Origin of the sequence: Sinosporangium album (genome assembly GCF_900100605.1) — a bacterium.
Taxonomy (GTDB): domain Bacteria; phylum Actinomycetota; class Actinomycetes; order Streptosporangiales; family Streptosporangiaceae; genus Sinosporangium; species Sinosporangium album.
The window spans coordinates 57,672-173,014 of record NZ_FNCN01000014.1 but is presented as its reverse complement, the minus strand read 5'-3'; the positions used below and the strand labels follow the sequence as shown (position 1 = coordinate 173,014).

87 protein-coding genes, 1 pseudogene and 1 riboswitch (2 of these 89 cut by a window edge) are annotated in these 115,343 nt (G+C 69.2%); of the genes and pseudogenes, 52 read left to right on the top strand and 36 right to left on the bottom strand.

Annotation, left to right across the window (positions count from 1 at the left end; translation table 11 throughout):
* Positions 1-83 carry the start of a hypothetical protein gene (locus BLQ73_RS17035; protein WP_093171440.1) on the bottom strand. It extends 1,396 nt beyond the left edge of the window, so the window shows 83 of its 1,479 coding nt (coding positions 1-83); the start codon lies at positions 81-83; its stop codon lies off the left edge, out of view.
* Positions 84-92: 9 nt separating this feature from the next.
* Positions 93-1,178 carry a LamG-like jellyroll fold domain-containing protein gene (locus BLQ73_RS17030; RefSeq protein WP_176955503.1) on the bottom strand — a complete coding sequence of 362 codons (1,086 nt, stop codon included), beginning with the start codon at positions 1,176-1,178 and terminating at the stop codon, positions 93-95.
* Positions 1,179-1,396: 218 nt separating this feature from the next.
* On the opposite strand from BLQ73_RS17030, the gene BLQ73_RS17025 reads away from it, so the two are divergent.
* The 3 genes from BLQ73_RS17025 (at position 1,397) to cydB (BLQ73_RS17015) (ending at position 5,412) form a co-directional block, all read left to right on the top strand.
* Complete coding sequence (locus BLQ73_RS17025; RefSeq protein WP_093171438.1) at positions 1,397-2,401, top strand: zinc-binding dehydrogenase; 1,005 nt, start codon at positions 1,397-1,399, stop codon at positions 2,399-2,401.
* A 656-nt stretch (positions 2,402-3,057) separates the two neighbouring features.
* Entirely contained in the window at positions 3,058-4,452 is a 1,395-nt protein-coding gene (locus BLQ73_RS17020; RefSeq protein WP_093171437.1) for a cytochrome ubiquinol oxidase subunit I, read from the top strand.
* Between the two features lie 39 nt (positions 4,453-4,491).
* Positions 4,492-5,412: a cytochrome d ubiquinol oxidase subunit II gene (gene cydB / locus BLQ73_RS17015; RefSeq protein ID WP_093171436.1), complete on the top strand. Its 921-nt coding sequence runs from the start codon at positions 4,492-4,494 to the stop codon at positions 5,410-5,412.
* Positions 5,413-5,500: 88 nt separating this feature from the next.
* On the opposite strand, the gene cutA is transcribed toward cydB (BLQ73_RS17015), so the two are convergent.
* From cutA to BLQ73_RS16995, 4 genes are all read right to left on the bottom strand, one after another.
* Positions 5,501-7,891: an aerobic carbon-monoxide dehydrogenase large subunit gene (gene cutA, locus BLQ73_RS17010; protein ID WP_093171435.1), complete on the bottom strand. Its 2,391-nt coding sequence runs from the start codon at positions 7,889-7,891 to the stop codon at positions 5,501-5,503.
* Entirely contained in the window at positions 7,888-8,364 is a 477-nt protein-coding gene (locus BLQ73_RS17005) for a (2Fe-2S)-binding protein (protein ID WP_476712864.1), read from the bottom strand. Before BLQ73_RS17005 ends, cutA begins: the two co-directional genes overlap by 4 nt.
* Positions 8,339-9,202 (bottom strand): FAD binding domain-containing protein, encoded by an 864-nt coding sequence (locus tag BLQ73_RS17000; RefSeq protein WP_093171433.1) that lies wholly within the window; start codon positions 9,200-9,202, stop codon positions 8,339-8,341. The genes BLQ73_RS17005 and BLQ73_RS17000 overlap by 26 nt, the downstream gene beginning before the upstream one ends.
* A gap of 250 nt (positions 9,203-9,452) precedes the next feature.
* Positions 9,453-11,135, bottom strand: a complete 1,683-nt coding sequence (locus BLQ73_RS16995) for a PucR family transcriptional regulator (protein ID WP_093171432.1) — start codon at positions 11,133-11,135, stop codon at positions 9,453-9,455.
* A 169-nt stretch (positions 11,136-11,304) separates the two neighbouring features.
* Here BLQ73_RS16995 and BLQ73_RS16990 point away from each other — a divergent pair, with 169 nt between their 5' ends.
* From BLQ73_RS16990 to BLQ73_RS16975, 4 genes are all read left to right on the top strand, one after another.
* A complete protein-coding gene (locus BLQ73_RS16990; protein WP_093171431.1) occupies positions 11,305-12,204 on the top strand; it encodes an oxamate carbamoyltransferase subunit AllH family protein in 900 nt (299 codons plus the stop codon).
* Positions 12,205-12,286: 82 nt separating this feature from the next.
* A complete protein-coding gene (locus tag BLQ73_RS16985; protein ID WP_245691138.1) occupies positions 12,287-13,741 on the top strand; it encodes an AllF/FdrA family protein in 1,455 nt (484 codons plus the stop codon).
* Entirely contained in the window at positions 13,738-15,141 is a 1,404-nt protein-coding gene (locus BLQ73_RS16980) for a YlbE family protein (protein WP_093171430.1), read from the top strand. The genes BLQ73_RS16985 and BLQ73_RS16980 overlap by 4 nt, the downstream gene beginning before the upstream one ends.
* A gap of 174 nt (positions 15,142-15,315) precedes the next feature.
* Positions 15,316-17,436 (top strand): serine/threonine-protein kinase, encoded by a 2,121-nt coding sequence (locus tag BLQ73_RS16975; RefSeq protein ID WP_093171429.1) that lies wholly within the window; start codon positions 15,316-15,318, stop codon positions 17,434-17,436.
* A gap of 50 nt (positions 17,437-17,486) precedes the next feature.
* On the opposite strand, the gene BLQ73_RS16970 is transcribed toward BLQ73_RS16975, so the two are convergent.
* Positions 17,487-17,795, bottom strand: coding sequence for a helix-turn-helix domain-containing protein (locus BLQ73_RS16970; RefSeq protein WP_093171461.1), 309 nt, complete (start codon positions 17,793-17,795; stop codon positions 17,487-17,489).
* Positions 17,796-19,074: 1,279 nt separating this feature from the next.
* On the bottom strand, positions 19,075-20,697 hold the full coding sequence (locus BLQ73_RS16960) for a bifunctional 3'-5' exonuclease/DNA polymerase (protein WP_245691136.1): 1,623 nt from the start codon (positions 20,695-20,697) through the stop codon (positions 19,075-19,077).
* 137 nt (positions 20,698-20,834) lie between these two features.
* Between BLQ73_RS16960 and BLQ73_RS16955 the strand changes: the two genes are divergently transcribed.
* From BLQ73_RS16955 to BLQ73_RS16940, 4 genes are all read left to right on the top strand, one after another.
* The gene (locus tag BLQ73_RS16955) at positions 20,835-21,104 is read left to right on the top strand and encodes a hypothetical protein (protein WP_093171427.1); all 270 of its coding nucleotides are present in this window, start codon (positions 20,835-20,837) and stop codon (positions 21,102-21,104) included.
* A complete protein-coding gene (locus tag BLQ73_RS16950; RefSeq protein WP_093171426.1) occupies positions 21,097-21,720 on the top strand; it encodes a DUF6879 family protein in 624 nt (207 codons plus the stop codon). The genes BLQ73_RS16955 and BLQ73_RS16950 overlap by 8 nt, the downstream gene beginning before the upstream one ends.
* 78 nt (positions 21,721-21,798) lie before the next feature.
* Positions 21,799-24,132, top strand: coding sequence for an ATP-binding protein (locus tag BLQ73_RS16945; protein ID WP_218125891.1), 2,334 nt, complete (start codon positions 21,799-21,801; stop codon positions 24,130-24,132).
* 69 nt (positions 24,133-24,201) lie between these two features.
* A complete protein-coding gene (locus BLQ73_RS16940) occupies positions 24,202-25,845 on the top strand; it encodes a metallophosphoesterase family protein (protein WP_245691135.1) in 1,644 nt (547 codons plus the stop codon).
* A gap of 412 nt (positions 25,846-26,257) precedes the next feature.
* Here the strand turns inward: BLQ73_RS16940 and BLQ73_RS16935 are convergent, their stop codons facing one another.
* Complete coding sequence (locus tag BLQ73_RS16935) at positions 26,258-27,853, bottom strand: FAD-binding oxidoreductase (RefSeq protein ID WP_093171459.1); 1,596 nt, start codon at positions 27,851-27,853, stop codon at positions 26,258-26,260.
* A 75-nt stretch (positions 27,854-27,928) separates the two neighbouring features.
* Here BLQ73_RS16935 and BLQ73_RS16930 point away from each other — a divergent pair, with 75 nt between their 5' ends.
* The 4 genes from BLQ73_RS16930 (at position 27,929) to BLQ73_RS16915 (ending at position 31,630) form a co-directional block, all read left to right on the top strand.
* A complete protein-coding gene (locus BLQ73_RS16930) occupies positions 27,929-28,510 on the top strand; it encodes a TetR/AcrR family transcriptional regulator (protein ID WP_093171425.1) in 582 nt (193 codons plus the stop codon).
* The gene (locus BLQ73_RS16925) at positions 28,507-30,057 is read left to right on the top strand and encodes a glycerol-3-phosphate dehydrogenase/oxidase (RefSeq protein ID WP_093171424.1); all 1,551 of its coding nucleotides are present in this window, start codon (positions 28,507-28,509) and stop codon (positions 30,055-30,057) included. The genes BLQ73_RS16930 and BLQ73_RS16925 overlap by 4 nt, the downstream gene beginning before the upstream one ends.
* Before the next feature lie 281 nt (positions 30,058-30,338).
* Positions 30,339-31,184: a sucrase ferredoxin gene (locus BLQ73_RS16920; RefSeq protein ID WP_245691134.1), complete on the top strand. Its 846-nt coding sequence runs from the start codon at positions 30,339-30,341 to the stop codon at positions 31,182-31,184.
* Positions 31,185-31,318: 134 nt separating this feature from the next.
* Entirely contained in the window at positions 31,319-31,630 is a 312-nt protein-coding gene (locus tag BLQ73_RS16915) for a WhiB family transcriptional regulator (protein ID WP_093171423.1), read from the top strand.
* 245 nt (positions 31,631-31,875) lie between these two features.
* Here BLQ73_RS16915 and cydB (BLQ73_RS16910) read toward each other — a convergent pair whose 3' ends face one another.
* From cydB (BLQ73_RS16910) to BLQ73_RS16855, 12 genes are all read right to left on the bottom strand, one after another.
* A complete protein-coding gene (cydB, locus tag BLQ73_RS16910) occupies positions 31,876-32,892 on the bottom strand; it encodes a cytochrome d ubiquinol oxidase subunit II (RefSeq protein WP_093171422.1) in 1,017 nt (338 codons plus the stop codon).
* 189 nt (positions 32,893-33,081) lie between these two features.
* Positions 33,082-33,729, bottom strand: coding sequence for a phosphoribosyltransferase (locus tag BLQ73_RS16905; RefSeq protein WP_093171421.1), 648 nt, complete (start codon positions 33,727-33,729; stop codon positions 33,082-33,084).
* Between the two features lie 95 nt (positions 33,730-33,824).
* Positions 33,825-34,946 (bottom strand): ribosome small subunit-dependent GTPase A, encoded by a 1,122-nt coding sequence (gene rsgA / locus BLQ73_RS16900; RefSeq protein ID WP_093171420.1) that lies wholly within the window; start codon positions 34,944-34,946, stop codon positions 33,825-33,827.
* Between the two features lie 435 nt (positions 34,947-35,381).
* The gene (locus tag BLQ73_RS16895) at positions 35,382-38,039 is read right to left on the bottom strand and encodes an acetate--CoA ligase (protein WP_093171419.1); all 2,658 of its coding nucleotides are present in this window, start codon (positions 38,037-38,039) and stop codon (positions 35,382-35,384) included.
* 143 nt (positions 38,040-38,182) lie between these two features.
* Positions 38,183-38,602, bottom strand: a complete 420-nt coding sequence (locus BLQ73_RS16890; protein ID WP_093171418.1) for an Hsp20/alpha crystallin family protein — start codon at positions 38,600-38,602, stop codon at positions 38,183-38,185.
* Between the two features lie 261 nt (positions 38,603-38,863).
* Positions 38,864-42,433 carry a S8 family serine peptidase gene (locus tag BLQ73_RS16885; RefSeq protein ID WP_093171417.1) on the bottom strand — a complete coding sequence of 1,190 codons (3,570 nt, stop codon included), beginning with the start codon at positions 42,431-42,433 and terminating at the stop codon, positions 38,864-38,866.
* A gap of 74 nt (positions 42,434-42,507) precedes the next feature.
* Positions 42,508-46,065 carry a S8 family serine peptidase gene (locus BLQ73_RS16880; protein ID WP_093171416.1) on the bottom strand — a complete coding sequence of 1,186 codons (3,558 nt, stop codon included), beginning with the start codon at positions 46,063-46,065 and terminating at the stop codon, positions 42,508-42,510.
* A 75-nt stretch (positions 46,066-46,140) separates the two neighbouring features.
* Complete coding sequence (locus tag BLQ73_RS16875; protein ID WP_093171415.1) at positions 46,141-49,686, bottom strand: carboxypeptidase regulatory-like domain-containing protein; 3,546 nt, start codon at positions 49,684-49,686, stop codon at positions 46,141-46,143.
* Positions 49,687-50,139: 453 nt separating this feature from the next.
* Positions 50,140-50,583 (bottom strand): hypothetical protein, encoded by a 444-nt coding sequence (locus tag BLQ73_RS16870; RefSeq protein ID WP_093171414.1) that lies wholly within the window; start codon positions 50,581-50,583, stop codon positions 50,140-50,142.
* Positions 50,580-50,813, bottom strand: a complete 234-nt coding sequence (locus tag BLQ73_RS16865) for a hypothetical protein (RefSeq protein ID WP_093171413.1) — start codon at positions 50,811-50,813, stop codon at positions 50,580-50,582. The genes BLQ73_RS16870 and BLQ73_RS16865 overlap by 4 nt, the downstream gene beginning before the upstream one ends.
* A gap of 251 nt (positions 50,814-51,064) precedes the next feature.
* Positions 51,065-52,312 (bottom strand): serine hydroxymethyltransferase, encoded by a 1,248-nt coding sequence (gene glyA, locus BLQ73_RS16860; protein ID WP_093171412.1) that lies wholly within the window; start codon positions 52,310-52,312, stop codon positions 51,065-51,067.
* 44 nt (positions 52,313-52,356) lie between these two features.
* Positions 52,357-52,437, bottom strand: a riboswitch (ZMP/ZTP riboswitch).
* On the bottom strand, positions 52,431-53,408 hold the full coding sequence (locus tag BLQ73_RS16855; protein ID WP_093171411.1) for a YihY/virulence factor BrkB family protein: 978 nt from the start codon (positions 53,406-53,408) through the stop codon (positions 52,431-52,433). (Overlaps the previous riboswitch by 7 nt.)
* 510 nt (positions 53,409-53,918) lie before the next feature.
* On the opposite strand from BLQ73_RS16855, the gene BLQ73_RS16850 reads away from it, so the two are divergent.
* The 12 genes from BLQ73_RS16850 to BLQ73_RS16795 all read left to right on the top strand — a co-directional run bounded on the left by BLQ73_RS16850 (position 53,919) and on the right by BLQ73_RS16795 (position 67,929).
* Positions 53,919-55,601 carry a nitrite/sulfite reductase gene (locus tag BLQ73_RS16850; protein ID WP_093171457.1) on the top strand — a complete coding sequence of 561 codons (1,683 nt, stop codon included), beginning with the start codon at positions 53,919-53,921 and terminating at the stop codon, positions 55,599-55,601.
* Positions 55,598-55,741: an Insertion element protein gene (locus tag BLQ73_RS34095; protein ID WP_093171410.1), complete on the top strand. Its 144-nt coding sequence runs from the start codon at positions 55,598-55,600 to the stop codon at positions 55,739-55,741. The genes BLQ73_RS16850 and BLQ73_RS34095 overlap by 4 nt, the downstream gene beginning before the upstream one ends.
* A gap of 44 nt (positions 55,742-55,785) precedes the next feature.
* The gene (locus tag BLQ73_RS16840) at positions 55,786-56,466 is read left to right on the top strand and encodes a phosphoadenylyl-sulfate reductase (RefSeq protein ID WP_420820019.1); all 681 of its coding nucleotides are present in this window, start codon (positions 55,786-55,788) and stop codon (positions 56,464-56,466) included.
* A gap of 160 nt (positions 56,467-56,626) precedes the next feature.
* On the top strand, positions 56,627-57,370 hold the full coding sequence (locus BLQ73_RS16835; protein WP_093171408.1) for a sirohydrochlorin chelatase: 744 nt from the start codon (positions 56,627-56,629) through the stop codon (positions 57,368-57,370).
* 259 nt (positions 57,371-57,629) lie between these two features.
* Positions 57,630-58,370: a DUF1707 SHOCT-like domain-containing protein gene (locus BLQ73_RS16830; RefSeq protein ID WP_093171407.1), complete on the top strand. Its 741-nt coding sequence runs from the start codon at positions 57,630-57,632 to the stop codon at positions 58,368-58,370.
* 303 nt (positions 58,371-58,673) lie between these two features.
* Positions 58,674-59,672, top strand: a complete 999-nt coding sequence (locus BLQ73_RS16825; RefSeq protein ID WP_093171406.1) for a coiled-coil domain-containing protein — start codon at positions 58,674-58,676, stop codon at positions 59,670-59,672.
* A gap of 181 nt (positions 59,673-59,853) precedes the next feature.
* Positions 59,854-60,282: an OsmC family protein gene (locus tag BLQ73_RS16820; RefSeq protein ID WP_093171405.1), complete on the top strand. Its 429-nt coding sequence runs from the start codon at positions 59,854-59,856 to the stop codon at positions 60,280-60,282.
* Positions 60,283-60,389: 107 nt separating this feature from the next.
* Entirely contained in the window at positions 60,390-62,504 is a 2,115-nt protein-coding gene (glgX, locus tag BLQ73_RS16815; protein ID WP_093171404.1) for a glycogen debranching protein GlgX, read from the top strand.
* A gap of 112 nt (positions 62,505-62,616) precedes the next feature.
* Positions 62,617-64,383: an amidohydrolase gene (locus BLQ73_RS16810; protein ID WP_093171403.1), complete on the top strand. Its 1,767-nt coding sequence runs from the start codon at positions 62,617-62,619 to the stop codon at positions 64,381-64,383.
* On the top strand, positions 64,380-65,879 hold the full coding sequence (locus BLQ73_RS16805; RefSeq protein WP_093171402.1) for an amidase: 1,500 nt from the start codon (positions 64,380-64,382) through the stop codon (positions 65,877-65,879). The genes BLQ73_RS16810 and BLQ73_RS16805 overlap by 4 nt, the downstream gene beginning before the upstream one ends.
* Before the next feature lie 263 nt (positions 65,880-66,142).
* Complete coding sequence (locus tag BLQ73_RS16800) at positions 66,143-66,862, top strand: pyrimidine reductase family protein (RefSeq protein WP_093171401.1); 720 nt, start codon at positions 66,143-66,145, stop codon at positions 66,860-66,862.
* 2 nt (positions 66,863-66,864) lie between these two features.
* Positions 66,865-67,929, top strand: coding sequence for an ATP-dependent DNA ligase (locus BLQ73_RS16795; protein ID WP_093171400.1), 1,065 nt, complete (start codon positions 66,865-66,867; stop codon positions 67,927-67,929).
* Between the two features lie 41 nt (positions 67,930-67,970).
* Here the strand turns inward: BLQ73_RS16795 and ligD are convergent, their stop codons facing one another.
* Positions 67,971-68,981, bottom strand: a complete 1,011-nt coding sequence (gene ligD / locus BLQ73_RS16790) for a non-homologous end-joining DNA ligase (protein ID WP_093171399.1) — start codon at positions 68,979-68,981, stop codon at positions 67,971-67,973.
* A 97-nt stretch (positions 68,982-69,078) separates the two neighbouring features.
* On the opposite strand from ligD, the gene msrB reads away from it, so the two are divergent.
* Complete coding sequence (msrB, locus tag BLQ73_RS16785) at positions 69,079-69,480, top strand: peptide-methionine (R)-S-oxide reductase MsrB (protein WP_093171398.1); 402 nt, start codon at positions 69,079-69,081, stop codon at positions 69,478-69,480.
* 311 nt (positions 69,481-69,791) lie between these two features.
* Here the strand turns inward: msrB and hemQ are convergent, their stop codons facing one another.
* Together hemQ and hemG are read right to left on the bottom strand one after the other, a co-directional pair.
* The gene (gene hemQ, locus BLQ73_RS16780) at positions 69,792-70,499 is read right to left on the bottom strand and encodes a hydrogen peroxide-dependent heme synthase (RefSeq protein WP_338056633.1); all 708 of its coding nucleotides are present in this window, start codon (positions 70,497-70,499) and stop codon (positions 69,792-69,794) included.
* Between the two features lie 86 nt (positions 70,500-70,585).
* A complete protein-coding gene (hemG, locus tag BLQ73_RS16775) occupies positions 70,586-72,034 on the bottom strand; it encodes a protoporphyrinogen oxidase (RefSeq protein ID WP_093171397.1) in 1,449 nt (482 codons plus the stop codon).
* A 121-nt stretch (positions 72,035-72,155) separates the two neighbouring features.
* Here hemG and BLQ73_RS16770 point away from each other — a divergent pair, with 121 nt between their 5' ends.
* Entirely contained in the window at positions 72,156-73,250 is a 1,095-nt protein-coding gene (locus tag BLQ73_RS16770; protein ID WP_093171396.1) for a DUF4349 domain-containing protein, read from the top strand.
* A 4-nt stretch (positions 73,251-73,254) separates the two neighbouring features.
* Here BLQ73_RS16770 and hemE read toward each other — a convergent pair whose 3' ends face one another.
* On the bottom strand, positions 73,255-74,277 hold the full coding sequence (gene hemE / locus BLQ73_RS16765; RefSeq protein ID WP_245691133.1) for a uroporphyrinogen decarboxylase: 1,023 nt from the start codon (positions 74,275-74,277) through the stop codon (positions 73,255-73,257).
* 604 nt (positions 74,278-74,881) lie between these two features.
* On the opposite strand from hemE, the gene BLQ73_RS16760 reads away from it, so the two are divergent.
* The 5 genes from BLQ73_RS16760 to BLQ73_RS16740 all read left to right on the top strand — a co-directional run bounded on the left by BLQ73_RS16760 (position 74,882) and on the right by BLQ73_RS16740 (position 80,921).
* A complete protein-coding gene (locus BLQ73_RS16760; RefSeq protein ID WP_093171455.1) occupies positions 74,882-75,478 on the top strand; it encodes a DUF3000 domain-containing protein in 597 nt (198 codons plus the stop codon).
* Positions 75,475-76,716, top strand: a complete 1,242-nt coding sequence (locus tag BLQ73_RS16755) for an HRDC domain-containing protein (RefSeq protein WP_093171394.1) — start codon at positions 75,475-75,477, stop codon at positions 76,714-76,716. Before BLQ73_RS16760 ends, BLQ73_RS16755 begins: the two co-directional genes overlap by 4 nt.
* A gap of 68 nt (positions 76,717-76,784) precedes the next feature.
* Complete coding sequence (locus BLQ73_RS16750; protein ID WP_093171393.1) at positions 76,785-77,564, top strand: hypothetical protein; 780 nt, start codon at positions 76,785-76,787, stop codon at positions 77,562-77,564.
* Positions 77,565-77,655: 91 nt separating this feature from the next.
* Complete coding sequence (locus BLQ73_RS16745) at positions 77,656-78,855, top strand: thiolase family protein (protein ID WP_093171392.1); 1,200 nt, start codon at positions 77,656-77,658, stop codon at positions 78,853-78,855.
* Entirely contained in the window at positions 78,852-80,921 is a 2,070-nt protein-coding gene (locus BLQ73_RS16740; protein WP_093171391.1) for a 3-hydroxyacyl-CoA dehydrogenase NAD-binding domain-containing protein, read from the top strand. Before BLQ73_RS16745 ends, BLQ73_RS16740 begins: the two co-directional genes overlap by 4 nt.
* 76 nt (positions 80,922-80,997) lie before the next feature.
* Here BLQ73_RS16740 and BLQ73_RS16735 read toward each other — a convergent pair whose 3' ends face one another.
* Positions 80,998-82,413, bottom strand: coding sequence for an ATP-binding protein (locus tag BLQ73_RS16735; protein WP_245691132.1), 1,416 nt, complete (start codon positions 82,411-82,413; stop codon positions 80,998-81,000).
* A gap of 498 nt (positions 82,414-82,911) precedes the next feature.
* Between BLQ73_RS16735 and BLQ73_RS16730 the strand changes: the two genes are divergently transcribed.
* Both BLQ73_RS16730 and BLQ73_RS16725 read left to right on the top strand, forming a co-directional pair.
* Positions 82,912-83,223, top strand: a complete 312-nt coding sequence (locus BLQ73_RS16730) for an immunity 53 family protein (RefSeq protein ID WP_218125890.1) — start codon at positions 82,912-82,914, stop codon at positions 83,221-83,223.
* A 96-nt stretch (positions 83,224-83,319) separates the two neighbouring features.
* Positions 83,320-83,526 (top strand): hypothetical protein, encoded by a 207-nt coding sequence (locus BLQ73_RS16725; RefSeq protein ID WP_093171389.1) that lies wholly within the window; start codon positions 83,320-83,322, stop codon positions 83,524-83,526.
* Between the two features lie 114 nt (positions 83,527-83,640).
* On the opposite strand, the gene BLQ73_RS16720 is transcribed toward BLQ73_RS16725, so the two are convergent.
* Positions 83,641-84,984, bottom strand: coding sequence for a helix-turn-helix transcriptional regulator (locus BLQ73_RS16720; RefSeq protein WP_176955500.1), 1,344 nt, complete (start codon positions 84,982-84,984; stop codon positions 83,641-83,643).
* 307 nt (positions 84,985-85,291) lie between these two features.
* Between BLQ73_RS16720 and BLQ73_RS16715 the strand changes: the two genes are divergently transcribed.
* Together BLQ73_RS16715 and BLQ73_RS16710 are read left to right on the top strand one after the other, a co-directional pair.
* Positions 85,292-86,101, top strand: coding sequence for a TIGR04255 family protein (locus BLQ73_RS16715; protein ID WP_093171387.1), 810 nt, complete (start codon positions 85,292-85,294; stop codon positions 86,099-86,101).
* A complete protein-coding gene (locus tag BLQ73_RS16710; RefSeq protein ID WP_143020302.1) occupies positions 86,098-86,625 on the top strand; it encodes a hypothetical protein in 528 nt (175 codons plus the stop codon). The genes BLQ73_RS16715 and BLQ73_RS16710 overlap by 4 nt, the downstream gene beginning before the upstream one ends.
* Positions 86,626-86,949: 324 nt before the next feature.
* On the opposite strand, the gene BLQ73_RS16705 is transcribed toward BLQ73_RS16710, so the two are convergent.
* Both BLQ73_RS16705 and dxs read right to left on the bottom strand, forming a co-directional pair.
* Positions 86,950-88,410 carry an amino acid permease gene (locus tag BLQ73_RS16705; RefSeq protein WP_093171453.1) on the bottom strand — a complete coding sequence of 487 codons (1,461 nt, stop codon included), beginning with the start codon at positions 88,408-88,410 and terminating at the stop codon, positions 86,950-86,952.
* A 211-nt stretch (positions 88,411-88,621) separates the two neighbouring features.
* Complete coding sequence (dxs, locus tag BLQ73_RS16700) at positions 88,622-90,517, bottom strand: 1-deoxy-D-xylulose-5-phosphate synthase (protein ID WP_420820018.1); 1,896 nt, start codon at positions 90,515-90,517, stop codon at positions 88,622-88,624.
* A gap of 198 nt (positions 90,518-90,715) precedes the next feature.
* On the opposite strand from dxs, the gene BLQ73_RS16695 reads away from it, so the two are divergent.
* Both BLQ73_RS16695 and BLQ73_RS16690 read left to right on the top strand, forming a co-directional pair.
* Positions 90,716-91,603 (top strand): neutral zinc metallopeptidase, encoded by an 888-nt coding sequence (locus BLQ73_RS16695; protein WP_143020301.1) that lies wholly within the window; start codon positions 90,716-90,718, stop codon positions 91,601-91,603.
* Between the two features lie 139 nt (positions 91,604-91,742).
* Positions 91,743-92,636, top strand: a complete 894-nt coding sequence (locus BLQ73_RS16690) for a neutral zinc metallopeptidase (RefSeq protein WP_093171383.1) — start codon at positions 91,743-91,745, stop codon at positions 92,634-92,636.
* 64 nt (positions 92,637-92,700) lie between these two features.
* Here BLQ73_RS16690 and BLQ73_RS16685 read toward each other — a convergent pair.
* The 3 genes and pseudogenes from BLQ73_RS16685 to BLQ73_RS16675 all read right to left on the bottom strand — a co-directional run.
* Positions 92,701-93,362, bottom strand: a pseudogene (locus BLQ73_RS16685) (transposase); the annotation flags it as partial.
* A gap of 630 nt (positions 93,363-93,992) precedes the next feature.
* The gene (locus BLQ73_RS16680; protein WP_093171381.1) at positions 93,993-94,520 is read right to left on the bottom strand and encodes a nucleoside deaminase; all 528 of its coding nucleotides are present in this window, start codon (positions 94,518-94,520) and stop codon (positions 93,993-93,995) included.
* Positions 94,521-94,533: 13 nt separating this feature from the next.
* Positions 94,534-95,241 (bottom strand): FadR/GntR family transcriptional regulator, encoded by a 708-nt coding sequence (locus BLQ73_RS16675; RefSeq protein ID WP_143020299.1) that lies wholly within the window; start codon positions 95,239-95,241, stop codon positions 94,534-94,536.
* A gap of 153 nt (positions 95,242-95,394) precedes the next feature.
* On the opposite strand from BLQ73_RS16675, the gene BLQ73_RS16670 reads away from it, so the two are divergent.
* From BLQ73_RS16670 to BLQ73_RS16640, 7 genes are all read left to right on the top strand, one after another.
* On the top strand, positions 95,395-97,155 hold the full coding sequence (locus BLQ73_RS16670) for an ABC transporter substrate-binding protein (protein ID WP_093171379.1): 1,761 nt from the start codon (positions 95,395-95,397) through the stop codon (positions 97,153-97,155).
* Between the two features lie 26 nt (positions 97,156-97,181).
* On the top strand, positions 97,182-98,195 hold the full coding sequence (locus tag BLQ73_RS16665) for an ABC transporter permease (RefSeq protein WP_093171378.1): 1,014 nt from the start codon (positions 97,182-97,184) through the stop codon (positions 98,193-98,195).
* A gap of 2 nt (positions 98,196-98,197) precedes the next feature.
* A complete protein-coding gene (locus tag BLQ73_RS16660; protein ID WP_093171377.1) occupies positions 98,198-99,127 on the top strand; it encodes an ABC transporter permease in 930 nt (309 codons plus the stop codon).
* Between the two features lie 222 nt (positions 99,128-99,349).
* The gene (locus BLQ73_RS16655) at positions 99,350-99,712 is read left to right on the top strand and encodes a cupin domain-containing protein (RefSeq protein WP_093171376.1); all 363 of its coding nucleotides are present in this window, start codon (positions 99,350-99,352) and stop codon (positions 99,710-99,712) included.
* Entirely contained in the window at positions 99,709-100,218 is a 510-nt protein-coding gene (locus BLQ73_RS16650; protein WP_093171375.1) for an ester cyclase, read from the top strand. The genes BLQ73_RS16655 and BLQ73_RS16650 overlap by 4 nt, the downstream gene beginning before the upstream one ends.
* A 328-nt stretch (positions 100,219-100,546) precedes the next feature.
* Complete coding sequence (locus tag BLQ73_RS16645; protein ID WP_275936295.1) at positions 100,547-101,830, top strand: ABC transporter ATP-binding protein; 1,284 nt, start codon at positions 100,547-100,549, stop codon at positions 101,828-101,830.
* Between the two features lie 2 nt (positions 101,831-101,832).
* Positions 101,833-103,173, top strand: coding sequence for an ABC transporter ATP-binding protein (locus tag BLQ73_RS16640; protein WP_176955507.1), 1,341 nt, complete (start codon positions 101,833-101,835; stop codon positions 103,171-103,173).
* A 273-nt stretch (positions 103,174-103,446) separates the two neighbouring features.
* On the opposite strand, the gene acnA is transcribed toward BLQ73_RS16640, so the two are convergent.
* Positions 103,447-106,173 (bottom strand): aconitate hydratase AcnA, encoded by a 2,727-nt coding sequence (gene acnA / locus BLQ73_RS16635; protein ID WP_093171373.1) that lies wholly within the window; start codon positions 106,171-106,173, stop codon positions 103,447-103,449.
* Between the two features lie 174 nt (positions 106,174-106,347).
* Complete coding sequence (locus BLQ73_RS16630; RefSeq protein WP_093171372.1) at positions 106,348-107,076, bottom strand: metal-dependent hydrolase; 729 nt, start codon at positions 107,074-107,076, stop codon at positions 106,348-106,350.
* 454 nt (positions 107,077-107,530) lie between these two features.
* Here BLQ73_RS16630 and BLQ73_RS16625 point away from each other — a divergent pair, with 454 nt between their 5' ends.
* From BLQ73_RS16625 to BLQ73_RS16605, 5 genes are all read left to right on the top strand, one after another.
* Entirely contained in the window at positions 107,531-108,277 is a 747-nt protein-coding gene (locus tag BLQ73_RS16625) for a PadR family transcriptional regulator (protein ID WP_093171371.1), read from the top strand.
* A gap of 80 nt (positions 108,278-108,357) precedes the next feature.
* On the top strand, positions 108,358-108,636 hold the full coding sequence (locus tag BLQ73_RS31395; protein ID WP_143020298.1) for a hypothetical protein: 279 nt from the start codon (positions 108,358-108,360) through the stop codon (positions 108,634-108,636).
* Between the two features lie 183 nt (positions 108,637-108,819).
* Positions 108,820-109,920 carry a hypothetical protein gene (locus BLQ73_RS16615; protein WP_093171369.1) on the top strand — a complete coding sequence of 367 codons (1,101 nt, stop codon included), beginning with the start codon at positions 108,820-108,822 and terminating at the stop codon, positions 109,918-109,920.
* Positions 109,917-110,891, top strand: a complete 975-nt coding sequence (locus tag BLQ73_RS16610) for a hypothetical protein (protein ID WP_143020297.1) — start codon at positions 109,917-109,919, stop codon at positions 110,889-110,891. Before BLQ73_RS16615 ends, BLQ73_RS16610 begins: the two co-directional genes overlap by 4 nt.
* Positions 110,888-113,119 carry a hypothetical protein gene (locus BLQ73_RS16605; protein ID WP_143020296.1) on the top strand — a complete coding sequence of 744 codons (2,232 nt, stop codon included), beginning with the start codon at positions 110,888-110,890 and terminating at the stop codon, positions 113,117-113,119. The genes BLQ73_RS16610 and BLQ73_RS16605 overlap by 4 nt, the downstream gene beginning before the upstream one ends.
* A gap of 36 nt (positions 113,120-113,155) precedes the next feature.
* On the opposite strand, the gene BLQ73_RS16600 is transcribed toward BLQ73_RS16605, so the two are convergent.
* Both BLQ73_RS16600 and fxsT read right to left on the bottom strand, forming a co-directional pair.
* Positions 113,156-114,241, bottom strand: coding sequence for a hypothetical protein (locus BLQ73_RS16600; RefSeq protein ID WP_093171366.1), 1,086 nt, complete (start codon positions 114,239-114,241; stop codon positions 113,156-113,158).
* 16 nt (positions 114,242-114,257) lie between these two features.
* Positions 114,258-115,343, bottom strand: partial view of an FxSxx-COOH system tetratricopeptide repeat protein gene (gene fxsT, locus BLQ73_RS16595; RefSeq protein ID WP_143020295.1) — the 3' end only. Its footprint extends 2,796 nt past the window's final position; 1,086 of the gene's 3,882 nt are visible here — the last part of the coding sequence; the start codon falls outside the window, past its right edge — the gene reads right to left on this strand; the stop codon is at positions 114,258-114,260.

Sequence of the window (115,343 nt, the reverse complement as noted above, 5' to 3'; positions counted from 1 at the left end):
TAGTCAGGCTCTTGCGGGGACAGGTACAGCAGCGGCGTGAACCGTGCGACGAGGTCGGCCTTGGCCGACGGCGACAGCGGCATCCAAGCCTCCTAAGTCTGCAGGGCATCCGATGCCGCTGCAATGAAACCGGCCCATGAGGGGTCGGCGTCCGCCAGCCGGGCCGGATCGAGGCACCCGTGCGTCTCACCGAGAACTTCGCGCAGTTGGTGGGCGAGCGCTGAGGCGTCCTCCAACCAGGTCGGTCCAAGTAGGTCCTCAAGCAGCCGGCGCAGCGCGACGATCGTGTCGATCATGCTGGCGTCGGTCAGGGTGTCGGCGGCCCAGTTGCGCTTGTAGTCGCCAAGGAGCCGTTCCAGCTCTTCTTGGGCCTGACCGCTGCCGTGCACAGCAGCGAAGAACCGGCGCAGCAGCTTCTCCCAAGCGCGCCCGATCTGGACGAGGTTCCGGGCCGCGACGGGGTCGGTGGCGCACCGCAGACATTCCCAGAAGCGGTCCCACTGGTCGTATGCCTCCAAGCTGATGGAACGACTGAGAAAGGCACGGAGCGGCCAGTTCTCGTCGTGCTTGAAGACCCGCACATGGTCGATGAGCCCATCGAAACCGAATTGGTCGGCCAGTGTCCAATTGCCGATGACCACGCCCGCACCGCCCACCGGGCCCACTCCGGACTCGTAGCCGCCGCGCGCCGCCACGAGCTGGTCGTCGACGAACAGCCGGGCCCGTGCGATCCCATCGTGGTAGAACACGACCTTGCACCATTGCCGCATCGGCAGCGGGCGCGCTACGCCGTCGGGGCTGTCTGAGGTAGACGACACCGTGACCCACTTCGGGTCCGCCGAGCCGCCGTGCAAGCCGAACACGCTTCCGGTCAGGGCGTCGTCGGTGTCGACGAACAAGGCAAAGCTGCCGTCGCCCTCGATGATGTTGCGGCGGGTCCCTGTGGGTTCGACCCAGAGCCATGTCTCGATGGCGAGCGCCCGCAGGTCCCGCCAACACTGGCGAGGAGCGATGCGTACCGAGGAGGAGTCAGGGGTGAACCGGAGCGCGCCGCTGCCTGGTTGCCGCCCGTTCGGTTCGAACGCGGCCCCGGTGACGAGGCCGTGATTGACGTAGGGCGTGCGGTCGACCGCCGGAGTCGGCTCAAGGTAATCCTGGTCGAGAATCAGTTTCAACACGGTGGGCTCCCGTTGTGGCGCAGAGGCTGTCCGGCGGCCATATTGGGATGTTCCCTGGCCGCTTTGGGACCAATCCGGCGTACGGCATTCCGCGCCGCTGCGTCTCGCAGCGTCGGTATTGGTGTTCCCGGCGTGGGAGGCGGCGGCGATAACGTGGCTGACGACCACACCGACCTGCGCGAACGCGTAGGGTTCCGCGTCGCAGAGGAGATGATGACGTGCTGGCTGGAAGGCTATATCTGGAGGCGGACGGTCCGAGGTTCCAGATCGACGAGGTGCCCGTTCCCGAACCCGGACCGGGGCACGTGCTCGTCAAGGTCGAGGCGGCGGGGGTCTGCTTATCCGACGTGCACCTCATTGATGGAACGCTGCAACCGTTCAGGCTCGGCGGGAGCGCGGTCACGCTCGGCCACGAGGTCGCCGGCACCGTCCACGCGCTCGGCCCCGGAGTCACCGGCCGACAGGTCGGCGACCGGGTGCTGCTCCAGAGCGGCGAAGTGCGCGGCGGCGATGTCTACACCCGGGGCGTCGACTATGACGGCGGTTGGGCGGAGTACGCCCTGGCTAGGGTCGACACACTCGTCCCCGTCCCCGACGACCTGCCGTTCGAACAGGCGTGCTTCATCCCCGACGCCATCTCCACCCCCTGGGCCGCCATCACCGCGACCGCCCAAGTGCGGCCCGCCGAATCCGTCGGCGTCTGGGGAGTCGGCGGCCTCGGCGCACACGGCGTCCAACTGCTCCGCCTGATCGGCGCCGCCCCCATCATCGCCGTCGACCCGCTCCCCGCGGCCCGGCAGCGCGCCCTCGACTTCGGAGCCGACCTCGCTCTCGACCCGGCCGAACCGGACCTGCGGAAGAAGATCCGCGCCGCCGCGGGCGGCGGGCTCGACGCGGCGTTCGACTTCGCCGGGGCACCCGCCGTACGCGAGCAGGCCGTCACCTGCCTCGGGTACGGCGGGCGCCTCGTCCTCGCCGGGCTGTCGGGCACACCGATCAGCATCGCCGACGACACGATGTTCAGCTTCTTCGCGCAGAAGCTGCTCGGGCACTACGGCTCGCAGCCCGAACACGTCACCCAGCTCGTGAAACTGGTCCGCGCCCACCGGGTGGACTTCTCCCGCTCCGTCAGCGCGATCATGCCCCTGGCCGACGCCGCCAAGGCGGTCCACATGCTCGACACCAAGCAGGGAGACCCCATCCGGATCATCCTCAAACCCTGAGATTGACCTTGCCCCTGGGGGAAGACGCACGGTGGGGACACCGGGCAAAAGCCCGGTGTGAGGAGGGCGGCATGGGTCTGTTGACGATCGGGGAGTTCGCGAAGGCGTCTCGGCTGTCGCCGAAGGCGCTGCGGCTCTTACGACGAGCTCGGCCTGCTGACGCCGGCCCGGGTCGACCCCGTGACCGGCTACAGGTTCTACGCGCCCGAGCAGTTGGAACGGGCCCCGCTGGTGCTGTCGCTGCGCCGTCGCCGACGTCGTGGAACTCCGGCCCTAATCGCACCGCCGGGGGAGGCCGTGTTCCCTGTCCTGACCGGGTTCACGTGCCAGCTCATCGATCCTGTCGAATGTGGGCCATTCCAGGGGGCATCCCAGACACGGTTCGCCATGACGGCCAGGCGGATGCCCTCACGGATGAGGTCGGCCTCGGAGATGCCCCGCCGTAGGGCGGCTTCTCTGATCAGAGCACGGTCTTCTGCGTCGAGGTGGAGATCGACGGGTTCCATCGGCATACGTCAATGCCTACACGAGCGGGGCACCCGTGTGACGAAGATCGCAGGGGATCTTGGACCGTACCCGCGCGATTGCTCTACAGGCTGTAGTACTACTTTATGTAGCACTACAAGCCGTAGAGCTGGAGTCCCGGCGAGGGGAAGATGGACGTACTTGATCTCGCACGGTGGCAGTTCGGCATCACCACCGTGTATCACTTCCTGTTCGTGCCCTTGACGATCGGCCTCGGTGTCTTCGTGGCCGCTTTGCAGACCGCGTGGCACCGCACGGGCAAGGAGCAGTACCTGCGCCTGACGAAGTTCTTCGGGAAGCTGTTCCTGATCAACTTTGCCATGGGCGTCGTGACGGGCATCGTGCAGGAGTTCCAGTTCGGGATGAACTGGAGTGAGTATTCCATCTTTGTCGGGGACGTGTTCGGTGCGCCGCTGGCGATGGAGGCACTGCTGGCGTTCTTCCTGGAGTCGACGTTCCTCGGGCTGTGGATTTTCGGCTGGGACAAGCTGCCCAAGCGCGTGCATCTGGCGACCATCTGGGCGGCGGCCATCGGGTCCAACCTTTCCGCGTACTTCATCCTCGCCGCGAACTCCTGGATGAAGCACCCGGTCGGCTATGTCGTCGAGGACGGCAAGGCCAGGATGAACGACCTGTGGGCGGTGCTGACGAACTCGACGGCGCTGGCGCAGGTGCCGCATGTGGTGAGCGGGTCGTTCGTGGTGGCGGGCGGGTTCATCCTGGCGGTGATCGGCTATCGGCTGATGCGGGAGCGGCGCAAGGACCCGGGGAGCGCGGACGCCGCGATGTGGCGGTCGAGCATGCGCGGGGCGCTGGTGATGACGGCGATCGCGGGCGTGATCGTGGCGGTCAGCGGCGACGTGTCGGCCAAGCTGCTGCACGAGCAGCAGCCGATGAAGCTGGCGGCGGCCGAGGGCTTGGAGCGTGACACGCGGGGAGCGGGGTTCTCGCCGGTGCCGGGTGTCGAGATCCCGGGAATGCTGAGCTTCCTGGCCACCAACGACGCGAACGCGACGGTGGCGGGGGTGGAGGACCTCCAGAAGAGGTTCGAGCAGCAGTTCGGCCCAGGCGACTACCGGCCGAACCTGCCGGTCATCTACTGGTCGTTCCGGGTGATGATCGGCTTCGGCCTGGCCACGGTGGGACTGTCACTCCTCGGCCTGTGGGCGACGCGCAAGCGGCGGCGGGTGCCCGGCTGGTTCGCGCGGGCCTGCTTCTACGCGCTGCCGCTGCCCATCCTCTCGGTGATCGCGGGGTGGCTGCTGGCCGAGATGGGCCGCCAGCCGTGGGTGGTGTACGGCGAGCTGCTCACGGCGGCGAGCGTGTCGCCGGGGGTGACGTTCGCCGAGGTGGCGATCTCGCTGACGATCTTCACGCTGCTGTACGGCGTGCTCGCGGTGGCCGAGGGCGTCCTGCTGGCCCGCTACATCCGCAAGGGGCCCGACGAGCTCGGCGGGGACGGCGCTGACCACGACGGCCGGGACGAGGCCGGCGGGGCGCGGCTCCAGCCGACCTTCATGTACTGAAAGCACTAGAACGACTAGAGGACTCAGAGGACACGGAACATGGACCTCATCACACTCTGGTTCATCCTCATCGCCATCCTGTGGACCGGATACTTCGTGCTGGAGGGGTTCGACTTCGGGGTCGGGGTGCTGGCGCCACTGCTGGCCCGCGACGAGAGCGAGCGCCGCCAGGTCATCACGACGATCGGCCCGGTGTGGGACGGCAACGAGGTGTGGTTGATCACCGCGGTCGGCGGCATGTTCGCCGCGTTCCCCGCGTGGTACGCGGGCATGCTCAGCGAGTTCTACCTCGCGATGACGTTGATGCTCGTCGGCCTCATCATCCGGGGCGTGGGGCTGGAGTGGCGCGGCAAGGTGACGACGCCGCGCGGCCGGGCCCGGTGCGACGCGGGCATCCTGGCGGGCAGCCTGATGGCGGCGTTCCTCTGGGGCGGGATCTTCGCCGACCTGCTGTTCGACAGCGCGTACGCGGCGCTGCTCGGCGGGGTGTTCTCGCTGGTGGTGTGCGTCCTGCACGGCGCTGTGTTCGTGTCGCTGAAGACGGAGGGCGAGGTGCGGGTGCGGGCGCGGCGTACGGCACTGGCCTTGTCGGCGGTCGCCGTACCGGTGGCGGCGGTGGGTGTCGCGGCGGTCGCGGGGGACAGCGCGCTGCGGTGGGTGCTCGCCGCGGCGGTCGTGGTCGCGCTCGCGGGGGCCGCGGCGGCGATCTGGCGCGGTCGGGAGGGCTGGGCGTTCACGGCGACGGCGACGGCCATCGTGGCGACGACCGCGATGGTGTTCCTGTCGATGTGGCCGGAGCCGATGCCGGGGTTGACGGTGGCCGAGGCGGCCTCGGGGCCGTACTCGCTGACGGTGATGACGTGGGTGGCGGTCGCGGCGCTGCCGTTCGTGCTGGGCTACCAGGCGTGGACGTACTGGGTGTTCCGCAAGCGGCTCACTCGCGACCCGGTCCCGGTGTGACCAGGATTTTCAAGGACCATTCCGGCACCACCCCGAAGGCCGGTTCCCATCGCCCGGGAACCGGCCTTCGGGCTGCGGCCACCCGGTTCTACGCGCCGTGGTCGGCCCGCAGGTCGAACAGTTCCGACGGCGACAGGGGCATCCGGTCGATCGGGAAGCCTTCGGCGTCTTCGATCGCCGAGGCGATGACCGCCGACACCGGGATCACGCCCGCCTCGCCGGCGCCCTTGATGCCGAGCGGGTTGAGCGGGGACGGGGTCTCCAGGTGGGCGGTCTCGATGTGCGGGACCTCGGTGGCGTAAGGCATGAGGAAGTCCATGAAGGACGCGTTGAGCAGTTGGCCGTGCTCGTCGTAGACCATCCGTTCGTAGAGCGCGCCTCCGACGCCCTGGGCCACTCCCCCGTGGATCTGCCCCTCCACGATCAGCGGGTTGATCATTTTGCCGCAGTCGTGTACGACGGCGTAGCGCAGGATCTTGACCTCGGCGGTGTCGGGGTCGGTCTCCACGATCGCGGCGTGCATGCCGGAGGCGAAGGTCGCCCGGATCGGCGAGTAGTAGTCGCGCCCTTCCAGGCCGGGTTCGTCGCCCTCGGCGACGGGGGGCCGGTCGGGCGGGGTCGCGCCGGCGAACTGGGTGGCCCGCCTGCTCTCCTCGTCGAAGGCGTAGCGCAGCGGGTTCGACAGCACAGCGACGGTGGCCAGCGGGATGGCGGCGCGCGAGTCGCCGGTGACGTGGATGACGCCGTCGGTGATGGAGAGGTCGCGGGGGTCGGCCTCCAGGGCGTCGGCGGCGATGCGCAGGGCCTTCTCCTTGACCTTGCGGCAGGCCAGGGCGATGGCGTTGCCGCTCATCACGGCGGCGCGGGAGGCGAAGGTGCCCACGGCGTACCCGAATCTGCGGGTGTCGCCGGTGACGACGGACACGCGTTCCAGCGGGACGCCGAGCTCGGTGGCGGCGATCTGGGCGAACACGGTCTCGTGCCCCTGGCCCTGCGAGGTGAGCCCGGTGGACACGTGAACGCGCCCGTCGGAGGTGACCTGGACGTGGCCGCCTTCGTACGGCCCGACCCCGGTGCCCTCGACGTAGCAGCCGAGGCCGATGCCGAGCCTGCGGCCCTGCCGGGCCGCCTCGGCCCGCCGCTCGGGGAAGGAGTCCCATCCGATGAGCTCTTTGAGCATGCGCAGGGTTTCGGGGTAGTCGCCGCTGTCGTAGATCAGCGGCCGCCCGTCCTGGAAGATCAGGCCCTGGTCGTAGGGGAACTGGTCGGGCTGGATGAAGTTGGCGGCCCGCACGTCGGCCCGGTCGAGGCCGAGGTGGCGGGCGATGCGGTCCATGGTGCGTTCCATGCAGAACACGCCCTGCGGGCGGCCCGCGCCCCGGTAGGGGGTGACGATCACGGTGTTGGTGTAGATCGAGGAGAACTCGACGCGGTAGGCGCCGACGCGGTACGGCCCGAGCAACTGCGTCGAGGTGATGATCGGCACGATGATGCCGTACGGCGTGTAGGCGCCGTGGTCGTGCAGGATCGTCACGTCGAGCCCGAGGATCCGCCCCTGGTCGTCGAAGCCGACGTTCACGTGTTGGACCTGGGCCCGCTCGTGGGCGGAGGCGATGAAGTGCTCGCGCCGATCCTCGGCCCACTTGACCTCGCGCCCGAGCGTGATCGCGGCCCACGGCACGAGGATCTCCTCCGGCCACGGGTGCATGATCTTGACGCCGAAGCCGCCGCCGACGTCGGGGGCGATGACCTCGACCTTGGGCAGCGGGATGCCGAGGGTGGCCGCGACGGCCATGCGGACGCTGGTGGAGGACTGGGTGCTGGTGTAGACGCGCAGCGACCGGTCGTCGGCGTCCCAGCGGGCGTAGACGCCCCGCCCCTCCAGCGGCATCGACGCGCTGCGCTCGATGTCGAGCCGGAACGACAGCGTGTGGGGCGCCGCCTCGATGGCCTCGGCGGCGCCGCGCCCGTCGGCCGAGGGCACCTCCTGCACGAGGTGCGCGCCCACGTTGCCGGGGACGTCCTCGTGGACGAGGGTGCCGGAGCGCAGCGCCTCTTCGACGCCGACGACGGGCTTCAGGAACTCGTATTCCACGGTGATGAGGGCGCAGGCGTCCTCGGCGAGGTAGCGGTCGCGGGCGACGACCATGACGACCGGCTCGCCGACGTGCCGGACGATGTCCTTGGCCAGCGGGTAGGCGGTGCGGCCGTGGGTGAGCGCGGGGTGCGGGATGAGCAGTGGCAGCGGCTGCCCGGCGCGGCCCGGCAGGTCCTCCCACGTGTAGATGGCGACCAGGCCCTCGACGGCGAGCGCGCCCGACACGTCGATGTCCTTGATGCGGGCGTGCGCGTGGGGCGACCGTACGAACGCGGCGGCCAGGGCGGTCTGGCCGAGGTCGTCGAGGTAGCGGCCCTGCCCGGTGAGCAGGCGGGGGTCCTCCCGCCGCTGGACGGGCTCGCCGAAGAGCTTGGTGGTCACGCCTCCTCCCGGATCAGTTCGCCGGCGCGGCGCACCGCCTTGAGGATGTTCTGGTAGCCGGTGCAGCGGCACAGGTTGCCCGCGACGCCTTCCACGATCTCCTCGTCGGTCGGGTCGGGGTTGTCGCGCAGCAGGGCGGTCGCCGTACACAGGAAGCCGGGCGTGCAGAAGCCGCACTGCAGGCCGTGGCATTCGTTGAAGCCGCGCTGCACGGGCGACATCTCGCCGTCCGGTCCGGCGAGGCCCTCGACGGTGGTGATCTCGTGCCCGTCGGCCGTCACGGCCAGCGTCAGGCAGGACCTGACGGGTTCGCCGTCCAGCAGCACCGTGCAGCAGCCGCAGACGCCGTGCTCGCACCCGACGTGGGTGCCGGTCAGTCCGAGGTGGTGGCGCAGGCAGTCCGACAGCAGGGTTCGCGCGGGCACCGTCGCCTCGCGCACGACCCCGTTAACGACCAGTGTGATCGAGTGCACGTCTCGCCTCTCCATTCGCCTCGTCGATCGCGCGGGTCGCGAGCACCCCGGCGAGGTGGCTGCGGTATCTCGCGCTCGCGTGGATGTCCGCGTCGGGTTCGATCGCCCCTCGTACGGCATGAGCCACCTCGTCCGGTTCCGCCCCGGTCACGTCCAGCACGACGGGGGTCGAGCCGACGCCGATGCAGGCCACCTTGGCCGAGGTGGTCGCGCCGGACTCGTCGAGGGTGACGGCGGCGGCGACGCCGGCCAGGGCGAAGTCGCCGTGCCGGCGCGCCAGCTCGTGGAAGGCCGTGCCGGACCGGGGCGGAAGCGCGGGGAAGAAGGCGGAGACGGCGAGTTCGCCGGGTCGCAGGGCCGATTCGAGCGGCCCGGTGAAGAAGTCGGCGGCGGGCACGTCGCGGACCTCGCCGCCGTCGCGCGCCAGCCGTACGCTGCCGCCGAGCAGGGTGAGCGCGGCGGGCATCTCGGCGGCGGGGTCGGCGTGGACCAGGCTGCCGACGATGGTGCCCCGGTTGCGGATCACCGGGTGGGCGACCAGGCGCAGCGCCTTGCGCAGCAGGGGTTGTACGGCGGCGGCCTGCGTGGAGCGCTCCACGCGACTGTGCCGGGCGAGCGCTCCGACGGTGACGCCGTCGCTCGCGACCGACAGGGTGTCGAGTTCGGCGAGGCGGTTGATGTCGACGAGGTGCTCGGGGACGGCGAGCCTCATGTTGAGGAGCGGGATGAGGCTCTGCCCTCCCGCGAGCACCTTGCCACGCTCCCCGACACCGGCGAGGACCGCGAGGGCCTCGGCCAGGTCTCGGGGGGCGTGGTAATCGAACGGGGGTGGTTTCACCCGGCGTCTCCCTTGATGTCACCGGCCGGTCCGGTGACTCGCCCCCGGCCGGATATCACTCGTGCAACCAATGGAGCCCCTTTTCGTGCGCTGGGCCGTCGGCCGGTGTCCACCCCGCAGGCTTCTTGACGCGGCGGAACGGGTGTTGCGGGCACATTAGGCCCGCGATTCCGACCTTACACGGGCATGATCTGCCAAAGCTGGGCCTCTGACCAGGCACAGCTTCCCGAATTCGAAACCCCGGCCGACGTCAGATTCCGCGCATCCGCAGGATGTGGAGGGCCAGGGTCAGGTTGAGCCGCAGGTGGGCGTCGTCGGTGAAGTTGCCGAGGAGGCGTTCCAGTTTCCCGATGCGGTATCTCAACGTGTTGTAGTGGAAGTGCAGGCGGCGCGCGGTCTCGGCGACGTTGAGGTTGGTCTCCAGGAGGACGTGCAGGGTGCGGCGCAGGTCCGCGTTCTCCGCGTCGGCGTCGCCCGCGAGCGGGCCGAGGGTCTCGCGCACGAACGCGTGCAGCTCCTCGGTGTCGCTGACCAGGGACAGCAGGCGATACACCCCGAGCTGGTCGAAGTGGGCGACCGCGCCGGGGCCGTGGAGCTGGCGGCCGACCTTGGCGGCCTTGAGCGCCTGCCCGTAGGCGTCGGGGAGCTCTTCGGGGGCGTTCGCCGTACGGCTGGTGCCGGTGGAGAAGGTCGTGACGGCGGTGTCGGCCAGCGCGGCGGCGGCGTCCTTTGCCATGCGGGTGGTGTCGACGGCCGAGCCGACGACGGCGACCACCTCGTTGGAGAAGCCGGCGACGGCGCCGTTCGGGTCGTGGCGGCGCACGGCGGCGGTCCACGAGGCGACCAGGCGGTCCTGGGCGACCCGCATGTCGCACTCGGGGTCGAGCTCGGCCACCAGAACGGTCACCGACCGTTCGAGGTCCCAGCCGAAGGCGCGGGCCCGCGCGGCGACCCGGTCGGCGCTTCCGGCGCTTCCGGCGCTTCCGGCGCGGCCGGTGAGGACGTCGCGCAGGAAGTCGGCGCGGTATTTGCTCTCGACGGCGGTGACGGCCTCCTGGCGGGTCACGACGAGAGCGGCGACGGTGGCGGCCCGCTCCAGGATGCCGATGTCGCTGTCGGCGATGGTCCCGGCCGGGTTGTAGGCCACGATCCTCCCGTGGTGGTGGCCGCCCGCGACCACCGGCACGGTGGCGTAGGAGTCACGTCCGGACGCGGTCGCGCGCCAAGCCGTACCTCTGCGCGCCGTGCCGCCGCCCGAGGGGGCGCGGCCCGCGTGGGTCCGGGAGGCGTTGCCGTTCTCCTTCGCCAGGGCCTCGCGGAGCCCCTGCACCTGCTCTGCGGGGCCGGTCGCCGCCAGTACGCGGCCGGCGCCGTCGACGGCGGCGACCGCGACGTCGAGGAGCCCGGCGACCTCCGCGGTGACCTCGCGCAGTCCGCCGCCCGCCAGCACGACCTGGACCAGGGCCCGGTGGGCCTCCTCGGTGCGGGCGAGCGCGGCGGCCTGCCGGTTGAGGATGTCGGTGAGGACCTGGTTGAGGATGTCGTCGAAGCCGACCTCGTTCGGGAGCCGGATGAGGGGGAACCCCAGCCGGTCGGCCTGCTCCACCATCGCGTCGGGCAGCTCGTCCAGGTAGCGGCCGAGTTTGATGGCGAGCGCGGCGAGGCCGCGTTCGTCCAGGTCGGCGATGAGGTGGCCGAGGGACTGCGGGGTGTTGCGTAGGGGGTAACCGGTGGTCAGCAGCAGCTCGTGGGGTTTCACCCACGCGAGGATGTCGGGGACCTCCATCACGTTGAGTCGCTGCACGATCCGTTTGAGACCGCTTTCTCCGGCGATCAGCCGCGCGCCCGCGAGCGCGGACACGCCGAGGACCTCGCCCACGGTGACCCCGTGGATGATCGTGCCGGTACTTGCCAGCCGTACAGGGGGCTCCATAGGCAGATTGTGGCCCATGCACCTATCTGTCAGGAAGAGCCAACCTTTGAGCGGACTGTTGGCACCTTTCTCCGTACGGCCCCCTCGGAACCACGCTCTACCGTCAGGTTCGGAAACGCTCTGCAAGGGCACGCACCTTCCAGGCATCCGCCCACGTCAGGAGGTCTTTGTGATCGTCGGAACACGCCCGGGGGCACGGCGCGCGCACCTCTCCTCCCTCTCCACGCGCACGCACGCCACCGGGGCGGCGAGTACGGCACTGCGCCCCGTCCTGGAGTCGCCGCGGACGCCGGCCCGCGTGCTGGCCGCGTTCTCCGCAGGGATCTACCTGGAGATTCGCACGGAGATCGAACCCCGCGTGGTCGCGGTCGTGCATGGAGAGGCGGTGCGGCTCCCCAACGCCATCGTCCTGTCCGGCGCGCTGCCGCCGGCCGAGGTGGGCGACGACGCCGCCGTGGGAGCCGGCTCGATCAGGCTCGGCCGGGCCGGCCTGAGCGCGGGACGCTGGTGGAACCCGGCACCCCCGCTCGGCCCCGCCGACCCGGCCCTGCTCGCCCTCGCCGCCCGAGCGACGGCCGACGTGCTCGGCCGGGCCGCCCGGCGGCCCGGCCTCGACGGGAACGGGGCCGTCGCCATGCTGGCCGACGGCTGCGCCTCGGAGTCGCTCGTCGACGTCGTCACCGCCGCCGAACGGCTCGTAGGCCTCGGCCCCGGGCTCACGCCGAGCGGCGACGACATCCTGGCCGGGGTGCTCGTGGCCCTGCGCCACCTCGGCACGTCCGCGGGAGTGCCGCGCGCGGTGCGGCTGGCCGACTGGCTCGCCGCCGCGGTCACCTACGACGCGCGCACCCGCACGACGCCGATCTCCGCCACGCTTCTCCACTGCGCCGCCAGGGGCGAGGCCGCCCCCGAGGTGACGGCGGCGCTGCGGGGCATGGCCGGGCGGCATCCGCTGGAGCCCGCCCTTCAAGGGCTCCTATCCCTCGGCCACACCTCCGGAGCCGATCTGGCCCGAGGGCTGCACATCGGGCTCGACGCGGTGGTCGCGCGAGCGGCCGGCCGCGCCTGAGCCGCGAGCGGTCGTGCGCCTGAGCGCCGCCGGCCCAGGGAACGGCGCCGGCCCACAGCATTAACGACGACGAGGGGGATGGGTGAGGAGCAAGGCACTTCCCGCCGCCGATCTGGTTCGCGTGCGGTCGGGCATCTATCACGACTCGGTGAGCCTGATGCGCGTCAGCCAGGCGCTGACGGCCCTCGACGGCGTCGAGGTGGCCATGGTGGCCATGGCCACCGAGCTGAATCTGGGACTCGCCCGCGAGCTGGGGTTCGACCTGCCCGAGGCCGAGCCGTCCGACCTTCTCGTCGCGGTGCGGGCACGGGAGCCCGACGCGCTGCGCGCCGCCGAGGCCGAGCTGGAACGCCGGCTCGCCGCGCTGGCGACCCTCCGCGAAGCGGGCGGGGCCGCGGAAAGCCCGCCGCGCACCACCCGGTCGGCCGCCGCGGCGGCCCCCAGCGAGGGCGGCCGGGCCGCGGTGGTGCTGGTGTCGGTGCCCGGTGAGAACGCCTTCCCCGAGGCTCTCGACGCGGTCGAGGCGGGCCTTTCGGTCATGGTGTTCAGCGACAACGTGCCGGTCGAGCAGGAGGTCCTGCTGAAGGACCTCGCGGCGGAGCGGGACGTGCTGGTCATGGGCCCCGACTGCGGCACCGCCGCGATCGGGGGCGTCGGCCTCGGGTTCGCCAACGTGCTGCGGCCCGGCGGCGTCGGTGTCGTAGCGGCCTCCGGCACCGGGGCGCAGCACGTCACGAGCCTGCTGGACCTCGCCGGCGTCGGCGTGAGCCACGTGCTCGGCGTCGGAGGGCGCGACCTGTCGGCCGAGGTCGGCGGGCGTTCGACGCTGCGGGCGCTGCGGGCGCTCGACGACGACCCGGCCACGTCGCTGATCGTGCTCATCTCCAAACCGCCGGCCCCCAAGGCCGCGGCCCGCGTCGCCGAGGCCGTCCGCGCGCTCGCCACCCCGGTGGTGACAGCGCTGCTCGGGCCGGGCGGACACGACCTGACGTCGGCGGCGGAAGCCGTACTGGCGGCGCTGGGGCGGCCCGTGCCCGACTGGCCCGCGTGGGAGGTCCCGCAGGACGGCGTGAGCGGGGACGGAGGCGTGAGCGGGGACGGAGGCGGCGGCGGAGGCGCGCTGCACGGCCTGTACGCCGGGGGGACGCTGTGCGCCGAGGCCCGCATCATCGCCGCCGAGCGCGGCACGTTCACCGACTTCGGCGACGACACCTACACCCGGGGCCGCCCTCACCCGATGATCGACCCGGCGCTGCGGCTGGAGGCGCTGGCCTCCGTGCCCGCCGGGGACGTGGCCCTGCTGGACGTCGTCCTGGGCTACGGCTCCGACCCCGACCCGGCCGCGAGCCTCGCGCCCGCGGTCGCCGAGGCCCGCGCCCGGGGCGTCGCCGTCGTCGTGGCGGTCGTCGGCACCGAGAGCGACCCGCAGGGGCTGACCAGACAGGCCCGCGCGTTCGCCGAGGCGGGCGCGACGGTGTTCACCTCACACGCGCGTGCCGTACGGCATGCGGTCTCACTGTCCGGGAGTACACGTTGACGCCGCTCGCCCTGTCCGGAGACCTCACGGTGATCACGGTGGGCGCGGACCTGCTGGGCCACGCCCTCGACGCCCAGGCCGTGCCCCAGATCGCGGTGGACTGGCGCCCGCCGCTGCCCGGCACTTCGGCCGCGCTCGCCCAGGTCCTCGCCGACCCGCGCCGGGCCGCCGCCAACGAGAAGGCCGTCGGCAGGCTGCTCGCGGCCCGCCCCCATCTCGTCGGCGTACGGCGTGCGCGCGACGTCCTCGATCTGCCCCCCGGCACCTTCCTGCACGCCGGGCCGCCGATCACGTGGGAACGCGCCTCCGGCCCGCTGCGGGGCGCGCTGATCGGGGCCATGCTCTACGAAGGGCTCGCGGGCACCCCGGAGGAGGCCGAGGGGGCGCTGGAGCGGGGCTCGGCGCACCTGTCCCCCTGCCACCGCCACCGCACCGTCGGCCCGATGGCGGGCGTGGTCAGCGGCTCCATGTGGATGTTCGAGGTGCGGGACGCCGAACACGGCGGCACCGCGTACTGCTCCCTCAACGAGGGCCTCGGCAAGGTGCTGCGCTACGGCGCGTACGGCCCGGAGGTGCTCGACCGGCTGCGGTGGATGGGCGACGTGCTCGGCCCCGTGCTGCGGGACGCGCTCGCGGCGAACGGCCCGGTGGACCTGCGCGCCCTCATGGCGCAGGCCCTGCAGATGGGCGACGAGCTGCACAACCGCAACCGCGCCGCGACCTCGCTCCTGGTGCGCGAGCTCGCCCCCGCGATCGTGGAGGCCGCCCCGGAGCGGGCCGCCGAGGTGCTGAGGTTCATCAACGGCAACGACCACTTCTTCCTCAACGCGGGCATGGCCGCGTGCAAGGTGAGCGCCGACACGGCGCGGGACGTGCCGGGGTCGACGCTGGTCGTGGCGATGGCCCGCAACGGCACGGATTTCGGCATCCAGGTGTCGGGGCTGGGCGACCGCTGGTTCATCGGGCCCGCGGGCGTCCCCGACGGGCTGTACCTGGGGGCCTACGGGCCCGATGACGCCAACCCGGACATCGGCGATTCCACGATCACCGAGACGGGGGGTGTGGGCGGGTTCGCGATGGCGGCCTCGCCGGCCATCGTGCGCTTCGTCGGGGGCGAGGTGGCCGACGCCGTGGCGGCCACGCGGTCCATGTACGAGATCACGCTGGCCGAGCACCCGGCCTACCAGATCCCGGGACTCGGGTTCCGGGGGACGCCGGTCGGGATCGACGTCACGCTCGTGGCGCGAACGGGGCTGCTGCCGGTGGTCAACACCGGAATCGCCGGACGTATAGCAGGAACCGGGCAAGTTGGGGCAGGTTTGGTCAGTCCCCCGGCGTCGGCCTTTACAGCGGCGCTGACGGCACTGGCCGAGGAGGCGGTCGCCGTACGCGGGAGTTAGCACGACACACCAGGTCAACCCCTACAACAGGCCCCCCTACCTGCGCCACTTTCATACGTGAATAACTCCCCGATATCGTGTCCAGCCTCGCAATCTGGAACAATCACAGCCCATGTCGTGTGCCCTGCCGAAGACGCGCCTGGCGCTGGATGACCTGGATAAGGGGGGACGGATTTGACGACCGACCGCCTGCTCGGCAAGGTCCCCCCGATGCCCGAGCCGGAGGGACACGGCGCCAAGGAGAACCAGGGACGCCTGGTGGGTCGGCGCTACCGCCTCCTATCGCCGGTCGGCAGGGGCGGCATGGGCATGGTGTGGCATGCGCACGACGTCCTCCTCGACCGCGACGTCGCGGTCAAGGAGCTCATCCTCCCCTACGGACTGGATGCAGCGGGCAAACGCTCCGCCCACCGGCGCATGCTGCGCGAAGCGCGGTCCGCCGCCCGGCTCAGCCACCCCGGCATCATCACCGTCCACGACGTCGTCGAAGAGGACGACCGCCCGTGGATCGTCATGGAGCTCGTACGCGCCTGGTCACTTGAGCAGGCCGTACGGCACACCGGGCCGCTGCCCGTCGTCCAAGCCGCCGAGATCGGCGTGCGCGTCCTCGACGCGCTGCGCCACGCGCACGCGGCCGGCATCCTCCACCGCGACGTCAAACCCGGCAACGTCATGCTGACCTCTGACCGGGTCATCCTCACCGACTTCGGCATCGCCGCAGTCGAAGGCGACGTCAACATCACCCAGACCGGCCTGCTGATGGGCTCGCCCGCCTACATCCCGCCGGAGCGGCTCCAAGGCGGCACCATCACCCACGCCGCCGACCTGTGGTCGTTCGGCGCCACGCTGTACGCCGCCATCGAAGGGCGCCCGCCGTACGAAGGGCCCGACGCCGTCGCCGTCCTCGGCGCCGTACTCACCCAGGAGCCCACCCGCCCCCAGCGGGCGGGCGCGCTCCTGCCCGTCATCGACGGGCTGCTCCGCAAGAACCCGGCCGACCGCATCAGCGCCACCCAGGTCGCCGAAATGCTCGAACTCGTCCTGCGCAGCCACGGCTCCAGCGTCCCCGACCTCTCACAGCCGCCGCCCTCGGCCGCCGCCTCCCCCGACTCGCTGCCACTGCACCTGCTGCCGCCGCTCGACCCTCCCCCGGGGCCGATGCGCATCATCGAGACGCCCTCCGGGCCGGTCCGTGTGCCCGCCGAACCCGCAGACCCGGGACCCGGCTCAGCGGGCGGCTCCGACGCGCCCGGCCTTCAAGAAGGGCCTGGCGGCGCCCGCGAGGCGTCCGCCGCATCCGGCGCCGAAGCCCCCCAGAGCCCCGGCGACCCGTTCGGCTCCCCAGCCGACCTCCAAAACCCCGGCTTCGACGCGCTCCGCAGTCCGTCGGACGAAGACCGCGCGCCGCAGCCTTCACCATCGTCCGACCAGGACGACGGCGCCGCCGACCAGCCCCCTCCGCGCTCCGGCGGCGGCCGTAGAGCCGCCGGCCCCTCACTGTTCGGACCGCGCGGCAGCCGCACGAACCGGGCCGGACGCGCGGGACGCGCCGGGCGCACAGGGCGCACCGGGCGCGCGCCGCGCGCAGGACGCCGCCGCGCACCCGACGACAGCACCACCACCGGCGGCGGCAGCGGTCGCGGGGGGCGTCGCCGAGCACAGGACACGAGCGGCACATGGATGCGCGGCAACCAGCCCACCCCGAGGCTCATCGCCGTCGTCACCGCCGCCGCTGTGGCGCTCCTCGCCATCATCATCCTCATCACGCTCTCCGGCGGCGGCGATGACCCGGCGCACGCCGCGCCCACCCCCTCCAGCGCCGTCGTCACGACCGCGCCCAAGGAGCCCGCACCCACCGGCGGCCAGGTCCCGGACGGCTACAAACGCCGCACCCAGGGAGGCTTCTCCGCCGCCGTGCCCACCGCCTGGCGCACCGCCCAGCACGACGACGGCTACCGCTTCAGCGGCCCCCGCGACAGCCACCTCAGCATCACCGTCCGCCCCGCCACCCCCGCCACCGACGGCGGCCACAAAACCCTCTTCAGGTCCGGCGCCTCCACCGACCTCGCCGACTACATCCAAATCCAGCTCCAGGCCGTGAGCTACGGTTCCTGGAAGGCGACCGACTGGGAATACACCTACACCCAGTCCAACGGCGTGCCGATGCAGGCCCTCACCCGCTTCGTCAACGTGGACCAGGACACCGCCTACACCATCACCTTCGCCATGCCCGCCCACACCTGGGACGACAACGCGAAACTCCGCGCCACCTTCCTGGACACCTTCGCCCCCTGACCCCTCGGCCGACGCTCGCCACGGGCAGCCCCCGAGGAACCCGCCATCACTTAGGCGGCATGGGCCTCGAACCACACCGACCCGAGGTCGTGGCCGGCCGTCAGGCGGACATCCGCCTCCAGCGCCGCGGCGAGTTGCCGCAGCAACGCCACAGTGGGGGGCGTTCCGCCCTCCTCTATGCACTCGATCTCGTCCTCGCTCATTCCCGCCCGGGCGGCCAACTTCGGCACGCTCAAGCCGAGCGCGACCCGCCGGTCGTACAGAGCCTTCCCGAACGCCAGCGCCTCCCGGATGGCGAACCGCTCCGGATCCTCATCGTCCGCCTCCGGGCGCACCCGGCGGGTGTGGTAACCAGCCATCACACCTGCCTCTCGAAACTCTCGGTCGCGGGCCCCCAGTGATCGCGCTCGCATACCTTCTGCGCGCGAACCGCCCGATCGATCTGCCGCTGATCATGCTGTCTGGTCTTGCGAAAGACCGTGAGCAACACAGTGGTCTTGTCTGAAGTACCCAGTACGTTATGCGTGCCGCAACGTCACGAAGCCGAACACGCAGCTCCCAAACCGGTCCTTCAAGATGATCTGACCAGGGACCACCGAGTTCGACTCCCTTCAGAGCGAGGAGGCCGGCGACCTCATCGACCCGTTTGAAGTCACTGTCGCCGAGCGAGCTCAGCCACTCGCGTACTTCAGGCTCAAGCTCGAACCGATAAAGCCCCACCCCAGCCCCTCCTAGCAACAGAAGGAGACAGAGAGCAGCAATCACGTGCTCTGTGTAGTCGACGGTTGTCGAAATCAGAAGCTTGCCCGGAGATGAGGCGAAGCGAGGGCCCCCGGAGGGCATGCCAGGAGTAATGTCACACTTCACTCGTGACGCCTCTCCCCACAAAGTCAGACATTTCCCAGCAAAACCCACTTGGAGCTGAGCGACTGCGTGCTGTGCAGCGCCGTACGCTCGGCGTGCTGGCGGCTACCCAGGTGGCGGGCGGCGTCGGAACGGCCGTGGGGCTCGCGTTCAGCTCGGTGCTCGTGGCGCAGCTCTCCGGGTCGGCCGCCGTCGGCGGCTTCGCCGGGACCGCCACGGTGCTCGGCGCGGCGCTGCTGGCACTACCGATGGCGCAACTCGCGGCCGAGCGGGGACGCCGGGCCGGGTTGAGCCTGGCGTTCGCCGCGGCGATGACCGGCTGCCTCATCAACGTGGTGGCCGTCGCCATCGCATCGTGGCCGCTGCTGCTCGCCGGGCTCGTCCTCATGGGCGGCGGCAGCGCCGGGAACCTGGCCGCCCGCTACGCAGCCACCGACCTGTCGCCTCAAGGGCGGGCCGGCACCCACCTCGCCCTCGTCGTGTGGGCCGCCACCATCGGATCCGTCGTCGGCCCCAACCTCGCGGGCCCCGCCGCCCCTCCCCGGCCTAACCCCCGCATACGCGGGGAGCATTTCCGCTGTGCGCATTTCCCCGGTGACGCCCGCGGACCATCCCCGCGTGCGCGGGGAGCATCCTTCGCGACCTGGGGGTTTGTCAGCGTCGGGCGGCGTTTTCGAGCACTTTCATGGAATCGGACATTTAACTTTCGGGGTTTGGGGGCCGGACAGGGTTAAGCGTGCCGGGGGCGGGGGCGCAAACCGTACGGGGTGGGGGCTATTTGGCGTCGGCGTAGGAGGTGACGGTGGCGATCTCCATGGGGATGCGGACGGGGGTGGGGCCGAAGAGGAGGCGGGTGGCTTCGGCGGCGGCGTGGTGGACGGCGGCGGCGACTTCGCCGGCGAGGGGGGCGGGGGTGTGGGCGATGATCTCGTCGTGTTGGAAGAAGACGAGGTGGGCGGGGTGTGGGAGGTGGCCGCGGAGGACGGCCATCATGGTGAGGGCCCATTCGGCGGCTGTGGCCTGGACGACGAAGTTGCGGGTGAAACGGCCCCGGTCGCGGGCGGCGCGGGCGCCTTGGGAGCTGGTGATGAGTTCGCGCCATTGGTGGGAGGGCGGGGGGCACGTACGGCCCAGCCATGAGTGCACGAGTTTGCCTTGCTCGCCGCTTTTGGCGGCGTCTTCGACGAGGGCGTACGCCTGGGGAAAGCGTTCGCGCATGACGCTGAGGAGTTTGGGGGCGTCGCCGCTGGTCCCGCCGTACATCGCGGAGAGTAGGGCGATTTTGGCGCTTTCCCGCACCCCGCCGAAGGCCTGGGCGAGCGCGGCGTAGAGGTCGATCTCTCCCGCGGCGCGGGCCAGGCCGCGGTCGTCGGCCATGGCGGCGAGGACGCGGGGTTCGAGCTGGGCGGCGTCGGCGACGACGAGGGACCAGCCGTCGTCGGCGATGACGGCGCGGCGCATGACTTTGGGGATCTGGAGCGCGCCGCCGCCGCTGGTGGCCCATCGTCCGGATACGACCCCGGCGACCACGTATTCGGGGCGGAACCGGTCACCTTTCACCCACTGGTCGGCCCATACCCAGCCGTGGAAGCTGAACAGCCTGGCCAGCTCCTTGTAGGCGAGGAGCGGCGCGACCGCCGGGTGGTCGACCTGTTTGAGCACGTGGGAGCGGGTCGATGGTACGGCCGAGCCGGCCGCCTTGAACGCCTTGACGATCTGCTGCGGCGAGTCGGGGTTGACGGGGTGGCCGAAGGCCGCGGAGACCTGGTCGGCGAGGTGCTGGAGCTTGGCAGGCCGCATGCCGTGGGCGGGGCGGGGGCCGAGCAGGTCGGTCAGGAGGGCGTCGTGGGCGTCTTCGCGCCACGGCATGCCGTCATGGCTCATCTCCGCGGCGATCAGCGCGCCCGCGGACTCCGCCGCCACCAGCAGGCCGAACCGCGCCGGGTCGCGGTGAGCGGCGATCCGCCTCCGCTGATCCTCATGCACCTCACGCACGAGATCGGATGGCGACACGGCCGCCGCCGCGTCCTTCCGCGCGGGCTCGAACAGCGTCTCCTGAGCCCCCGCGACCTCGACTCCGCGCTCGTCGGGCACCGGCAGACCGTGCAGCCTCGCATATGCCGCCTCGGCGGACCGCGGCTCCCCGGACCGCCCCTCGGCGGCGAGCAACAGCCCTTCCGTCAGGAACAGGTCGTGACACCGCGACACGCGCAGCCCCGCGTCCAACAGCCCGGGGTAAACAACCCGCGTATCCGCCCACACCCACCGCGGCGAGTCCCGCTCAAACTCCCGCACCGCCTCGGCCAGATCCCCCGCCGGCCGCGCCGCACCGCCGACGGGCCTGACCGTCGTCCCGCCCCCGGCCTCCACCGCGACCTCAACCCGCCCCACGTGCACCGACCCAGCCTGCCAGGCCCCACCGACACAACGTCCGAGACCCTCGTACGGCAAGAGCCGGAAATATCTGGCTCCTGGTTCCCGTGGCCGCCGCCCGGCACCCGCCATACAATGCCGATAAATCGAGGGGAGGACTTGTGACCCAAGCCTGGAACGCTGATCCTTCAGCTTCGTTGAAGCGCCGTTTGGGGATGTCCGCAAAGGATACGGGAGACTCGGACGGCGAAGAAGACTGCCCGGATATCTGGGAGCTCGAAAATGGCGATATCGCCGTAATCGGCCGAGACCTTACCCATGCCTACAGATCACGCCTTCCCGCGGAGGTGACGGTCGGCCAGAACGAACGGCTGGTTGTCATCCCAGGAATCATGCTCCGCCTGGCGAAACCGGACATCCCAGATGCGTGACCCCAACGCCCTCGCTCTTGCCCCTTCCTCCGGGCAACGCCTTTCCGTCGACGACTACCGACAGGACTTCCGATCTCTCCGTACCGAAATCCGCGATAAGGATTCGTGGAAATTCGAACGGCGGCAGCACTTCGAGGAGGACTCCGCGAGCAGGAACGCTTTCCGGCAAGGCCGCTGGAGGGAGGCGTTGGCGCTTCTGGAAGAGAGGCGGGAACCCCTCCTGCAGGCCGTGCGCAGAGACAAGGAAAACAACACCGCCTTCCACCGCGTGCGCGTGGTCGAGGAACCGCTGTCCCCCTACCTGCAATGGGAGCTGCATTCTCTGCGCATTCAGGCCGAATGCGGAAAGCCGGTTCGCGTCATCCAGGCCGAGAAATTGACCACCTTGGAGGCCGACGGCCGTCTTCCTGAGGTCGTAGTGCTCGGCGGCGAAGTCCTCTACGAGGTCGTCTACTCCGGCACCGGCACCACCCTCGGAGGGATTCGATTCTCCGACGCGACGCTCATCGCCACCTGGGAAGAGTTCATCAAGGAACTCTACGGCGGCGGGGAGGACGTCCTTTCTTACTTCGACCGTCGCGTGGCTCATCTACCTCCTCCGGGGAGAACGGGGTAACCGATCAAAAACAGCGGGGACCACGGTCAGCCCCATGGCGGTACGCGCTCCGAACTCTCCGGCGCCTCCCGCGATGTAGTGCAGGCCGGCCGTGTCAGCGGCGGGATCCACTTCCACGGTCACGAGCGCTCATCTCAGGAAGGCTTTGGGCTTGGTGCGCCGCGTCAGCTACCGCGTGACATCAGCGACTTCGTCAACCGAACAGACGAACTGCACCGCCTCGATGAACTGCTGCCGCGCGACCAGGACAGCCGACCGTGGGTCTATGTGATCGTCGGCACTGCCGGGGCAGGCAAGACTTCCCTGGCCCTTCACTGGGCTCATCGGGCGCAGGAACATTTCCCCGATGGACAGCTGTACATCAATCTGCGTGGCTACGACCCTGGAGAGCCTGTCAGCGCGCTGGAGGCGCTCCACCGGTTCCTGGTCGCCCTCGGTGTCCCCTCCGCTGCTCTTCCGACCGACGTCGACACCGCCGCCGCGATGTATCGCTCTGCATTGGCCGACCGGAGCGTCCTGATAGTGCTGGACAACGCGGGGAGCGTCTCTCAGGTGCGACCGCTGCTTCCCGGAGGCTCCCGCTGTCTCACCGTGGTGACGAGCAGAAGCCGCCTGTCCGGCCTTGCCGTACACGACGGCGCGCGACGGTTGACGGTCGGCACGCTGACCGAACCAGAATGCGTGCTGCTGCTGAGGACGGTGACGGCGGGCTATCGGCCGGAGGACGACGTCGACAAGCTGATCGAGCTTGCCAGGCTGTGCGGCCGACTGCCGTTGGCCTTGAGAATCGCCGCGGAACGAGCGGTCTGCCATCCTCATATGAGGATCGACGACCTGGTCGCGGAGCTCCGTGACAGGTCAGCGCTTTGGGATGCCTTGAGCCTTGGCGAGGAGGGAAATGAAGGGGCGGTCCGCTCAGTTTTCGCCTGGTCTTACCGGGCGCTGTCCCCAGACTGCGCGCGCCTTTTCCGTCTCCTTGGTCTGCATCCGGGGGCCGATCTCGGCATCGGCGCCGCGGCCGCGCTGGCCGAGGTCGATATTCGAAGGTCACGGCAAATGCTTGACGGGCTCGTCGCGGCTCACATGCTTGAACAGACCTCACCGGACAGGTACGAATTCCATGATCTGCTGCGCGCGTACGCCATCGACCAGGCGCGGCTTGAGGAGAACGACAGGAGCCGCGCCGCGGCCGTGAGGCGGATGCTGGACTGGTATCTGCATACTGCCGCCGCCGCGCAGAGCTGGATCATGCCAGTCCGTGACCCCGTGCCCCTCGACGCGCGAGACGACAGGATCGCCATCCCTTCTTTCTCCGACTATGACCAGGCGGTCGAGTGGTGTGAACGCGAGCAGGCCAATTTCCTGCCCGCTGTACACGCGGCGGTGGAGTACGGCTTCGACCGTCACGCCTGGCGTCTTGCTCTCGTGCTGTGGAGTGCCACAGCACCCTCCACGCCCGCCATGGGCTGGCTGTCAATCGGCCTGGTGGGCCTTGGCGCCGCAGGCCGCGCGAATGAACGCGGTGGAGAGGCCTCGCTTCTGCGAAGCCTGGGATTCACCTACGTGAAGATCAACGATCTGGAGGCGAGCCTGGAGAACCACAGCGCAGCGTTGACGATCTCCAGGGACCTCGGCGACCGACGAGGAGAAGCGGCTTCGCTCAATGCGATCGGCCTGATCTATTCACGTTGGAGGCGGCTCGCGGAGGCCGAAAGGCACTTGGAACTGGCCGGAGCCATCTACGGGGAGCTCGGTGCGGCGCATTGGAGTTCAGTGGTGCTGGCGAATCTCGCGTCCGTGCACCTTCAGGCAGGTCAGCTGGTCAAGGCGGCCGACAACCTCCAGCAGGTTATGGACTTCCAGCGGAGAAGGGGCAACAAGCGCAGTATGGGCAATGCCCTTCATCTCCTCAGCGGCGTGCATGTTGACCTCGGCGAGTTCGAGGAGGCGCTGCGGGCGGCGCAGGAGGCAGTGGAGCTCGCCCTGGACCTGCGGAGCCATGTCCTTGAGGGCTACTGGTTGCTGACACTCGGCCACGCTCAAGCGGCTCTCGGACAACATGATGACGCGCTGGTCTCCTTCCATCGGTCGGCCACACTGCATCGCCGACTGGGAGATCGCAGCCGTGAGGCGCTGGCCTGGCACGGCGCAGGCGATGCTTATCGCCGCGGCGGACGTGACGATGAGGCCGTGGGTTTCTTTCGCCGGGCGGCGGCCGTACAGCGGGAGCTCGGCTACCCGTGGCATGAGGCTATGGCTCTCGACGGGCTCGCCGCCGCTGTGCCGGACGATGACGCGGAGCAGAGCCGCCGGTGTTGGGCTGAGGCGCTGGAGCTCATTGCCGGCTATGGGGATTCTCGGGCACTGGAGGTACGGCGGCGCATCGAGACGCACCTGGCGGAGTTGCCGTAGCGGCAGGGGTTTGCGGGGGCGGCCGGTTCGCATGAGCGGTGTGCGCGATCGGGCGGCTTGCTTGAAAATATGACCATGGTCGACATGACGGCAGCCGCCGAGCGTGGGCGTGAGGGTTCTTCGCGGGTTTCGGAGGAGGGCGCCGGGTGGGCCTGTTCGGAGGTCGGCACGTTCGTGCAGCTCGGGCCTCGGCGGAAAAGCTTCTCCTGGTTCCATCCTTTGACGCTGTGGCGGTCGCGGAACGAGATCGTGGCGAAGCTGTTCGGCGATCCTTCGCCGAGGGTTCGGCGGGCGTGGGTGGAGGGGCAGCGGCGGCTCGGGGTGGACGCCGGGTTTCGGATCGAGCCGGTGCCCGGCAAGGAGGAGTTCTCGTTTCTGCTGCTCGGCGATCCGGGCGAGGGTGACGCGTCGCAGTACGCGGTCGTGCCGGGGATGCTGAAAATCGGGGAGGGCACGTCGTTCGCGGTCGTGGCGAGTGACGTGGTCTACCCGGCGGGGGCCCCGAGCGATTACGAGGACAATTTCTTCCGGCCCTACCAGGACTATCCTTCGCCGATCTACGCGGTCCCGGGAAACCACGACTGGTACGACGGGCTGGGCGGGTTCATGCGGGTCTTCTGTGGTGCGCCGCCGCTTGCGGCCGGGCACCACCGGGTGGGCGCGCCGCTGCAACGGCTGCTGTGGCGCAAGCCCGAGCGCATCGACGAGGCGCGGCTGGCGGAGGCGGCGAAGCGCCGCGGCGCTCCGGGGCAGCGGGCGGCGCAGCCCGGGCCGTACTGGGTGATGGACACGCCCAACCTGCTGATCGTGGGGGTGGACACCGGGATCGGCGGATGCATCGACGCCGAGCAGGGGACGTGGCTGCGTGAGGTGTCCCGGGATCCGCGGCCCAAGATCCTCGTGACCGGGAAGCCGATCTACAGCCGGAACCGGTATGAGCCCTCGCCGATCGAGGGCGGCGGCACGATCGACGACATCGTGAGGGATCCGGCCTGCAACTATGTGGCGGCGATCGGCGGCGACATCCACAACTACCAGCATTATCCGGTGAAGGTCGCGGATCGGACCATCCACTATCTGGTCGCGGGCGGGTCGGGGGCGTTCACGCACGCCACCCACACCATGGGCCGTGTCGAGGTGGGCGGGGTGCATGAGGACGACTTCCGCTGCTATCCGCTGCGCGGGGATTCGCTGTCGTTCTACAGCCGGATCTACAGCAGGCGGTTCGGCATGCGGCGGCTCTATCTGACGCCCGCCGAGGCCGCCGCCATCACGCATGAGCACATCGGGAATACGCCGGTCCGGCAGCCGGACGCGAATGTGGCGATCACGCGGAGGATGCGGTGGGCAGCGCGGCTGCTCGGTGTCGGCCGGCTGCCGTTTCCGCTGCGGCTGCCCGTCGGCCGCGTGTTCCACCGTTATCTGTCGGAGCTGTCGGACGTGGACGACCCGCCGTTCTTCAAGAGTTTTCTGCATGTGGACGTGTCGCGGGACACCGTGCGTATCCGCTGCTTCGCCGCGACGGGCTGCCGGGCTCAGGAGGTGGACCCGCCGCTGGAGGACGAGGTGGTCATCGAGCTGCCGCCGCGCCGGGGCGGTGTGGGGCCCGCCGGGGCGGTCCCGCTGCCGCGTGCGCGGCAGGACGACACGCCGCCAGCGCCTGGGGAGGCCGGGGCGGAACGTGAGGAGGCCGGGGCGGGAGAGGCTGTGTGAGGCTCTCCCGGCCCGGTGTGGAGGCCCTTGCGTCCACCTGCGGCCGGCAGGGGGCGGTCGTGAGGGCGGCCAATAGGGCGGCCGTGAGGGCGCGTGTGAGGGCAGGCGGCGGGCGTCAGGCGCGTGCCCGCCGGCCTTCGGCGTCGCGGGGCGCGGTCGAGGGCATGTGAGAGCCATGGGGAAGCCGCGGGGAAGCCGCGGGGAACCCCGATCCGGCGCTTCGATTTCCGGCCCCATGCCACGTCGCCGAAATGCTCCTCTCGGCTCAGGACCTCCCTTGCATGACGCGTACGGCAATGCCATTCAGCGCGATTCGCCATGCCGTCCAGCCGTTTCTCACACCCGTTTCTCGAAGCCGTTTCTCACAGCCTTTTCCCGGAAACCGTCCACCGCGGCGGCCTCCTTAAATTCCTTACCCGCGATCGCGTTCTTCCGATGCCGGCCCGGTGGGCGTGAAAAGCACGCCGGGATTGCAGATGCCGGTCGGATCCAGCCGCTCCTTGACCGCGCGGAGGACCTCGATACCGAGGTCGCCGATCTCGGCCGCGTACGCGTCGCGGTGGTCGCGGCCGACGCCGTGGTGGTGGCTGATCGTGCCGCCCGCGGCCACGATGGCGTCGTTCGCGGCGCGCTTGGCGCCGGCCCACTGCTCCAGCGGGTCGTCGGTCTGGGCGGTGACGACGGTGAAGTACAGCGACGCGCCCGTCGGGTAGACATGCGACACGTGGCACATCACGAGCGGTGAGCCCAGCGCGCCGTGCAGCGCCAGCCGTACGGCGTCGTAGAGGCGGGGAAGGTCGGACCAGAACCCGGCGGTCTCCAGGGTCTCGACGGTGGCTCCGGCGGCGAGCAGCGAGTCGCGGAGGTACGGCGCCGCGTAGCGGCCGTGGGCCCACGCCTCGCCGGGTTCCTCGCCCAGGGGCTTCCCTCCGTGGGCGGCCAGCACGCGGCCCGCGGCCTCGCGGGTGGCCTCGACGCCCGCCCCTTCGTAGCCGGCGATGAGGAGGCACCCGTCGGCTGACAGCGCGCCGATGTCGTCAGGTCTGGCCAGGCCGACCATGGTCTCGGTCTCGTCGGAGAGCCGCAGGACGGTGGGCGGCGGCCCCTCCTGGGCCAGGGCGCGCATGGCTTCGCGGCCGGCGGCGAAGGACGGGAAGTGCCAGCCCTCGTAGGCGCGTTCGGGGGGCAGCGGGCGGACGCGCAGCCGCAGTGAGGTGATGATCCCGAACGCGCCTTCGGAGCCGAGGACGAGTTGCCGCAGGTCGGGGCCGGCCGCGGACTTGGGGGCCCGCCCGAGATCGAGGGTGCCGCTCGGTGTGGCCACGGTCAGCCCGACGACCATGTCGTCGAAACGACCGTATCCCGCTGATGCCTGCCCGCTCGACCGTGCCGCGGCGAATCCTCCTAATGTCGCGTATTCATATGATTGGGGGAAATGCCCGATGGTCAGCCCGTGCTCGGCCAGAAGCCGCTCGGCCTCGGGGGCTCGCAGGCCGGGCTCCAGGCAGGCGACCATCGACTCGGTGTCGACCGAGATCAGGCGGTCGAGCCGGGCGAGATCCAGGGCGATCACCCCCGCGTGGCCACCGCGGTCGGCGGCGAGTCCTCCGACGACCGATGTGCCGCCCCCGAACGGCACCACCGCGACCCGGTGCGCGGCGCAGAGCCTCAGCACCGCGAGCACGTCGTCGTGAGAGGCCGGGGAGACCACGGCGTCGGGCGCGTCGCGGCCGTCGCCCGCGCGCATGCGCAGCAGGTCTGGGGTGGATTTGCCCCGGGTGTGACGCACGCGCGATTCGTGGTCGAGCCGCAGGGCGTCCTGCCCGAGGAGCGCCGCCAGTTCGCGTTCGAACGCCGGGGGCAGGGCGGGCGGCGGGAGCCGTACGGCGTCGAGGGCGACCGCCCGTGCGGTGGGCTCGCGCACGCCGAGCAGGTCGCGGAGGAGGGTGCGCACACCCTCGGGAAGGTCGGCCTCCTTGTCCGGGTCGCCCCATCCGCGCCAGTTCATCGCCGGTGTGGCGGGTCCGTTCACTGCACTCTCCACGCTCATCGCTCCCGGATACGTCTAGCTACACTGTGACATGTGACGTCAATTCATCACAATAAGCGCGGAGGCGCCGCGGGCCGCATCGACATCGACGCCGTGCTCGACGCGGCGCGGGAGTGCGTGCTCGCGGTAGGCGTACGGCGCACCACGCTGACCGACGTCGCCAAACGGGCTGAAGTCTCACGTATGACGCTCTACCGCACGTGGCCGGACATCTCCGCGCTCGTCGCGAGCCTGATGACGCGGGAGTGGGTGCGGGTCACGGGCGAGGCCGTCACCAACGATCCGGTCGAATCGGTGGTCGCGGGGGTGCGGGCGCTCAGGGCGCACCCGCTCTGGCGCAAGATCGTCGAGGTGGACCCCGAGCTGCTCCTCCCCTACCTGCTACGCCGCCGGGGCGGCAGCCACGACGCGATGCTCGCCCTGATCGAGGCGGCCGTCGAGGCGGGCCAGCGCGGGGGCACCGTACGGCAGGGCGACCCGACCACCCTCGCGCGGGCCGTCCTGCTCACCGCGCAGTCGTTCGCGCTGTCGGCCGGCACGATGCTCGGTCCGACGACGGTGGAGGAGCTGGACGCGGAACTCACCGAACTACTCAGGAGGTATCTGTCCACGTGAGTCCGGCATCTCCCCCCACCCTCTCATCGTCTCTCCACGTCGCCCGCCGGGTCCGCGAGCTCGCCGAGCTCGCACAGGGCACGGTGGTGGACCTGCTCGTCGTCGGGCTCGGCGCCACGGGCGCCGGCGCGGCGCTCGACGCCGCCTCGCGCGGCCTGACGGTCGCGGCGATCGACGCCCACGACCTCGCCTTCGGAACATCCCGGTGGAGCTCCAAGATGGTCCACGGCGGCCTGCGCTACCTCGCCAAGGGCCAGGTCGGGGTCGCCTACGAGAGCGCGGTGGAGCGGGGTGCGCTCCTCACGCGGACCGCGCCCCACCTGGTGCGGGCTGCGCCGTACCTGCTTCCGCTCTCCCCCTCGGTCACGCGGGCCCGGGGGTCGCTGGTGATGGCGGGCTACCTGCTGGGCGACGCGCTGCGGGCCGCCGCAGGCACACCGAGGATCGCCCTGCCCGGCCCCAGCCGCGTCTCGGCGGCGCGGGCGCGGGACCTGGCCTCCCCGCTCGCCGGTGGCGGGCTGCGCGGGGCGCTGCTGTCGTGGGACGGCCGGCTGGTGGACGACGCCCGGCTGGTGGTGGCGGTCGCGCGTACGGCGGCGGCCCACGGCGCACGCGTGATCACCCGGTGCCGTGCGCTGCGGGTGTCCGGCGACGGGGCCTGGGTGCGGGATGAGACGACCGGGGCGGAGTTCGCGATCAAGGCTCGGGCGGTCGTCAACGCGACGGGCGTGTGGGCGGGCGGGCTCGTCCCCTCGGTGGAGTTGCGCCCGTCCCGGGGCACCCACCTGGTGCTGCGGCCGGGCACGCTGCCGGGACTACGCACCGGGCTGCATATCCCGATTCCGGGGGAGAGCAATCGCTTCGTCCTGGTCCTTCCCCAGCAGGACGGGCGGACGTATGTGGGGCTGACCGATGAGCCGGTTGACGGGGAGATCCCGGACATACCTCAGATTCCCGAGCAGGATGTGACATTCCTCCTGTCGGTGGTCAACTCCGTACTTGAGGCTCCGATCAGGCGCGACCGGGTCGCGGGGGCGTTCGCGGGGTTGCGCCCGCTGCTCGCGGCGGGAGGCCGGACGGCGGACCTGTCACGGCGGCACGCCGTTCTGCGGTCGCGGGACGGGGTGGTGACGGTCGTCGGTGGCAAGTTGACGACATATCGGCTTATGGCGGAGGACGCGGTGGACGTCGCTATCCGCGAGCGGGGGCTGAGCGCCGGGCCGTGCCGTACGGCACGCCTGCCCCTGGTGGGGGCCCCGGGGAGCGCCAGAGTGCGCGCCGAGGAGCGGACGGTGCCGCGGCGGCTGGTGGCGCGCTACGGCGGCGAGGCCGGCGCCGTACACGCCCTGGAGAGGAGCGATCCGCACCTCGGAGAGCCGGTGGCGGCGGGGGCCGGCATCACGCGGGCGGAGCTGCTGTGGGCGGTCCGCCACGAGGGAGCCCTCGATGTGGCCGATCTCCTTGACAGGAGGACCCGCATTGGGCTTGTGCCCGAGGACCGGGCGGCGGCTGCACCCGCTGCGGAGGAAGTTCTCCGCATGGCCTAGATATTTCTCTAGACCTAGTGATATTGGGCGAACGATCGGGGACATTAAGGACCTGACCGGAGTGTCACGCCACCCCTGTCCGCAATCCCTCTGGCGATTAGGTTAGTCTTACCTAATCCATCGGGGAGGTGCGTGACATGATGGGCGGACCAGGGTTTTTCACAGGCGGGAGAGCTCCCAGAGGGCTCCCCGGCACACCTCCTGCGGCGCCTTTCACCGGGCCTTTCACCAGGCCGAACGGCTGCGCACACGCGCTCGGCCTGCACACCGGAGAGGCGCCCGTGCTGGCCAGCGCCACGGTCTCCGCACGCACGTGGCTGCTCATCGAGCACGACGGCCCCTGGGCCTCCCACCTGCCGGACTGCCGCCTTCCCGAGGACGTCCACCTGCTGATCAAGCGCGCCACGGAATTGGGCGTCAGAGCCCAGCTCATCCGGCGCCCCGGACGCCGGACCCGCCCTCAGCCGCCGGGCATCCATGTGCTAATGGCCTACGCGACGGGCGACGCCCCCTGGATGGCCGAAGGCATCGTCGCAGCTCCAGACGATCTTGACCTGAAGGCGCTGGTGCACGGAGTGGTCCCCGAGTCCTGCATACTGGTGACCGAGCCGGTATTTCTGGTCTGCACGCACGCCAAGCGCAATGCGTGCTGTGCCCGCATTGGAACACCCATCGCTCGCAGCCTGGCCGACACGATGCCAGACGCGGTGTGGGAAACATCACATGTTGGCGGCGATCGCTACGCCGCCAACCTCGTGTGCTTGCCACACGGGCTTTACTACGGCAGCATGTCTCAGGCTGCCGCGCTCGCGGCAGCGGACGCGTACCGGCGCGGCGAGATCACTCTCGACCGCTTCCGGGGACGCGCAGGCATCCCTGAGCCATCGCAAGCCGCTGAGCATTTCGTCCGGGCCCACACGGATGAGCTCTCGGTGAGCGGAGTGGCCGTGGAATCCACCAGGTCAGACGGCGACGCCACCGAGGCCATCGTGCGCGGGGGCGTTGCCCGATTTCGGGTTGTGGTTGAGCCGGCGGTGTTCGAGGCACCGTGTTCGTCGGCAGGCGGAGACGCCTGCGCCGACAACACGATCAAGACCTACCGACTGGTCGAGCTGCGCAAGCTCTAGCTTGTGCGGTATACCACGCCCACGGACCTGATCAACGGGAACAACCACGGCCGATCCGCGCGTTGACCCAGGGACGCCACAAGCGTTCATTGCGGCACAAACACGAAATACCTCTCACCAAAGGTGGTTCTCTCATGTCTCAGGTACGTCGGCAGATCGCCCGCCCTCGTCCCTCCTGGGGGTGGCAGGATGATGCTGCGTGCCGGGGTGAGGACCTCGTGCTGTTCTTTGGACCCGACGGCGAGCGTCAGCCCGAGCGTGACATTCGAGAGCGCAAGGCCAAGGCCATTTGCGCCCAGTGCCCCGTTCGCGCCGAATGCCTTGACTATGCGCTCTCCCGTCCGGAGAAGTACGGCACGTGGGGTGGCCTGAACGAGGACGAGCGCGCGTCCGAGCGCCGCCGTCGCATGCGCCGCGCCGCCAGCGCCGGCATCTCCGCGGCCTGAGCCTTTCCCACCCGGCATCAACCAGCTTCATTCCTCCGCTTTTCGAAGGCGCGTGATCTCGCCACCGCGAGATCACGCCGCTCCGATCACTTCCCGTCGAGATCGACCCCGTGGTGATCGACCCCGCAGTGATCGACCTCCCTGAGATCGAGATCATCCGGTTCGACCTCGATGGCGATCGATTCCGCTCACCCGGCTGGGATCGCTCCAGCTCAGGCAGTTTTCTCCACGATCAACCTCTAAGATCAACCCGCTGGAATATCACGAACCCCGATTCTGCGGCGAAACACCCAATACATCCAGGATTGGTAGAGAAGCACCAGCGGCAGGAAACTCACCGCGATCCAGGCCACGATCCCCAGCGTTCTCGGGGCCGCGGCCACCTCCTCCGCGGTGAGGCCGAGCGCTGGATCGGCTGTCGGACCGGCCATCGGACCGGCCGCCGACGACAGCACCTCAGGGTGGAGCACGGCCAGGAGCGACGCCATCGCGATCACGATGGCCACCGCCGAGCCCGCGAAAGCCCAGCCCTCCCTGCCCCTCCCGTTCGCGGCCATTCCCCCGGCCCACGCCAGGACCGCCGCCCCCGCCATCAGCGCCGTGGCCGCCGTTCCCGCCTGGACCTGCGTCCAGGCCAGGAACACCCCGGCGAGTACGGCGGCGCCGACCCCCGCTCCGCCCGCGAGCGTGTTCGCCCGGGCCCTGAGCCCGCCCTTGGTCTTCAACGCGAGGAACGCGGCGCCGTACGCCGTGAAGAGCGCGAACGTTGTCAAGCCCCCGAGCAGCGCGTAGGGGGTGAAAAGTTCCCCGAACGACCCCACGCGGTGGGCGCCGACCACCTCCCGGTGGACAACGGCCGCCGCGAGCAGCCCCCAGAGGAACGCAGGAAGCGCCGAGCCCCCCACGATCGCCGCGTCCCACCTCCGCCGCCACAGGGCCGAGGCGCGCTTCTCGCGGTATTCAAGGGCGATACCCCGGATGATCAGCGCTACCACAAGGAGTAGCAGGGGAACGGCGAAACCGCCGAACAGCGACGTGGACCAGGCGGGGAACGCGGCGAAGGTCGCCGCGCACGCCGCGACCAGCCAGAGCTCGTTGCCGCCCCAGAGCGGCCCGATCGTATTGATCATCACGCGGCGTTCGGCGTCGTTTCTGGCCAGAACGGGCAGGAGGATTCCGACGCCGAAGTCAAAGCCCTCCACGGCAAAGTATCCAACCCAGAGCATCGCGATAACGGCGAACCACACGTCATTCGGATCCACGGCCCCTCCTCACGAGGTAAAGCGGTTGGACCGGAGAGATGTCTGTGGAATCGAACCCCCATACGACATCCACGACATGATCACTTTAGGTCAGCAATTACCGCTCAACGCGTGAGGCGCGCAGTGAAATTCACCGTGTTTCCGCTGTCCTTTGCCAGTGCCTCTTCAGCAGTGAACGGCCGGGCTGGATCAACGGCTGAGCACATCGAGCACATCGTCATCCGAAAGCTGGTTGAAATGCTCATACCACTCCCCCACGGCCCGGAACATCGGCGGCGTCACCAGAACCACCACATGGTCGGCCTCGTCACTCAGCGCCTGCTTGGCCTCACGGGCCCCCACGGGGGCGGCGAGGACGAGTGTCGCCGGGTTCTTCGGCTGAAGGGCGCGTAGCGCCGCCCGTGCCGTACCGCCGGTCGCCAAGCCGTCGTCCACGACCAAGACGTCCTGGCCCGTGAGGTCGGGCAGCGGGCGCCCGCCCCGGTAGAGGGCGACCTGCCTGGCGAGCTCCTTGCGCGCGTCGGCGATCACCTTGGTCAATGCCTCCTCCACCAGGCCGAGTCTGCGCAGCAGCTGTTCGTCGAGCACGGGGTCGCCGCCTTCGGCGACGGCCCCCACCCCGAGCTCCGGCTGGAAGGGATAGCCGATCTTCCGCACGACCAGGACGTCCAACGCGCCGCGGAGCCGCTCGGCCACGGGTGCCGCCACGGCCACCCCGCCCCGGGGAAGCCCCAGCACCATCGGTGAGCGCAACCTCAACCGGTGGAGGCGTTCACCGAGCAGGACGCCAGCCTCCGCGCGATCGAGGAACGGAAGGTCGAATGGCAGCTCGGCCATACCCCACTTCTACCCCCGATTCCCCAACCCGGACAAACCCCATCAAAGTTCCGGGCCGTGGGTAGGGCACGGGGCTGCCCCGTGCCCCTTCCCCTCTACGGACGGTTCCGGCCGGACCTGCGCATCTCCTTGTGGATGATCTTCCACTTGCGCTGCTCCTCCTCGCGGAGCCGCGCGTCGGTGCGCCTGGCCATCCAGGCCGCCTCCCGCTGGAGCTTGCGCCAGCTCTCGAACCGCCGCTCCGGCAGCTCGCCCGAGGCGAGCGCCGCGAGGACCGCGCAGCCGGGCTCGGTCCCGTGGGAGCAGTCCGCGAAGCGGCAATCCCGCGCCAGGTCCTCGACATCGGAGAAGACCCGGTCGACCCCGTCCCCGATGTCATAGAGCCCGACCCTGCGGATGCCCGGGGTGTCGATCACGAGACCGCCGCCGGGCAGCGCGAACAGCTCCCGCCGCACGGTCGTATGCCGGCCGCGACCGTCACCCGCCCGCACCTGCTGCGTCTCCATCACCCTCGCCCCCGCGAGCGCGTTGACCAGTGTGGACTTGCCCGCCCCCGAGGTGCCCAGCACCACGGCGGTGCCGGACGAGGACAGGTGCCCGCGGACGAGGTCCACCCCCTGCCCCCGGACCGAACTGAGGGCGTGGACGTCGACCCCGGGGGCCACGCCCCCGATGTCCTTGAGGAGATCGTCCAGCCCTTGGGGAAGCAGATCGGCCTTGGTGACGAGCACCACCGGCCGCGCGCCGCTCTCCCACGCGAGCACGACGAGCCGCTCGACCCTGCCGAGGTCGGCGGGGTCGGAGCCGTGGACGGCGGGCTCGGCCACGAAGACCACGTCCACGTTGGCCGCCAGCACCTGCCCCTGCCCGTCGCCCGACAGGCCGCCTCGGGAGTCGCGGCTCACGCCGCCCCGGACGAAAGCCGTACGGCGCGGCAGCACCGCCTCAAGCTCGTAACGCCTCTCGGGCATGATCAGGCGCATCGCCGCCCAGTCACCCACACACGGGAGCGAGATCGGGTCATCGGCGGCGAGCCGGCGGACCTTGGCGGAGTATCTGACCTGGTGAGCTCCGTCGGCGGCGAGCACCTCGGCCGCTCCCCGGTCGACCCGGGCCACGCGGCCGGGAACTGCTCCCGGGGGCAGCGCGGCGGCGAACGAGTCGTCCCAGCCGAGCGAAGCGAGATCGAACAGCCCAGAGCGAGCTGGTGGAACCATGTGAGGAACACCCTTCGAAACGCCGGGTGCCCACCACGGCCTGAACTGCCGGCCGATCCGGCCGACTCGACACGACAGGCACCTCTGCCCGGTCGGAAGAGAACAGCCCAAGCGGAAAGCCCTCGTCACCCGCGCGGCGATGCGCCCGGCGCATCGCCCCGTCACGGCCCGCTCAAGGGGCGCGAGATCAACGAAAAGGCCCGGTCAGGCTAGAAGGACACCCGGAGGTTAATGGACGACGAAGTCACCAGAAAGACCCGCATCACCCACACCTCCTTTCCTCATCATGGCCTCCGGCGGACCCGGCAGGCGCTCGCGCCCACCATAACGCACGGGTGGCCGCGCCCCGCAAACCATTAATCGCGCCCACTGAATCCCACCAACCCCGTTCAATCCCGTTCAATCTCGTTCAATCTCGTTCATCGCAGCCCGGTGTCAGCGCAGACGGCGGCGGAAGGCCGACGGCGGCGGCGCGGCGGGCGCGAGGCGCAGCCGTACATCGACCGCGACCGCGCCGCCCGGCATGGCGATCACCGGATTGAGGTCGAGTTCGGCGATCTCAGGGTGGTCGTCCAGCAGTCGGGCGACCCGGATCAGCTGCACCTCCAGAGCCCCGACATCGGCCTTCGGCCTGCCCCGGTAGCCGAACAGGAGGGGCGAGCAGCGCAGTCGCCGCACCATGTCCGCCGCGTCGCCCCGGGACAGGGGCGGAAGGCGGAACACCCGGTCCGCCAGGAGCTCGGCCGCCGTGCCCCCCATGCCCAGCATGACCAACGGCCCGAATCCCGGGTGCTGGACCCCACCGATGATGGTCTCCACGCCGTCCTCGGCCATGCGCTGGACGAGCCCGCCGGTCATCGCCGGGCCTAGGCGCTCGGCCATCCGCCGATAGGCCGCGGCGACGTCCGCGGGGGTGAGCAGGCCGACCGCCACACCGCCGACGTCGCTCTTGTGGACCAGGGACGGGCCGGTGGCCTTCAGCACCGCGGGCGACCCCACCAGCGCCGCCGCCTCCGCCGCGCTCTCCGGGCCGTCGACGCCGATGGTCTCGGCGACATGCACCCCGTAGTGACCCAGTAGCCGGGCCGCGGTGGCGTGGTCGAGCCAGCGCCCCTCGGGCGTCTGGGCGAGCTCGCCGGCGATGATCTCATCCGCCGGGGCCGCCTTCGGCCAGACGGCTTCGGGGAGCGGCCCCCCGGCCCCGGCACGCCACCGGGCGTAGTCCGTCACCCGGGACAGGGCCCGCACCCCCTGCTCGGGGAAGGCGTAGCTCGGCACCCTGCCGCCGATGATCCCATCGTGGCCGACCACGCAGGCCAGAAGGGTCTTCTTCGCATCGCGCGCCACCTGCTCGATCACCGCTTCGGTGGGTTCGCGGCCGGACCCGAAAGGCGGGGTGTAGACGACGAGTACGGCGTCGACGCCCGGGTCGTCCAGCACGGCCTCAACGGCCCAGGCCAGCTCCTCGGCCGTGCCGTCCGCGGTGAGGTCGACGGGGTTGGCCACCGACGCCGCGGGCCGCAGCCGAGAGCGCAGCCGTTCGCGGGTCGCGGGCGACAGCTCCGGAACGGCCAGCCCCTGCCGCTCGCACGCGTCGGCGGCGAGCGCCTGCGGACCGCCGGAGTTGCCGACGATCGCCACGCGGTCGCCCGCGGGGAGCGGCTGGCCGGTGAGCAGCCGCGCGGTGTCCAGCAGCTCCTGTACGGTCTCCACCCGGATCACACCCGACCCGGTCAGCAGGGCGTCCACGGCGACGTCGGGCGTCGCGAGCGCGGCGGTGTGCGAGCTGACGGCGCGTTCTCCCGATGGGCTGCGGCCGCTCTTGACGACGAGGATGGGCTTGGTGCGGCTCACCCGGCGGGCGATACGGCCGAAGCGGCGGGGGTTGCCGAAGGATTCCAGGTAGAGCCCGATCACCGCGGTCGGCTCGTCGTCCTCCCAGTATTCCAGGAGGTCGTTGCCGCTGACGTCGGCCTTGTTGCCGACCGAGACCATGGTGGAGAAGCCCAGCCCGACCTGGGCCGCCTGATCCATCAAGGCGACGGCGACGGCCCCGGACTGCGACATGAACCCCAGATGTCCGGGGCTCGGCGGGGTGGGGATGAAGCTGGCGTTCAGGCTCGTCCCGGTGTTGACGACGCCGAGGCAGTTGGGCCCCACCAGTCTCATGCCCGCCTGCCGGCATACCCGCAGGAGTTCGGCCTCCTGGTCGGCCCTGCCGACCTCGCCGAAGCCCGCGCTGACCACCACGAGGTCGCGGACGCCCGCCCGCGCGCAGTCCCGCGCCACGTCCAGTACGGCTTCCGCCGGTACGGCGACCACGGCGAGGTCCACCCGGTCCGGGATCTCCTTCAGGCTCGGGTAGACGGTCAGGCCGCACAGCAGGTCGGCGCGGGGGTTGACCGGGTAGACCGATCCCGGGAAGTCGCCCCGCACGAGGTTGCGCAGCACACGGTGCCCGACGCCGAGCGGGTCACGGCCCGCTCCGATCACGGCGACCGACCTCGGCGACAGCAGCCGGGCCAGGGAGGCCCGCCCCGCCTCGTGTTCACGCTTCTCGATCTGGGCCAGCAGGTCGGGCGCGGACCGCAGCGAGATCCGCACTTCCACCTCGCCGTCCTCGGAACGCCGGACGCTGCCAAGCCCCAGGCAGCCGAGCACGTCCAGCATCGCCCGGTTCTCGGCCAGCACCTCCGCGACGAGCTCGTCCACGCCGTTCTCCGCGGCGAGCAGGGCCAGGTGTTCGAGCAGCAGGGTGCCGAGCCCGTGCCCCTGCACCTCGTCGTCCAGGAGAATGCCCAGTTCGGCGTCGGCGCCGGTGTCGCCCACGACGTATTCGGCCACGCCGACCAGCCGTCCGCGCATCACCGCCACCAGCGCCCGGCCTGCGAAACGCGGGTCGGTCAGACGGTCGACGTAGCTGTGCGCGGAGGCCCTGCCGCCGGCGAAGAACCTCAAGTAATCAGAGCGTTCAGAGATCCGTTCGACGAGTTCGTGCAGAGCCTGACGATCGCCGTGTTCCAGAGGGCGGATATGCGCCATGCCGCCGTCACGCAGCAGGACATCGCATTCGGCCGGAGCGGTGTGTCCCATGGTTTCCAGCCTCCCGGCGGCTCCCCGCGAAAAGCAGTGCCCTTGTACCCGTTCGCGAGGGGCGCGGGTCCCTTTCCGCGCCCCTCGAACGCCTCTGGCCGGTGAATACGGGCGGTGGGCCGCCGCGGCCTTGGCCGCGGGTGTCAGGCGGTCCTCTCGACGGGGATCCGCCGACCTGTCTGCTTCGTTTCCGAGATCCTTATGTTGATCTCAAGGATGCCCTTGTCGTAGACCGCCGTGACGTCGCTCTCGTCGGCGCCCGCCGGCAGTCTGACGGAGCGGGAGAACGACCCGTAGCGGAATTCGGTGCGGTGATGCTCGGTGACCTCCTCCTGGCGCTCCGCGCGTATGGTGAGCACCCCGTTCGCCACGGTGACCTCGACATCCCTTTCGGGGTCGATCCCCGGCAATTCCGCACGCAAAATGTATCTACCGTCTTGGACGTGCTCTTCGAATCTGATCGCCTGTCCCGCCATGGGACGCCGCCCCGCGAACGGGGCCTCCAGCCGTTCGAGAATATCGGGAATGACTCCCCGGGACTCTCGGCGCGTCATCGATCGCATGCGCGTGCCTCCTCAACCTGCTCGGGTCTTTCGGCAGCGTCGGCCTTTCGTTTTCTCATTGTATTTCAGCACTACGAGACGAAAGTCAAAGAACCTTAACGGCGAAATCACCGGCCGATACGGCCGGGGCGTCGGACCGCATGTTCCCCCCGATCCCCCTGTTCCCCGACGCGGCGCAGGCGAGATCGCCCGAATGCCGGACCGCCTGCTCCGCCGGGGCGGAGCAGGCGGCCGTGGCCGTGGCCGTGGCCCTCGATCAGCTCACGGCGCGTCGGGACGCTCGGTGACGCGGATGGTGTTCACGATGGGAGTGCCGGCCCTGGCGGCGAAACGCAGGTTGAGCTGCCCATCTACGACCTTCACCGTGTAGCGCCGGACGGTGGCGGTGTGGGTGCCGACCTCCTGGGCGAGATCGAGCGCCGGAACGGCGAACTCGCCTTCGGCCATCACGTCGAACACCCGGCGGCCGGGGCGCATCCCGCGGACCTCGGCGAAGCCGAGCTCCACGGTGTAGGTGGCGATGGGCAGGCCGTCGAAGCGATACTCCGACATCGACTCCCGCCCCTGCTTGAACAGCTCCTGGTCGGACGTCTCCCTGATCGTCTGAGTGGTCGTCGCCACCCTCGTCCGGGCACCCACATAGCCGTGGCCGCCGGTCGCGTAGGCGCGGTCGGCCGTCCAGCGCTCCCCGAGGGAGTCGACGACCTCGCGGGTGCCGCCCACATCGACGGCGATCTGGCGGCTCGGCACCACCATGGTCACCGGGACGGTGAACACGGGGTTTCGAGCGCTCTTGGAGGTGATACGCAGGTTTCCGGTGCGGGAGGCACCGGGGGCGATGCCCGTACTGTCGGCGGTGGCGGTCACCGTGACCGACGCGCCGGGGGCGAGCTCGCCTCGGGCCGGTTCGACGCTCAGCCAGCTCCGGGCGGGATCGGGCTCGACCGTGAAGGTGGCGGCGGCCGTACCGAGGTTGGTGAGCGTGAACGTGCCGCGCCTGGTCGAGTTCGGCGGCATCACCAGGTCGACCTCCGAGACCGAGGCGCTCACCGCCCCGGTCGTCAGCGAGACGTCCGCACGCGTCACCTCGCCGGCCCTGACCGTGACCGTCTGGGTGACGGCTCCGTAGTTGCCCCCTTCGAAGGTGACCTGGTGGTCACCGGCGGGCAGTTGGAGGGCGTAATCGCCGTCGGCGTCGCCGTAGCTGTAGGTCGTGCCGACCCGCGCAAGCATGTACGCCAAGGGCCTGCCGTCGTTGGCGTCGGTGAATGAGCCGCTCAGGACGCCGTGCCGGGTGGGGGTGAAGGTCACCACCTGGTTGTCGCCGACGCTTCCGGCCTGGTTGCGCGAGAACTGGAAGCCGTCGTTGCCCAGGCGGCTCTCCAGGCCCACGGTGGCGGCACGTCCGTCGATGCCGTCCACGCCGACGCCCTTGTAGTGGAACGCCGCCGATCCGTTCTCGGAGAGAACTGCGGAAACCGAGTACGGCCGGCCGAGCGGGGTCTTCTTCCTCCACTCGATGACGTAGCTCCGGTTGGGGGCGGTTCCCACGGTGGCGGTGTAGACCTCAGTGTCCCGGCCGTCCGAGGTGTAGTAGGGGTAGACGGCTCCGCTGGGACCGTACAGCGAGGGGATGGGCTCGACGGTCGGGGGGTCGTCGGTCATAGGCTGATGGATCACATAGCCCTTGGGGTTGACCCAGAAGTTCTTCGTGGACCACCCGTACAGCGAGAACGCGAAGGGCAGCGTGACGGGAAGGTTCGCCGTCTGGCCCGACTCGGGGTGCCTGTCCTTCCCTCCGACGAACGCGCCCGTGCCGACGGTGCAGGTGTAGCCGAAGTCGTCGGTACGGCGGGGCGCGGCGATGTCCTTGGTCAGGTCGGTGTTCACCGTGATCGCGGCGAGGGCGCCGCCGGCGCAGCTCCCGGCGCGGGGGGTGACGGCCAGACTGTGGTCGCCGCTCGGCACGGTGAGCCGGTAGCGGCCCGCCGCATCGGTCACCGCCTTGGTGGTCGTGTCGGCGATCTCGACCGACGCGCCCGCCTCGGGCGTGCCGCCGGAGGTGACCGTGCCGGAGACCGTGTGCGTCGGCAGCAGCGTGAGCGAGACGTCATGGGTGGCCGTCTGGTCGGCTGCCACGGTCACCGAGGCCGAGGCCGTGCCGTACCCGTGCTTGCGGGCGGTCACCTTGTAGGCACCCGCGGGCAGCCGGGGCGCGGAGTAGGCGCCGTCGGCGCCGGTGACGACCTTCCTGGCCACCGGCCCCGAGAGCGAGACCGTGACGGACTCGGCGGGAGCCCCGCCGGAGGCCACCGCGCCCTTGACCGTGCCGGCCGGGCCCGACAGCGCCTCGCGGACGGCGGCGTGGACGTCGAGGCGGCCTTCACCGTACGTGTTGTTCTTGGCGGCCGTGCCGCCGCAGGACGTGTCGTTCACATCCACCGCCGTGCGGTTGAGCAGCTCGCGGGTGGCGGTGAGGTCGCGTTTGAGGGACGGCGCCGCCGACCACAGGAGCGCCACCGCACCCGCGACGTGGGCCGAGGCCACGGCGGTGCCGGACATCTCCGCATACTCATCGCGGAAGGTCGGCACGCGTGCGCTGCCCGGCGCGGTGATGTTGGGCTTCACCTCACCGTTCTCGCCCGCCCCGCGGCCGGAGTTGTGGAGGATCGTCCCGTTGGCATCGACAGCGCCGACACTGTAGGCATTGCTGTGGTCTCCGGGGGATGTGGAGGTGTTGCACGCCGGGCCCCTGTCTCCCGCCCCGAAGACGGGGAAGATACCGGCCGCCACCCAGGCGTCGACCACATATGTGAACCAGGGCGTATACGGATGACCCCAGATGTTCATCACGATGTCGGGCGCGAGATCCGGCCGGGGGCCCCGGCCGTTCACATCGGTGGGCGCGACCAGCCACTCCGCCGCCTGCATCAGCGCCGAGGTGTTGCACTGGTCGAAGGCGCATCCCCGAGTCATGATCCATTTTGCTCCGGGGGCGACGCCCGACGCGCCGGACCCGGTGCGGTCCTCACCCACCGCGGCGCCGATGATCGAGGTGCCATTGCGCCCCGTGATGCAGGGCACGCCTTTGAGGCAGTAGTTCCCAGGCTCATACCAGTTGTAGTTGTGGTCGACGGTGCCGTCGGCCTTCTTCCCGCGGTACCGGTCGGCGAGCGCCGGGTGGTCGAACTGCGCGCCGCCGTCCAGCGCCGCCACCACGACGCCCTCGCCCCGGACGCCGAACTCGTTCCACACCTTGGAGGCGCCGATCGCATCGAGGTTCCACCCGGCCGGCTTGGCCTTCGAACCCGGCGCGGCGGCCTTGGCCTCGACCTGGGGCTTGGGCATCGGTACGGCGGCGTCCGCCTCGACCCGCTCGACCTCCGGCAGTTTGGCGATCTCGGCGGCGAGGTCGGCGTCGCCGGTCACCGTGACCGCGTTGACGATCCAGAGCGGGGTGAACTTCGCCTTCTTCTCGGTGAGCAGGCGGCGCAGTCCCGCCTGGGAGGCGTCCGCGTGCTCGTGCTTGGCCGCGAAGACCCGGGCGGCCTTGTCGGCCTTGGATGTGAGGCGTGCCGCCTCGCTCAGGTCGGCGTCGCCCTTCACCCGCACCAGGAATGTGGCGGGTCCTTTGGCCAGTTCGGCGGCCAAGGCCTTGTCGATTTTTTCAGCATCTTTTCTGTCAGCGCCTATTCTGTCAGCGCCTATTGTGTCAGCGCCTGCGCTGCCCGCGGAGGGCGCGGCCTGCGCCACCCCCTGCGGAAGCAGGAGGGCGGCGGCGGTGGCGGCACCGACAAGTGCCATCCGCCATCGCCTGGAGCCAGAAACCATGAGATCTCCTTGAACGGGGGAAATGTCGCCCGAGACGACGGGCCCGCCTGTCGGCGGGCGGGCCCGTTCAGCCGTTAGGGGGTGGCCCTGTCGGGGCGGTCGACGACGCGGACCGCATTGAGGATCGGAGCGCCCACCTGCGCGGCGAAACGCAGGTTGAGCTGCCCATCGACGACCTTCACCGTGTAGCGCCGGACGGTGGCGGTGTGGGTGCCCACCTCGGCGGCCAGGTCAAGAGCGGGTACCGCGATCTGACCCTCGGCCATCACATCGAACACCCGGCGGCCGGGACGCGTCCCCCGGACCTCCGCAAAACCCAGCTCCACGCTGTAGGTGCCGACCGGCAGGCCGTCGAAACGGTATTCGAGCATGCCCTCGCGGGCCCGTTTGAACAGCTCCTGGTCGCCGGTGTCCCTGATCGCCTTGCTCGTGGTCGCGACCCGGGTGCGCGTGCCCATGTGGCCATGGCCGCCCGCCGTATAGGCGCGGTCCGCCGTCCAGCGGTCTCCCTCAGAGTCGGTGACATCTCGGGTGCCGCCCACGTCAACGGCGACCTGATGCCTGGGCACCGCCATCGTCACCGGAATCTCCGCCACAGGGGCCCGGCCGCTGGAGGAACGCACACGCAGCTTCCCTGCCCTGAAGGTGCCGGGGGCGACGCCCACGCTGTCGGCAGTGGCGGTCACGGTGACCGACGCGCCGGGAGCGAGCTCGCCGTTCGCCGGAGACACGCTCAGCCAGCGCTGGACCGGCTCGGCCTCGATCGCGTAGGTCGCGGCGGAGGTGCCCAGGTTCGTGAGCTTGAACGTGCCCTTCGTGGTGGAGCCGACCGGAGTGACCAGCTCGACCTCGCTCACGGAGGCGCTGACGCTTCCGGTCACCAGCGAGGCGTCCGCGCGGGCCCACTCCCCCACCCTGACGGTGGCGGTCTGGGTGACCGTGCCGTAATGCTCCTTGGACACCACCACCTGGTGGTCACCCGGAGGGACATGGCCTACGAACACCCCGTCGGCACCGGTCACCATCGTGCTCTCACCGGCCGTCACCGTGGCCCCGGCCAGCGGCCTCCGGTCGTTGGCGTCCACCACCGTGCCGGTCAGCAGACCATGCCTGCTCGGGGCGAACGTCACCACCTGATTGTCGACCAGCGACCCCGCCCGTTCACGGACGAACTGGAAGGCATCGGTGCCGTCGGCGTTCTCAATGCCGATGGTGGCGAACCTGGCGTCGGCTCCCTTGTAGTGGAACCTCATGGTGCCGTTCTCGCTGAGCACGAGGGACACCGACAACGTGAGGGTGTCCCACGTGAGGTCCCGCCACTCGATGGTGAATGTGCGGTTGGGCGCGGTCCCGGTGGTCGCGGTGTAGTACTGCATTCCGGAGTACAGGTAGGAGTGCCAGAAGGGGTAGATGGTCGCGTCGATCCATCCCGGGGAAGGAATCGGGACGGTGCCCTCCGGGTTGGAGTGCCCCTGGAAGCTGACGTATCCATCCTTGTGAACCCAGGCCGTCCTGTAAGCGCCGCCGTAGAACGGGAACGCGAAGGGCAGCTCGATGGTGAAATCTCCACCCGACTGGGGATGCTTGTCGGTTCCGGTGGCGAAGGCGCCGGTGGTGACGGTGCAGGTGTAGCCGAAGGTGTCGCTCCGGCGCGGCAGCGCCACATCCTTGGCGAGGTCGCCGTTCACCGTGATCCGGGCCAGAGCCGAATCCGCGCACCTGGCGTGGCGCGGCGCCACGGTGAGGTCGTGGTCACCGCTCGGCACCGTCAACCGGTAGCGGCCAGCGGCGTCCGTCACCGCCGCGGCCGGAGCGCCCTCCACCGCGACCGACGCGCCCGTCTCCGGCTTCCCGTCCGCGGTGACCGTGCCCGACACCACATGCGTCGGCAGCGCGCTCAGCGACACCTCACGCGAAACCGTCTGGTCCGCGGCGATCACCAATGACGCTGAATTCGCGCCGTAGCCGTACTTGCGCGCAGTGAACTCGTAGGTGCCGGCGGGCAGGCGCGGAAGATTAAAGGCCCCGTCCGGGCCGGTGACGGCCTGGGCCGTCACCGGCCCGGCGACCGACACCTGCACCGACGCCGCGGGCGACCCGCCCGCACTGACCGTGCCCTTCACACCACCGGCCGGACCGACCGGAGCGTCGCGCACCGCGGTGTAGGCGTCCAGACGGCCCTCACCCCACACGTTGTTCTTCGCGGGAGTGCCGCCGCAGCTGGTGTCGTCCACATCCACCGCGGTGCGGTCAAGAAGCGCACGGGTCGCGGCGACATCGCCGCGCAGGGCCGGCGCGGCCGACCACATGAGCGCCACGGTGCCCGCGACGTGGGCGGCCGCCACGGAGCCGACCCGCTGGAACTCGTTCCCGATCCACAGGCTCGCGCCGTCGCCCGGCGCCCCGATGTTCGGCTTGATCTCGCCGTTCGGACCGGTGCCGCGGCTGGAGTAGTTGTGCATCAGACCGTTGTCGATCATCTTGCCGACGCTGTAGGCGTTGTCGCCGCTCGCCGGGGACCGGACAGTGTTGCACCCAGCGGTGCCCTTGTCCCCGCCCGCGAAGACGGAGAAGATGCCCGCCGCGGTCCAGGCGTCGACGACGGGCCCGAACCAATCGCTGGTCGCGTAGTCGGTCCACTCGTTGTTGACGATGTCGGGGGCGAGGTCGGGACGCGGGTTGCGCCCGTTGAGGTCGGTCGGCGCGAGCAGCCACTGCCCCGCCTGGATCAGCGTGGAGGTGCGGCACTCCAGCGCCTCGCATCCCCTGGCCGCGATCCACGTCGCGCCCGGGGCCACACCGATCTTGTCATCGGTGGCGGGGTTGCTGCCGACGATGACACCAAGGCTGGGGAGGCCTCGGTATCCCGCGTAGCACGGCTCATCGCCGGGGCATTTGCCATCGGGGTCGTACCAGTTGTAGTTGTGGTCGACCGTCCCGTCCGTTTTACGGCCGCGATACTGGGACTGGAGTCCCGGGTGGTCGGAGTTCACGCCACTGTCGAGGCTCGCCACCACGATGCCGTCGCCCCGGATGCCGTACTCGTTCCAGACCTTGGGAGCGCCGATCGCTTCGAGGTTCCACCCGACCCCGCCGGCCGTCGGCTTCGCGGCCTTGACCTCTTTGTCCTTGGCCTCTCTGTCCTTGGCCTCTCTGTCCTTGGCCTCTTTGTTCTCGACCACGGCGGCGGCCGGGGAGACGTTCAGCGTCTTCACCGCGGTGTCGGGCTCGACGCTCTCGACCTCGGGCAGCTTGGCGACCTCGGCGGCGAGGCCGGCGTCGCCGGTCACCTTGACCGCGTTGACGACCCACAGCGGGGTGAACTCCGCCTTCTTCTCGGTGAGCAGGCGGCGCAACCCCGCCTGGGCGGCGTCGGCCTGGGAGGTTTTGGCCTTGAAGACCTGCGCCGCCTTGTCGTCCTTGCTCTTGGCACGCGCCGCGGCGCTGAGGTCGGCTCCGCCTTTCAACCGCACGAGAAAGGTGGCGGAGCCCTGGGACAGCTCCGTGCGCAGGGCTTTGTCTATCTTGTCCGCTCCGGGCGCGGCCTGAGCCACGCCCTGCGGAAGCAGGAGGGAAACGGTGGCGGCGGCTCCGAGGAGGGCCGTCCGCCATCGCCTGGAGGCAGAAACCATGAGATCTCCTTGAACGGGGGAAATGTCCCCCGGAATGCCGGGCCCGCCCGTCGCGGGCGGGCCCATGCAGCCACGTCAGGGGCTGGTCTTATCGGGGCGCTCGAGAATCCGGATCGCGTTGACGAGAGGGCTGCCGCTCCGGGGGGCGAAACGCAGGTTGAGCTGCCCGTCCGCCACCTTCACCGTGTAGCGCCTGGTGGTCGCCGCGCTGACGCCGACCTCCTGCGCCAGGTCGAGTGCCGGCACCACGTACCGGCCCTCGGCCAACACGCTGAACACCCGCTGCCCGCCCCGCATCGCGCGGGTCTCTGCGAAGCCCAGCTCGACCGTGTAGACGCCGTTCGGCACCTGGTCGAAGCGGTACTCCGTCATCGCCTCGCGCGCGGTCTTGAACAGCTCCTGCTCCGCCGTACCCCGGATCGCCGCCGTCGCGGTGTGCGTACGGCTCTGGGCGCCCACATAGCCGAAGCCGCCCGCCGCGTAGGCGCGGTCCGCGCTCCAGCGGTCGCCCACGGCGTCCGTGACCTCGCGCGAGCCGCCCGCGTCCACGGCGACACTGTGCCTGGGCACCACCACGGTCACCGGGATCTCGATGTCCGGCTTCCTCGCGCTGACGGAACGCACCAGCAGCCTGGCCGTGCGGAACGCGCCGGGGCGCAGGCCCGCGCTGCTACCTGTGACGTTGACCGTCACCGACGCGCCGGGGGCGAGCGTGCCGCTCGCCGGGGTCACCGACAGCCAGGTGGAGGTGTCGTTCACCACCGTGTACTCGGTGGCGGCGCCGGAATTGGTGATCGTGAACGCGCCGCTCCTCGTCGTGCCGGCGGGCATCACCAGCTCGACCTCACCATTGACGGCCTTGACGTTGCCGGTGGGCAGGGCCGCCTCGAAGGCCGTGCGCTTGCCCGCCTCGACGGTGAGCTTGCGGTTGAACGTGGCGTAGTGCTCCTTCACGACCGAGGCCGTGTGCTCTCCGGCCGGCGCGTGCCTGATGAACCCGCCGTTGGCGTCCGTGGCGACGAGCACGTGGTCGCCGAGTTTGACCGTCGCGTCGGCCACCGGCTGGCCGTCGTTGGCGTTGGTGACGGTGCCGGTCAGCACTCCGTGCCTGGATGGGGCGAACGTCAGACTCTGTCCGTCGACGAGCACCGGCTCGTTGAAGGAATAGGAGAAACCTCCGCCGATGCCCCGCTTGTCGTCTTCGAAGCCGATGGTGGCGCTGCCTCCGGCGGTGTGGGCGTTGGTGACACCCCGGTAGCGGAATTCGATCGAGCCGTTCTCACCAAGGAGAGCCGAGAAGGAGAGGCGGGAGTTCGGGTCCGCCCGCACCGAGTAGTCACGCCATTCCAGGACGAAGGTGCGGTTGGGCGCCGTTCCCAGTGTGGCGGTGTAGATGCCGGACTCCGGGTTCTTCAGAAGGTCATCCCAGTAGGGATAGATCGCTCCTTGACGCCCTAGATACGTGGGAACACGAAGGTTTTCCATCATGTCGCCGTAAGGCTCGAAGACGATGTACCCCTGCCGGCCCACCCGCAGTGAGGAGTAGGCGTCGTCGTAGAACGGGAAGGTGAACGGCAGAGAGACCGGGTAGGCCCCCATCGTGTCGTTCACCGGGTTCGTACCCCCGACGAAGGGTTCGCTGCCGATAGAGCAGGTGTAGCCGAAGGCGTCCTCACGGCGCGGCAGAGCGATGTCCTTGACGAGGTCCCCGTTCACCGCGACCGGCACGGTGGCCGCGCCGGCACAGCCGCTCGTCACGGTGGCCCGAAGCCGGTGGTCACCGTCGGGCACCGCGATGCGGTAGGCGCCTGAGGCGTCGGTCGCGACGCTCTCCGGCGTTCCCACCACGGTGACGTTCGCGCCCTGCTGCGGCTCCCCGTCCGCGGTGATCTTGCCCGACACGGTGCGCACAGGCACGGCGGCAAGCCGTACGTCGTGCAGGGTCGGCGTGCCCTCCGCCACGGTGACGGAGGCGGTGGCCTCGCCGTACCCCAGCTTCTTCACCGTGACCTGGTGGGCGCCGGCGGCCAGGCGGGGGAACTCGTAGGTGCCGTCGGCCTTGGTCACGGCCGTGCGGGGACGCGGAGCGGCGACGGTGACAACGGCGTCGCCGAGCGGAGTCCCGCTCTGAGCGGCGACCTTGCCGCGCAGCCCGCCGACGCCCCTTTGGGACGCACCGCGGACAGAGGCATAGGCGGAGAGGCGTCCCTCACCCCATACGTTGTTCTTCGCGGCGCTGCCGCCGCACGTGGTGTCCTCGACGTCGACCGCGCCACCGTCCAGCGTCGCCCGGGTGCCGGGAAGATCGCGGTGCAGGCTCGGCACCGCGGACCACAGCAGCGCCACCGCGCCCGCCACGTGGGCGGCCGGGAGATGCGTGGCGGTCGCCACTCCGTAGCCGCCGCCCTTCGCCGCCGTGCGTACGGCGACGCCCGGCGCGGCGATGTTGGGCTTGACCTCGCCGTTCTCACCGGGCCCGAGCGCCGACTGGAAGTAGATCTTGTTGTCGACGTCGAACGCGCCGGCGCTGTAGGCGTTGACGTTGCCGCCGGGCCGAGGGTAAGAGGCTCCGCAGGTCGTCGAATAGCTGTACCCGTTGTCGAGCGCCGGGAAGATACCCGCGGCGGTCCACGCGTCGACGATCTCCTTGTAGATGCGGTGGTAGCCCGCCCCGGGGCTGTCGCTGTCGTTGCGCATGGCCCAGGTGTTGACGATGACGTCTGGGGCCAGGTCCGGGCGCGGGTTGCGGCCGGACAGGTCGGTGGGCGCGAGCATCCACTGGCCTGCGGCGATCAGGTCTCCGGCGTAGCAATGCCATCCGACCCCGCACGCCTTGGCGGCCATCCAGGTCGCCTTCGGAGCCACGCCGATGGTGTCGGTGCCCGCCGCCCCGAGCACAACGCCCAGGTTGCCGGTCCCCGCGCCGTCCACGTCGCACGGGGTGCCCCCGGCACACGTCCGCGTCGCGTCATACCAGTGGTAGTTGTGATCGACGGTCCCGTCGATCTTCCTGCCGCGGTACTGCGCGGCGAGCGCGGGATGGTCGAGCTCCACGCCCGTGCTGATGCTTCCGACGACGACGCCCTCGCCGCGGGCGCCGTACTCGTTCCAGACCTTCGGGGCCTCGACCCGGTCGATGTTCCACTCCACCGCGTCGACCTTGGCGTGCGCCTTGGCGGGCTCGGCTGCGCGCGCGGGCTCGGGCATGGTGACGACCGGGTCGGCCTCGACGCGCTCCACCTCCGGCAACTTGGCGATCTCCGTGGCCAGTGCGGCGTCACCCGTCACCCTGACCACGTTGACCACCCAGAACGGAGTGAACCGCGCCTTGCGGTCGGTGAGCAGTCGGCGGAGGTCCGCCTGGGACGCGTCCGCCGACGCGGCCTTGGCCTTGAACACCTCCGCGGACTTGTCGGCCTTGCTCGTGGCCTTGAGCGCCGCCGTGAGATCGGCCTGCGCCTTCAGCCGTACCAGGAACGACTTCTCGCCCTTGCCCAGCACGGTCTTGTCGATCTTGTCATTGCCGGGTGCCGCCTGCGCCACACCCGCGGGCACCAAGAGAGCGAGGGCGGCGACGGTCCCGGTCAAGGCCGCCCGCCATCGCGTGGGGGGTTTGGACACACGATCTCCTTCACGCCAGGCGGTAGCCCGGGACGAAGTGATTGATCTTACAAATCGCTGGAGAATCGTGGACCGACGGTGTGAATATTGCAATATGTGGACCGCTGTAAAATGGCAAGAAATAAAATCAAGAGATTCTGGAGCGCTCCTTGCGGAACAAATCCCAGATCGTATCCGATCTTGACTGTTCTTTAAGGCGGAGATACGGCCCGGGGCACGCCTCCCAGCGGGAAAACACCTTTACCGCGTTCTAAACATCACCCGATGGAAACGCAGCCTCGACCGAGAGGCGAAAAACACCCGACTAGAAAAGCGCCCTCTATCGGATTCTGGACATCGCATTGCCGGCGCATGGCCCAGTACAACCGTTCAACGGAACGATCCCCGTGGACTGCCGCGAATCAGCGAGACCCCGCCGTCGGACGGCGCACGTCCGCCGAGCCGCCGCCGGCGCTAGGGAAGGATCTCCAGGCGCACGCCGAGCCCGTCGTAGAGGGACGGTGCCGCGGTGATGACCCGCCATCCGCCCCGGGCCTCCGACAGGAGTACGGCATGAGCCCCGGCGAGCACGGCCGGAAGCTCGGCGTCGACCGCGCGGGGAACTCTGCGAAGGTTCTCCAGCATCTGCGCCCCGACCCGGCCCGCGCCGACGGCGTCGGCCTCGGTCAGGGCTCCTATGGTGACCACCGGCACCGCGAGCAGTCCTTCGGCCTGCTCGGGCCGCATGGCGGCCAGGTGCTCGGCGGCGAGGGCGGGCAGCAGCAGCGTGGTGTTGCGCATGACAGACTGCCGCACGATCTCGCGACCGTATTGGCTTTTGCCGTCGAGTAAATGCCAGACGGCCGCGAGGTCCAGGATGTGGCCGGTCAGCCCGTCGTCTCCCCCATCGGCCCTCACCCCGCCTCCTGCCGGTGTGCTTCGTCGAACAGGCTCTCGGCGCGCCGCCGGTCGGAGTCGCTGACCTGCTCCTGCCAGCCGGCCCCGAACAGGCGGTCGAGGGCCGCCATGCCGTTTCTGATCCTCCGCTGTTCGCGCAGGGCATGTGCGATATAGCCAGAAGCGTTACCCGACCGCTGGGCCTCCTCCGCCAGATCGTCGGGCAGGCTGATCGTGATCTTCTTGGTCATACTCACGAGGGTAATGTAGTCATACTCACATGGTCCACGTGGACGCTTACGCGAACAAAGTCCCGTCGTTTTTGCATGGAGTGCGGCGATTAGAGTCGCGCCTCGTCACCCCTGCCACGGCGACCGGACCACCGCAACGGGACCACCGCAACGGGACCACGGGAACGGGGCTGAAGACACCGACGGCGCGGACCTCCCGAGGGAGACCCGCGCCGCCGTACGGACCGTATGGGTGAACGGACCCGGAGGTTCTACAGCCCCGGAGTCGGGAAGCCGGCGGTGAGCTCGCTCACCTCGCTGTGGACACGGGCGATGACATCCTCGGCGTCGCCCTTGGCGAGAGCGGTGACGACCTCGTCCATCCACGCGCCGATCTGGCGCATCTCGGCCTCGCCCATGCCGCGGCTCGTCACCGACGGGGTGCCGATGCGGATGCCGGACGGGTCGAACGGCTTGCGCGGGTCGTAGGGCACCGAGTTGTAGTTGGTCTCCAGCCCTGCCCGGTCGAGCGCCTGGGCGGCGGGCTTGCCCGCGACGCCCTTGGAGGTGAGGTCGATCAGGATCAGGTGGTTGTCGGTGCCGCCGGAGACGAGGTCGAACCCGCGGGCGAGAAGCTCGTCGGCGAGGGCCTTGGCGTTGGCGACCACCTGGTGGGCGTATGCCTTGAACGCGTCGGTCGAGGCCTCCTTGAGCGCCACCGCGATGGCCGCGGTGGTGTGGTTGTGCGGGCCGCCCTGCAGGCCGGGGAACACGGCCTTGTTGAGAGCGGTGGCGTGCTCGTCGGAGTCGGCCATGAGCATGGCGCCGCGGGGGCCGCGCAGCGTCTTGTGCGTCGTGGTGGAGATCACATCGGCGTGGCCCACGGGCGAGGGGTGGGCGCCGCCGGCGACGAGGCCGGCGATGTGGGCGATGTCGGCCGCGAGCACCGCGCCGACCTCACGGGCGATCTCGGCGAAGGCCGGGAAGTCGATCGTGCGCGGGATGGCCGTGCCACCGCAGAAGATCAGCTTGGGCCGGTGCTCCAGCGCGAGGGAGCGGACCTCGTCGAAGTCGATGCGGCCGGTGTCCTGGCGCACGCTGTAGCGGACCGGGTTGAACCACTTGCCGGTGGCCGACACCGACCAGCCGTGGGTGAGGTGGCCGCCGAAGGGAAGCCCCATGCCGAGGACGGTGTCGCCCGGCTTGAGGAAGGCGAGATAGATCGCCAGGTTGGCGGGCGAACCGGAGTAGGGCTGCACGTTGGCGTGGTTGACGCCGAACAGGGCCTTGGCACGCTCGACCGCGAGGGTCTCGACCTGGTCGATGACCTGCTGGCCCTCGTAGTAGCGCTTGCCCGCGTAACCCTCGGAGTATTTGTTGGTGAGGACAGTGCCGGTGGCCTCGAGGACCGCCTTGGAGACGTAGTTCTCCGAAGGGATCAGCTTGACCGTGTCGGCCTGCCTGCGCTCCTCAGCGGCGATGAGACCGGCGATCTCCGGGTCTACCTGAGCGAGGCTCATTGCCCCTCCTTGATGTGATATCCCGCGAATGGTCCTGGTTGTCGCGCGAGGACCCAGGCGCTCGGTCCCCGCGTCTCAGCTCCCCGGTGGTGCCCCACCTCGATGCGCCGGTCGCGTCCTAGACGATAGCGGACCCGCGACCTGTGCGAGCGGTCCCCTGCACCGGCCACAACCTGTCCACCTCGGCGTTGAGGGTGGCCCCGATGAGCACGGCCAGCGCCGTGATGTAGAGCCACAGCAGAACGGCCACCGGCGCGGCGAGCGAGCCGTACACCGACAGGGGACTGAACCACGCGGCCAGCACCGCCCGGAGTACGGCGGCGCACACAATCCAAATGAACAACGCGAGCACCGCTCCTGGCAACTCGCGCCACCACCGGGTGCGCACAGGCACGCTGACATGGTAAAGAAGCGTCAAGAACAGCACCGAGCCGGCGACCACGACCGGCCAGTAGAGCAGGCTGATCCACGCCACCTGGCTCGGCAGCGCCGCCGACAGCAGGGTCGGCCCGACCACCAGCACCGGCATGACGGTGATGCCGATCAGCAGGGCGACGAGGTAGAGCCCGAAGGACATGAGCCTGGTGCGGATGATGCCGCGCTCCTCGCCCAGGCCGTAGGCCACCGAGATCAAGTCCACATACACGAACAGCGCCCGCGACCCCGACCACAGCGATAACACGAACCCCAGGGAGATCAGCGACACCGTGCCTTGGTCCACGCCTCTGAGCACGTCGTCGATCAGAGGCGTGACCACCCTGTCGACGGCGTTGTCGGTGAACAGCAGATGGGCCTGCTGCTCTACCCAGCCGCGGATCTCGACCACGGTCGACTCCCCGAGCACGGTGCTCAGATGGGCCAGCACACCGACCAGCCCCAGCACGAAGGGGGGAAGCGACAGCAGGGCGAAGAAGGCCGCCTCTCCGGCCAGGCCGGTGACGCGGTAGGTGACACCGGCCATCGTGGTCGAGCGCAGGAGCTCCCAGGCGTCCGTGCCGCGCACCCACGTGAGCCCCGCCCTGGCGCGGATCGCAGCCCGCCGCGACACACGTTCCTTGCGGCGTGTCGCGGGCGTGGGCGCCTCCGTGGACGTCATGGACCTAACGGTATTGCCACACCTTGCATCCCTGCGCCCATCAGGAATTTTTTCCGTACCCGTCAAAGGCCCGTCAAAGGCCCGTCAGGCCCCCGTCCGCGGCCCTGGAAGATCGTTGGACTCCGCCGAAAGACCCCCGGATGCCCGCCGGCGCAGGCGATGCGGGCCCCGGCCCACATCACGGGAGGTGCGTACGTCCCGGCGAGGCCGCCCGGACCGGCGCCCATCCGAATGGTGGACCCGGCATTGGACATTCCAGTCGTGCCAGGTATGGTTTTGGGCATGCCTACGGACCCGATGCTCGTCGTGCGACGCCACGTCGACTTCCTGCGTGTCCGCAGTGCCATCTGTTGCGACGCCCGTTGATATCCGCACCCGTCTGTCTTCAGCAGGGCGCGCGCCAGGTGTCTTGAATCTCACCCTTGACCCCCGCACTCGACGATGAGCCGGGAGGTCGCCTGTGCCGCGCGTCCACGACGCCGAGATCCCTTTGAGATGAAGGACGCGCACATGACGACCCCGGCCAGGCCAGCCAGCCGGCACCACAAGCGACCCAAGGGCGAAGGCCAATGGGCACTCGGTTATCGCGAGCCCCTCAACAAGAACGAGGAGAACAAGAAGAACGACGACGGACTCAACGTCCGCCAGCGGATCATCGACATCTACTCCAAGGGGGGTTTCGACTCGATCGACCCCTCCGACCTGCGGGGCCGTTTCCGCTGGTTCGGCCTCTACACCCAGCGGCGCCCGGGCATCGACGGCGGCAAGACCGCGATCCTTGAGCCCGAGGAGCTCGACGACCGCTATTTCATGCTGCGCGTCCGCATCGACGGTGGGCAGCTGAGCCTCGAACAGCTTCGGGTGATCGCCGACATCTCCAACAAGTACGGCAGGGGCACCGCCGACGTCACCGACCGGCAGAACATCCAGTTGCACTGGATCGAGGTCGAATCCGTCCCGGCCATCTGGGAGGCCCTGGAGGCGGTCGGCCTGTCCACCACGGAGGCGTGCGGCGACACCCCGCGTGTCGTGATCGGATGTCCGCTGGCCGGCATCGATGCCGACGAGACCATCGACGGCACCGAGCCGATCGCTCAGATCCTCGAGCGCTACATCGGCGACCCCGCCTTCTCCAACCTCCCCCGCAAGTTCAAGGGGGCCGTCAGCGGGTGCTCCGCCCACTGCACCGTCCACGAGATCAACGACGTGGCGTTCGTGGGCGTGGTCAACGAGGCCGGTGAGCGCGGCTACGACCTGTGGGTGGGCGGCGGCCTGTCCACCAACCCCATGTTCGGCAAGCGCCTCGGCACCTTCGTCAGCGAGGAGCGGGTGCCCGAGGTCTACGCGGGCGTCTGCGGGGTGTTCCGCGACTACGGCTACCGCAGGCTGCGCCACAGGGCCCGCATCAAGTTCCTGGTCAACGACTGGGGGCCGGAGAAGTTCCGGGAGATCCTGGAGAAGGAATACCTCGGCTACGCCCTGCCCGACGGCCCGGCCCCCGCGCCACCCCGCGGCGGGCGCCGCGACCACGTGGGCGTCCACCCGCAGCGCGACGGCAACTTCTATGTGGGCTTCGCCCCCAGGGTGGGGCGTCTCGACGGTGACACCCTGCACCTGATCGCCGACATCGCCGAGCGGCACGGCTCGTCGCGGGTGCGCACGACGGTCGAGCAGAAGATGGTCATCCTCGACGTCGCCCCGGACCGGGTCGACAGCCTGGTGGCCGAGCTTGAGGCGGCCGACCTGCAGGTCAACCCCTCGACGTTCCGCCGCCAGACGATGGCGTGCACCGGCATCGAGTACTGCAAGCTCGCCATCGTCGAGACCAAGAACCTGGCGAGCGGGCTCATCGACGAGCTGGAGCAGCGGCTTCCGGACTTCAAGGACCCGCTCACGATCAACGTGAACGGCTGCCCCAACTCCTGCGCCCGCATCCAGGTGGCCGACATCGGCCTGAAGGGCCAGCTCGTGGTCAACGACCAGGGCGAGCAGGTGGAGGGCTTCCAGATCCACCTCGGCGGGTCCGTCGGGCTCAACCCGACCTTCGGCAAGAAGGTCCGCGGGCTCAAGGCCACCGCCGAGGAGCTGCCGGACTACGTGGAGAGGGTGGTCCGCAACTTCGAGGCGCAGAAGACCGACGGTGAGACCTTCGCCGCCTGGGTCCAACGGGCCGACGACGCGGATCTCAAATGACGGAGCGCGCCGTCCCCTTCCACTGCCCCTATTGCGGTGACGAAGACCTCGAACCCTACGAGACCGACGGCGGGTGGTACTGCAGGTCCTGTGCCCGCGCCTTCAAGCTGAAGTTCCTCGGGATCGGAGTGCGCACATGAGCGTCGTGGACATCGAGATCGGACTGAAGCAGCAGCGTGGAGTCATGGACATCCAGGACATCGTCGCCTCGGCGGCGGTGTTCCTGGAGGATGCCTCGGCCCGCGAGATCATCCGGTGGGCGGCGGCGACCTTCGGCGACCGCCTGTGCATCACGGCCTCCATGAGCGACGCGCTCCTGATCGACCTGGTGAGCCGGGTGAAGCCGGGTGTGGACACGCTGTTCATCGACACGGGCTACCACTTCGTGGAGACGATCGGCACGCGTGACGCCGTCCGGCAGGTCTACGACGTCAACGTCATCGACGTGATGCCCTCGCGTACGGTGGCCGAGCAGGAGCGGGACCTGGGCCCCCGGCTGTTCGGACGCAACCCCGATTTGTGCTGCTATTTGCGCAAAGTGGAGCCTTTGAACCGGGCTTTGGAGCCCTACCTCGCCTGGATCTCCGGCATCCGCCGCGACGAGGCCGCCACACGGGCCGGGATCAAGGTCGTCGAGTGGGACGAGAAGCGGCAGATGGTCAAGGTCAACCCCATCGCGCGGTGGACGCAGGAGGACGTCGACAACTACATCGCCGACAACGGGGTGCTGATCAACCCGCTGCATTACGACAACTACCCGTCGATCGGCTGCGCGCCCTGCACCCGCCAGGTCGCGCCCGGCGAGGACCCGCGCAGCGGACGCTGGGCCGGCCTCGGCAAGACCGAGTGCGGACTGCACATCTGACCGGCACCCGGCCCGCCTCGCGTGGCACAGCCACCTCGTACGGCACAGCTCACCCCGCAGGCACAGGCCCGTGCCTGCGGGGGCGGGGCCGTCTGCCGGGTCGGCCTCGCTCCTCCCGATGCGGTCCCATGCTCCCAAGCGAATGGCCTAAACACACGACATGTCCCGACATGAGATCCCGCTGATCGCGGTGGCGCACGGATCGCGCGACCCGCGTGCCGCCGCGACCGTCGAAGCCCTGCTGAGACGCGTGCGGCGGGCCCGCCCGGGCCTCGCCGTACGCGGCGCCTACCTCGACCATGCTCCCCCCACCCTCGGGCACGCCCTCCACGGCCTCGACGAGGCCGTGGTGCTGCCCCTCCTGCTCACCGCGGCCTACCACAGCAAGGTGGACATCCCCGCCGCGTTGCGCGACGCCGAGCTGCGCGAGCCGCTGCGCCGTGTGCACTACGGCCCCACCCTCGGCCCCCACCCTCTGCTCGTGCGGGCGCTGGAGCGCCGCCTCAGCGAGGCCGGCGTGCTCATCGGCGACCCGTCGACCGCCGTCGTGCTCGTGTCGGCCGGTTCCAGCGACGCCGAGGCCAACGCCGTGATCGCCAGGACGGCCCGCGATTGGGCGCGCGAGCGCGGATGGTGGGCCGTGAGCCCCGCCTACGCCTCCGCGGCATCTCCCACCCCCGCCCAGGAGGTCGCGCGCCTCCTGCACGCCGGCGCTCCCCGCGTGGTTGTCGCCCCCTACCTGCTCGCCCCCGGCTACTTCTCCGACAAGGTGCGGCACACCGCGCTGGCCGCCGGCGCCGACACCGTGGCCGACGTCCTCGGCGACGCCCCCGAACTCGCCGCCCTCCTCCTGGAACGCCACGACCAGACCGCGCGCAGCGCTCCCGCCCTCATCGCGGGCTGACCGACACCGCCGGGCGTTCACCGCATCACGCCGGTGAACGCCCCGCCTCAGGCCTGCGGTGCGCACCGCGGGCGCGTGCCACCCAAGCGTTCCCGATCTCCGAACGTCACCCGCACTATCAGGACGGAACAGCGCGGGCCAGGATGCCTCGGCGTCGCCACTCCCACCATTTCAACATTTCACCGGTCCGTCAGAGTATGTAGGAGTTTCCTCCCTACGGATGAGGAGTGGGACGCTACGCACGGGTTAGATTCAAGGGGTGAATGATCCGGGTCTCATTCGGGCCTCCGATGCTGAGCGCGAGGCCGTCGTCGAGCGTCTGCGTGAAGCATCCGTCGAAGGACGGCTGACGCTGGCCGAGCTGACCGAGCGCACCGGGGCCGCCTACACCGCTCAGACCCGCGCCGAGCTCGTGGTGATCACCTCGGACCTGCCCGCGGCGCGCACCGCCATGCCGCTCCCTGCACGCGAGGAGCGCGGCGGGAAGGCCCGGAAGTGGTTCGTCGCGGTGATGGGCGACTCCAAGCGCAAGGGCAAATGGCGCATCGATCACGAGATCGGCGCGGTCGCCGTCATGGGCGATGTCACGCTGGACCTCCGCCAGGCCGAGGTGCGGGGCAACGAGATCGACATCGTGGCCACCGCGGTGATGGGCGACGTGAAGATCATCGTTCCGGACGGGGTCGACGTCGAGCTTGAGGGCATCGCCATCATGGGCGACAAGAAGCTCAAGGTCCAGGAGGCCCCGGCGGGGATGAACGTGCCCTTGATCCGGATCAAGGCTTATGCGGTGCTGGGCGATGTCAAGGTCGTGGGCGACTCCCACGCCGGCCCCGTCGCGCTGCAGTGGTCGGCGTGGCGGGAGAAGCTCCAGGAGGTACGGCGGGAGCTCCTCGAGGACGGCTCCCCACGGCATGGCCTGCCGCCGCACCACGGGCCACCCCATCATGGGTCGCCGCCGCAGGGGCTGCCACAGGACAGGCCCCGCCACTGGGGTTGACGTAAGGCGCGCGCGAATGCGCCGCGCCTGGGTCCGGCGGCTTCGCCGTACGCACCTTCCCTGCTTCCCCAGCCTCTCCGAGGTTTGCCGATTTCCCGTCTTCCCAATCTCTCGATGTCGCCGCAGTTCGGCGGCGGTGTGACGGCGGCATGACGGCACCGGGCGAGGCACGCGTCACCCATACGAGACAAATGCCATATTTGCTGTAATGCACGACCGATCGAAGCCTCCTCTACTATCGTTCGTCGGAGTTTGGGGGCAGTCGCACGGCGGCCTGCCGCCGCCGTCGGGAGGAGAAAAGGCGTGGTCGTGGTGTCCCAGGGCGCCCGTGGACATGGCGTGGCCCGGGTCCTGGCCGCCTCACTGACGGCCGCCGCGGTCGCGGCCTGCGTGCCCGCCGCGGCCTACGCCAAGCCCAAACCGAGCGCCAAACAGCTCAAGCAGGAGCTGAAACAGCTCGAAAAGGAGTCCGACGGGCTGATCAAACGGTATTACGAGGGCCGCAGAACGCTCCAGAAGGCCGAGAAGGATGAGCGCGACGCCAAGAAGAAGCTGGGGGAGTCGCAGCGCCGCTTCGACGTCGCGGCCCGGGAAATCCGCCTCATAGCCGCTGAACGCCACCGTTCCGGTGGATTCGAACCCAACGCCGCTCTGATCGGTGGCAACGACCCGCGCGCCGTACTGGGCCAGATGGCCCTCGCCGAGCAGATGGTGGCCGCGCAGAACGCGCGTCTGAGCAGTTACACCCAGATCCGCGACGCCCACCAGCAGGCGCAGACGGAGGCCAGCCAGAAGACCTCGGACCTCCGCACGGCCCTCGACACCCTTGAGAAGCAGCGGAAAGACGCCGAGAAGACCATCGTGAAGATCAAAGACAGGATCGATCTTCTCTACCCGACGCCCGGGATGCGCCCCAACGGCACCTTCATCCCCCAGCTTCCAGGCGGCCCCGACAACATCACGCCCCGCATGCGCCTGGTCAGGAACCTCATCGTGGAACGCTTCGGCGTGCCCTTCGGGGTGGGCTGCTACCGCGCGATCAACGACGGCGGCGAGCATCCGCTCGGCCGGGCCTGCGACTTCATGCTGAGCCACGGCGGCTCGATGCCGGGATCCCGGGAGATCCAGCGGGGCCACGACATCTCCAACTGGGTGATCAAGAACGCCAAGCGGCTCGGCATCATGTACGTGATCTACCGTCAGCGCATCTGGCACGTGCGAACCGGCTCGTGGCGCTACATGTCCGACCGCGGCGGGGCAACCGCGAACCACTACGACCACCCGCACATCTCCGTCTACTAGCTCTGGCTAGCCGTAGAGGCTCTACCAGCCGCGTAAGCCCCACAGCTGCATAGAAGCGGGCGGCCCGGCGGCGCCGTACGGCTGAACGCCGACGCGGTGATCCGTGTGCCCGCCCGGGGGGAATAGGCTCGGACACGCACAGCAACCCCGTGCAGCACAAGCGACTAGGGAGAGATCTGATATGGCGACCACCCGCACCGCGACGACGCAGTGGAAGGGCGCGCTGCTGGACGGCTCCGGGACGGTGTCCCTGGACTCCTCGGGCGTCGGCACCTTCGACGTCTCGTGGCCTTCCCGCGCGGAGCAGGCGAACGGCAAGACGAGCCCCGAGGAGCTCATCGCCGCCGCCCACTCGTCCTGCTTCTCGATGGCGCTGTCCCACGGCCTGGCCCAGGCGGGCACCCCGCCGCAGACCGTCGAGACCCGCGCCGACGTGACGTTCCAGCCCGGCGAGGGCATCACCGGCATCGTGATCTCGGTCAGGGCCAACGTCCCCGGCATCAGCGCCGAGGAGTTCCAGACCGCCGCCGAGACCGCGAAGGCCAACTGCCCCGTCTCCAAGGCCCTGGCAGGCACGACCATCACGCTGCAGGCCGAGCTGCTGAGCTGATCCGCCGTGCCCCGGGCTTCCGCCACGCGGCCGAGACCCGGGGCGCATGGGCGTGTCGCGCGTGATTGACGCACGCGCGCACGCCCGAGCGTGGACAATGGGTGCACATGCGCGAAGTGTGGCCAGGAGAGTCTTACCCGCTCGGAGCGACCTGGGACGGCGTGGGCACGGGGTTCTCGGTGTTCTCAGAGGTCGCCGAGCGCGTCGAGCTGTGCCTGTTCTCAGGCAACGGCACCGAGGAGCGCATTGATCTGCCCGAGGTCGACGGCTTCCTCTGGCACGGCTACCTGCCGGGGGTGATGCCGGGGCAGCGCTACGGCTACCGCGTGCACGGGCCGTTCGATCCGGGGCGCGGGCACCGGTGCAACCCGGCCAAACTGCTGCTCGACCCCTATGCCAAAGCGGTCGAGGGCGAGATCCTCTGGAACGAGTCGCTGTTCTCCTACCGGTTCACCGATCCGACCGCGCTCAACACCGACGACAGCGCGCCGTTCATGCCGAAGAACGTGGTGGTCAACCCGTTCTTCGACTGGGGCAACGACAGGCCGCCGCGCACGCCGTACCACCGGACCGTGATCTACGAGGCGCACGTGCGGGGGCTCACCATGCGCCACCCCGCCGTGCCGGCGGCCCAGCGCGGCACCTACGCCGGGCTCAGCCACCCGGCGGTGATCGAGCACCTGGTCGGTCTCGGCGTCACCGCGGTCGAGCTGATGCCGGTGCACCAGTTCGTGCCGGAGCACGCCCTGGTGGCGAGGGGGCTGACGAACTGCTGGGGTTACAACACGATCGCCTATCTCGCGCCGCACAACGCCTACGCGTCGACGGGGCAGCGCGGCGAGCAGGTGACCGAGTTCAAGGCGATGGTGCGCGCCCTGCACGAGGCGGGCATCGAGGTGATCCTCGACGTGGTCTACAACCACACCGCGGAGGGCGATCATATGGGCCCCACGCTCGGGTTCCGCGGCATCGACAACGCCGCGTACTACCGCCTGCACGACGGCGACCGCAGATATCACCTCGACTACACCGGCTGCGGCAACTCTCTCAACGTACGGTCACCCCACGCATTGCAGCTCATAATGGACTCGCTGCGCTACTGGGTGCTGGAGATGCACGTGGACGGCTTCCGCTTCGATCTCGCGGCTGCCCTCGCCCGAGAGCTGCACGACGTGGACCGGCTGTCGGCGTTCTTCGACCTGATCCAGCAGGACCCGGTGATCTCGCAGGTCAAGCTGATCGCCGAGCCGTGGGACGTCGGGCCCGGGGGCTACCAGGTGGGCAACTTCCCCCCGCTGTGGACCGAGTGGAACGGCAGATACCGCGACACCGTTCGCGATTTCTGGCGGGGCAGCCCGTCGGCGCTGCCCGAGTTCGCCTCCCGCCTCACCGGCTCGCAGGACCTCTACGCGCCGTCCCGCCGCCCGGTGGCGTCGATCAACTTCGTGACCTGCCACGACGGTTTCACGCTGACCGACCTGGTCTCCTACGACCGCAAGCACAATGAGGACAACGGCGAGAACAACCGCGACGGCACCAACGACAACAGGTCGTGGAACTGCGGCGTCGAGGGCCCGACCGGCCGCCCGGAGATCACGCGGCTGCGGCGGCGGCAGCGGCGCAACATGCTGGCCACGCTCTTCCTGTCGCAGGGCGTGCCGATGCTGCTCGCCGGCGACGAGCTCGGGCGCACCCAGCTCGGCAACAACAACGCCTACTGCCAGGACAACGAGATCTCGTGGGTCGACTGGTCTCTCGCCGAGCCCGAGGCCGACCTGCTGGCCTTCATCCGGTTCCTCGCGGAGCTGCGGAGCAGGCATCCGGTTTTCCAGCGGCGCCGTTTCTTCCGGGGCAGCAGCGCCGGCGACGGCGCACACGACCTTGTCTGGCTCACGCCGTCCGGTGGGGAGATGTCCGCCGCGGACTGGCAGACCGGATATGCGAAGTCGTTGGCGGCCTACCTCAACGGCGGGGCGATCACCGAGCCGGGGCCGCGGGGTGAACGCATCGTGGACGACTCGTTCCTGCTGCTCATCAACGCCCACCACGAGGACCTGGCGTTCACGCTGCCCGGTCCCGAGTTCGGCGCGGTGTGGCTCCCTGTCATCGACACGGCCGACGAGGAGCCCGCCGAGGAGAACGGCGGCTCCTCCTTCGGGCCCGGCGAGACCCTGCCCGTGGTGGCCCGCTCCCTGCGGCTCCTGCGTCAGCCGCGGGCCTAAACGCCCCCCCAAAAAGGTATACATGTTTACGCGCCTTTGACGGCCTTGACATGGAAGTTTTGCCATGTGAGGCTGAACAGCGCATAACCATTAGGCCTTTTTTAGGGGTGTCATGGCCAGCAAGCCCACGCCAGTTTCCCCCGCCGATACCGTCCTGGTGAACGGGAACGTCCTCACGGTCGACGCCGAGTTCCGCACCGCGCAGGCGGTCGCGATCCGGGGCGAACGGCTCCTCGCCGTCGGGGACAATGACGAGATCCGGTCGCTCGCCGGCGGCGCGACCCGCGTGATCGACCTAGAGGGGGCCACCGTGCTCCCCGGCATCATCGACACGCACGGACACCTCGGCTACTTCAGCATCGAAAAGCACTGGGTCGACCTCAACGGGGCCCGCTCCGCCGCCGAGATCTGCGATCGGATCCGGGCCGCCGCGCAGCGGGTGCCCGAGGGGAGCCCCATCCTCACCACGCCCGTCGGGGACCATCCGTACTTCTTCAACGTGCCGGGCGGCCTCGCCGAGGGCCGCTTCCCCACCCGAGCGGAGCTCGACGCGGCGGCGCCCCGGCACCCCGTCTACATCACCGCGCCCACCAACCGCGTGCCGAACAGCGCGCTGTTCAACAGCGAGGCGCTGCGCCTCGCGGGGCTGCTCGACGGGACGGTGCCGCACGGCGACGGCCGGCGCGTCCGCATCACCGACACGGCCTTCTACCTGGACGGCATCGAGGTGGTGCGCGACCCGGCCACCGGGTGGCCCACGGGCGAGCTGCGCTATATGCAGCCCATCTACAACCCGTCGAGCTTCTTCCAGCAGCTCACGCAGTTCGTGCCGCCGCCGACGTACGAGATGATCCGCGACGGCATCCGCATGATGGCCCCCGACTTCACCGCGGGCGGCACGACCACCCTGCTGGAGAACCACCTGACCACGCCCGAGGAGCTCCGGGCGTACGCCGAGCTCGACCTGCCGCTCAGGATGTTCTACACTTTCGAGATCAACTGGACGCTCCCCCTCCCCGAGATCGATCGCATGCTGCGCATGCTCTCCTTCGCGGGCGGTAAGGGCTTCGGCAACAACCGCGTGGGCATCACCGGGGTGGGCATCGGCGTGGACGGCCCCCACTGGCACGGCACCGGCTGGTCGGACCGCCCCTACCCCGGCCCCTACGGCCACGAGATCATGCCGGCGTCGATCATCCCGCCGGACCTCTACCGCACCATCCTGAAGATGGTGGCGTCGTACGGCTTGCGCATCCACACGTGCGCCGGCGGGCGTGGAGCGATCCAACTCTTCCTCGACACGCTCGGCGAGATCGACCGCGAGATCCCCATCCGGGACCGCAGGTGGGTGCTGGAGCACGCGGAGTTCGCCACGTTCGACCAGGTCCAGGAGTGCGCCCGCCTCGGCGTCATCCCGACGACCACCACCAACTTCATCTGGGGCAAGGGCGCCGAGCTCTTCGTGGACCGCATGGGCCCGGACTTCGCCGACAACGCGGTCCCGCTGCGCTGGTGGCTCGACGCGGGGGTGCCGGTCTGCCAGGAGACCGACTGGGGACCGCACGACCCCATGTTCACGATCTGGCAGTCGCTCGCGCGGCGCACCGGGCTCACCGGGGAGGTGCTCGGCGCGCACCAGCGGATCAGCCGCGAGGAGGCCATCCGCATCTTCACCGCGAACGGGGCCTACTCGCTGTTCATGGAGGACGAGCTGGGCTCGCTGGAGGCGGGCAAGCTGGCCGACCTGGCCGTTTTCGACGGCGACCCGATGACGTGCGCGGAAAATGACATCAAGGACATCAAGGCGCTGGCGACCTTTGTCGGTGGCCGCGCGGTCCATGGCCGTGACCGGTTCGCAGACCTTCTGGAGGAATCATGACAGCGTCGGAGCAGGCGCCGGAGCAGGCGCCGAACGAGCTGCACTTCATGCCGGCCGCCGAACTGGCCGACCGGATCCGCCGTCGCGAACTGTCGCCCGTGGAGGTGATGGACGCCTTCCTGGACCGGATCGAACGGCGCAACCCCGTGATCAACGCCTTCATCTACCAGAGGTTCGACGAGGCACGCGACAGTGCCCGCGCCGCCGAGCGCGACATCACCTCGGGCGCCGAACTTGGAGCATTCCACGGCGTTCCGACGGCGATGAAGGACCTGTTCGACTTCAAGCCGGGCTGGGTCTCCACCATGGGTGGCGTACGGGCGCTCGCCGACTTCACCCCGGACTTCTCCTGCCTGTGGGCCGAGCGCATGGAGCGCGCCGGGGCCATCATCGTGGGCAAGACCAACGCGCCCGTGCTGGGGCTGCGCGGCACCACCGACAACCCCATGTTCGGGCCGAGCAGGAACCCCTTCGACACGGCGAGGAACCCTGGCGGGTCCTCGGGAGGCAGCGCCGCGGCCGTGGCCGACGGCATGGTCCCGTTCGCGGAGGGCACCGACGCCGGCGGGTCCATCAGGGTTCCGTCGTCCTGGTGCGGGCTGTACGGCTTCAAGCCGTCGGCCGGCCGGGTCCCCGCCGTGATCCGGCCCAACGCCTTCGGAGGCGTCGGCCCCTTCGTTCACGAAGGCACGATCACCAGGAATGTGCGGGACGCCGCGATCGGGCTGAACGTGATGTCGGGATTCCACGCCGGCGACCCGTTCAGCGCCGGACGGCCGTCCGACTTCACCCCTCACCTCGGCCGCTCGGTGCGAGGCTGGCGAATCGCCTACAGCCCGGACTTCGGCGCCTACCCCGTCGACCCGGAGGTGGCCAAGACGGTGGCGCAAGCCGTACTCGCCTTCGAGGAGGCGGGGGCGACGGTCGAGCAGGTCGAGATCGACCTGCGCCACAGCCACACCGAGCTGACCGCCATGTTCAACAACCTGATCGCGGTCCAGAACATGGAGACCGTCGAGAACCTCAAATCCTCCGGTATCGACCTGATCAGGGACCACCCCGACGATCTGCCGCGCGAGATCCACGAGTCCGTCGCGACCGGCTACCGGCTGACGGCGCTGGACTTGTCGCGGGCGCAGCTGATACGCAGCCAGGTCTTCGACACGATCCAGGACGTGTTCGGGAACTACGACCTCCTGGTCACCCCCACGGTCGGCGTGCCCGCCGTGCTCAACACCGACGACGGCGACACCAAGGGCCCGACCCACGTCAACGGTGAGCCGGTCGACCCGCTGCTCGGCTGGTGCCTCACCTATCTGATCAACCTGACCGGGCACCCGGCGGCGTCGATCCCGGCGGGGCTCACCGCTGCGGGGCTGCCGGTCGGCATGCAGATCATCGGACGGCGGCGCGACGACGGCGATGTGCTCGCCGCGAGCGCCGCGTTCGAGGCGCTGCGGCCCTGGCACCACACCTATCCCGGTCTCCAAGGCTGAAACAGCGGAGATCGCCGCACGTCCTGCGAGGTCCTGCGAGGTCCTGCGAGAAGGTCCGCCGCCCCGGCCGGGGCGGCGGACCTTTCCGCAGGCGCCCCTTCGCACGTCGCCATTCGTGGGCACGGGAGCCGTACCGCCGTGAGGGGACATCCTCCCCCTTCAGCACATGGCATGCCGGATGCGTAACACTGCGCACATCCCCTGCCGAATCCGCCCCGCTACCCGGGCCGCCGTGCGCGACACGCCTGTGCCAAGGTGGATACGTGCGCAGACTCCTTCCTGAACCCGACCTTGACGTGGACATCCCGCTCGCCTACGCCTACCCGGAGGGCCGCCCCTGGCTGCGGGTCAACATGGTGGCGAGCTCCGACGGGGGCGCGTGGGTGAAGGGCCTGTCGGGAGGGCTGTCGAGCAAGGGCGACCGGCGGATCTTCGGCGTCCTGCGGGGCCTTGCCGACGTGATCCTGGTCGGCGCGTCGACGGTGCGCACCGAGGCGTACGGCCCGGCCCGGCCGCGCTCCTCCTGGGAGGAACTCCGCTCCGGGCGCACCCCCGCACCCCCCATCGCCGTGATCACGCGCCGTCTGGATGTCGACCTCGCCAGCCCGCTGTTCACCGAGACCGAAGCCGGCTCCCGCACCATCGTCATCACGTGCGAGTCGGCCCCCGCCGACCGGCGGCGCGAAGCCGCCAAGGCCGCCGACGTCGTCATCGCCGGCGACGACCGCGTCGACCTCGCCCGCGCCGTCGCCGAGCTCCACGCCCGCGGCCTGACGCGCGTCCTGTGCGAAGGCGGTCCGCGCGTCAACGGGCAGCTCGCCACCGCGGGAGTGCTCGACGAGCTCTGCCTCACCCTGAGCCCAATGCTCATCGGCGGCGGGGCGGCACGCATACTCAACGGAGAGATATGCCAGCTCACCATGGGGCTGGCCCATCTGTTGGAAGAGGAGGGGTTCCTCTTCTGCAAGTACGTCCGGGGGTAACCATGGACCTGCCGGTCCTTCCGCCGATCGCGCCGATGCTCGCCAAAGCGGTCAAGACCATGCCGCCGCAGGACGGCACGCTGTTCTACGAGCCGAAGTGGGACGGCTTCCGCTGCATCGTGTTCCGCGACGGCGACGACGTCCATCTCGGCAGCCGCAACGAGCGGCCTTTCACCCGCTACTTCCCCGAGCTGGTCGACGCCGTACGGCGGGAGCTTCCCGAGCGTGTCGTCCTCGACGGCGAGATCGTGATCCGGCGCGGCGCCGAGCTCGACTTCGACTCGCTGCAGAACCGCATCCATCCCGCCGCGTCCCGGGTGCGGCTGCTCGCCGAGCAGACCCCCGCGTGGTTCGTCGCGTTCGACCTGCTCGCCGTCGGCGACGACAGCCTCATGGAGGCGCCGTTCGCCGAGCGCCGCGCCCGTCTCAAGGAGATCTTCGGGCATGCGGGCGGCAGCGTACGGCTGACGCCTGTCACCACCAACGGCGAGCAGGCCGCCGAGTGGTTCGAGATCTTCGAGGGCGCCGGCATCGACGGCATCATCGTCAAACCCGGCGACCTCGGCTACATGCCGGACAAGCGGGTCATGTTCAAGGTCAAGCATGAGCGCACCGCCGACGTGGTGATCGCGGGCTACCGGGAGCACAAGTCCGGTCCCGTGGTCGGCTCGCTGCTGCTGGGCCTCTACGACGACGCGGGGGTGCTCCACCACGTCGGCGTCGCCGGGGCCTTCCCCATGGCCCGCCGCGCGGAACTGGTCACGGAGCTCGCGCCGTACGTCGAGGGCGACCTGGCCGCACACCCGTGGGGCGCGTGGGCGGAGCAGCCGGGTGGGCAGCGCCTGCCGGGCGCGGTGTCGCGGTGGAACGCCAAGAAGGACCTGTCGTTCATCCCTCTCCGGCCGGAGCTCGTGGCCGAGGTGGCCTACGACCATATGGAGGGCGACCGCTTCCGCCACACCGCCAGGTTCCGCCGCTGGCGCGTCGACCGCACCCCGGCCTCCTGCACCTACGGCCAGCTCGAACGGCCGCTCGGCTACGACCTCGACGCCATCCTGGCCCGCTGACGCCCGCGCCGACCCGCCCCGCGGGGGGATGTCTCGGCAGGCTACCGGCCGTCGGGTTCGCGGCGGGCTTTGCTGGGTTGGACGCGGCGTGGTTCGCCGGGCATCTTCGGGTAGTTGGGCGGGTAGGGCATGTCGCCGCGTTCGTCGGTCTCATACCAGTCCAGCAGCGTGGCCAGGGAGAACGCCTGGTCGTCGATACCCGCGTGGACGTCGCCGAGTTCGGCGAATCTCACGGGGACGGTGCGCAGGTCGAAGGCGTCCGGGTCGGCGGTTTCGAGCTCTTTCCAGGTGAGCGGGGTGGAGACGGGGGCGTGGGGTTTGGCGCGCACGGAGTAGGCCGCGGCCACAGTGCGGTCCCTGGCGTTCTGGTTGTAGTCGATGAAGACCTTCTCGCCGCGTTCCTCCTTCCACCAGGCGGTGGTGACGAGGTCGGGTGCGCGCCGTTCGATTTCGCGGGCGAGGGCGATGGCGGCGTGCCGTACTTCGGTGAAGGTCCAGCGGGTTTCGATGCGCACGTTGACGTGGATGCCGCGGCTGCCCGATGTCTTGGGATAGCCGGTGATACCGAGTTCGCCGAGGAGGTCGCGTACGGCGAGGGCCACGGTGCGGGCGTGTTCGAAATCGGTGCCGGGCTGGGGGTCGACGTCGATGCGGAGTTCGTCGGGGTGGTCGAGGTCGCCGGCCCGGGCGGGCCAGGGGTGGAAGTCGATGGTGCCGAGGTTGGCGCAGTAGGCGAGGTCGGCGACCTGGGTGACTTTGAGGGCGTCGGCGCTGCGCCCGCTGGGGAACCGGACGGTGACGGTCTGCATCCAGTCGGGGTGGCGTGCGGGGAGGCGTTTCTGGTAGATCGCCTCGGTGTGGACGCCGTCGGGATGGCGTTTGAGATAGGTGGGCCGGTCGCGCAGGGCGCGTACGGCTCCCTCACCGACGCTGATGTAGTACTCCACCAGGTCGCGCTTGGTCGCCCCGATGTCCGGGAAGTAGATCTTGTCGGGGTTGCTGACCTTGACCGTCCGTCCCCCGGCGTCCAGTTCGATGTACGGCGATGCCACATTTCAGACGCTACCCGCACCTGGATTCGGCCAACCGGAACTCATGCCCCGGCCACGCCAAGCCGGATCGGTGGCATCTCACCCGTAGGCTGATTACATGGACAAGGTGATCAAAAGCGACGCGGAGTGGCGGGCGCAACTCACGCCTGAAGAGTTCCACGTGCTCAGAGAGGCCGGCACTGAGCGTCCGTTCACCGGGGAGTACACCGACAGCAAAGCCGTCGGCGTCTACTCCTGCCGCGCCTGCGGTGCGGAGCTCTTCAGATCCGAGGCGAAGTTCGACTCGCACTGCGGCTGGCCGTCCTTCTTCGAGCCCAGCGAGTCGGAGGCGGTCGTGCTGATCGAGGACCGTTCCCACAGCATGGTGCGCACCGAGGTGCGCTGCGCCCGCTGCGACTCCCACCTCGGGCACGTCTTCCACGGTGAGGGCTATCCGACACCCACCGACGACCGCTACTGCATCAACTCGATCTCGCTGCGCCTGGCTTCGTCATCCTAGCGTTCGGCGGAACGTAGCCGATCTTTAAACCTATAGCAAACTGGGGGACTGGTTGACGCGTTCACCGTTGGGTACTCGGTTGGGGGTTCGAAAACCGGACGGGGAAACGGTGGAGTCGTTGGGCAAGATACGTCTGCACCTGCGCCACAGATGGGAAACCATCGAAAGCATAGGAAACGTTATGGTGCAGCGCTGCTGCCTCTGCAGCAAGACACGGGTGAGGGTGCGCTGAACGTGGCGGGGCCCGGAAGGACGTCCTTCCGGGCCCCACGGGGTCAAGCAGGTCAAGCAGGTCAAGCGGGTCAAGCGGGTCAGGGCAGCGAGGCGACCAGTTCGGACACGGGTTTACGCGCCCCCGTGTAGAACGGCGTCTCCTCACGGGTGTGCCTACGGGCCTCGGCACCGCGCAGCGTGCGCATCAGGTCGACGATGCGGTGCAGTTCGTCGGCCTCGAAGGCCAGCATCCACTCGTAGTCGTTGAGCGAGAAGCAGGCCACGGTGTTGGCGCGCACGTCGGGGTAGTCGCGGGCCATCATGCCGTGCTCGGCGAGCATCCTGCGCCGGTCGGCGTCGTCCAGGAGATACCACTCCAGGGACCGGACGAACGGGTAGACGCTGACGTAGGCCCGGGGCTCCTCCTCCGCCAGGAAGGCGGGGATGTGCGACTTGTTGAACTCCGCGGGGCGGTGGAGCGCCATCGCCGACCAGACCGGCTCGCTGAGACGGCCGAGCCGGGTGCGGCGGAACCGCGTGTAGACCTCCTGGAGGGCTTCTGGCGTCGCCGCGTGCCACCAGAACATGTAGTCCGCGTCGCCGCGGAACCCCGCCACGTCGTAGACGCCACGGGTCACGACGTCCTTCTCGGCGACCTGCGCCAGCAGCTCGTCGACCTCGACGGCGAGGGAGTCCCGGGCGTCGGGGCAGTGCTCGCGCACCCTGAAGACCGACCACATGGTGTAGCGGATCACGTTGTTGAGGTCGCGTGCCTTGGGCCGCGATGTGTCGTTCGTCTTCCTCACCCTTCCGAATCAGACGCGTCCAGCCGGGCGCGAGCCGCTCGAAGTGCCCCGGGCGCGCCGCGCCCGGGAACACCGGACGCGAGCCGCTAGGAGCCTGCTCCGGCGACGCTAATCGCGCTGTCCCGCCATTGTCTCCCCTGCGTGACATGGTCGAGAATCCGGGCCGCCGCCGTGCGCCCGGTGGCCACGCAGGCCGGGATCCCCACCCCGTCGAAGGCGGCGCCGCACACGGCGAGGCCGGGCTGCTCGGCCACCGCGGCCCGGATCCTGGCGACCCGGTCGAGGTGGCCCACGTCGTATTGCGGGAGCGACCCGCCCCACCGGGTCACGCGCGTGCCGCGCGGCAGCCCGCGGGCGCCCATGATCTCGCCCATCTCGTCCATGGCGAGCGAGATCAGCTCGGAGTCGGACCGCTGGAGCACGTGCTCCTCCCCCAGGCGGCCGAGGGAGCAGCGCACCACGACCAGGTCGGGGTCGGCCGACGCGAGATGAGGCCACTTGATGGAGCTGAACGTCACGGCCTTGACCGGGCGGCCCTCCACGGGCGGGACCAGGTAGCCGCTGCCGAGCGGTGCGGAGGGGAAGGCCGAACGTGGGTAGGCCAGCGTGACGACGGCCATGCTCGCGTAGTCGATGCGGGCGAGCTCGGCGGCGGCCTTCGGCACGTCGGATTCCAGGAGCCGCCGCGCCGGGATCGCCGGAACGGCGACGATCACGGCGTCGGCCTCGACCGTCTCGGGCGCCCGGGCGGGCCCCGTGACGAGCCTCCACCCCTCCTCCGTGCGGCGGAGTTCCCTCACCATGACCCCGATGCGGATCTCCGCGCCGGAGGCGGCGGCGACCGCCTCGGGCAGGCTGCCCATGCCCCGCTTCAGCGTGGTGAAGACCGGTCCCGCGTCCGACGGGACGCCGGCGGCGAGGTCGCGGGCGATGGCGAGCAGCGACCGCTCGGAGCGGGCCGCGGCGGCCACGCGCGGCATCGTGGCGTCCAGGGACAGCCGCTCGGCCCGGCCCGCGTAGACGCCGCCGAGGAGCGGCTCGACGATCCGGTCGAGGACCTCTCCGCCGAGCCGCGCCCTGACATAGGCGGCCACCGACACGTCGGTGTTGATCAGGGTGGCCGGCAGGATCTGGTCGAGCGGCACGCGGGCGAGCCCCGCAGGCGAGAGGATGCCCGTTTTCGCGAGCGCCAGCAGGTCGGAGGGCACGCCCATGACCTGCCCCTCGGGCATCGGGCGCAGCGCGCCCCTGCTGAGGATCGATGCCTTCGTGCTGCCCGGGTCGACCAGCTCGTCGCCGAGGCCGACGAGCGCGGCGAGCTCCTTGCCCTCGGGGCGCCGCGCGATCATCGCCTCGGCGCCCTCGTCCACCATGACTCCGGCGACCTCGGACGCGCGGAGTTTGCCGCCCACCCGGTCCGAGCCCTCGAGAACCGTCACGCGGACCCTGTCGCCGCCCTGCCGGAGGAACCAGGCCGCCGCGAGCCCCGCGATGCCCCCGCCGATGACCACGACATGACGTCGATTGCCTTCCATGACACCCGACGCTACCGGCCGGGCGGCGGGGTCGGCACACGCCCCTCCGTCACTCACCCCGCCGTGACGCCATCGTGACTCCAACGTCGAACCCATTGCCAATCTTGTCCGTGATGGGGTCATGAACAGACTTCGGTACGGCGTGGCGTTGGCCGCGGCCACCGTGACGATCTCCTCATGCGGTGCAGGCCACGAGTCCGCGCTCTACAGCAACTCCGACACGGCCGCCGCGGCGCCGACCGCGCAATCATCGGTGCGGCAGGGGTACGATCCCTCCCCGAAGGAGTCCATCGGCCGCGTCTCCGAGAGCGGAGGTTCGCTCCCGAATGGAGGGTCGCCCGCGAGCGGAGGCGATGCCGTACGACTGGAGCCGCCCCAGGGGCGGAGCGTCATCTACACCGCCTCCCTGTCCGTGCGGGCCCACGACGTGGCCGAGGCCGCGGGGAAGGCCAAGGAGCTCGTCGCCGCCGCCGGAGGCCACCTGGGCAGGGAGGAGTCCAGCTCGTACGGCAGGCAGACCTCCACGCTCGTCTTCAAGGTGCCGCCCGCGGCCTACCAGAGCACTCTGGACCGCCTCGGCTCGGCGCTCGGGGAACGCAAGTCGATCAGCCAGGACTCCGAGGACGTCACCGAGGACGTGGCCGACGTCGAGAGCAGGCTCAAGTCGGCCCGCGCCGCCCTGGACTCGCTGCGCGCCCTGCTGGACAGGGCCAAGACGGTCGGCGACGTGCTCAAGGTCGAGCGGGAGCTGGCGGACCGGGAGAGCGAGCTGGAGGCGCTTGCGGCCAGGCAGAAGGCCCTGGCGTCGCAGACGTCGATGGCGACGATCACGCTGACCCTCCACGCGAGCACGACGACCGAGCCCGTCCCCGACGACGAGCCCGCGGGCTTCGGCGACGGCCTCGCGGCAGGGTGGCGCTCCCTGCTGGAGGCGGGCACGGTCGCCCTCGCCGTGACAGGCGCGCTGCTCCCCTGGCTCGTCGTGATCGTGCCGGTGGCGCTGCTGGTCGTGCTGCCGGTCCGCCGGTCCCTGCGGCGCCGCCGCGCTCGGCGCGCCGCCGCGGCGGCCTCGGCCTCCCCCGCGCCCTCCGCCACGGCTTCCCCCGCAGCGTCCCCGGTGGCCTCGGCCTCCCCCGCGCCTTACCCGGCGCGGAGCGAGACCGCCGAGGACACCCCGGCGGAGGAGGAAGAGGAGGGGGCGGACCGCGGGAAGTGAGCCCTCAGTGCTCGTGGACGAGGTCGGTGAGGCGGGCGAGCTGGTCGGGGTCGGTGCCGGGGAGCACGCCGTGGCCGAGGTTGAAGATGTGTCCCTCGGCCTTGGCCCCCCTGGCGAGCACGTCGCGGGCCCGCTGCTCCACCACGTCGAACGGCGCGAGCAGGATGGCGGGGTCGAGGTTGCCCTGGAGCGCCTTGCCCGGTCCGACCCTGACGGCCGCCTCGTCGAGCGGCACCCGCCAGTCGACCCCGACCACGTCGGCGCCCGCCTCGCCGAGCAGGCCGAGCAGTTCGCCGGTGCCGACGCCGAAGTGGATGCGCGGCACCGACAGGTCGTCGAGCGCGGCGAAGATGCGGCTCGTGTACGGCAGGACGAACTCGCGGTAGTCGTCGGGGGCGACCGCGCCCACCCAGGAGTCGAAGAGCTGCAGAGCGGAGGCCCCGGCCTCCACCTGGAGCCGCAGGTGGCCGATCACGATGCCGGTGAGCCGGTCCATGAGCGCGTGCCACAGGGCGGGCTCGCCGTACATCATGGCCTTGGTGCGGTCGTGGTTCTTGGAGGGGCCGCCCTCGATCAGGTAGGACGCGAGGGTGAACGGGGCTCCGGCGAACCCGATCAGCGGGGTGCCGCCGAGCTCCCCGACCAGGGCCCGGATCGCCTCGGTGACGTAGGGCACGTCGTCGGGCTCGATCGGGCGCAGCGTGGCGACGCCGGCGGCGTCGCGGATGGGCGCGGCGATGACGGGGCCGACCCCGGGCTTGATGTCGAGGTCGATCCCGATGGCCTTGAGCGGGACGACGATGTCGCTGAAGAAGATGGCGGCGTCGACGCCGTAGCGCCGGACCGGCTGCATGGTGATCTCGACGATGAGGTCGGGAACGGCGCAGGCGGTCAGCATGGGCACGTCGGCGCGCACGGCGCGGTATTCGGGCAGCGAGCGACCGGCCTGGCGCATGAACCACACCGGGGTGTGCGGCACGGGCTCGCGGCGGCAGGCGCGCAGGAAGGCGGACTCTGCTGGGTTCACCCCTTCAGGGTCCCATGGACGAGGGGCGGTCCGCGCACCGCCGCCCGAGCTCCGCCCTCTCGGAACGGCACCGCCGTACATGAGGATGTCCGAAAAGTGGACATGGAAGGTGCCAAGTCTGGATCATGTGAAGCATTGGAGGTTTAGGGGCGTTCACCCAGTTCGCCCCTCAGCTTTCGGGAGGATCTCCCACATCCAACCCCGAGCTTGGCCTCCAAAGGCGGCAAAGGAGAGTACAGTGCGCGTCACGGGGGTGTAGTGATCTCTATTCGGTTAGCGCAAATGTTCGTCAAGGGACCGCGCGGCATCGATTCCGTCACCACTTTCGGGACACGCCGATCACGATGCGGGGAAATGTCGTGGCGGCGTGCCACCGTCGGAGCACAACACGACGAAAGGCCCGTGTGATGACCACGATGCGGAGTGAGCCCCTTTCATCCTGCGATGCGAGCTATCGGTCGGCCGTGCCCAGCTCAAGCATGAGCCGATCAGCACCGACCGCCGACCTCAGCTTGCCCGACCGGATGAATCATGCCCCGTGCCACTGACGACTGCTCATACCCCTGTGGTCCCTATGCGCCAGACTTCAACCTACGCTTCCGACATGACCCTCGGTGACACGCCGCCGCCTCCCGCCGCCTTCACGCGCGCGGTCGAGAGCATGCGTCTCAACGAGATCCGGCCCGAGATCGAACTTGAGGACATCCCGGCGCCCCAGCGGCTGGCGCCCTACTCCAAGGCCATGGGCGCCTCGGTCTACCGCGACGACGACGAACTCGCGGTCGGGCGGCTCATCCTGCTCTTCGACCCCGACGGGCAGCGCGGCTGGGACGGGCCCTTCCGCCTGGTCGCCTACGTCAGAGCGGACATGGAGCCGGAGATCACCACAGACCCGCTGCTCGGCCCCGTCGCCTGGAGCTGGCTGACCGAGTCCCTCGACGCCCACAGCGCGGGATACCGCGCGGCGGGCGGCACAGTGACCCGCGCGGTGTCCGAAGGATTCGGCAACAAAGCCGAGGACCCGGTCACGACCGAGCTGGAACTGCGCGCGTCATGGTCGCCCCACGACGAGGACCTGTCGGGCCACACGGCCGCCTGGTGCGACCTGATGTGCCTGGCCGCGGGCATTCCACCCCTGCCACCCGACGTGGCGACGCTGTCGCCGCGCAGGCGCGAAGATCCGGAGTCCTTCAGGTCGTGACCGACGATAGAACTGTTCCTGAGCACGACGTCGTCCCGCTGCTCGAACCCCGAGAGGGAATACCCCGTGTCATCCAGACGGCGGCCGAACTCGCCGAGGTCACTCGGGCCTTCGCGAACGCCGAGGGTCCCGTGGCGGTCGACGCCGAGCGCGCCTCGGGATACCGCTACAGCGGGAGGGCCTATCTCGTCCAGCTCCGCCGCACCGGCGCGGGGACGGCGCTGGTCGACCCGGTGCCGTGCGGCGACCTGTCAGCGCTGGACGCCGTACTGGCCGACGCCGAGATCGTGCTGCACGCGGCCTCCCAGGACCTGCCGTGCCTGAGCGAGCTGGGTTTCCGGCCGCGCTCTCTGTTCGACACCGAGCTCGCCGGGCGGCTGCTCGGCTATGAGCGGGTGGGGCTCGGGACGATGGTGGAGACCATCCTCGGGTTGCGCCTGGAGAAAGGGCATTCGGCGGCCGACTGGTCCACCAGGCCGCTGCCCGAGGACTGGCTGCGCTACGCGGCGCTCGACGTCGAGGTGCTGATCGAGCTGCGCGACGTGCTCTCCGGGCAACTCGAGGAGAGCGGCAAACTCGACTGGGCGCGGCAGGAGTTCCAGGCCGTGCTCAACGCCCCGACCCCCCAGCCGCGCAGCGACCCGTGGCGGCGCACGTCCGGCATCCACAAGGTGCGGTCGTTGCGCGGGCTCGCGGTCGTGCGGGAGCTGTGGCAGCTCCGCGACAGCATCGCGCGCGAGGCCGACCTCGCCCCCGGGCGGGTGCTCGCCGACTCGGCGATCGTGACCGCGGCCCTGGAGTCGCCCCGCACCACCCGCACCCTGACCGAGATCAGCGGATTCACCGGGCGCAGCGCCCGCCGCCACCTGCGCGACTGGCTGGCGGCGATCAACAAGGCGCGCATGCTGCGGGAGGCGCAGCTCCCCCAGCCCACCGGCCCCGGTGACGGCCCGCCCCCGGCGAACCGGTGGGCCGACCGCGATCCGGTCGCGGCCAAGCGGCTCGCCGCCGCGCGAGCCGTCGTGGCCGCGCTGGCGGACGAACACCGCATGCCCACGGAGAACCTCCTGCAGCCCGACGCCGTGCGCCGCCTGACCTGGGAACCTCCCGAGGACGTCAGCGACGAGGCGATCGCCGTACGGCTGCGCGAGCTCGGCGCGAGACCCTGGCAGATCGAGCTGACGGCCCACCCGCTGGCCAAGGCCCTGACCCGGCTGGAGAGCAAAGGGGAGATCTGATCGGCCTGAATTCCCGCGTATCGATAAAACGCCCTACCGGTCGCACGGGGTGACGGCATGATTGCACAATGTCCTATCGCGACTCGCCTCTCCAGGACGTCCTCCGCCACCGCCTTCCCACCGGAGGGCTGCCGGGAGTGCAGCGGCTGACCCGGCTGCGATCGCGCGCCCAGGCCTTGGGCCGCCTCGCCGCCTCCGTGACCGCCGCCTCGATCGCGGCGGTCACCTCGGCCCAGCTGCTCGTGGCCCGGGTTCCCGGGGGCCGGGCGGCGCCGTTCGCCGCCGCGGCGCTGGCGCTGTTCGTGATCGCGGTGCCGTCCATGGCGGCGGCGCAGATCCACTGGGCGCGGGCCGTCGCGGGCGCGGTCCGGCTGGAGAACGAGCTGTTCGCGCGCGTCTGCGCGCCTCCGGCGGCACGCCGCGCCGCGTGCCGCCTGCTCGCGGCGGCCGGGTGGGGGATCATGCTGCTGCTCGGCCTGACCCTCCCCCGGCTGCTCAGCGAGTCCGGCCTGTACGGCGTGGCCTCCTCGGCGCGGCGCGGCGCCGAGGCGGCCGCCTACGCGGCCTACGCGGCGGGGGCGGGGTTCGCCATATGGTGGATCAAGGATGTGGCGGCGGGAGCCGTACACGCGCTGCGCGGGTCGCCGGCTCCGGGAGACCCGTGGGATCCGGGGTCGCCGGTCGGCGCGAGACGCGGCGCGGGGCTCTGCGCCGGGGCGGCGCTGGCGGTCGCGGCCTTGATCGCGGCGCGGGCGCACCTGTGGAATCCGAGCGCGATGCTCGTGTTCGGGCTTCTGTTCGGCACGCTGGCGGCTCTGATAGCGTGGAATATAGTTACCGGCGAGTAGCATAGGGCCGACCGGGATCTCTCCGGGCCGGCCGGAGGATCAACCGGAGACTCGCCGGTTCGCCGGCTTCGCGCACTGAGGAGTGAACCGAGTGCCTTCGTCTCGTGACGTCGTTTTCGTCGACGGAGTACGCACGCCGTTCGGCCGTTCAGGCCCCAAGGGCCTCTACGCCGAGACACGCGCCGACGACCTGGTCATCCGGGTCATCCGCGCGCTGATGCGCCGAAATCCCAATCTTCCGCCCGAGCGGGTGGACGAGGTCGCCATCGCCGCCACCACCCAGATCGGCGACCAGGGCCTGACCATCGGCCGCGCCGCCGCCGTCCTCGCCGGACTCCCGAAGACCGTGCCCGGCTTCGCGATCGACCGCATGTGCGCCGGGGCCATGACCGCCGTCACCTCCGTCGCCGGAGGCATCGCCTTCGGCGCCTACGACGTCGCCATCGCCGGCGGCGTCGAACACATGGGCCGCCACCCGATGGGCGAAGGCGTCGACCCCAACCCGCGCTTCCTCGCCGAGAAACTCGTCGACCCCTCCGCGCTCGTGATGGGCATGACCGCGGAGAACCTCCACGACCGCTACCCCGGCATCAGCCGGGAACGCGCCGACGCCTACGCCGTCGCCTCCCAGGAGAAGGTCGACAAGGCGTACGCCGACGGGTTCATCCAGCGCGACCTCGTCCCCACGGCCACCCGCTCCACCGAGAAGGGCTGGGGCCTCGCCACCGCCGACGAACCGCCGCGCCCCGGCACCACCCTGGAGGCGCTCGCCGGGCTCAAGACGCCCTTCCGCCCCCACGGGCGCGTCACCGCCGGCAACGCCGCCGGCCTCACCGACGGCGCGACCGGATGCCTCGTCGCCGCCGCCGACGTCGCCGACGAGCTCGGCCTCACCGCCAAGATGCGGCTCGTGTCCTACGCCTTCGCGGGCGTCGACCCCGAGGTGATGGGCATCGGACCCATCCCCTCCACCGAGAAGGCGCTGCGCCTGGCCGGCCTCGCCATCGGCGACATCGGCCTGGTGGAGATCAACGAGGCTTTCGCCGTACAGGTGCTCGCCTTCCTCGACCACTTCGGCATCGCCGACGACGACCCCCGGGTCAATCCGTACGGCGGAGCCATCGCCTTCGGCCACCCCCTGGCCTCGTCCGGCGTGCGGCTGATGACGCAGCTCGCCCGCCAGTTCGCCGCGCGTCCCGACGTGCGCTACGGCCTGACCACGATGTGCGTGGGCATGGGCATGGGCGGAACGGTCATCTGGGAGAACCCCTCGTGGGAAGGTGCGAAGTGAGCGACATCAAGGGACTCTTCACCGACGAGGTCGTCACCAAGGCCCTCGTGCGCGACGTCGAACTGCCCGGAGGCGCCGGCACCCTGGCGCTCATCACACTGGACAACGGGTTCGACCACACCAAGCCCAACACCTTCGGCCCCGGCGGCCTCACCGCGCTGGCGGAGGCCCTCGACTCGATCGCCGAACGCACCGACCTCGCCGCCGTCGGCGTCATCGGCAAGCCGTTCATCTTCGCCGTCGGCGCCGACCTCAAAGGCGTCGGCGTCATCGGCGACCGCGACACCGCCCTGCAGATCGGCCGGCTCGGCCACGCCGTCTTCCGCCGCCTCGGCGAACTGCCCATCCCGAGCTTCGCGTTCATCAACGGCGCGGCCATGGGCGGAGGCGTGGAGCTCGCCCTCCACTGCACCTACCGCACCGTCTCCTCGGGCGTGCCCGCCTTCGCGCTGCCCGAATGCTTCCTCGGGCTCGTGCCGGGCTGGGGTGGCACGCAGCTCCTGCCCAGGCTCATCGGCCCCCAAGCGGCCATCAAGCTGATCATCGAGAACCCGCTCTCGCAGAACCGCATGATCAAGGGCCGCGAGGTCTTCGAACTCGGCGTCGCCGACGCCCTCTTCGAACCCGCCGACTTCCTGGAGGAGTCGCTGCGCTGGGCGTCCCAGGTGCTGCGCGGCGAGACCGCCGTCGAACGGCCCGCCCACGACGGCGACTGGACCCCCGTCATCGACGCCGCCCGCGGCCTGGTCGACCTCAAACTCCGCGGCTCCTCCCCCGCGCCCTACCGCGCCCTCGACCTCATCGCCCTCGCCCGTACGGCAGGCCGCGACGAAGGCTTCGCCGCCGAAGCCAACGCACTCGCCGACCTCATCATGGGCGACGAACTGCGCGCCGGCCTCTACTCCTTCGACCTCGTCCAGCGCCGCGCCATGCGGCCCGCGGGCGCCCCCGACAAGGCGCTCGCCCGCAAGGTGGCCAAGGTCGGCGTCGTCGGCGCCGGCCTCATGGCCTCCCAGCTCGCCCTCCTGTTCGCCCGCCGCCTCCACGTGCCCGTCGTCCTCACCGACCTCGACCGGGAACGCCTCGACAAAGGCATCGGCTACGTCCACACCGAAGTGGACAAGCTCCTCGGCAAGGGCCGCATCTCCGCGGACGAGGCGAGCCGCCTGAAAGGCCTGGTCACCGGCTCGCTCAGCAAGGACTCCTTCGCCGACGCCGACTTCGTCATCGAAGCCGTCTTCGAAGACCTCGCCCTCAAGCAGAAGGTCTTCGCCGAGGTCGAGCAGGTCGTCTCCGCCGAATGCGTCCTCGCCACCAACACCTCGTCCCTGTCGGTCAGCGCCATGGCCGCCGAGCTGAAACACCCCGAGCGGGTCGTCGGCTTCCACTTCTTCAACCCGGTCGCCATCCTCCCCCTTCTGGAGATCGTCCGAGGCGACCGCACCGACGACGCCACCCTCGCCACCGCCTTCGACATCGGCAAAACCCTCCGCAAGTCCTGCGTCCTCGTCAAGGACGCCCCCGCCTTCGTCGTCAACCGCATCCTCACCCGCCTCATGGGCGAGATCATCGCCACCGTCGACGAAGGCACCCCCCTCGCGGTCGCCGAACACGCCCTCGACGACCTCGGCCTCCCCATGTCGCCCTTCGCCCTGCTCCAGCTCGTCGGCCCCGCCGTCGCCCTCCACGTCGCCGAAACCCTCCACGACGCGTTCCCCGACCGCTACCCCGTCTCCGCCAACCTCACCAAACTCGTCCACGCCGGCAAACCCGGCGTCTACGCGCCCGACTTCACCCTCGACCCCGAAGCCGTCGCCCTCTTCACCGGCGGCACCTCCCCCTCCACCGCCGCCGACGTACGGCACCGCGCCCTCACCGCCCTCGCCGAGGAAATCCACCTCATGCTCGACGAAGGCGTCGTCACCGCCGCCCAGGACATCGACCTCTGCATGATCCTCGGCGCCGGCTGGCCCTTCCACCTCGGCGGCATCACCCCCTACCTCGACCGCGCCGGCCTGTCCGGCGAACGCTTCCTTGCTCGCGGCGTCGCCTCCGTGCCTGCCTGACCCCGTGTTGGCGCGCAGGCAGTCCCTGCCCGAGGGAGGGGCCGGGCCTGCCTGCGCGGCGTACCGACCGTCGTGGTCACCCGCCCGTATACAGGCGCTCCAGATCCACCAACTGAACACCCCCGTCGCTCGCCTCGGCCGCCTCGCGCAACGCGGGCATGAAGCCCGCGCCGCTGAACAGCGTCAGCACCCGGGGCCGGGAACCTCTGGCCTCAAGGAGGTCGGCGATCCGCTCCAGTCGCTGCAAATGCCCGAGGCCCATGACCTCACCCCACTTGACCTCGCCGATGGACAGCAGAACCCCGTCGGGATCGAACACAGCGACGTCCACCTCATGCCCCACCCGCTCGGCCTTGTCGTGGACCACTCCTGACCGCACGCGGGCGATCGTGCCTTTGAACGTCTCATCGTCGGCCATGTCCTCAGCCCAGAGCCAGCACATGCGCTCGAAGACAGGCCCGGCCACCGCACTGTCGAATCGGCGGCGTGACGCCGCCCAGATGCGCTCCGTACGGCCCGGCCGTACGCGTTCAAGCTGCGTCCAGTAGGGACGGACAATCGCATGATAAAAGCGGACAAGCGGTTCTGTTATTCGAAATTCTGACCGATTAGCCCGAAAAGCATCCGACTCTGAGACAAGTAGACCCGCCTCCTCCAACACAGTCAGATGGTGGGAGATGTCCGTCGCCTTCCGCTCGATCCGGCTGGCGATACCACCCCTCGTGGCGTTCCCCTCCGCCACCGCGGCCAGCACCGTGTGGTACAGGCCGGTGTCCCTGAGCGTGGGATCCTCGGCGAGCAGCGCGCGGACCTCGCGAAAGAGCGGACTGGCCGGATTGAGAATGTGCTCGACGACCCAAGTGTCGAATCCATCGACATCCGCGGGGGCAACCCCCTGGAGATACTCGGTGCGATACGCGGGAGTGCCGCCGAGCACGAAGTAGACCAGAGCCGCCAACCGGTGATCATTGATCATCCAGAAGTCCGCGGCGAGCCTGAAGTTGAACGTCGGAACGACAAGCTCCAGCCCGGCCCTTCCCCGCAGAGGGGCGCTCCCGGCCAGCAACCCTCCCATGAAAGAAATCGACGAACCGCACAGCAGCAATCTGGCCTTCGAAGCCAACCGCTCGGGACGGCGCGGCGACAATGCCTTCTGGATGACCGACGGCAACTCCTTCGCACCGCGCACCAGATAGGGAAACTCATCCAGCACTACGGGAATCGCACGATCGTGCGCGAGCGAGAGCAGGGCGTCAACGGCCTCCTCCCAGTCAGCGAAGTGAACGCTGCCTGCAGCGCCCTGGTAGCGGGCCACCGCGACGCCGAGCTGGCGGAGCGCCTCCTGACGGGGCACCGCCTCGGTCGCCGCATAGTAGAAGCCCCCCGTGACCTCGCACAGCGATTCGAGCAGGAAGGTCTTCCCCTGTCTGCGCCGACCCGAGACGACCCCGAGAGTGGCGGACGGTTGCTCGTTGGCCACGAAGGCCGACAACTGGCGCCACTCCCAGTCGCGGTCAAACATGTCGAAAGGCTTGGGCAGACTCATCCGGTCCTCTTTTAGGAGTTAACTTCTTAGAAGTGTAGTCCTAAAAGCATCAGGGCGAGTGACGAATGGATACGCTCCGTACACGGAGAACCAGCCCAGCCCCGCAAGCGTCCGGAGATCAGAGTCATCTGCAGTGGGGCGGATATGGGGCGCGACAACGCCTACCGTCCAAGCCGGACGAACATCGCCACAGATCGGAACGGACGCCGCACGAGCGAGGCAAAGCCGTACGGCTCTCGCCCTCCTGGCCCCACCCGCCGTTCCCCGGTCCCGGCCCCGTCGCGCCTTTCGCGCCTGCCAAGGCCCCGCCGTACAACCTCGATTATGGCCACCGGCAGGCGCCCCGCTACGGCACCTCAGCAAGGCGCAGGCCGCCGATCACCGAGGAGCCGGAGCAACCCCGCCTCAGCGGCACATATCAGGCACGACCGGCAGACTTATCACGTGATCACAGACCCGCTCAGCTTCCTTCAGCATTGGTACACCTCCCGCTGTGACGGCAAATGGGAGCACAGTTACGGTGTGTCGATCGACACCCTGGACAATCCGGGATGGCACCTGAAGGTCGACCTTGCCGATACGCCTCTCGCGGGAATCCCACGAGATGGCCTCCGGGTGGAACGGACCGAAAATGACTGGCTGCATTTCTGGAGCAATGGCACCCATTTCGAAGGAGCCTGCGGCCCCCTCAACCTCAGTGAAATGCTGGAGGCATTTCGAGAATTCGCAGAAGGCGCTGTCTCATCTCCTCGCTGAGGTTCCCTCCTACGTTGGCGCTGCGGCTCGGCTATCAAAGCTTGCGCCGCCGGCACTGGCACTGGCACTGGCACTGGCACCTGACATCATCACCAGATGTTCGGGATCGCCGGCTACAGACCGGCGTGGCTGACGGGCATCACGACCGTCGCCGAGCTCGCAGGCTACCTCGCCAAAGGGCCGATCGGACCAGCCCAGATCCGCAGGATCCTCAGAGGACTGGAGATATCCGACGGCCGCCCGTACACGTATCCGCTCGGCGATGCGGCGGCTCGCCTGCTCACCCGCAAAGGCAAGCAGTAAACACGGCATGCCGGGCTCAGCATCGGCTATCCCGAGTGCCGAGCCGTGCCCCCAGTGCATTCACGACCCGCCCCGGCTCCGCGAGAGCCGGGGCCGGCGGTCCGGGGGACGCAGTTATACAGGGAGCGCGGCTTTGAGGTGGTCGCGGAATTCGCGTACGTGGGGGCTGGTGCCGTACGGCTCAAGCCGGTTGGCGAAGCGGCGGATGAGTTGGGCGGTGCGGGAGGAGGCAAGGGTCTTGGCGGCGGGCACGGTGGCGCGGGCGGTGGCGACGGCCTGGTCCAGGTCGCCCATAGCCAGGTGGGCGTTGGCGGCGTCCACGCGCCCCAACTGGACGGCTCGGACAAAGAGGCCGTCCAAGGAGGAGACGGCGCTGTCGGCGCTGGCCAGCGCCCGCCGGTGGTGGCCGAGCGACGACCAGACGCGCCCTTCCCCGAAAGCGTGCTGGGCCGAGTCGTAGAACGCGGCCCAAGCGGGGTCTCGATCGTGGGGGCCTTTGGCGAGGGCTTGTCCGGCCTCGTTGAGGAGCCGCTCTACCTGCCGGTCGTGGCGGGCCGGGGCGTCGCCGTCCGGCTCGTCGGCCAGGGCGAGTGCTCGCGCGTGCTGGACAAGGACCATCGCCATGACGCGCGGGGACGCCTCTGCCCGGCGGGCGGTGTCCAGGGCCGCGTTGGTCAGGCGCCCCGCCCAGCGCCGTTCGCCCAGGTGGAAAGCTTGCAGGGACATGGTCCTGAGCACCCAGACCGAGGTCAGGGCGTCGCCGCTGGCCTTGGCCAGGCTGAGGGCCTGGCCGTAGTGCTGCTGTGCCGACCCGTGCTGCTCTAGGTCGAACGCGGTCCATCCTGCCAGCCTGGCCGTCTCCGCAGCGGCGCTGAGCAGCTCCCTGCCGACGTCGGCACTGTAGGTGCCCTTGAGCAGCGGGGTGACGGTGCTGTGGAGGTACTCCACCACCGCCGGCCTGACCAGGCCCGCGCCGAACTGGGAGTCCAGTTTCTTGAAAGCCTCACACGCTTCGCGCATCCGGGTGGCGTCGCTGAGGCCGACCTTGGGGCCGGGGCCTTGGTGGGCGGTGGTGGCGGGGGGTGTGTCGTGGGTGTGGGACAGCAGCCATTCGCCCAGGGCCGAGGGTATGAACGGCAGGGCGGCCAGCAGGGCCCGGCGGTTGGTCTCCATCTCGCTCCTCCACAGTCGCGTCGCCTCCTCGACGACGGCGGCGATGCCGGTCGGGCGCATGGGGGCGGCCTCGGCGGTCAGGCCGAGGAGGCGGGCCAGGTCGCTCTCCTGGATGCCGAGGATCTCGGCGATCCTGGGCCAGTAGTAGGCCCGGATGCCCTGCTGCCCCCGCTCCCAGCGGGCCCAGGTGGTGGCGGTGACGCCGACGGCCTCGGCGGCCGACTCCTGGGTGAGCCCTTTGAAGCGGCGCCGTCCGGCCAGGTATGTGCGTGGAACAGGGCTCATCGGGCCCGTCCTCCTCGTCATGTGATCAGGGGAGCACACAGTGTGGTGAACATGCGAGAGGCGCATGGGAGTCAGTGGTGAAACGACCGGCAAACGACCACAGGACGCTTAGCGATCACGACGTGCTTTCCTGGCATCCGGTCGCGACCGCGAGCTCCATCGGAAGGCCCGACGATGAGTCGGCCCAAGCGTGCCGGAGCTCCATCGAAATGTGCGCGGATTGGAGGGCGTTCCCCCGCCTCGCGACCAATACGGACAAACAGTCCTACCCGTGGCAGGCAGTTGCATGTGAAGTAGGCTGTGAAGCGTGACTCTTCTACGCCCAGCGAGTCCGTTCGGCACAGAGCCCGTCGAGGAAATCGATCTCCGCCGAGCTCCGCTGGATCGCGTTCTCGCCCAAGTCAGATTCCCCAGCCTCACCAAGCTGCAAGGCTCCGACGCGATCAGCCCGTTTGCGCAGAGAGTCACGGCCGATTTTCCCTTCTTCGAAGAGCTTCGACAGACGGTCTTCCAATTCACCCCTTCAGGAGTGGCTACGGAACCGACAGACCAGCGGGTTTGGCTGCTTCGGAGCATTGACGAGAGATGGACGGTCACAGTCACCGCTTCCACTGTCTCCCTGGAGACGACGGCCTACAGGTCGCGCACCGAGTTTGCGGAACGCTTCGGAAACGTGATCGGCGCGTTTGCTGAGATCATGAACCCACCGCGCGTCGAACGGCTTGGAATACGTTACATAAACCGACTGGCAGGCCAGTATTGGCTCGCCGAACTTCCTAAACTGGTTCAACCAGAGGTACTCGGCGGCCTGGCTGTGCCGTTGGAGGGATCAAGCACTCTCCGAGTCAGCCTCACCGAGACCGTTTTCCAGAACGATGCCCGCGGAATTCAGGCCAAATGGGGAGTCCTCCCAAAGGACACCTTTGTCGACCCGAGCTTGCCACCGATAGCAGATGTGTCATGGATCCTCGATCTGGACAGCTTCTCCCAGAGGCAACGAGAATTCGATGTCGACGAACTTAGCGATGAATTAAGAGATCTTGCCGCACAAGCGTATCGAATGTTCAGATGGGCCGTTAAGGACGAGTTTATCGAACGCTTCAGGGACGATTCATGACGATAGCGACCTTCACTCATCTGACCGGACCGTCGCATAGAGTCGGTCTGCTTGGGAGACTAACGGGTCTCTTCACATCTGTTCCGACCACAGTTCAATCAGAGCCGATTGTTGTGGAGCAGGCGTGGGAACCCACGCGGGGATCAGACATCGCGATAAGCCCCGACATGGTCCACGAGGCCGCGGCGGTCGCCATTGGAACCGCTGATCTCGTTCAGCGGCTGCACGAGATTTCCGGGTTGACCTGGGAACAACTGGCCAGACTCTTCTGGGTCAGCCGCAGGGCCATCCACCACTGGGCCGTCGGCGGCACGATGAACAGTGCAAATATCCGACGACTGAGCCATCTCCTTAGCATCGTCGGGGAGCTTCCAGGGTCCACCCCTGCAGATCGGCGTGCGGCGATCTTCGTTCCGCGAGAGAATGGGCGGAGCCTCTACGACGAGCTCATCCAGCGCTCGGACACGGAGACGATCAACGCACCTCTCCCCCCTGAGAATCTGCTGGGCGCCCTTCACGACTGACCGCCCGCATGCTCAAAGCCGGAGACCGCGAGTACGACGCACCCCTGAAGGAAGACGACCTCTGACCGCCCCTGCTCAAGGGTGAAGAGGTCGCGGCGAAACTCACGCACTACCGATAACCTCACGATGCCGCCGTCCTCCCTCAAACATGCCACCTCGTCCAGTCCAACCGAGCGACTGCACAGATCTCGCCCGTAGTCACAGCCTCGGGCCAGGAAGCGAGCGAGGTTGGGGGTGTACGGCGGCGGGCCGTTCGGTCGGGGAAGGCCCTCCGGGGCGGGACCGAGTGCGGCGGGTGGGGCCGGGGGGCGGGAGCCGTACGGGTTAGGGGCGGTCGCGGGCGGCGCGGCTGTGACGGTGGCCGTAGAGGAAGAAGATGGCGACGCCGATGATCATCCAGACGACGAAGCGGAGCCAGGTCTCGACGGGGAGGTTGAGCATGAGGTAGAGGCAGGCGAGGACGGATAGGGCGGGGAGGACGGGGACGAGGGGGGTGCGGAAGGCGCGGGGCAGGTCGGGGCGGGTGCGGCGCAGGACGACGATGCCGATGGAGACGACCACGAAGGCGAACAGGGTGCCGATGTTGACGAGTTCGGCGAGGGCGGACAGGGGGATGAGGCCGGCGAGGACGGCGGTGGCGGCGCCGATGATGACGGTGGTGCGGGCGGGGGTGCCGAAGGTGGGGTGGACTTGGGCGAGCCCTTTGGGGAGGAGGCCGTCGCGGCTCATGGCGAAGAGGATGCGGCTCTGGCCGAGCATGAGGATCATGACGACGGTGGTGAGCCCGGCGATGGCGCCGATGCTGATGAGGCCGGCGATCCAGGGTTGGCCGACTGCGCGGAAGGCGTCGGCGAGGGGGGCGGCTTCGCTGAGCCGGCTGTAGGGCTCCATGCCGACGACGACGAGGGAGACGCCGACGTAGAGGATGGTGCAGATGACGAGGGAGCCGATGATGCCGCGGGGCAGGTCGCGTTGGGGGTTGCGGGTTTCCTCGGCCGCGGTGGCGACGACGTCGAAGCCGATGTAGGCGAAGAAGACGATGGCGGCGGCGGAGAAGATGCCGAGCACTCCGTAGGCGACGGGGGTGATGCCGAAGAGGACTTGGATGAGTGGCGCGGTGAGTCCTTCGACTTCGGGGGTGGATCGGGCGGGCGGGATGAAGGGCGTGTAGTTCGCGGCTTCGATGAAGAAGAGTCCGGCGAAGATGACCAGGAGGACGACGGCCACTTTGATGGTGACGACGACGAGGTTGACCCGCGAGGACAGTTTGATGCCGAGGACGAGGACGACGGTGAGGATGAGGACGATGGCGACGGCGGGCAGGTTGACGATGGGGTTGTCGCCGGCGATGGTGTCCGGCAGGTGGACGCCGGCGGTGGACAGCAGTGATGTGAAATAGCCTGACCAGCCGACGGCCACGACGGCCGCGCCGAGGGCCATTTCCAGCATGAGGTCCCAGCCGATGATCCACGCGGGGAATTCGCCGATGGTGGCGAAGGAGAAGGTGTAGGCCGAGCCCGCCACCGGAATGGTCGAGGCGAATTCTGCGTAGCAGAGGGCGGCGAGGGTGCAGACGACCGCGGCCACGACGAAGGACAGGGCGACGGCGGGCCCGGCCAGGTCGCGTGCGACTCGTCCGGTGAGCACGAAGATGCCGGTTCCGACGATCACGCCGACGCCGAACACGGTGAGGTCGAGTGCGTTCAGGTTGCGGCGCAGCCGGTGATCGGGCTCTTCGGTATCGCGGATCGAATCTTCAATTGATTTAGTACGGAAAATCCCCATCATCACACCCCCCTCAAAGGAGGTGCCTACCCGATCATTTCCGGGGGAATCGCTCAATCTTTAATGACCGGCCCGCCATCCCGTGTGGGAGCGCGGCCATGTCGGCGCAGCGGCGGGCCGCCTCCTAAGGACGGCGAAATGAGTACGGCAGGAGCCCGCGCGGGCTCCTGCCGTACTCAAAGAACTCAAGGAATCGGCCGGCGGTGTGCGCTCAGCGGGCCGGGTGGTTCTCCAGCATGGCGGTGCGCTTGGCCACGGCCTCGGTGATGTTGCGGGCGAGATCCTGGGGCGTGAGGCCGATCTCGCTGAGGATCTTGGGTCGCTTGGCGTGGTCGAGGAAGCGCTGCGGGATGCCGTAGGTGCGGACTGGGATGTCGACGTCGGCGTCGCGCAGGAGGCGGGCGACGGCGTCGCCGACGGCGCCGACGCGGCCGTTGTCCTCGACGACGGCGACGAGCTTGTGGGCGGCGGCGGCGAGGACGAGGGCCTCGTCGAGGGGCTTGACCCAGCGGGGGTCGACGACGGTGGCGGAGATGCCCTGGGCGTCGAGAAGGGCGGCGGCCTCCAGGCAGACGGCGGCCATCGGGCCGACGGCGACGATGAGGACGTCGGGCTCGCCCGAGCGCAGCACGTCCATCTCGCCGAGTTTGCCGACGGCCTCCAAGGCGGCACCGGCGGGCCCCTTGGGGAAGCGGACGACGGTGGGGGCGTCGTCGACGCGTACGGCTTCGCGGAGGAGTTCGCGCAGCCGGTCGGCGTCGCGCGGTACGGCGATGCGCAGGCCGGGGATCACCTGGAGGATCGACAGGTCCCACATGCCGTTGTGGCTGGGGCCGTCGTCGCCGGTGACGCCGGACCGGTCCAAAGTGACGGTGACGGGAAGCCTGTGGAGGGCGACGTCCATGAGGAGCTGGTCGAAGGCCCGGTTGAGGAAGGTGGCGTAGAGGGAGACGACGGGGTGGAGCCCGCCGAGGGCGAGCCCGGCGGCGCTGGTCAGCGCATGCTGTTCGGCGATGCCCACGTCGTAGATGCGGTCGGGGTAGGACTCGGCGAAGTCGGCGAGGCCCACGGGGTGGAGCATGGCGGCGGTGATCGCGACGATGTCGTCGCGCTCCTTGCCGAGCTTCACCATCTCGTCGCCGAACACGTTGGTCCAGCTGTACGGCTTGGGCACCTCTTGGCCGGTCGCCGGGTCGAAGACGCCGGGCGAGTGGAAGCAGTCCTCGTCGTGGTTCTCGGCGGGCGAGTAGCCGTGGCCCTTGGTGGTGATGACGTGGACGATGACGGGACGCCGGAAGGCTTTGGCCTTGGCGAGGGCGGCTTCGACGATCGCGGTGTCGTGCCCGTCGATGGGCCCGATGTATTTCAGGCCAAGGTCCTCGAACATGGCCTGCGGGGCGAAGATGTCCTTCACGCCCTTCTTGATGCCGTGCAGAGTGTCGTAGACGGGAGGACCGACCAGGGGCACCTTGGTGAGGTTGTCCTTGACGAACCCGAGGACGTCCTCGTAGCGCTGGTTCGTCCGCAGCGCGGACAGGTGCGAGGCGAGGCCGCCGATCGTCGGCGAGTAGGAGCGGCCGTTGTCGTTGACGACGATCACCAGGGGGTGGTCCTGGTCTTTGCGGCCGGCGATGTTGTTGAGCGCCTCCCAGGCCATGCCTCCGGTCAGCGCCCCGTCGCCGATGACGGCGACGACCGCGCGGTCCCTCTCGCCGCGCAGCGCGTAGGCGTTGGCCAGGCCGTCGGCGTAGGAGAGGGCGGTCGAGGCGTGGGAGTTCTCGATGATGTCGTGCTCGGACTCGGCCTGGCTCGGATAGCCGGACAGCCCGCCTCCCTGCCGCAGCGTGGCGAAGTCGGAGGCTCGGCCGGTGAGCATCTTGTGCACGTAAGCCTGGTGACCGGTGTCCCACAGGATGCGGTCGCGTGGTGAGTCGAAGATCCGATGCAGGGCGATGGTCAGTTCCACCACCCCGAGGTTGGGCCCTAGGTGTCCGCCGGACTTCGCGACTGCCGCCACGCACAGGTCGCGGATCTCTGCGGCTAGTGCCGGCAGCTCCTCGACCCTGAGTCGTTTGACGTCGCGCGGTCCCTTGATCGAAGCCAACAGGCCCTCGCCTGCGCTCGGCTCGCTCACGGAATCATCCCCTCTGTTCCAGCTCGCCATCAGACCGAGTCTAGTTCGAGAACGCCCCGTTTCCCGACTGGATGCGGAGCTGGTCACTGTAAGAGGGGGCTGATCCAGGCTGGTGCCGTACCTCTCGTGTACTTGTCGCATTGCAAACCCTGATATATCCAGGCTTGGCCTATGGTTGACCTCACTATGAACTCTCTCCCCAAGAGGAAACTCTCGTCACTCTTCGCAGTGACCTCGGTCTGCGCCCTGTTGGGAACCGGTACGGCCCTGGCCGCCACTCCGGCCGCCGCCGCGACGAGCGCGGCCGCCGCGCCGCAGCAGACCCTCACGGGAGCTTCCAGCGAGGCCACCGCCCCCCCGCGCGGCCGGACCGCGGCCGTCGCGAACCCGCTCTACCGGTCTGGAGCGCTTGCCCCCTCGACCTGCGCGCCCACGCCGACGCGCGCGGGCAGCACCGCCTCGTTCAGGGCGTATGCCACCAAGGTCACCACCTGTCTGAACGCGTCGTGGGCCGCGCAGTTCAAGAAGGCCAAGATCCCCTTCAGCAAGCCCAGGCTGCGGTTCGTCACCTCCCGCATCATGACCCCGTGCGGAAGGTGGAACAAAGGCGCGACCGGTGTCTACTGCGGAACGAACCGCACGGTTTACATCGCCATCACCAAGCGGAATCTGAGCGACCCCTTCGATCTGGGGCTCGCCCAGCTCGTCGCCCATGAATACGCGCACCATGTGCAATACGTGTCGGGAATTCTTCCGTATTACTGGCAGCAGGCGGCCCGCAGCAGCGGGTCGGCGAAGCTGCTCCTTTCCCGCCGTTCGGAACTGCAGGCCGACTGCCTGGCGTCCGCCTTCCTGCGCAGCGCGTCCACCTCTCTGCCCGTGGAGCAGGAGGAATGGGACGGCATGATCCGCTGGACCAAGAAGAACGGCCACAAGGGATGGCCTACCAACGACCACGGCAAGGGCACGAGCCAGGCGTACTGGATGCAGCGAGGGTTCAACGCCGGGTCACCGTCGGCCTGCAATACGTGGTCCGCGTCGTCGAGCCGCGTGGCGTAAAAACCTTCCCTCTCCCGTGCCCGGGTGACTCCGGTTCGTGAATCCGGCTTCCACCTCATCCCCCAATGCTCCACCATCCATACAAAGGATAGGAATTCCGCTTTACCGCCAACTTTTCCTCCAATAAGGTTCTGTGCCCATGCGAATCCCCCTCAAGTCACTTGCTGCCGGCGTTCTGGCGAGCATGATGTTCGCCGGTACGGCTCATGCCGGATTCGCCGGTACGGCTCATGCCGGATTCGCCGGTACGGCCCATGCCGGATTCGCCGGTACGGCCCATGCCGGATTCGCCGGTACGGCCCATGCCGGATTCGCCGGTACGGCCCATGCCGGAGCAGAGGCGCAGGCCCCGGCCTATCCCCGGGTGCTGACGAACAACCCCGTCTATAAGACGGGCCCGCTCGGCCTGAAAACCTGTGAGGAAGTGCCCGTCCAGGCCGACGACATCGAAGGTGTGCGCGTTTATCTGGAGTTCCTTCTCGACTGCCTCAACGAATCGTGGGGCGCTCAGCTCAAGAAGGCTGGATACTCCTTCACCAAGCCCAGGCTGCAGGTCATCCCCAAGATCGGCAACTCGGCCTGCGGCAAGTTCCCGCGGGGCGCCCAGGCCGTCTACTGCTGGGACAAGCGCACCATGGTCGTGCTGCTCGACAAGGCTCTGCTGGCGGAGCCGTACGAGCTCGACCTGATGCACGTGATCGCCCACGAGTACGGCCACCACGTGCAGAACATGGCCGGCATCCTGCCCGGCTACACGAGACTGCCTGCCGCCTCCGAAAAGGTCTGGCTGGGCCACCTGCGCCGTATCGAGCTTCAGGCCGAATGCCTGTCCGGCGCCTTCATCGGCAGCGTGTGGCACTCCCTGAAGCGCGACCCGTTCGACTTCAAGTACATCGTGAAGACCGCGAAGTACTCGGACTCGGCGTCGCACGGCAAGGGCAGGAACATCGCCCATTGGCTGCAGAAGGGCTACGACCTGGAGGGTCCGCACGCCTGCAACACCTTCACCGCGCCGAAGAGCCGGGTCTCCTAGGGCGCCACGGCCGCGCGGGTCGTTTTCACCGCCGCGAACGACGGACCGAAACAACGAACCGCCCGGCGGAAGGGTATTCCGCCGGGCGGTTTCGGTTGGGGAATGCAATTCGAACGACTCCCCCGGCGCCGGAGCGGGCCGGTTCGGCCTCGGCCGCACCTCGCGGTGCGGCCTCGGGCGCCGTCAGGAGCAGGGACAGCGGGCGGCACCCGCGGACGCCGGCCAGGTGGATCTTGCTGGTCTGCCCGCCGCGCGAGCGGCCGAGCAGGGCGGCCTTCAGGCGGAGCCCGCGCCGTCGCCGGGCGCGCCGGCGTTCTTCCCGCTCCGGGTCGCTTTCGGCGTCCCGCCCGTCCTGTCCTTCCGGGCCGCCCCCTTTCGGCGGGCCTTCTCCTCTTCGGCGGCGGCCTTCTCCAAGGCGGTCAGCACGTCCGGATCGAGGTGTGTCCCGGCCGCGTCGTGGTGGGCCCGGACAGTGGTGGAATCCACGCTGACCAGGGATAGGTCCACCCGGCCCAGCTTCGCCGCCTCGGCGATCAGCGCCTCTGGCAGGGCTTCGAAGACACCGGCATCCCGCCACTGCCTGAAACGGTTGTGCACGGTCGGCCAGGCGCCGAACCCAGCCGGCATCTCCCGCCACTGCGCTCCAGTGCTGAACCGCCAGATCACGCCCTCGAACTGCTGCGCCTCCCGCGTACCCTCCCCCACGGCGTCGTCCTTTCCCTCTGGGTCGCGACGGCCGCGGTCGACCTGGCGTTCACCGTCACCGTGTGGGCGGGATTCCGGGCCGGCGGCGGTGTGCAGTACGAGGTCCGGGCCCGTTGGATCCCCAGCGCGGGGGTCGGCTACCACGTGGGCGTCGACGGACCAGTCTCAGCCCGCCGCCGCGGACCCTGTCCTGGGCCAGCAGCGTCAGCGCGTCCAGCAGGTCCAGGCTCAGCCCGTCCACGGACTCCTGCGTTCTCCTCATGTCCGCACCGTCCGCGGCCTCCCCGCCGGCGGCAAGCGACACGCGGCCCACCGTCTCGAGAGAGTGAGTCTTCTGGATCGTCATCAGGTGTCCCTTCCGGTGAAGTTCCCGCCTAATTCATGACACTCCCCGCCATCGCCATGCTCAAGCTCGGCTGCCACCCGACCCGAAGTCCCCGGTCGATGACACACGGATCAGTCACGAGAGCAGTCTTCGGTTGCGGCGCAAGGTCAGTTCCTACGCGCACCGACACGGTCTGAGCTTGATCCTTCGCAGGTCCAGGAGAACGTCCTGATGAGAGGGTTCCCACCGCCTCCCCCGGCGAGGCGGTGGTCTGCACCCGAACAACAAGCTGCTCCTCACAGGTCCGACCTCGTCTTCGATCGTCCCTATGGCTCGCTTACGAGCGTCGTCGGCACGGTGTCGGCGCCTCGACGACCAGCGTGCTTACTTGCGTCGTTGAGTGCTTCCCAGCGCCGGTAGACGTCGAGCGCCCGCTCGTCCTCGACGTGGATCATCGGCAGATTCCTGCTCTGCCAGGGCTTGGAGAACTCTTCGTAGAACGTCGACAACGTGAAGTATTTCCTGTCATCGGTGTAGTGGTGGGAGTAGGCGGCGCGCGTCGTGAGGAAGAGCACCCGATCGGGACTCGCGTAGTACAAGGCGCCCAGACACATCGGGCAGGGATGCGCCATCACATAGACGTCACATCCAACCAGGTGCTCGGTGCCGAGCTTGCGACAGGCCTCGCGGATGGCTACGACCTCGGCATGTGCGGTGGGGTCGTGAGTCTGGGCAACCAAGTTGGGGCTGGCGGCTAACACTTCGTCACCCCGCGCGATGATGCAGGCAAACGGGCGGCCGCCATCGTCTACATTCCGGCGTGCCAGCGCGATTGTTTGCTCGATCAGCTCCATGTCCATCACCTGTCTAGAGTGCTGAGTCAGCTCTGAGGCCCCGCAGGTGCTGCTCGAAAAGCAGCATCGCCTTCTCGTGATAGCCACCCTCGAGGGCGCGCAGGATGTCGGTGTGCTCGTCGTGCACACGAGACGCGCGGGCCGAGAACTCTCCCAACGACAGTTGCGCCTCGATCCAGATCTGGTGGACCAGCGCCTGGATGCGCCAGAGCACTTCATTGCCACAGATCTGCCCCAACGCGGCCTCGAAAGCCAGGAAGAGACGGGGCTCGGTGGGCTCGTTGATGTCCTCGGGTTTGACCTCCGCGAGGGTGCGGCGCAACGACGCAAGTTCGTCCGGGCCGACCCGTTCACAAGTCTCCCTGAGAACCTGGAGCTCGATAGCGATCCGGACGCGCAGCAACTTGTCGACGAGGTCTTGGTCGATGGTCAGTCCATAAAGCATCTCGCGAGCGGCCACGCCGTGTGCAGCGTCCCGAATGAAGGTGCCGCTGCCCTGCCGCGCTTCGACCCGACCGAGCCCCTCGAACACCTTGAGCGCCTGCCGCACGACGGGCCGGCTAACGCCCAGCTGGCTGGCCAGGTCTCGATCGCCCGGGAGCCGATCTCCAGGCTGAAGGTCGTTCAGGGCGATGTACTGCTCGATGCGCTCCAAGACGGTGCGAAACAGGTCCATCCGGGCGATGGCAGTCAGTCCGTATGACGGCTCCTTGGTAACCACTCACTGAGCTTAACATGGTTACTGGACAGTGGATACTGGACAGTGGATAGTGGCTTGACCAATTCTGCTACAGGCCTTAATGTCCGACTTCTCGGGGGCATACATCAGCGTCTTCGTCTGGTCTACGACGGACTTACGCAGGAAGGCTTGCTCATGAAGCACAGCGACGACGACGGAGGTCGTCAGGCCGCAGCCCACGCCGGTCACGCAGCGGCGGGGCACGCGCTGGGACGCGCGCTCCGGGAGTGGTCGCCGAGGCGCCGGGGCTTCCTCGGGGTGGTGCTGGCTACCTCGCTGCTCACGGCGTGCGCCCCCAGCGGCACTGGGGAAGGGATACCCAACGCGGGCACCCTTGTGATCGCGGACAAGGAGCAGCCGGCCTCGCTGGACCCCGCCCAAGTGAGCGCGACAGACATCGGGTCGAACGCTGTCTTCAACGTCTACGACCGCTTGGTGGACATCCCGGCAAAGTCCTCGGATCTCGTGCCGAGCCTGGCTGTCGAGGTCCCCACGACGGACAACGGGCTGATCTCCAAGGACGGACTGACCTACACGTTCCCGCTGCGGAAGGACGTCAAGTTCCACGACGGCAGCCCCTTGACCGCCGATTCAGTGAAGTACTCCTGGGAACGGGTCATGGAGATGAACCTGCCGGAGAGCGGGGCTGATCGCATGGCCAAGATCCGGCAGATGACTGCGCTGGACGACCACACCTTTCAGGTGGCTCTCTCTGAACCAGATGGGTCGTTCCTCCGCTCGATCGCAGCCTCGCCACTCGCGAGCGTGGTGAACCCGGCGGTCGTGGAGAAGAACGGTGGCGTGGTCGCCGGGCAGCCGAACCCGTGGATGACCAGGAATATCGCCAGCAGCGGACCATACAAGCTCAAGGAATGGGTCTCTGGTGCCCACCTGTCCTTCGAGATCAACGAGGACTACTGGGGTCAGCCGGCGCGCCTTCCGGTGCTACTCAAGGTCGCCGTGGCGGAGCAGGCGACCGAGTTGCAGGCCAAGGCGGCCGACATCATCAGCATGTCGGCCGACAGGGTCGCGACGGTGCGGGGCCAGAGCGACATCACCGTCGATACGTCCACGCCGGGCCTGCAGCTCAACCAACTCGGCTTCAACATGAAAATCGACCCCTCGAGCCTCCCCAAGGGTGACGACATCCCGGCGGACTTCTTCCAAGACGTCCGAGTCAGGAAGGCATTCAACTACACCTTTCCCTACAACGACTACATCGCCGGCGTGCTGAGCGGCTTCGCCGAACGGGCCGGATTCGTATTGCCCAAGGGGATGTTCGGCCACGATCCGAACGCCGGGATGTACAACACCGACCTGAGCATGGCGGAGAAGCTGTTCCGGGAGAGCGGCTGGTGGGACCGCGGATTCACGATGTCCATCCTCGTCGACGGGACCGCCGCGCCGTTCAACGGCGCCGCCCTGGCGTTGAAGGACGCAATCGAGAAGCTCAACCCGAAGTTCCACGTACAGGTGCTATCCGTCCCCGAGACCACCTTCGACAAGATGATGGCCGAGGACCCGATCCCCGCCGCGATGTGGTCATACACCAGCCCTGGGCTTACTGCCCCAGCGGACTACGCGGCGGACCAGGCCCACCCCGACGGCAAGTGGGGTCAGGTTGGTGGCTTCCGCAACGGCTACTCCGACCCTGACAGGGTCGCCGCCCTGTGCGAGGAAGCGAGCACGTCGCCCGACCCGGATCGTCAGGCGAAGCTGTACGGAGAGTTGTCGAAACTGCAGTACGACGAAGCGATGTGGATCATCACGGCACAGGAGTCGCTGCCGATGGCTCACGGGAACTGGGTGACGGGCGTGACGTCGAACCCGCTCTGGCCCCGGCCCAGCTTGCGGTGGGCGCTGTACGACAAGCCCGCTAAGCCCTCCGCAAGGTAAGCCACAGGGAAGCAGGTCACAGGGCCATGCGTCAGTACATAATTCGCCGACTCATCGCGTTACCGTTCGTGATGTTGGCCGTCACCATGCTGGTGTTCGTGCTCGTCCGGGTTGGCGGGTCGCCGATCGGAATCTACCTGGAGCCCGGCATGACGAAGGCGGAGGTAGCGGCACTCAACGAGCGCTTCCACCTCGACGATCCTCTCCCCATGCAATACATCTACTGGCTGCGGGGCGTGCTCCAAGGTGACCTCGGTTGGTCCGGCGCCGCATCGGCCCCGGTCATGGAGGTCTACCCCGAAAAGTGGGCTGCCACGATCGAACTGGCACTGGCGGCGGGAGTGGTGGCTGTCGGCCTGGGGATTTGGCTTGGGACGTTCGCTGCGCGACGTCGGAACAAGCCCCCTGACCAGTTCGCCCGGGTCTTCTCGGTCGCCGGGGCGAGCCTGCCCAACTTCTGGTTCGGGCTCATGATGTTGATCGTCTTCTGGGCGTGGCTCAAGTGGTTCCCCAATGGCAGATACGACATTGCCCTGTGGGAGAGCATCCCGCATCCCACGGGGCTGTACACCGTGGACTCTCTGCTGGCTGGAAACCTTACCACTTTTCTGGATGCCATCTGGCACCTGGCGCTACCCAGCATCGTCCTCGGATATGTCGCCGCCGCGATGATCGTGCGGATGATGCGGTCGTCATTGGTTGACGAACTCGGTCGAGACTACGTGGACGCCGCCCGGGCCAAGGGCCTCCCGGAGCGGATCGTCATCCGTCGGCACGCCCGGCGCAATGCCCTGGTGCCCACGGTGACCGTAATCGGTCTCGCGGTCGGGGCTCTCCTCGAAGGCGCAGTTGTCGTGGAGACGATCTTCCAGTGGCCAGGCTTGGGCAGATGGATGGCTCAGGCCGTGCTGGCCGGTGATGACGCCACGATCTTGGGCTATGTGCTGTTTCTCAGCGTGTCCTTCCTCCTGGTCAACCTGATGGTCGACCTGGCGTGTGCCCGCCTGGACCCGCGAATCAGTCTTCAAGGAAGCGATTGAACATGAGCCAGTTCGTCGAATCCACCGCCGTACGGTCGGCCCCGAGGTGGGGCTATGGAGCCACCGTTCGTGCCCGCCGGGTGGCTTCCCTTGCGGGACAGATGCTTCGTAACCCGGCCACGGCGATCGGAATGGGCATCATCTTCTTGATGCTGCTGCTGGCGGCACTTGCTCCCCTCCTGGTGCCGGAAAACCCGACGGGTACCTACCAGATGCCGCGAGACCTAGTGGCTGCCAACATGCCGCCGGGCACCCCGGGGCACCCCTTGGGCACCAACGTGCTGGGCGGCGACATGCTCTACGGGATCGTGTGGGGCTCCCGCCTCTCCCTGTTGTTGTCGTTCGTCGTCGTGGGCATCGCGATCGTGATGGGCCTTCTCGTCGGCAGCGTGGCAGGGATGAGCGGCGGCAAGGTCGACAGCGTGCTGATGCGCATCGCGGACGTCTTCCTCTCGGTGCCCGAACTGATCTTTCCGCTGACCATCGCCGCGTTGCTCGGACCGTCCTTCACCAACATCATCCTGGCACTGTGTGTGGTCATCTGGCCCCGGTACGCACGAATCGCGCGAAGCCGGATCATCCAGGTCCGTCAGGAAGGATACGTTCGGGCCGCGAGGTCGATCGGGGACTCCCGCTTCAACATTGTGCGGCGCGACATCCTGCCGAACTCGATGACCCCCATAGCGGTCCAGGCAACGCTCGATATGGGACGCGTGGTCCTGCTCGGCGCCACCTTGAGCTTCCTGGGCCTGTCCCAAGCAGGCCTGGCCGAATGGGGGCGCCTGGTGAGCATCGGCCAATCGGGCATCACCGCCGGTTGGTGGTGGAGCTCGACGTTTCCCGGCCTGATGATCTTCCTGTGGACACTCTCGTTCAGCCTTGTCGGCGACGGCTTGCGGGACGTGCTTGACCCGCGGACGGAGGGCAGGTGAGGGGTCCTTCAGCTGCTTGTTCGCCAGGATCCGATCAGCCGAAACTAGCGCTTCCTGCACGGGCCTGGCCCGGTCGCCTGAGTTGGCGCTCGTGAAGACCGAAATTTTTGCCAAGACCGTTTGACGTGCGCTCGTCGGCTGACCAGGCGAGGCCGCATCCCCCGGCGGGGTCGAACCCGACCGCCGCGCCACCGCAGTTCCACCCAACAACAAGGAGATTTCATGCCATCGATCAGAATCGACGACGCCTCCCGGTTCAGCCGGGGAACCTACTCGTGCGTGAGCGCCAGTTGGGAGGGGGTCACTGTCTCCTTCGAGGAGACTCTGGAGGACTCCGACGCCACGGAGCGGTTCCGCAGAGCCCTCGGCGAGCATGGCTGCATGTGCCCGCACTGGGGTTACCAAATCACGGGTACATCGACCTACTACTTCGCGGACCGCGAACCGGAGGTCTACGGGCCGGGCGAGCTGTTCTATCTGCCCCCGGGGCACGCCCCGACCCACTCGGCGGGCTCGACCTGGATCAGCATCAGTCCGACGGCGGTTCACGAGGCTGTCCAGGCGATCACGCGGACGACCACATGAGCGCGCCGGCCGTGGCGCCTCAGAGCCTGGTCGGGTCCCACAGCACGGGACGCGATCAGACGGACGAGGAAGAGCGCAACCTGGCCGTCGTCAGCGAGTTCCTCGCCGAGCAGCGCCCACTCGGAGAAGAGACGCGGCGCCGCTTCCTGGCCAAGGATTACAAGAGCCATCGGCTCGGCATGCTGAACCTGGCTGAGCTCGCTGGCTTGGAAGACGCCGATTCGCGCCCCCACACGGGATACAACGCGGACTCGTTCAGCGATCGCCGTAACGAGTTGGTCGATATCGTCGCCCATGGCGACGTCGTGTGGACGGTCTTTCGCCTCGTCGGGACCCACACCGGGCCCTTTTGGGGACAAGAGGGGACCGGAGCGCCGTTGGACACTCTTGAGGTCGCGATCTTCCGGCTTGCCGAGGGACGCGTGAGTGAGGCGTGGTTCATGAACGACGAGCTCGCGCTTTGCCGTCAGCTCGGTATCGCAGTCGACGTGCCGAATCTCGCTTGATGGGTAGGGCTTCCCATCAAGAGGGCAGCAGGGTGAGGCCCGCGCAAGACGGCCGGCCGGCACGAGAAGTCGCCCGGCCTGCCAGGGGCGGTCTGCGTGTGCCGGCGAAACCTACGGCGATAAGGAGAGCGTCTTGCAAATGCTTGCCGCTGATCTATAGCGCTGTTTGGCTTGACGGCGAGACTCCTGTTCGCAATCGTTTGTGGTGGGAAGTCCCCTTCCGTACGAGGACGCCGAGCCTGCGTTCCACATCCCGACATTCTCCGAACTGGGTCCCGAAATTTGCACTAGGTGACGGCGCCCCAGGCGCCAATGGAGGCTTGACCCGATGACCAACCGACCTGTGGAGATGTCCGACGTGGCCCTGATGCCGCGCTGTTCGGGAGCCGAGCGCGGTGCCGCTCTGCCGCTGGTGACGGTCGATGATCTCTCGATCTACTTCCAGTCTCGACGCGGGACTGTGCATGCCGTGGACGGCGCCAGTTTCGAGATTGGTGTTGGGCAAACTGTCGGCCTTGTCGGCGAGACCGGCTGCGGTAAGAGTGTGACGGCCCGTTCCTTCTTAGGGCTGGTCCCCTCACCCCCGGCTGTCCATGCGGGTGGTCGCATCGTGTTCAGGCCGAGGCAAGAATGCCCGAGCTGTCACGCAAGCGATTGCCAGGGTGGCGGACAGGCGGAGTACGACCTCACCAAGCTCACGCCCCGGGAGTTCCGCAAGGTGCGTGGCGAGCAGATCGCCATGATTTTCCAGGACCCGTCGTTGGCGCTGAACCCGGTCCTGACCATCGGCCAGCAGGTGGCCGAGGTCTTCCATCAGCACCGCGCCGAAATGATGCTCGCCGACGCTGGTTTGAGCACCGATGACCCACTCCTGCGGCGGGCGGCGAGCGATCGCAGCTCCCGGCTCGAGCGCGCGGTGCTCGCCGCGCCAGGTCTACGCAGGCGGCGCAATCGGCTCCAGAAGGTGGTCGACGAGTATGTGGCGCAAGCCTTGGCGGAGACCCGGATCGCGAACCCTCGCAAGATCATGAACAGCTATCCGCATGAGCTTTCGGGCGGGATGAAGCAGCGCGTGATGATCGCCCAGGCGCTCGCGTGCGCTCCCGATCTGCTGATCGCGGACGAGCCGACGACGGCGCTGGACGTCACGATCCAGGCACACATCCTGGATCTCATCCACGAGTTGCAGGAGCGCCACCACACCGCTGTGCTGTACATCAGTCACGACCTCTCGTTGGTTCGCGACGTATGCGACCAGGTCGTCGTGATGTACGCGGGGCAGGTCGTCGAGCAGGGCCCTACCACTCGTCTTTTCGATAATCCGCTCCACCCCTACGCGCGCGGGCTCTTGGGCGCCGTCCCGTCCGGAGGACAGCCGCGTGGCGGGTTGTCGGCCATCGAAGGCATGGTCCCGGAACTGGTGAACCCATCGAGCCAGTGCCGCTTCCACACCCGCTGCGCCCACGCAAGCGCGGTCTGCGCTGCGCACACTCCAACGCTCACCGCTCATGACCCGCCGGACCACCGTGCTGCATGTTTTCTGTACGAGCACGCGGAGACACTCGGCCTGCCTGCCGAGGACATGCCGTCAAGGAATCGGAGTGCGTCGTGACCATGACCGAACCGCTGGACGCCCAGATCGCCGGACACGCCACCCCTTACGTGGCCTCGGTGCGCGGAATCAAGAAGCATTTCCCCATCAAAGAAGGCCTTCTGGAGCGGGTTGTCGGACACGTGAAGGCGGTCGACGGCGTCGACCTCGATATTCGTCGAGGCGAGATCGTCGGCCTTGTCGGTGAGAGCGGCAGCGGGAAGACGACGCTCGGTGAATGCATCAGCGGGCTACTAAGTCCGACGGAGGGCGGGGTCTATTTCGGCCTCTCCGCGCAGGACCATCGCCGGCTCGATGAACTGCTTGCCCCCGGGCGCGGGTCGTTGAGCGTCGACGAGCAGCACGAGCTCGACCGCATCGCGCGAGACCACCGCGTAGACAGAATGCGGGGTGAGAGGTGGCGAAACTATCGACGAAACTGCCAGGTGATCTTCCAGGACTCCAACTCCTCGCTGAATCCCCGGCACCTGATCAAGGACATCGTCGGGCGTCCCTTGCGTGTCCACCGCGAGGCGTCCGGGTGGGAGCTCATCGAGCGCGTCGTCGAACTGCTCGAGAGCGTGGGCCTGGGACGCCAGCACCTGTACCGCTACCCGCACCAGTTCTCGGGGGGCCAGCGTCAACGCATCTCGATCGCAAGGGCGCTCGCGATTCAACCCGAGTTCATCGTGCTCGACGAGCCCACTAGCGCGCTGGACGTCTCAGTACAGGCACAGATTCTCAACCTGCTCAGCGACCTGCAGAAGGTCCACAATCTCACCTACCTGTTTGTGAGTCACGATCTGAATGTCGTACGGCACATGAGTGACCGCATCGTCGTGATGTATCTGGGCAGGGTTGTCGAGACGGGCCAGAGCGAGGAGCTGTTCACCAATCCGCAGCACCCCTATACGGAGGCGCTGCTGTCCGCGAACCCGGTCGCCGGGCAAGAGTCGCAAATGAAACGGAAGCTTCTGGTCGGACCCGTCCCGGATCCCGCACGCCCCCCCAGCGGCTGCCGGTTCCACACCCGTTGCCCAGAGGCCACCAGGATCTGCGGCTGGGAGGTCGACGACACCGTTCGGTTCCTAGAGGGCAGGTCAACGGCCCTGGACGAGATGGTCGGGGTCACCAGGCACTCCCCGTTCCACGCCGACCTGTCCTTTCGCACCGAAGCCAGCGCAGCGGCCTTCGTCAAGGATGTGAAGGACGCAATGCCCCCCGCTGCTGGAGAGGCTGTGGACTTACAACTTCGCGATGGCCGCTCCGTGTCGGTTCGCTATGGCGAGGTCCCGCCGGCTGAGCTCGCCGAAGTAGCCCCGGGACATCTGTCGTCGTGTGTGGTGCGGTCTCAAGTCAACTGAGCAGAGCGTCGCGACGTGCTGGACGTTGCGGGTCGCCGCGCCGAAGAGCCGGGTTTCCTAGGGCGCCAAAGCCGCGCGGGTCGTTTTCAACGCCGCGAACGACGGACCGAAACAACGAACCGCCCGGCGGAAGGGTATTCCGCCGGGCGGTTTCGGTTGGGGAATGCAATTCGAACGACTCCCCCGGCGCCGGAGCGGGCCGGTTCGGCCTCGGCCGCACCTCGCGGTGCGGCCTCGGGCGCCGTCAGGAGGCGTTCACCCCCGATGCCCCGCTCAGCTCTTGGCGAGCAGGGAGCGCAGGACGTACTGCATGATGCCGCCGTGGCGGTAGTAGTCCGCCTCGCCCGGCGTGTCGATGCGTACGACGGCCTGGAAGGTCTTGTCGCCAACGGTCACGGTCACCGTGCCGGGGATGACGCCCTTGTTGAGCTCTTCGACACCGCTGATGTCGAAGGTCTCCTCACCGGTCAGCCCGAGCGAGTCGGCGGTCTCCCCATCGGGGAACTGGAGCGGAAGCACGCCCATGCCGATGAGGTTGGAGCGGTGGATGCGCTCGTAGGACTCGGCGATGACGGCCCGCACGCCGAGCAGCGCGGTGCCCTTGGCGGCCCAGTCGCGCGAGGAGCCCGAACCGTATTCCTTGCCGGCGAGAACCACGAGGGGCGTGCCCTGCGCCTGGTAGTTGACCGAGGCGTCGTAGATCGAGCTGACGGGGCTGTCCGCGACCGTGAAGTCGCGGGTGAAGCCGCCCTCGGTGCCGGGCGCGATCTGGTTGCGCAGGCGGATGTTGGCGAACGTGCCGCGGATCATCACCTCGTGGTTGCCGCGGCGCGAGCCGTACGAGTTGAAGTCCTTGACCTCGACGCCGTTCTCGCGCAGGTAGCGGCCCGCGGGCGAGTCGGCCTTGATGGCGCCGGCCGGGGAGATGTGGTCGGTGGTGACCGAGTCTCCCAGCTTGGCGAGCACGCGGGCGCCCGCGATGTCGGTGACCGGGGACGGCTCGTGCGGCATGCCGTCGAAGTAGGGGGCCTTGCGCACGTAGGTGGAGGCGGGGTCCCACTCGAAGGTGTCGCCGGTCGGGATCGGCAGCGAGCGCCACGTGTCGTCGCCCTTGAAGACGTCGGCGTAGTCGCGCTTGAACATGTCCTGGCCGATGGAGGAGTTGACGACCTCCGAGACCTCCTCCGGCGAGGGCCAGATGTCCTTGAGGAACACCGGCTTGCCGTCGGTGTCGGTGCCGAGGGGCTCGTTGTTGAGGTCGAGGTCCATCGTGCCCGCGAGCGCGTAGGCGACCACCAGCGGCGGCGAGGCCAGGTAGTTCATCTTGACGTCGGGGTTGATGCGGCCCTCGAAGTTGCGGTTGCCCGACAGGACCGCGGTGACCGCGAGGTCGCCGTGCTGCACGGCCTCGGAGATCTCGGTGGGCAGCGGCCCGGAGTTGCCGATGCAGGTGGTGCAGCCGTAGCCGACCAGGTTGAAGCCGAGCTTGTCGAGGTACGGCTGGAGCCCGGAGCGCTCGAAGTAGCCCGTGACGACCTGCGAGCCGGGGGCCAGCGAGGTCTTGACCCACGGCTTGCGGGTCAGGCCCTTGTCCACGGCGTTCTTGGCCAGCAGGGCCGCGCCGATCATGACGTACGGGTTCGAGGTGTTGGTGCAGGAGGTGATCGCCGCGATCACGACCGCGCCGTGGTCGATCTCGAACTTCGTGCCGTCGGCCAGCGTGACCGGGGTCGGGCGGTGCGGGCGGCCGTTGGCGGTGGAGTTGGAGGCGGGCGCGTCGGAGGCCGGGAAGGACTCCTCGCTGGCCTCGTCGACGCCGTCCACCACGTAGTTCCTGACGTCGTGGCGCCAGGTCTCCTTGGCGGCGGCGAGCTCGATGCGGTCCTGCGGACGCTTCGGGCCGGCGATCGAGGGGACGACCGTGGCGAGGTCGAGCTCGATGTACTCGGAGTAGACGGGCTCCTGCGAGGGGTCGTGCCAGAGGCCCTGGGCCTTGGCGTATGCCTCGACGAGCTCGACCTGCTCCTCGGAGCGGCCGGTGAGCCGCAGGTAGGCGGTGGTCTCGCCGTCGATCGGGAAGATGGCGCAGGTCGAGCCGAACTCGGGGCTCATGTTGCCGATCGTGGCGCGGTTGGCCAGCGGCACCGAGGAGACGCCCTCGCCGAAGAACTCGACGAACTTGCCGACCACGCCGTGCTTGCGGAGCATCTCGGTGATCGTGAGCACGAGGTCGGTGGCGGTGGCCCCGGCGGGCAGCTTGCCGGTGAGCTTGAAGCCCACGACCCTCGGGATCAGCATCGAGATCGGCTGGCCGAGCATCGCGGCCTCGGCCTCGATGCCGCCGACGCCCCAGCCGAGGACGCCGATGCCGTTCTCCATCGTGGTGTGGGAGTCGGTGCCGACGCAGGTGTCGGGGTATGCCTTGCCGTCACGGATCATGACGACGCGGGCCAGGTGCTCGATGTTGACCTGGTGGACGATCCCGGTGCCGGGCGGGACGACCTTGAACTCGTCGAAGGCGGTCTGGCCCCAGCGCAGGAACTGGTAGCGCTCGCGGTTGCGCTCGTATTCACGCTCGACGTTGCGGCGGAAGGAGTCGGAGCCGCCGAAGAAGTCGACGATGACCGAGTGGTCGATCACCATCTCGGCGGGGGCCAGCGGGTTGATCTTCGCCGGGTCGCCGCCGAGGTCGCGTACGGCCTCGCGCATGGTGGCCAGGTCGACGACACAGGGCACGCCCGTGAAGTCCTGCATGATCACGCGGGCGGGCGTGAACTGGATCTCCACGCTCGGCGTCGCGGTCGGGTCCCATCCGCCGAGCGCGCGGATGTGGTCGGCGGTGATGTTCGCGCCGTCCTCGGTGCGCAGCAGGTTCTCCAGCAGGACCTTGAGGCTGTAGGGGAGGCGCTTCGATCCCTCGACAGCGTCCAGCCGGTAAATCTCATATGCCGCGTCTCCGACGCGGAGCGTGTCACGGCTGCCAAAGCTGTTCGCGGACACGTTGATTCGCCTCCTCTGGCCAGTGGTCGTTCCGCAAGAAATCCTGCCGTACCCGGGGAGCGCGCCCGACAGTTAGGTTCACCTAAGTCGCTGCTCCGCAACGGGTTTCAGCGGATGTCTCGATGTCAAGATATCTCTGGCGATGTCTCGACATCAAGTTACCGATGGGTAGCCTCAGAGGGGTGCCAGACGCCAGAAGAGAAGCCCGAGCACCGCCACCGACAGCAGCGGGGCCAGGATCTTCTGCTCGAATTTCCGCCCCGTCTTGATGCCGATCTTGTACGGCAGGAGCCACTTGTGCCGGAGCGGCCACAGCACCGGACAGCCGCGCTCGGTCAGGCAGTCGCCCACCACATGGATGAACGACCCCACCCCCACCGCCAGCCCCAACCAGGCATAACCCACCCCATAAGAGCGGAACACCACGAAGAGGCCAACCGTCATCGCCACGTTCACCGCGGCCGACGCCAGCTTCTTGCCGGGAATCCCGATGCCGATGGCCCGCAGCGCCAGCCCGATCATGAGCACGACCAGGATGCCCCTGCCGACGGGATAGGCATCGGCCAGGTAGTGCGCGCCCACCCCGGCGGCCACCGCGAACGCCAGCGAGTGCGTCGCTCCCCGGTGCCCGCCGGACACCCAGTTGACGGCTTTGCTGAGCGCCCAGGTCACCGGGCCGAAGGTCTGCGCGATCGTGGCGCTGGGATGGTCGAGGTCCGGCAGCATCGCGGCCCCGGCACAGATCAGCGCCCCCGCGATCAGTTCGGCGGGCGTCAGCGCCCCGGCCATGATCCCGGTGTCGATCCACCGGGTCGATTCGTTCAGCCACGGCACCGTCGCGAACACCGGCGCCAGGCCCAGCCACGCCACGGCCCCCGTCAGCGCGTGCGTATGCCCCATCATGCGAAGATCACGCCACGGGACTCTACTCAATCGGACCCCCGCGCGTCTGTAACGACGCGGCGCGAAGACAGCGACCTCACCGACACGGTGGGGGACGTGGGGCGTTCCCGAGGAAACGACAGACGGGATCATTCCTGTACCGAGAGCACCCCCCAGCCCTCCCGATACGGAACGATCCCGTCTATGTCCAGATAACGTCGAGGTTTCCCAAGATTGTTCCTGCAATTTCGAGATAATTACGTGATGTAGCTCACTTCCAGTTGTGACCTTGAGCTCCTCCCGCCCTGGCCGCGCCCCGCGCCGCCGCACCCGCTGCGACCAGGGCGGACGCCACCCCCGGAGCCCCTCCTCCCCCGCCGTGCCGCACCAAGGGGTTGTTCTCGATAGCATCTCGATATATCTTTGAGCCATCGAGACTGATCGAAAGTCGATCGCTAGACGCGGGGGGATTCCCATGAGTTCAACCCACTCCCTGGGCGGAGCGCACTGCTTCCACGACGCCGCCGAGGTGCAGGAGCAGGTGATGCGCGCGGTCCGCGGGGCATGGCACGCCATGGCGGGGGGCAGACACCAGCACCACGAGGACCGGCACCACCACGAGGAGATGCGAGGCCGCGGGGGCCCCCACGAGCACCGACACCGCGGCCGGGGGGGTCCGTTCCCGTTCGACTTCGGCGGCTCGTGGGGCGGCGGCCCCGGGTTCCCCTTCGGCGGCGGGCGCGGCCGGGGCTTCCGGGGGCGCAAGGCCAAGCGCGGCGACGTGCGTGCCGCGATCCTCGCCCTGCTGGCCGAGGAGCCGCGCAACGGCTACCAGATCATCCAGGAGATCGCCGCGCGCAGCCAGGGCGGCTGGAAGCCCAGCCCCGGTGCGGTCTACCCGGCGCTCCAGCAGCTCACCGACGAGGGGCTCGTCCGCTCCGAGGAGTCCGACGGGCGCAAGACCTTCCAGCTCACCGAAGCCGGACGCGACTATGTCGCCGCCCACCCCGACGAGACGGGGGCGCCGTGGGAGGAGATGAAGCCCGATCTCGACGATCCCACGTGGGAGCTGATGGACCTCGCGCGGCAGTCGGGCTTCGCGATGCTGCAGATCCTGCAGACCGGCACGCCCGCCCAGGTGCGCCAGGCCCGTGAGGTGCTGGTCGACGGCCGGCGCAGGCTCTACCAGATCCTCGCCGACGGCGACCCCGAAGCCGAGTGAGACCGGCCCCCGACCGGCCCCCGACCGGCTCGTGACCGGCTCGTGACCGGCCCCTTCCACCGGCGACGGTCGTCGCCTTTGTGGCGGGCCGGCCCGCGGCCTATGACGGCGGTGATGCCGTGCTGCTGGGCGAGGGCGAGGGCGAGGTGCACGCGGTCGGCCCGCAGGCCGCGCCTGGCCGCGAGCAGCCCTACGGCGATCTGCGCCCCGAAGGCTGCGGCTCCGAGCGCCACGCCCTGGCCGAGGTCCTCCGCGGAAGTGGTTCATCTTCCGGGAGCTGTGGAAATGCTCTGCGCGACGTCGCCTTCATAACTTTTCTCGATCACGCGGAGTGCGGGAATTTCCCTCCGCTGACGTGAGCGATAGCGCGCGATGGAAGTTCCCCATGGCTATCATCTCCATTGCCCGGCGGACATATCACCCGGCACACCTTCGGACTATATTTTCGCCCTGCATAGACGGAGTATATGGACATGGGAGGCTGGGGAGTCCCGGGGCGTATGATGCACGCCTGCGTGGGCTTCATAGCTGCATTGACACTTATGTCCGTTCCTACGGCCGCCGCGGCGGTTTCGGTCTCCACCTCCGCGAGCCACGCCGGCTACACGGGCTACACGGGCTACACGGAACATGCGGGCCATGCCGGCCATGCGGGCCATGCGGGCGCCGGTTCTTCCCTCCTGGCCGACCCCGCGGCCAAGGACGCCCAGCTCGTCTACTGCCTCTCCCCCGCCCAGCGCGTCCCGCTGCTGGACGCGGCGGTGAGCCTGGGCGTGGCGAGCGAGCGATCCGGCGACACCGTCAAAGTGGGCGGCCAGTGGCTCGACATGGAGCAATGGCGCGCACGTAAGAAGGCCGACTTCGACCGGGCGTGCGCCGCGCTGATCGCCTCGGTGCCGCAGCCCGCCGCGCCCGGAGGGAACGGCGGAGCGCCATCGGGATGGCTCGGGGTGCTGGTGCCGATCGCCTTCGGAGCCCTGCTGGCCTTGGGCAGCGCCGAATGGCGCGTGGCGTCGGACCGGAGGCGGAGGGAGGGCGATCTGCTGCTGGCGCGGTTCGCGGCGTTCCGCGAGGCGTACAGCCAGCAGCTTCACGACTGGGCCGAGGCCGAAGGCAGGCAGCCCGATCCGGCCGTCACCCGGGCGAGGCACGCCGACCTGCTCTCGCAGCTTCACCATGTGGGCTCCATGCGGGCGGGGTGCCGGGCTCCGGCGGCCCGCCTGCGGGCCGTGCTGGAGGACGAGCTCGCCGTGATCGGCTACGACGCCTGGCTCGCGACCCGGATCCACGGGGCGGACGCCGAGACCGACCGCCTCCTGGCGGCCCTCCGGGAATTCGAGAACAGCACCAGGGACCTGGTCGACGCGCTCGCGCGCAGCGAGCTGTCGGCCGCCTTCGACTGGACCGCGGGGAAGACCACAGGCGTGTTCTCCCGGGCGCGAGCCGGACGGCCACGGGCGGCCGTTCGGAGAAAGACGGGGAAAACGCCTGAGCCCACTTCCGAGCATCCCACGCGAAGAGGGGAGGAAACGCCGGAAGGGCGGGCGGTGGGCGGCGGAACGGTCCGCGAAGGAGATACCGGCGGAGTTTCGCCGGAAAAACGGGAGCCGGAAAAGCGAGATAATGCGGAGCGTCCGACGTGACACCATTCTGTCCGCCACCCGTCGTGCATTCCAGCGAGGCGCTCTGCCCCTGGTTGGACACGGCGCACGACGGGCTCTACGTGGGTGTGGACGATGTGTTCGCCTCGTTCGACAGGTTCACCCAGTCGTTCAACCCGCTCGGCAAGCTCCTGGTCAACGGCCATGTGGTCCTCGTGACCGGCCACGACGGCTGCGGCAAGTCGGCCCTGGTCAACAAATGCGTGCACTGGCTCAACTCGCGGCTACGCGAACAGGCGGCGCAGCCGCACGGCCAGGACACGCCGTCGGGCAGCCCGGTGATCGTCGACCTCATGGACATCCACCCCGAGGGCGACCACAAGAAGCGGGCGCGCACGCTGTTCAGCGTCTGCGTCGAGCGGCTGCGCGAGCAGGTGGCCCAGTTCTTCACCCTGCCGGAGTGGGAGAAACTGGAGGCGCTGCCCGTGGAGAAGGATCTCGTCGAGGGCTACCAGTTCCTCAGCGGCCTGCTCAAGAAGTACAGCCTCGTCCTGCTGGTCCTGATGCCGAGGGCGAGGTCGGAGGAGGAGATCCACGAGCTGGCCAGGCTCGCCCTCAGGAACATCGTCTTCTTCGCCGAGATCGCGACCTTCGGCATCACCCCCATCAACAGGATCAAGAGGGAGCTGACCTCCTCGCTCGTCCCGGTGAAGATCGGGCCGCTCAGAGCCGAGGACGGCCTGCTCTGGTTCAAGGACCACATGCGGCGCGTCCCTCCCGACCGGCGGCGCGACCTCCCGCAGATCCCCGACGACGCGCTCGTGAAGTTTTTCAACGAGGTCGGCGAAGTGAGACCGCTCTTCACGCTTCGCTTTCTCCAGGAGTATTTCTGCAGGCTGTACAGCACCTATATTCCCCGCCACCCCGTCGTCCCGATAAGCTATGAGAATCTCAGTGACTTCCTCAATGACATTTGGAATGACATCTTCGGCGAATCTGAGGAGGGCGAGTGAGGCCACACGAGGTCCCGGCCGATCCACCGGGTCGGAACCCCTTTCCAAGCTCGGCCATCGCCCACCTGGTGGCCGGTCCCGCGAGCCCTCCGCCGACGGTGCCGACGCCCGCGTTGATCGAGGTCACGGCCTTTGTCAACGAGTATCTGAGCGCGATCGACCCGTCGCGCACAGGCACGACGGGCCTCGGCCGGGTCCTGGCGGTCATCGGCGAGTTCGGCACCGGGAAGACACACATAGCCCTTGAGGTGCTGCACTCCGTGAAACGCCGCAGGAGTGAGAGCACGACGATCATAGAGTTCGACGAGCCGGGCAGGAGCATGCTGCGGCTCTATTTGGACAGGTTTATCAAGAAAATATCCCCGGAACAAATCAAACAGCTCGCCGAGGATTATCACCATTTCATTCTGATGGACGATCTCCAGAGGGGGGCGATCACCAGGCGGCTGACCACGCAGCCCAAGTTCAGGGAGAGGTCGGCCGACGAGATCATCAACAGGCTCGGCATGTCGCGCAACGTCTACCTGGACAAGCTGCGGGCCGCGCTCTCGGAGTTCGCCGTCAGACAGGAGTTCGCCATCGCGCTCCAGCTCGTGCTGGAGGACGAATACCAGCCGGCGGTCCACGCCTGGCTGAGCGGGGAACCGCCCGATGACATCCTCCGCGAGCACGGCATCACCACGGCCATCGACGATGAGTTCGCCGCCTTCGAGGCGATAGGGGTGCTGGCCTTTCTGCACGGCCGTACCGGCAGGAAGCTCATCGTCCTGATCGACGAGTTCGAGCGGCTGCTCCCGCTGTTCAAGGACCCCGAGATCGCGCCGGCCTTCGAACGGCTCCTCAACGCCTTCGTCAACGCGGGCTGCCTGCTGATCCTCTTCGGTCTGCCCGACGCCCAGCCCATGCTGTCGGCGAACGCCAGGGAGCGCGTCAGGATCCTGCCCCCGTCCCTGTTCACCGCCGACCACGTCAGGGCCTACCTCCAACTCCAGCTCGGGCAGTGGCCGCATCCGCTGTTCGACGAGGAGGCCGCCGACGAGATCGTCCGCATCAGCGACGGCATCCCGCGCCAGGCCATCCAGCTCTGCCATTACGCGTACGGCGAGGCCATGGGGGGCGAGCCTCCCGCCAGGGTCACGGGGCGCCTGGTGGGCGAGGTGGCCCGGCGCATCTTCCGCGAGGCCGAACCCATCGACATCAGCGCCGCCGTACGCCGCATCATCAACTCCGAGGGGTGGACGAACCACGAGCAGTGGCGGGTGCCGGGCAAGGTGGTGGTCGACTTCTGGATCCCGGTGGGGCGCAAGGGCGCCTGCGCGGTCTGGATCACCGACACGGTGCTCGACGAGGCCGAGGTCGCCCGCTTGGAGACCGCCTCCAATGCCGTGCTGTCGGAGGCTAACCCCATACGGCGGGTGCTCGTCATCAACGGCCGCATCCCCACCGAGCTGGTCTCCAAGGTCAACAAGCTCTTCGACCGCGCCCCCATCCAGTACAACTCCCTCCATTTCGACGATGAGTTCCGCTCCTGGCTGCACGCGAGCACCGACCGCATCGCGCGCAGCGACGGCGCCGACGCCTTCGACCTGATCGACAAGCGCACCGAGAGGCTCGGCAACGAGATCAGGGATATCCGGCGGGTCACCGAGAGCCTGCTCGAATGGATCCACCTCTCCGCACCGGCGCGCGCCCTTCCGGCCCGCCCCGCGAGCCGTCTGCCGATCAGCATCGGGCAGCATTTCGACCGCGCCCTGCGCGCGCTCGCGTCGCTCGACGACCTCGACCGGGTGCTACGGCAGCTCTTCGCGGTAGAGCGCAGGCGGCGCCCCCGCGGACCGCGCTCGCTGATGCGCGGGGTGCCGCTGCGCCAGGAGCTGGCCACGCCGGCGGCCCTACCCGCGGTGGGGGCGACGGTGCTGCTCTACAAGCTGGTGGCGCAGTTCCAGGTCAGCGTGCAGGAGTGGCTGGACGGGATCGGGGCGGAGGCGGGTCTGCGCGACGTGGACCCGCAGGAACTCGACCGGCTGCGTGAGATCTGCGACGTCTACGAGGCCACCGCGGACCTGCTGCCGATGCGCAGCCTCGACCACCTGGTGGAGTGGACGTCGCCGTTCTCCGATGTGAGCGACACCGGCCTGGCCCGCAAGCGGGACCTGCGGCAGGCGTTCGACGGACTCGGCCCGAGGGTCTACCGCTCGGTCCTCGCCACGGTGGAGGCGCGCAACTGACCGCAGGCCGCCCCCGCGAGCCGCACGCCCACGCGTTCACAGTGTGAGAGCGCCGGGCGGGACGACACCGCCCGCGGGCAGGGGGAACAGCTCCTCGAACCGGGGCCTGAGCATGTCGAGCCGGCGTTCGGCCGCGGCCACCATCGACTGGTCGAGCGTGACGCCCACCAGGTGGCGGCCGGTGTCGAGCCACCTGACGAACACCGCGCCCTGCTGCACGTCGAGGACCAGCCGCCTCGGCCTGCTCCTGCTCACCAGGCGTACGGCATGGCCGAAGTCGCCCGCCAGTACCCCCGCCCTGTCCCCCACCTCGCCATACTTCGCGCGGCGGGCCTCGGGTGAGATGTCGGTGAAGTAGTCGGCCAGGTCCGGATGGGTAAGGCAGTCGACGGAGAACTTGAGGCTGAAGTCGTCGTAGTAGGCGAGGTAGTGGAGGTCGAGGGGGCCCACTTCGGCGGCGGTGATCCGCGCCGCGCGCCGGATCACCGGGTCCACGCCGGCGTCGCCGTACACGGTGAGCAGGTCGGCGCTCATCGCGTGGGCGGCGGGGACGGCGTTGCGCCGGAATCCGCCGAGGTCCTCGTCGGGCAGGCGGACGCGCTCGCGGATTCCGGCGATCAGTTCGGCCATGCCCCGGTCGGCCTCCCACACCCGGGCCGGGTCGAGGGTGATGCCCACCAGCGCCACCTGGGGGCGCAGCGAGACGTAGACGGCGACGCAGTCGCCGCTCTCCACCACTGTTCTGACCAGGGTGCCGCTCCTGAGGTCGGCGAGGTAGTCGCCGACCCGCTCCACCTGGAAGATCAGCATGCGTCCGGCCTGCCGGTAGCCGGACCGTAGGTCCGGCCCTTCCGCGCGGCCCGGAAGGGCGCGCACGGCGGGGTCGGCGAGGACGTGCAGGGCGAAGTCCCAGATGCCTCCGGTGTAGTGGGCGAGGTGGTGCACTCCGCTGTCGCGGGCCAGGAACTCGCGGCACTGGTCGACCACCGGCTCGTAGACGCCCCTGGGCCGTGTCTCTTCCCGGGCCCCCGCCTGCCCCCCTGCCAGTACCCCTTCCCGGGTCCCGTCGAGGGTCGCCTGTGGTGCGAGGTCGGTCTGGACGGTCAGCCGGCGCGTCGCCATGTTTCCCCCCTTCTGCTCAGAACCACAGCACCTCGATGTCGATGTCGGATCGCGTGTATCCGCCCCGGGCCGTCTCTCCCCGGGCCAGCCTCCGCGTGTCCTGGGCGTTCGCCGCGGCGATCACGCTGAAGGGGCTGTCCCTGCCGAATCGGGCGACGTAGCCCTCCCAGGCCGCTCGGCCGAGGTCGAGGGCCTCGCCGTACTTCTGCAGCGCCACCAGGGTGTTGGCGTGGTTGAGGGTGGCCGCGAGTGCGTAGGGGTGCAGGTCGCCGTGGCGTGCGGTCAGTGCTTCCATCGCCTCGCCGCCGAGGTCGCGCGCGCCCGCCAGATCGCCGTCGGCCCGGAGGAAGACCGCGAGGTTGACCGCCGCCACCAGGGTGAACGGGCTGCGTGTACGGCGGAGGCCCTCGTAGGCGGCCGTCCCGTGGTCCACGGCGGCGCGGTGCTCACCGGCGGCGTGCAGCGTCCAGGCGTATCCCGCCGTGCAGGCGAGCGTCGAGAAGTGATCCGCGCCGAGCAGCGCCCGGTAGCCCTCCAAGGTGGCGCTGTGCAGCGACCTGGCCTGGTCGAGTTTGGCGACGTCGCCGAGGTGGCGCCCGACGTTCCGGTAGGTCGCGGCGAGAGTGCGGTCCAGGCGCAGCCTGGGCAGGGTGACGCCGGGCTGGGTGCCGCCGATCCGGTCGCGCACCTGCCGCAGCCGGCGTTCGGCCTCGGCATAGCGTCCGAGCTCACGCAGGTATACGCCGACATTGCAGCCGTTCCACAGCGCCCGGGGCGAGTCACCGCCCCACAGGCGCACCTGCCGGGCGTAGGTGTCGAGTTCGAGTTCGAGCGCCTCCTGGAAGTTCCCGGCGAGGCACGCGGCGAGCGCGCCGTTGTTGGCGGAGGCCAGGGTCTCCTCGTGGTCGTCTCCGAACAGGTGGCGCGAGGTCAGCAGGATCGAGAACTCCTCGGCCGCCGAGACGTCGAACTGGCCGAGGGCCCGCAGGTCGGCGGCGTAGCCGCGGCTCGCGGGCAGCGTGCGGGCGCTCCTGGTCCCGTAGCGCGAGCGCAGCGCCGACAGCGCGTCGAGGTCCAGCTCGTGGGCCCGGTCGAAGTCGCC

What these genes read in the sequence shown, in the direction of transcription:
- msrB (WP_093171398.1), top strand. Translation starts at nt 69,079, where the DNA reads ATGGACAAGGTGATCAAAAGCGACGCGGAGTGGCGGGCGCAACTCACG.
- BLQ73_RS16750 (WP_093171393.1), top strand. Translation starts at nt 76,785, where the DNA reads ATGTCCTATCGCGACTCGCCTCTCCAGGACGTCCTCCGCCACCGCCTT.
- BLQ73_RS16940 (WP_245691135.1), top strand. Translation starts at nt 24,202, where the DNA reads ATGACCATGGTCGACATGACGGCAGCCGCCGAGCGTGGGCGTGAGGGT.
- BLQ73_RS16710 (WP_143020302.1), top strand. Translation starts at nt 86,098, where the DNA reads ATGACGATAGCGACCTTCACTCATCTGACCGGACCGTCGCATAGAGTC.
- BLQ73_RS16645 (WP_275936295.1), top strand. Translation starts at nt 100,547, where the DNA reads ATGACCAACCGACCTGTGGAGATGTCCGACGTGGCCCTGATGCCGCGC.
- BLQ73_RS16650 (WP_093171375.1), top strand. Translation starts at nt 99,709, where the DNA reads ATGAGCGCGCCGGCCGTGGCGCCTCAGAGCCTGGTCGGGTCCCACAGC.
- BLQ73_RS16850 (WP_093171457.1), top strand. Translation starts at nt 53,919, where the DNA reads ATGACGACCCCGGCCAGGCCAGCCAGCCGGCACCACAAGCGACCCAAG.
- hemG (WP_093171397.1), bottom strand. Translation starts at nt 72,034, where the DNA reads ATGGAAGGCAATCGACGTCATGTCGTGGTCATCGGCGGGGGCATCGCG.
- BLQ73_RS16615 (WP_093171369.1), top strand. Translation starts at nt 108,820, where the DNA reads ATGTCCGTTCCTACGGCCGCCGCGGCGGTTTCGGTCTCCACCTCCGCG.
- BLQ73_RS16795 (WP_093171400.1), top strand. Translation starts at nt 66,865, where the DNA reads ATGGACCTGCCGGTCCTTCCGCCGATCGCGCCGATGCTCGCCAAAGCG.
- BLQ73_RS16725 (WP_093171389.1), top strand. Translation starts at nt 83,320, where the DNA reads ATGTTCGGGATCGCCGGCTACAGACCGGCGTGGCTGACGGGCATCACG.
- BLQ73_RS16995 (WP_093171432.1), bottom strand. Translation starts at nt 11,135, where the DNA reads ATGGAGCCCCCTGTACGGCTGGCAAGTACCGGCACGATCATCCACGGG.
- BLQ73_RS16640 (WP_176955507.1), top strand. Translation starts at nt 101,833, where the DNA reads ATGACCGAACCGCTGGACGCCCAGATCGCCGGACACGCCACCCCTTAC.
- BLQ73_RS16695 (WP_143020301.1), top strand. Translation starts at nt 90,716, where the DNA reads ATGGTTGACCTCACTATGAACTCTCTCCCCAAGAGGAAACTCTCGTCA.
- BLQ73_RS16835 (WP_093171408.1), top strand. Translation starts at nt 56,627, where the DNA reads ATGTCCCGACATGAGATCCCGCTGATCGCGGTGGCGCACGGATCGCGC.
- BLQ73_RS16915 (WP_093171423.1), top strand. Translation starts at nt 31,319, where the DNA reads ATGTCTCAGGTACGTCGGCAGATCGCCCGCCCTCGTCCCTCCTGGGGG.
- BLQ73_RS16810 (WP_093171403.1), top strand. Translation starts at nt 62,617, where the DNA reads ATGGCCAGCAAGCCCACGCCAGTTTCCCCCGCCGATACCGTCCTGGTG.
- BLQ73_RS16690 (WP_093171383.1), top strand. Translation starts at nt 91,743, where the DNA reads ATGCGAATCCCCCTCAAGTCACTTGCTGCCGGCGTTCTGGCGAGCATG.
- BLQ73_RS16885 (WP_093171417.1), bottom strand. Translation starts at nt 42,433, where the DNA reads ATGGTTTCTGGCTCCAGGCGATGGCGGATGGCACTTGTCGGTGCCGCC.
- BLQ73_RS16880 (WP_093171416.1), bottom strand. Translation starts at nt 46,065, where the DNA reads ATGGTTTCTGCCTCCAGGCGATGGCGGACGGCCCTCCTCGGAGCCGCC.
- BLQ73_RS16970 (WP_093171461.1), bottom strand. Translation starts at nt 17,795, where the DNA reads ATGGCTGGTTACCACACCCGCCGGGTGCGCCCGGAGGCGGACGATGAG.
- BLQ73_RS16625 (WP_093171371.1), top strand. Translation starts at nt 107,531, where the DNA reads ATGAGTTCAACCCACTCCCTGGGCGGAGCGCACTGCTTCCACGACGCC.
- BLQ73_RS16660 (WP_093171377.1), top strand. Translation starts at nt 98,198, where the DNA reads ATGAGCCAGTTCGTCGAATCCACCGCCGTACGGTCGGCCCCGAGGTGG.
- BLQ73_RS16770 (WP_093171396.1), top strand. Translation starts at nt 72,156, where the DNA reads ATGAACAGACTTCGGTACGGCGTGGCGTTGGCCGCGGCCACCGTGACG.
- BLQ73_RS34095 (WP_093171410.1), top strand. Translation starts at nt 55,598, where the DNA reads ATGACGGAGCGCGCCGTCCCCTTCCACTGCCCCTATTGCGGTGACGAA.
- BLQ73_RS16950 (WP_093171426.1), top strand. Translation starts at nt 21,097, where the DNA reads ATGCGTGACCCCAACGCCCTCGCTCTTGCCCCTTCCTCCGGGCAACGC.
- glyA (WP_093171412.1), bottom strand. Translation starts at nt 52,312, where the DNA reads ATGAGCCTCGCTCAGGTAGACCCGGAGATCGCCGGTCTCATCGCCGCT.
- BLQ73_RS16895 (WP_093171419.1), bottom strand. Translation starts at nt 38,039, where the DNA reads ATGGGACACACCGCTCCGGCCGAATGCGATGTCCTGCTGCGTGACGGC.
- BLQ73_RS16720 (WP_176955500.1), bottom strand. Translation starts at nt 84,984, where the DNA reads ATGAGCCCTGTTCCACGCACATACCTGGCCGGACGGCGCCGCTTCAAA.
- BLQ73_RS16760 (WP_093171455.1), top strand. Translation starts at nt 74,882, where the DNA reads ATGACCCTCGGTGACACGCCGCCGCCTCCCGCCGCCTTCACGCGCGCG.
- BLQ73_RS16630 (WP_093171372.1), bottom strand. Translation starts at nt 107,076, where the DNA reads ATGATGGGGCATACGCACGCGCTGACGGGGGCCGTGGCGTGGCTGGGC.
- glgX (WP_093171404.1), top strand. Translation starts at nt 60,390, where the DNA reads ATGCGCGAAGTGTGGCCAGGAGAGTCTTACCCGCTCGGAGCGACCTGG.
- BLQ73_RS16705 (WP_093171453.1), bottom strand. Translation starts at nt 88,410, where the DNA reads ATGGGGATTTTCCGTACTAAATCAATTGAAGATTCGATCCGCGATACC.
- BLQ73_RS16680 (WP_093171381.1), bottom strand. Translation starts at nt 94,520, where the DNA reads ATGGAGCTGATCGAGCAAACAATCGCGCTGGCACGCCGGAATGTAGAC.
- BLQ73_RS16905 (WP_093171421.1), bottom strand. Translation starts at nt 33,729, where the DNA reads ATGGCCGAGCTGCCATTCGACCTTCCGTTCCTCGATCGCGCGGAGGCT.
- BLQ73_RS16890 (WP_093171418.1), bottom strand. Translation starts at nt 38,602, where the DNA reads ATGCGATCGATGACGCGCCGAGAGTCCCGGGGAGTCATTCCCGATATT.
- BLQ73_RS16865 (WP_093171413.1), bottom strand. Translation starts at nt 50,813, where the DNA reads ATGACCAAGAAGATCACGATCAGCCTGCCCGACGATCTGGCGGAGGAG.
- BLQ73_RS17020 (WP_093171437.1), top strand. Translation starts at nt 3,058, where the DNA reads ATGGACGTACTTGATCTCGCACGGTGGCAGTTCGGCATCACCACCGTG.
- BLQ73_RS16820 (WP_093171405.1), top strand. Translation starts at nt 59,854, where the DNA reads ATGGCGACCACCCGCACCGCGACGACGCAGTGGAAGGGCGCGCTGCTG.
- rsgA (WP_093171420.1), bottom strand. Translation starts at nt 34,946, where the DNA reads ATGGTTCCACCAGCTCGCTCTGGGCTGTTCGATCTCGCTTCGCTCGGC.
- BLQ73_RS16840 (WP_420820019.1), top strand. Translation starts at nt 55,786, where the DNA reads ATGGACATCCAGGACATCGTCGCCTCGGCGGCGGTGTTCCTGGAGGAT.
- BLQ73_RS16935 (WP_093171459.1), bottom strand. Translation starts at nt 27,853, where the DNA reads ATGAACTGGCGCGGATGGGGCGACCCGGACAAGGAGGCCGACCTTCCC.
- cydB (WP_093171436.1), top strand. Translation starts at nt 4,492, where the DNA reads ATGGACCTCATCACACTCTGGTTCATCCTCATCGCCATCCTGTGGACC.
- BLQ73_RS16805 (WP_093171402.1), top strand. Translation starts at nt 64,380, where the DNA reads ATGACAGCGTCGGAGCAGGCGCCGGAGCAGGCGCCGAACGAGCTGCAC.
- BLQ73_RS16670 (WP_093171379.1), top strand. Translation starts at nt 95,395, where the DNA reads ATGAAGCACAGCGACGACGACGGAGGTCGTCAGGCCGCAGCCCACGCC.
- BLQ73_RS16665 (WP_093171378.1), top strand. Translation starts at nt 97,182, where the DNA reads ATGCGTCAGTACATAATTCGCCGACTCATCGCGTTACCGTTCGTGATG.
- BLQ73_RS16655 (WP_093171376.1), top strand. Translation starts at nt 99,350, where the DNA reads ATGCCATCGATCAGAATCGACGACGCCTCCCGGTTCAGCCGGGGAACC.
- BLQ73_RS16855 (WP_093171411.1), bottom strand. Translation starts at nt 53,408, where the DNA reads ATGACGTCCACGGAGGCGCCCACGCCCGCGACACGCCGCAAGGAACGT.
- BLQ73_RS16600 (WP_093171366.1), bottom strand. Translation starts at nt 114,241, where the DNA reads ATGGCGACGCGCCGGCTGACCGTCCAGACCGACCTCGCACCACAGGCG.